This is a genomic window from Vibrio sp. Vb0667, assembly GCF_033391095.1.
This window is the reverse complement of record NZ_JAWPOL010000010.1, coordinates 1-115,343: the sequence shown is the minus strand read 5'-3', so window position 1 is coordinate 115,343 and position 115,343 is coordinate 1. Positions and strand designations below refer to the sequence as shown.

Below are 115,343 nucleotides of genomic sequence, written 5' to 3'. Positions count from 1 at the left end.
TTTTGTTGCCTAAATTTAGCCAAATTAGACTTATGCCGTTATAATACTGGCGGCTAAACCTTGTAAGAGGTTTTCTCAAAAGCTCATAGCATTACAGTCAACCACGTCGACCAAAAGGTCGCGACTATTCAAAAGGAATTTCCGAGTTTCTTTTTACTAGTCGCGATTCGTAATGCCTTGAGTGTCAATTAACACATCTAAGATTTCTTTAAGCACTAAAGGAAGATTAGAAACAAGGAATAACAATGTTCGAAAAACCAGTTGTTAAAACGTTCCAGTACGGTAACCACACAGTTACTTTAGAAACTGGCGTTATTGCACGTCAAGCTACAGCAGCAGTTATGGTCACAATGGATGATACGTCTGTATTCGTATCTGTTGTAGGTAAAAAAGAAGCCGTTGCAGGTCAAGACTTCTTCCCACTAACGGTTAACTACCAAGAGCGTACTTACGCTGCGGGTAAAATTCCAGGCGGCTTCTTCAAACGTGAAGGTCGTCCTTCTGAAGGCGAAACGCTAACAGCTCGTCTAATCGACCGTCCAATCCGTCCGCTATTCCCAGACGCGTTTAAAAACGAAGTTCAGGTTATCGCGACAGTAATGTCTGTAAACCCAGATGTTCAGCCAGATATCGTTACAATGATCGGTACTTCTGCTGCTCTTGCTATCTCTGGCATTCCATTCAACGGCCCTATCGGTGCGGCGCGTGTTGGTCATATCGATGGTCAGCTTGTACTTAACCCTAGCCAAACTGAACTAGAAACTTCTAAGCTTGACCTTGTTGTTGCAGGTACAGAGTCAGCAGTACTGATGGTTGAGTCAGAAGCGGACAACCTAACTGAAGAAGAAATGCTAGCGGCGGTTGTTTATGGTCATGACCAACAACAAGTTGCTATTCAAGCTATCAACGAATTCAAAGCAGAAGTTGCAACTCCTGCTTGGGATTGGGTTGCTCCTGAAGAGAACACAGCGCTTAAAAATAAGATTGCTGATCTAGCAGAAGCTAAACTTGTTGAAGCTTACCAAATTACTGAGAAAATGGCTCGTTACGACCGCATCCATGAGATCGCTGCGGAAGTAAATGAAGTTCTTCTTGCTGAAGATCCTGAAGCAGACACAAAAGAAATCCACACTATCTTCCATGATCTAGAGAAGACAGTAGTACGTAGCCGTATTATTGCAGGTAACCCTCGTATCGATGGCCGTGAAAAAGACATGGTTCGTGCACTAGATGTACGTACTGGTGTTCTTCCTCGTACTCACGGTAGCGCGCTATTCACTCGTGGTGAAACTCAGGCGATCGTTACGGCAACGCTAGGTACTCAGCGTGATGCTCAAATCATCGATGAGCTAACTGGTGAGCGTAAAGATCACTTCCTACTGCACTACAACTTCCCTCCATACTGTGTAGGTGAAACTGGTTTTGTAGGTTCTCCTAAGCGTCGTGAAATCGGCCACGGTAAACTGGCGAAGCGTGGTATTGCTGCAGTAATGCCTTCTGTTGATGAGTTCCCATACACAGTACGTGTTGTATCGGAAATCACTGAATCTAACGGTTCATCTTCAATGGCTTCAGTATGTGGTACTTCTCTTGCGCTTATGGACGCAGGTGTACCAATCAAAGCATCTGTTGCTGGTATTGCAATGGGTCTTGTTAAAGAAGGTGACGATTTCGTTGTACTTTCTGACATCCTTGGCGATGAAGACCACCTAGGTGACATGGACTTTAAAGTAGCAGGTACTAACACTGGTATCACTGCACTTCAAATGGACATCAAGATCGAAGGCATCACTAAAGAAATCATGCAAATTGCGCTTAACCAAGCTCAAGGCGCACGTAAGCACATCCTATCTGTAATGGATGAAGCTATCTCTGGTGCTCGTGAAGACATCTCTGAATTTGCTCCGCGTATTCACACGATGAAGATCAGCGCTGAGAAGATCAAAGACGTTATCGGTAAAGGTGGTGCAGTTATCCGTGCTCTAACTGAAGAGACTGGTACAACTATCGAAATCGAAGACGACGGTACTATCAAGATTGCGGCAACTGAAGGCACTGCTGCGAAAGAAGCTATCCGCCGTATCGAAGAGATCACTGCTGAAGTTGAAGTGGGCCGTATCTACACAGGTAAAGTTGCACGTCTAGCAGACTTCGGTGCATTCGTAACGGTTCTTCCAGGCAAAGATGGTCTTGTACACATTTCTCAAATCGCAGAAAAACGCGTAGAGAAAGTGTCTGACTACCTAGCTGAAGGTCAAGAAGTTCAAGTTAAAGTTCTTGAAATCGACCGCCAAGGCCGTGTACGTCTAAGCATGAAAGAAGCGGTAGAAAAGCCAGCTGAAGAAGCTGCTGCTGAAGCACCAGCTGCTAAAGATGAGTAAGACAAAATGAGACTTTCAGCCTTTTATTAGATTAAGGGCCTGAAAGCATGTTATAAAAGGGGAGCATTTTCGCTCCCCTTTTTTGGTTTGTTTCGATGTATTAACCTCAAACGAGGTTATCGCCTATATTGCATTAAGAGAAATAAATCTTGAGCGGTCCAAACAGGAGTATCAATTAGTGAAATGGTTTCAAACCGCAATTTTATGTGTTGCTATCGCGCTGACCGGTTGTGCAAATACTTCTCAACAATCAGCACAAAAGTGGTTATATCCACCGATGGCGGTGCCACTTCAGCCTAGTGTTCAACAAGAAGTACAAATCGCGCGTCTCTCGCAGTTGCTACAACGTCCCGACCTTAGTGATGAAGTGCGCGCTAAAATGCATTATGAGCGCGGTAGCTACTACGACAGCGTTGGTTTACGTGATCTTGCCCGTTTGGACTTTAACCAGTCTTTGCAGTTGAATCCTGCTCAGCCGGACATCTTCAATCTTTTGGGAGTATACTTTACCCAAGTAGGAGAGTTTGATGCGGCATATGAAGCGTTTGACTCGACCATAGAGTTGGCTCCTGATAATACCTATGCTGAGCGCAACCGTGCGATTGCACTGTATTATGGTGGCAGAATCGATCTCGCTTTAGAAGATATGACCAAGCATTATCAAGAAATGCCAACGGATCCTTTTCGTTCATTATGGCTGTACATCATCGAAGCTGAGCAAAATCCAGAGCAAGCAAAAGCCAATCTTCAACAGCGTTATTTACGAGATCGTAGTGAAGAGTGGGGATGGGTTCTTGTTGCCATCATGCTACGAGACGTCTCGGACGAAGACGCGCTTAAAGCAATTATGGATGGAACGAGAGAGAACTATCGCCTAGCTGAACGATTGACGGAAACGTATTTCTACCTTGGAAAGCGTAATCAGCTTGAAGGTGATATCGCAAGTGCCATCTCACTTTATAAGCTCGCGATTTCGTTCAACGTTTACGATTATGTTGAGCATCGCTATTCTTTCTTGGAGTTGGCGCAAATTTACGATCAATTACAGCAAGATAGATTGGCCAAGTTAAAGGCTGCCAAGAAGCTGGAAATTGAATGATTTAGAGCCGCTCGATGAGAGCGGCTTTTTTTATGATTGAACTTGATGAGTGACTCATTTAAAATAGTTAGCCTTGCTAACTAAGTGGTGGTGGCTTTTATGGCATTAGAAGAAAGCTTGATTGATTTAGAGCGTTTTTGCGCCAAAGCTTGGCGTGTCTATGCCAAAGAAGATCCATTATCACATCTAAGCTTTAATGAGTTCGATTATTTACGTGTGATTCAGGTTTACCCTGAGGGTGTGCGAATAACCGATCTTGCAGAAGAGCTGCAAGTGACTAAGCCTTCCGCATCGACAATGGTTGTGCGTTTGGAAAAAAAGGGTTTGGTGAAACGCATCGCATGTAATGAGGATGCTCGTGCTAAGCGTGTGTTGCTTACGGAAGAAGTCGCAGAAAAAATGTCTTTGGAGCAGGTAGTGTACAAAGATATCTCTGACCAAATGATGCAACAATTAAATCAGCAAGAAGCTGAACAGTTACAAGCTTTATTGAATAAAGCATTGAGTAATAAGTCATTTTAAACTAAAGCAAAGGCCTCAGCTGTATGGTTTAGTTTTTGTTGTTTCATCTTTCTTTTATTTAAATTAACCATTTAGTTAGTCTTGCTAATTAAATGGTTAGCTTTGCTAACTACTGGTGACAGTCATGCAAAACTCAATTTATAGACAGTTTTGGAAATATACGATTCCAACCGTCGTAGCAATGCTCGTAAACGGTTTGTATCAAATAGTTGATGGCATTTTTATTGGCCGTTATGTTGGCGCTGACGGATTAGCTGGGATCAATGTTGCGTGGCCTATTATCGGTTCGATCCTCGGTATAGGAATGATGATTGGGGTGGGGACTGGCGCGCTGACTTCGATCAAGCAAGGAGAGAACGATCATGAAGGCGCTAAGCGAATCCTAACGACCGGATTGACGTTGTTAGCGGCATTGATGCCGGTCGTTGCTACAATATTGTTCTTGTTTTCGGATGAATTTATTCGCTGGCAAGGTGCGGAAGGGCGAGTGTTTGAACTTGCGCTGCAATATTTGCATATTCTGATTGTCGCGTGCGTATTCACGTTGGGTTCTATCGCAGTTCCGTTTCTGTTACGCAATGACGACAGCCCGAACTTAGCAACGATTTTGATGGTCATCGGTGCCGTTATTAACATCGTATTAGACTACGTATTTATTGCTTGGTTGGAGTGGGAGTTAACCGGAGCCGCTATTGCCACTGCACTTGCACAATTAGTGGTCACTGTGCTCGGTATTGGTTACTTCTTTACTTCAAAAGCAACATTACGCCTTCGTATCCGCGACTTCAAAGTTCAGGTTGATGCTGCACCAAAGATTATCATGATAGGTACATCAAGTTTCTTTATGTACGCCTACGGCTCTGTGATGGTGGCACTGCACAACGCGTTATTTGCTCAATACGGAAGTGCAATGTTGATCGGAGCGTACGCCATTTTGGGGTACATCGTGACGGTTTACTATCTGATAGCCGAAGGAATTGCGAATGGTATGCAGCCTTTAGTGAGCTTCAACCACGGTGCACGTAATCAGGAGAACATCAGAAAGTTATTAAAGGTCGCGATGGGGACATCTGTGCTTGGTGGGGTGGCGTTCGTTGTTTTGATGAACCTTTTCCCGTACGAACTGGTTGCGGTGTTTAATAATGCTGACCAACAGTTGATTGATAGCACTGTGATCGGGATTCGTTTACACATGTTTGCGTTGTTCTTAGATGGTTTTTTAGTTGTGGCGGCCGCGTACTATCAATCAGTAAACAAAGGCAGCAAAGCTATGTTTGTAACACTAGGCAACATGCTGGTCCAGTTGCCATTCTTATTCATTATGCCGAAACTTTTCGGCGTGACAGGCATTTGGTTAGCTTTCCCATTGTCTAACATTGCATTGAGTTTGGTCGTGATCAGTATGTTGTGGCGAGATGTGAAAAAGCTGCTTTATGAAACTTCGGCTGAGCCAACAGTGCAAGCCTGTTAACAATGGCTGATAGAGAAAAGCGAGGTTGGGCCTCGCTTTTCTTTTTTGGGGAGCTAAATGTTTTTTACTTCTAAGCCAGCTAGCTGATGCCAATAGCCATTGCATTGGCGGCTTTCAAGTTTTTCAGGGTTGTCGCCGTGCTCGTTTGAGCGAAAATGCTCTAACTCAGAAAGTGTACTCACACCGAGAGGGCTTAATCGGACCACATCAACCAGGCCTTGCATACTTGGTAAGTCATTGATCAGGTTATAACAATACCCTGATTGCGTTTGAATGCCGTTAAGGTTAAAGACTTCTTGTCCTTCTTGGCTGCTGACCTGGATACCCGTAGGGTATTTGATACAGCAGGTTTCGCAATCGTCTTTCGCTCGGTTTTCAGCTCGGGCTGTGAAACAGCGAGCGGAATATGCTAAAGGCAAATAACCGTGGCTAAATACCTCAACTTCAAACTTGTTACGAATACCAAGCTCGTCACACTGAACCAAAGTATCGTTTAACCATTCGCGAGAGAGCTCGACAGGCATGCACCAACGCATCATACCTTGCTTCAAAAATAAGTTGAGCGTGTGTGCGTTATAAGTATTGATTGCAGGGCCAACGACGAAAGGCACTTTATGCTCTGATGCCAATTGAACAGCAGATACGTCATTTGCTTCAATCGCGAAGTCACCGTTGTCGATGTACTTCTTCATTATGTTTACTTCACTCGGAGCTTCTAGTAGTGCCATTGTTGATAGCACCACTTGCTTGCCAGATGCAGACAGCTCTTTTGCTATTTCAAGCCAATGCGAAGGCTTCATTTCTCGACGTTTTGAGCATACGGTTTCCCCAAGATAGATGATGTCCGCGGAGCTTGATTTCGCTTGTTCATAAAACGCTTCGATGTCTTGTTTTGGCCAGAAGTACAACAGCGGGCCAAGCGCGTATTTCATTGAATTATCCATCTTAACCTCTACTGCCATTTGCGGTGATAAGCACCAAGTGTGGTCTGCGTACCTTCAGACACGTTTGCCAATGCGGCATCCCAAGCCGCTTCGACTTGATAAGCTTCTGGGTTTGCTTGGTAACGGTCAATCGCGGCTCGCCATGTTCGAGTGACTTGTTCTACGTAAGCTGGGCTACGTTGGCGACCTTCAATTTTTACAGACGCCACATTTGCAGCAAATAGTTCTGGCAGCATAGAGAGGGTGTTCAAACTGGTTGGTTCTTCCAGTGCGTGGTAGCGTTTTTTCTCGCCTTCGATTTCTGCTTCGAAACGGCCTTTACACAAGGTAGGGTAGCCCGCATTTTCACCGGTGCTGTAGCGATCGATCAAAATGTCGTTAAGGCGGGATTCCAAACCATTTTCTGTTTCTTGCCAGCGAACGTACTTAGCTGGAGAGCATGCTCCCACAGTGTTTGGAGACTCGCCTGTCATGTATGACGATAGGTAGCAGCGACCTTCAGACATGATGCAAAGGCTACCAAAAGCAAAGACTTCTAACTCGACATCGCTAGTGATGTTGCGTGAGAGCTGTTTGACCTGATGAATCGATAAAACGCGGGGTAGCACTACCCGTTTTACGTTGAAGTTTTGTTTGTAAAAATCAATGGCTGCGACGTTGGTCGCTGATGCTTGCACTGAAAGGTGTAGTTCCAGATCGGGATATTTGCGAGCCGCGTACTCCAGCACTGCAATGTCTGCAACAATCAGCGCGTCTACACCCAGTGCCGCTGCATTGTCTACTGCGTTCGTCCAGCGCTCGAAGCCATTGGGATGAGCGAAGGTATTCAACGCGACATGAATTTTTTTATTGCGGTCATGAACGTATTGCACCGCTTTTTCTAACTTTTTGCCGTTAAAGTTGAGGCCAGCAAAGTGACGGGCGTTGGTATCATCTTTGAAACCAATGTAGACGGCATCGGCACCGCAATCAATCGCAGTTTTTAACGCAGGCAGGTTACCCGCGGGACACAAGAGTTCCATATGCTCACAATCATTGAGAATAAAAAGGTGTCCGCATTTTATGAAGAATTATGAATAGCGAAATTGACCTAAGTTAGGTTTAGCTCAATAAAGTCGATATTTACCCCTTGCGAGTAAGGGTATCGGGTCGGGGTTAGTTCTTGTGACGACGATTCTGTACAAACAGCTCTTCAATTTCATGTTTTGGCTGCGGGCGATAAAAATGGAATCCTTGAATCGCATTACATTGAAGGTTAGAGAGCAAAGTAGCTTGCTGGTGGGTTTCCACCCCCTCGGCAACGACAGTTAAGTCGAGCGACTTACCCAGATTAATGATGTTTTCAATCACAGTGACTTGTTTCGGTAGTGTGTCGATATCATTAATAAAAGCGCGGTCGATTTTTAGCTCGTCAATAGGGAAACGCGCTAAGTAGGAAAGAGAAGAGTAGCCGGTACCAAAGTCATCGATAGAGAGAGCGAAGCCAAGCTTTTTAATCGCATTCAACATCTGCAGTGTATGTTCGCTATCACTCATCACGGCACTTTCGGTTAGCTCGAAGGTAATGCAGCTTGGATCAAGCTCGGTAGTGCGAAGCAGCTTTTCCATAAAGTCGATCAGCTGTGGGTTGCCAAATTGCTCGGGAGAGAGGTTGATGGCGACACGGCCTGGCAGTATGCCTTGTTGCTTCCAACGTTTTACCGTATTGAAAACATCACGCATCACGACACGTCCAAGGTGTTCGATTAACCCAGCGCGCTCGGCGACAGGAATGAATGAGCCAGGACTAATGTACCCTTCGACTGGATGCTTCCAACGAACGAGCGCTTCTGCGCCGTTGATACTGAAGTCTCGCGCGTTAACCTTAGGTTGATACCACACTTCCAAACCGTTCTGCTGCAATGCTTTTTGCAGTTCGATTTCAAGCCACAAACGCATACGCGCTTCTTTGTTCATTTGATCGTTAAATTTGATCAGACGATTTCTACCACGATCTTTGGCTTCATACATCGCAGTATCGGCATTTTGTAGTAGGATTCGTGCATCTTGTCCGTCTTCAGGGTATCGAACGCTACCAATTGAACAGGCAAGGCGTTTGCTGAAGTGGTGCAAGTCGAAAGGTTGGTTGATCAACGAGATAATGCGATCGGACAAAATTTCAGCCATGCGGGTATTTTCTGGCTCCGGCAGAATGACGCCAAACTCATCGCCACCCAAATGACCAATAATCGCTTGGTTTGGTAGTAACCGTTTAAGACGGGCCGATACCTCTTGAATCACTTTATCGCCAATATGGTGACCAAGTGAGTCATTAATGTTTTTGAAGTTATCGATATCCAAATAGAACACCAGAAGCGGTGTTTGCTTTTTGATCAGCTGTTCCAAACGTTTGGTGAAGCCAAAGCGGTTGTAGAGTTTGGTGAGCGAGTCAATGTGTATGTCTTCATTCGATGCAGAAGACAGGTTTTTGGGCGCATCATCAGCATCTTGAATTAGGATAATTTGAGATTCGCTACCTAATATCGCCGTGGAATCCGCGTGTAGCTGAACTTTCCGTTCAAAGCCGCATCTTGCACTGGTTAAGCAGACAAAAGGTTTGTCAGAAATTAATGTACTCAATCGATGACTAAATACCTTTTTACTGTTTTCATCGATGAATAAACGACTTAGCTCTTCGCCCAACAATTCATGAGGAGAGTTAAGTCCGAGAAGGCGCGCTGATGCGGGGTTCGCAGAGATGACAATATCATCTTCGATAAGCAGTAAGCCGTCTGGTAGCAGTTGTGTTAACTTCGCAAACTTACTTTCGGACTCTTCTAAGGAGCGAACGAGTATCTGCTTTTCTGAAGTATCGACAGCGTGAAAAACAACAAAGCGAATGTCGTTACCTTCAAAAACTGGCGAAAGACTAAAGTGAAGACTGGTTTCAAGGTCGGTTTCATCGAGCGTGATTTCGGCTTCGACATGTGCCCCTTTGAACGCGCGCTGATAGTATGGTGCAAGCTTCTTATAAAACTGTTCACCCAGCACTTGGCAATCGTTTAAGCCGACGATTTCCTCATGACTTAAACCTGCGATATCGCAGTAACGGTCACTTACCATTCGATAATTGTGTTTTTTATCAAGAATGGCAAAGAAGAAAGGGCTATTTGAGGTTAGCGTGGCAAACCAATGTTTTAATTGCTGGGAAGGCATTAGGGTATTACCGATCTCCAATGAGCCAGATTATTCGTCCGTGTATAAAAAGCGACACCCTGATAAGCCTGCGGCGGTCTACCACCAAGCTAAAGTGTTACTTGCCATTAAAGGGCTCGCGGTTTTAGCTGTGCAGTCGACAATCACATGGATACGCTCAGATAACTATAACTTTGAAAATACGGTTGTAAAAGTGTTTATCCACCTGTTCGCATCAATAATACACGTAAGTTCAAAAAAAGAAGCGTTAGTGAGCAATAAACCACCAATCTAAAATAAGCACTTTATTGATACATAACAGTAATCTCATCGCCACGATTGCTTAATATAAGCAACCTAATGACAAAGTAACGGATAATGAACGTGTTAAACAAGATTCGCAGTCAACTAGTAAAGAACGCAGCTAATATTTTGCGTTCTCCAGTCCAGTTATTACCACAGCCAATTCAGCAAAAAGCGTTGCTAGAAGGGCTAAAAATGGTGTTTAAAGAAGCCTTGGAAGATGGTGACTTTGAGTTCCTTGAAGACAAGTGGTTAAAAGTTGCGATTAAAGACTTGAACTTAGCATGGTACATCAGCTATCAAGACGAAAAATTGGTGGTAGCTGAAAAACCAGTTCAGGAAGATGTGAGTTTTAGTGGTAATCTAAACGACCTAGTACTGATTGCTGGTCGTAAAGAAGACCCTGACACACTGTTCTTCCAACGTCGCCTTTCAATTGAAGGTGATACTGAGCTTGGCTTAGAAGTGAAAAACTTAATGGACAGTGTCGACTTAGAGCAGTTACCGAAAGCAATGCAAGTCGCTTTGAATCAATTGGCTGATTTTGTTCAGAAAGGAGTTCAAGCGCCTGCACAACCAACCGGAGTAGCGAATGCTTATTCGAACTGAAGCCCCAGCGGACATTCTTACCATTGACCGCTTATTGAAACACGCCTTCCCGACGGAAGCTGAAGCTGAGCTTGTGATGCGTTTGCGCGAAAACAGCAAATTCACGCTTTCCTTAGTCGCGTGTACAGATGAGGGAGAGGTGATAGGCCATGCTTTATTTAGCCCTGTGACCTTAAATGGTGAAGATTTGTCATGGCAAGGGCTAGCGCCATTAGCTGTTCATGAAGATTACCGTCGCCAAGGCATCGCTGCAGAGTTGATCAAAGAAGGTTTTGATTCACTGCGTGATTTTGGTTACCCAGTGTGTGTGGTGTTGGGCGATCCTGATTATTACGCGCGCCAGGGTTTTCAATCATGCGACGAGATGGGCTTTGAATGTGCTTGGGATGTCCCTAAAGGTGCATTTCGAGTCGCAGAGTTGGTCGAAGGTCAATGTGCTGGACGCTCCGGACGCATAGACTATGCGCCAGAGTTCTCTGAACTGTAAATGAAAGAAGCCCACGACTAAGTGGGCTTCTTTCTTATTCACTGAAAACTGAGATAGGGAGGTTAGGATGACTGGTTACTTTTCTTTTTGCCCCAGACCTCTATTTTCGCTTTTTTACTTACCCCTAGCAGGCTAAGTTTTGTGCTTCCCCAGCTACTGTAAGTCATTTCAATCCGTTTTAGCTTGGCTTCTTTTGTACCTGGAAGGCTCCAGGCACGAGTCGACAATCCGCTTGTTAGTACGCCCATAGAGGAAAGCTTTTTCTCACTACCATCTGTCATGACGACTTTTAAACCATTCATGTCTACCGTTCCTTGCACACATTTTAGTTTTATTTTACTGAAGCTTCGGTTTCGGAATAGGCTATTTGGTGTCACGGTATCTGTTTCTGTATGAAAGTTAACGGTTTTCGTTGCAATCAGCTCCCACTCATCGCTGTTATTAGCAAAAACACTCACGCTGGTGGCGGCTACCAGTGTGCAAAGTAGTAGCGTATTTAAGAATTTCATAATGTACCTCATATGTCATACCCAATGTGTGGCCGTTGGCAAAACGCTATGTTCAGGAATATCCAAATCATCTCATTGTGTTCAGGTGTTCCTTGAAGTCCTTTAGGTATAATCGCGATAATTTGATAGGATTGCCCTCGTTCAAATAGGTGACGGAAAATGTCAATTAACGAGAAACAGTATTTACGTGAAATGGGGATCAGCACATGGGAGCTGGTACACCCTGAAAGACTGGAAGGCTATCAATCGCCATTATTGGATTTGCAAAGTTCATGTAAACTCCTATTGGTATCGCCAATATGTCCAGAAAACGAGACGGCATTGATGTTTGAGCGCGTATTAAAAAGCATTAAGCTCACGCTTGATGATGCGCTACACCTAGAGCCTGAGCGCTTATCCATGCTGGGTGAACATCAGCTAGAGTGGGTGTGGTTTGCAGGCTGTGAGGCTGATCAAAGCATCAAGGCAAAGCACCTGACCTCGCCACTATTACAAGATATTGATGGTAATAACGAACAGCGCCGCGCATTGTGGCAACAAATCTGTTCGTACTCTTCTTAACGGAGCTAATGCGTGACAATTGAAATTACGCCGATGCGTGCAGAGCACCTCGACCAAGTTTGGCAAATCGAGCAGCAAGCACATTCTCACCCTTGGGCCGAATCTTTGGTTCGTGACTTATCCAGTCGCGGTGCTTGCCATCATGTGATGCTGGAAGGCTCTCAAGTGGTTGGTTACTTCTATGGACAGAATATTGTTGGAGAAGTGACACTATTAAATATTGCAGTAGCGCCTTCTCAACAGGGCAGAGGGCTAGGGCAAAAATTGCTGGACGCGTTTATTGAATACTGTGAACAAGCCAAAGCAGAGAGTGCTTGGTTAGAAGTGCGTGAAAGTAATCACCCAGCTATCCATATTTATGAGCAAGCAGGTTTTAATGAAGTGGACCGTCGTTACAACTATTACCCAGCTAAATCGGGAAATGGTAAGGAAGACGCCATTATCATGAGTTACTTATTTTTGAGTTAGTTTTAGGCCGTTACTAATTACCTCATCAACACTTATGCTTTAAATGCGTATCCGGATTCGAGGCTTTTGAATATGTAATAATAATTTTTTGAATTTTTACATCTCTTTGTGTGGAGCTGGCTTTCCCTTGTTAGTTGCAGGTAAAGGCTGGTGAGCCGAGTAAATTCAGTTCATGTCTTTCCAGTTTGCTAGCACAGCGATAATAAGCGAGAATACCGCACAATATCGAATAGTAGATATGCTTGCCTATTTTGTGAGCATGAAAGTAATTTAGAAGATTAACTAATGTCAAATCCCCTTTTTTTAGGCGAAGTGTCTAAGCGCAGAACGTTCGCTATTATTTCTCACCCGGATGCGGGTAAAACCACCATTACTGAAAAAGTACTGTTATTCGGAAACGCGATCCAAAAAGCAGGTACGGTTAAAGGTCGTGGTAACGCACAGCACGCAAAATCAGACTGGATGGAAATGGAAAAGGAACGTGGTATCTCGGTTACTACTTCTGTAATGCAGTTCCCTTACAACGATTGTCTGGTAAACCTACTTGATACGCCTGGACACGAAGACTTCTCGGAAGATACTTACCGTACTCTAACGGCAGTTGACTCGTGTTTGATGGTTATCGATGCAGCGAAAGGTGTTGAGGACCGTACTCGTAAACTAATGGAAGTTACACGTCTACGTGACACGCCAATCGTAACCTTCATGAACAAACTTGACCGTGACGTTCGTGATCCAATGGAAGTATTGGATGAAGTAGAAAACGAATTGGGCATGATGTGTGCGCCAATCACATGGCCAATCGGCTGTGGTAAAGAGTTTAAAGGTGTTTACCACATTCACCGTGATGAAACGATTTTATACGAATCAGGTCACGGTCATGAGATTCAAGAAGTTCGAATCATCAAAGGTCTCGACAACCCAGAGCTTGATGAAAAAGTTGGTGCAGGCCTTGCGGAAAGTGTTCGAGAAGAGCTTGAGCTTGTCATGGGTGCTTGCCCTGAGTTTGATTTGGAAATGTTCTTAACAGGTGACCTGACGCCAGTTTACTTCGGTACTGCATTAGGTAACTTTGGTGTGGATCATATGCTAGACGGTCTAACTGAATGGGCTCCAGCGCCGAAAACTCGTCAAGCGGTTGAACGTGAAGTTGAAGCGACTGAAGAGAAGTTCTCTGGTTTCGTATTTAAGATCCAAGCGAATATGGACCCAAAACACCGCGACCGTATCGCATTCATGCGTATTGTATCGGGCACTTACACGCAAGGTATGAAGATGAACCACGTTCGTCTTGGCAAGCAAGTGAGTATCTCTGATGCAGTAACCTTTATGGCTGGTGACCGTGCACGTGCAGAACACGCTTACGCCGGTGACATCATTGGTCTACACAACCACGGCACTATTCAGATTGGTGATACCTTTACGCAAGGTGAATCACTGAAGTTCTCTGGTATTCCGAACTTCGCTCCGGAACTATTCCGTCGTATTCGCCTGAAAGATCCATTAAAGCAGAAGCAGCTTCTCAAAGGTTTGGTTCAGCTATCAGAAGAAGGTGCGGTACAGGTATTCCGTCCTCTACAGAACAACGATCTGATCGTTGGTGCCGTTGGTGTACTTCAGTTCGATGTTGTTGTGGCTCGTTTGAAATCTGAGTATAACGTTGAAGCGATTTATGAAGGCATTAACGTTGCAACTGCTCGTTGGGTTGAGTGTGGTGATGCGAAGAAACTGGATGAGTTCCAACGCAAGAATCAAGCGAACTTAGCATTGGATGGTGGTGATAACCTAACGTATATCGCCCCAACAATGGTTAACTTAAACTTGGCGAAAGAGCGTTTCCCTGACGTTGATTTCCGTGCGACGCGTGAGCACTAATTTGCGCGGTTAGGGTAAGCCTTAACGCAAACTAGATTTTAAAACGCCCTTGGCTATAAACTTAGCCAAGGGCGTTTTTATATAAGGATAAGATATGAATTGGTTTAAACGTGGGCTAAAGCGTTACGACAACTGGTGTAAAGAGATGGGGTTAACTCCCGATCAGAAACGCAGTTGCGTCCCATATCGAAAAGACCCAGCCCATCAAACTGAAGAGAAGAGTGAAGCCCAACCATCCTCTGATTTTCTGCCCGCAGATACAGATAAAAAGCGTCAAGATGAAGCTCTTTGATACGCACTGCCACTTTGATTTTGATGTGTTTCAAGATGACTTTGCACATCAACTTGAGCTTGCTCAAACGCAAGGCGTCGCAAGAATTTTGATTCCTTCCGTCGGTCCGCAAAACTGGGCTCGTATTCAAACTTTGGCAGAGCAACATGCCAATTTGTATTATGCGCTCGGCTTTCATCCGTATTTTCTTGAAGATAACGTTGAGCAGCACCTTACAGAGCTAGAAGGCTATCTAAATCAAAAAGGGCAGCAGTGCGTGGCAATAGGAGAGTGTGGTTTAGATTTTGCCATTGATGTTGATCCACAGTTGCAAGAAAAGATACTTGAAGTTCAATTTGAGCTGGCTAGACGCTTCGAACTCCCAGTTATTTTACATAGCCGAAAAGCGCACAATCGCCTCATTCAAATGGTGAAAGCGGCGAATCTCCCTAGAGGTGGTGTGCTACACGCTTTTTCTGGGAGTTATCAGCAAGCCATGGAGTGGGTCAAATTAGGTTTTTTTATCGGTGTAGGAGGAACGATTACCTACCCAAGAGCCAAGAAAACACGCGACGCAATTCAAAAATTACCACTCGAAAACCTAGTAATCGAAACAGACGCACCAGATATGCCTATACTTGGATATCAAGGGGAGTCAAATCACCCAGCCAAACTCATTCACGTCTTTAATGAGCTCGTAGAGTTGCATAACGGCCGAAAGCAATCGATTGCCTATCAACTGTGGAAAAATAGCAATTTTGCTTTCTCGATATGTGAATAAAATCTAAAGATGTGGTTTGAAATCGAAAACGTTTTCCTGCTTATTGTGAATTAACTCACAAAGCTGGTTGAATCAATCATGAATCTTATAGGAAAGTGTGAGGCTGGCATTACTTTAATTGATTCTGCATGAGTATAATTGCCCCCGCTTTATAGCTCCATTTTGTAACACGCCAATAAATAACTTATAAGGAAGTCATAAACTATGAGCCTGTTTATGAGCCTAATCGGTATGGTAGTGCTTCTTGCGATTGCAGTGGCATTTTCTAACAACCGAAAAGCTATCAACTTTAGAACTGTGGGTGGCGCATTCGCTATCCAATTCGCATTAGGTGCATTTGTTCTGTATGTACCTTGGGGCCGTGATCTACTAAACGGTTTCTCTTCAGGTGTTTCTAACGTTATCAACTACGGTAACGATGGTTCATCATTCCTGTTCGGTGGTCTTGTTTCTGACAAGATGTTCGAAGTATTCGGCGGCGGCGGTTTCATCTTCGCATTCCGTGTTCTTCCTACACTGATCTTCTTCTCTGCACTGATTTCAGTTCTTTACTACATTGGCGTTATGCAATGGGTTATCAAGATTCTTGGTGGCGCACTACAAAAAGCGCTAGGCACTTCTCGTGCGGAATCAATGTCAGCGGCAGCTAACATTTTCGTAGGTCAAACTGAGGCACCTCTAGTTGTTCGCCCATTCGTTCCAAAAATGACTCAATCAGAGCTATTCGCGGTAATGTGTGGTGGTCTAGCTTCTGTTGCTGGTGGTGTACTAGCTGGTTACGCATCTATGGGTGTTCCACTAGAGTACCTAGTTGCGGCATCATTCATGGCAGCACCAGGTGGTCTACTGTTCGCTAAAATCCTTCACCCAGAGACTGACCAGCCTCACGAAAGTATCGAAGAAGCGATGGACGGCGGTGACGACAAACCAGTTAACGTAATCGACGCAGCTGCGGGCGGTGCGGCTTCTGGTCTACAACTTGCGCTTAACGTAGGTGCAATGCTAATCGCATTCGTTGGTCTAATCGCGCTAATCAACGGTATGCTAGGTGGCATCGGTGGTTGGTTCGGCATGCCAGAACTAACACTAGAGCTAATCCTAGGTTACGCGTTCTCTCCACTAGCATTCCTAATCGGTGTTCCATGGGCAGAAGCTGTAACAGCTGGTTCATTCATCGGTCAGAAAATCGTAGTGAACGAATTCGTTGCTTACTTGAACTTCACACCATATCTAGGTGAAAACGCTCAAGTAATCGCGGCAACTGGTGAAGTAATGTCTGAGAAGACAACAGCTATCATCTCATTCGCACTATGTGGTTTCGCGAACCTTTCTTCTATCGCGATTCTACTTGGTGGTCTAGGTAGCCTTGCACCAAACCGTCGTAGTGACATCGCTCGCATGGGTGTTAAAGCAGTTCTTGCAGGTACGTTGTCTAACCTTATGGCAGCGACAATTGCAGGCTTCTGCTTAAGCCTTGCAGCACTATAATTAGAATCGGTTCTTAATATATAGACGCCGTTTTACATCATGCCCTGTAGCAAGAGATTGCTGCGGGGCATTTTTCGTTTTTCGGGCTCCAAAATTTCATCGGGTGTTTGCCTTAGTCGAGGTATTACGCAGTCAATGGAATAGGGGCTAGGAAATTTTGAGATACAAACCGTTTGCGCTCTATTTGGTGCTACAGTTTTGCGGTGAAACTCTATAATGTATTAATCACAGGATAGTGGTTAAGCTTGATTCTTAATCACGTAATGAATATTACATAATCGATGGGCAAATGAATTGCCCTGCAATATCAGATCTAATAGGCGTTTTGCTTTGTGATGTGATATTAAAGACACCGCAATCATAGATTGTTGTGCCATAGGCCAAACTGGTACTGTGCGGTGACAAGGATAGCAATTGGCATATGATAAATTTTCGCTGTATATGCCGAGTCTTCAGGGAACCAAGTCCGTTCATTAATAGACTGTTTAGCCATTTACTCACATTGTCTCGACTTGTTGATTATAGTTAAAGACGTGATGTAAGGCTGAGTAGTGAATTTTTTGAATATTGATCGGAGATAGAAATGAGCGATTTAAAAGCAGCAGCGCTACGTGCACTTAAACTTATGGACCTAACTACGTTGAATGACGATGACACTGATGCAAAAGTGATCTCACTATGTCATGACGCGAAAACAGCAGTAGGCAACACAGCTGCAATTTGTATTTACCCTCGCTTTATTCCTATTGCTAAGAAGACACTTCGTGAGCAAGGTACGCCAGAGGTTCGTATTGCAACAGTAACGAACTTCCCACATGGTAACGACGACATTGAAATCGCAGTTGCTGAAACAAAAGCGGCGGTTGCTTACGGTGCAGACGAAGTTGACGTAGTTTTTCCTTACCGCGCGCTAATGGCGGGTGATGAGAAAGTAGGCTTCGAACTAGTTAAGCAATGTAAAGAAGCTTGTGGTGACATTCTTCTTAAAGTGATCATCGAAACAGGTGAACTAAAAGAAGAAGCACTAATCAAGAAAGCATCTCAAATCTGTATTGAAGCAGGTGCTGACTTCATTAAAACTTCAACTGGTAAAGTGCCAGTAAACGCAACACCAGAATACGCTCGCATGATGCTTGAAGTTATTCGCGACATGGGTGTTGCAGAAACTGTTGGTTTCAAACCAGCAGGTGGTGTGCGCACTGCTGAAGACGCAGCAGCATACCTAGCAATGGCTGACGAAATCCTAGGTGACAACTGGGTTGATGCTCGTCACTACCGTTTTGGTGCGTCTAGCCTGCTAACCAACCTACTAAATACATTAGAAGTATCGGACGACGTCGCTGATCCAACAGCGTACTAATTCCAATAATACGTCTGAACGGTAGCACCTAAACGGGTGCTACCAAACCTCTTCTATCCTACTACAACCATGGCTCAAAAGAGCTTGGGAGGCACTAATGTATTTACCACAAGAAATCATTCGTAAAAAACGTGACGGTGAAGTACTTACCGCAGACGAAATCAACTTCTTTATTCAAGGCGTAGCGAACAACACGGTATCTGAAGGTCAGATTGCGGCGTTTGCTATGACGATTTTCTTTAATGAAATGACCATGGATGAGCGCATCGCCTTAACGTGTGCAATGCGTGATTCGGGCATGGTTATCGACTGGAGCCACATGAACTTCGGTGGTCCAATTGTCGACAAACACTCAACCGGTGGTGTGGGTGACGTAACTTCTTTAATGCTTGGCCCAATGGTGGCAGCGTGTGGCGGTTTCGTACCTATGATCTCTGGCCGCGGTCTTGGTCATACAGGCGGTACGCTGGATAAACTTGAATCTATCCCTGGTTACAACATTACGCCGAGCAACGATGTTTTTGGTCAAGTAACCAAAGACGCTGGTGTGGCGATCATCGGTCAAACTGGTGACCTTGCTCCTGCGGATAAGCGTGTTTACGCGACTCGTGATATTACCGCAACGGTAGACAATATCTCCCTGATTACGGCGTCGATCCTTTCTAAGAAACTGGCGGCGGGTCTGGAATCGCTAGTGATGGACGTAAAAGTGGGTTCAGGTGCATTTATGCCAACTTACGAAGCGTCTGAAGAGCTAGCAAAATCAATCGTTGCGGTAGCAAACGGTGCTGGCACTAAAACTACGGCAATTCTTACGGACATGAACCAAGTATTGGCGTCTTCAGCGGGTAACGCAGTGGAAGTTCGTGAAGCGGTTCGTTTCTTAACGGGTGAATACCGTAATCCTCGTCTACTTGAAGTGACCATGGCTTCATGTGCTGAAATGTTAGTACTTGGCAAGCTTGCTGAGAACACAGAAGACGCACGCGCAAAACTGATGGAAGTGCTGGATAACGGCAAAGCGGCTGAGTGCTTCGGCAAGATGGTTGCCGGTTTAGGCGGCCCTGCGGACTTCGTAGAAAACTACGACAACTACTTAGAAAAAGCAGCAATCATTAAGCCAGTTTACGCAACAGAAACGGGCATTGTCTCTGCAATGGATACACGTGCTATCGGCATGGCTGTGGTTGCTATGGGTGGTGGTCGTCGTGTTGCTACTGATGAAATCGACTACGCAGTTGGTTTCGACGAGTTCATCCGCCTAGGTGAGGTCGCAGACAGTGATAAACCTCTTGCGGTCATCCACGCTCGCACTGAAGAGCAATGGGAAGAAGCGGCAAAAGCACTGCGCAGTGCAATCAAAGTAGGTGGTGAATACACACCAACTCCAGAGGTTTACCGCCAAATTCGTGCAGAAGATATCTAATAGAACAAGTAATTACACAAGGCCTACTCAACCATAATAAAAAGCCGAGTGGGCCTAAGGAACGAGCAATGAAAAGAGCATTTATTTTAGTACTAGACTCATTCGGTATCGGTGCAACTGCCGATGCTAAAGAATTTGGTGATGTAGGTTCAGACACACTAGGTCACATCGCTGACCAATGTGACAAAGGCTTAGCAGATAACGACAATCGCCAAGGTGCACTTCGCCTTCCAAATCTATCGAAACTTGGTTTGGCAATGGCGCATAAAGAATCGACAGGTCGCTTCGCACCTGGACTAGACGCAGACGCTGAAATCATTGGTGCATACGGTCATGCAGCAGAGCTTTCTTCAGGTAAAGACACGCCGTCTGGTCACTGGGAAATCGCAGGTGTTCCTGTTCTGTTTGACTGGGGTTACTTCACTGACAAAGCAAACAGCTTCCCGAAAGAATTGACTGACCGCATTCTTGAGCGTGCAGGTCTTGACGGTTTCCTAGGTAACTGTCACGCGTCTGGTACTCAAGTTCTTGACGATCTTGGTGAAGAGCACATGAAGACTGGCAAACCAATCTTCTACACGTCTGCTGACTCTGTATTCCAAATCGCATGTCACGAAGAGACTTTCGGTCTAGACCGTCTACTAGAGCTTTGCCAAATCGCACGTGAAGAGCTAGAAGATTACAACATTGGTCGTGTTATCGCGCGCCCATTCGTTGGTGCTGGTAAAGGTCAATTTGAGCGTACAGGTAACCGTCGTGATCTTTCTGTAGAGCCACCATCAGCAACGGTTCTTCAGAAGCTCGTTGATGAGAAGCAAGGCAACGTGGTTTCTATTGGTAAGATTGCTGATATCTACGCAAACTGCGGCATCACTAAGAAAGTGAAAGCGACAGGTATCCCTGCATTGTTCGAAGCAACGCTAGAGCAAATCAAAGAAGCGGGCGACAACACGATCGTATTCACTAACTTTGTAGACTTCGACTCAGCTTACGGTCACCGTCGTGACGTAGCGGGTTACGCAGCGGCACTTGAGTACTTCGATGATCGTATCAACGAAGTGCTAGAGATTATGGAAGAAGACGATGTGCTTATCCTAACGGCAGACCACGGCTGTGACCCAACATGGCCAGGTACTGACCATACTCGTGAGCACATCCCAGTATTGGTTTATGGTCAAAAAGTACCAGCTGGTTCTCTTGGCCGCCGCGAAACATTCGCAGATATCGGTCAAACATTGGCAAGTTACTTCGGTACTTCTCCAATGGATTACGGTAAGAACTTCCTATAATTAGTTAGGTTTTTGAAAACTAGGAGCTTGATAGCTCCTAGTTTTATGTTTGCAGTATGTAAATGCTGCTTGTCGGAAATGAGAATACTCTGGCTTATATCGCCTTAAGCGCGGAGCGCTAGAGAAAGGTTAAGGAAAAGAAAATGGCAACTCCACATATCAATGCTGAAATGGGTGCATTTGCAGACGTCGTACTGATGCCTGGTGATCCACTACGTGCAAAATACATCGCAGAGACTTTCCTTGAAGATGTCGTTCAAGTGTGTGACGTTCGTAATATGTTTGGTTACACAGGTACATACAAAGGCCGTAAGATCTCGGTAATGGGCCACGGTATGGGTATCCCATCATGCTCGATTTACGCGACTGAACTAATCAAAGACTTCGGCGTGAAGAAAATCATCCGTGTTGGCAGCTGTGGCGCAGTGAATGAAGACATCAAAGTGCGTGATGTTGTGATCGGCATGGGTGCATGTACTGACTCTAAAGTGAACCGTATCCGCTTTAAAGGTCATGACTTCGCGGCAATCGCAGACTACAACATGGTTCGTGCGGCAGAAGACGCTGCAAAAGCTCGCGGTATTGACGTTAAAGTTGGTAACCTATTCTCAGCAGAGCTTTTCTACACGCCAGATCCAGAAATGTTCGATGTAATGGACAAGTACGGCATTGTTGGTGTTGAAATGGAAGCGGCTGGTATTTACGGTGTTGCGGCAGAATACGGTGCAAAAGCTCTGACAATCTGTACGGTTTCTGATCATATCAAGACTGGCGAACAGACTACATCTGACGAGCGTCAAACGACATTCAACGACATGATGCTAATCGCACTAGATTCAGTATTGCTTGGTGACGAAGAGTAAGCGACGAAGAGTCATTCTATTTTTCGCTCTCAAGAGCTAAAAAAACAGCCCACACATTGCGGGCTGTTTTTATATGAGTTGTTAGCGCTACCTAGTTACTTGGTTAGCAGCAGGTTTGGCGCTTTTTTACGACGTATCGGTTGTCGACGTAAAATCAAGATGAACAACATACCACAGACAAAGCTCATTAAGACCATCATGTACATATAACGATCGCTCTTGCGATAGTGGTGGTCAGAAATAGCCGTCACCCGGCCCGTCTCAAAGGTCACGCGAACAAAACCGATAAGCGCACCATCTGCAAAAACTGGTTCAACCAACTGCTGGCGACCAATGGAAGCTGTTGCCAAAGGCGTATCCAGGCCAAGAACTTCGCGTACCGATAATGCCTCTTCACTAGACGCTAAACGTACACCCTGTGCATCGTAGATTGTTGCATCAAACACTAAACGGTCTTGTGCTAGCTGGTTTGTTAGCTGAAGTAATCGTTCTTGATCTTTAGTTAAAATCATCTCACTGGCAGAAAGAGACGCCTGTGAAATCAAAACTTTGGTGAGCGTTTCAAGCTGTTGTGCTTGAATTTTCTCATTACCCTTACTGATCACAACACTGTTTTTTATTGTGATAAACAACATCACACACAGTAGGATTAGTGCCAGAATTCTTAGGGCATTCCTTACTGAGAACAAAGATTCACTCATGCTCTTTACTCATCCATTTAAAATAAAACAAAGACTTGCCTTTTTAGTTTGTTGAGGTAACGTTTTAGCAAAGTCATAAGGGATTATATACATGGACGCGTCAAAAAGCTTGCCTATCAGAAAACATACGACACTTTTAAAACGATTACCCGAGACTCGATTTGCCTCCCAATTAGATAAAGCAAAAGCAAACTGGATCGTATTTGCTGAGTACCTTTCGCCAAGTCACTTCGAAGACATTGATTTCTTCACCGGCTTTTACAACCCAATACTAGAAACGTGGAAAGTTGGCCAATATGAAGTAGCCCTGATGGCCGGAGAGTTGACTCCTCAACATGAAACGATCTTACAAAGTCTCAACCTAGATTACGCCTCGCTTAATGAAGTGCCCGATCTATCAACCCAAGGGTTGATTGTATTTGATATGGATTCAACGGCGATCCAGATAGAGTGTATTGATGAAATCGCGAAACTGGCAGGAGTAGGGGATGAGGTCGCTGAAGTCACTGAACGTGCCATGCAAGGTGAGCTGGATTTTGAGCAAAGTTTACGTCAGCGAGTTGGTAAGCTCAAAGGTGCCGATGAATCAATTCTTGAACAAGTTCGTTCCCAGTTACCATTCATGCCGGACTTTGAAGCGCTAATTGCGACGTTGAAAGCCTTGGGCTGGAAAACAGCGATTGCCTCCGGTGGTTTTACTTACTTCTCTGATTACATCAAAGATAAAGTCGACTTAGACTTTGCTCGCTCCAATCAATTAGAAATTATTGACGGCAAACTCACGGGTAAAGTACTTGGCGATGTGGTAACGGCGCAGATGAAGTCTGACATTCTAGTGGAACTGGCGGATGAATATGAAATTGAGCAGCACAACACGGTTGCTGTCGGTGATGGCGCTAATGATCTTGTGATGATGTCGGTGGCAGGATTAGGGATTGCGTATCACGCAAAACCAAAAGTGGAAGCTCAAGCGCAATCAGCGATTCGCTTTGCAGGGTTGGGCGGTGTGCTCTGTATTTTATCTGGCGCATTGGTGAAGCAGCAAAAGGTCAGCTGGAAAGCTAAACCTTAACCATCCATTCAAAAACACCGCCAGAAAGGCGGTGTTTTTTTTCAATTTGGTATGACTTTGAATTTACTCGGTTAACTCCAATCTAATTACAACCTCTTCAGTAATGTCTTCAAATTCACTGTAACCAACGAGCGCTGTTAACTCTTTTTCTAACTTGCTCGCTTGATGTACGCCAAATTGGGTTAAGTCACTTAAATCTTGTTGCAGTAATGATGTCATCGGATCGAAAATTGGCGCAGTAGAAAGGCGAATCACGTAAAAGTCACCCATCATTCGCGCTTTCTTTATAAATTGAATCCGCTCTTTTACGCTGTTGAACTCTTGATGAAGCTTTGACTCAATGCCTGTAATTTTATTGCCTACTTTTGCGGCGCTTATGTAGATATCCTGATGTCTGGCTTGAGCACCTTCTACACGTTTTATTGGCTCTGCGATTAATGTGCTTGTCCGGCCTTTAAAGATAGGTTCAAGTGACAACAGTTGGTCATGCCCAAGACGGGCAAAAAGCTCAATGTGTTTAGGTAGCGGCAAGTTCACCCCGATAACGGGGGTTTTGATTGAAGATGACGTACTCTTACTGATAAAAATGGGCGTGCTCAGCGTACGCGAGAGCAACATGCAGTGCAGCCTTTCAAGTAGAGCATTACTTGGTAGCGTCTCTTTTTGCGGGATTAGCTTGTCTTGATTGTGCTCGATAATGCTGTTGAAAAAAGCGATTACCTTCATGGTTTGGCTGCTTTCATCAATAACTAGCTGCACGCTACAACCGTCTGGGCTTACACGAATTACTCGGTATGGCACCGACATTAACGGCAATTTTTTATCGTAGAGTTGTAATTCTCGAAAGTTGATTCTTACCTCTTGCCCAGAACGTAACATCGTAGGCTCACTTAGCCTAATTCCGAGTCCTCGTTTGGAAAGGTCAACAGTACAGCCGCCTGTTTTAGTTTGTCCTGAGTACAACTCTAAAGGTGTTTTAAAACGATAACGAGGCTCTTTTCGACGAGACTTTGCATCAAAATAAATGCCCTTTGGATTGCCGATAACTCTTCTCGGATGACGAAACGCGTTTAACGTATTAGCGGGTAAGCGCGGCTTTTCAGTTAGCAGGTAATCCTGCCCTGATTTTTCGTCAGCAATTTCTTGCAAAATACCAATATGAGTCAGTGATTGAGACGTTTCTGCTAACTCTGGAGAGAAAGCTGCTAGGTCTTCCTGTTCTTGCTCAGATAGTTCAAAGATTGAAATTCTAAAGGCGCGCCAACTCTCTCGTTTGCCACCTAAATGCCAAAATAGCTGGCGCTGTTCGCGAGTTGCTTCAGGGCGAAACATCGAATAGAAATAGGTTCGATTCTCGTGCTCGTGAGTAAATGAATAAAGGACATTGGTTGTTCCTTTCACACCAGGCTTAATGAGTGACGCGATGCGTTGCTCGTTGAATAAGGAACCAAACATTTGCTGGTTTCTCTCATCGTGCCAGTATTGCCAAAGCTTTTGATTGTTTGGCGTTAACATTGCTAATTTTAGGTCACTACCATCAAAGAATAGAGGCAAGCTGCTGGTGTGCTTTAGTGCGATGTGCTCATAACCGCGAGTTCGAGCTCGAATAATCTTGTCTTGATTGTCGTGACGAGCCCTTTTAGCAGCACTGTTGAGCGCTTCATCTATCACTCTGGTGACGACATTGGTGTCAGTTAAGCGTATGGTTCTGAGGTATCGAACTGAGTCATTTTCGTAACAGTCATCAACCGCGAGTATGCGGTATGCAAGCGGTTTCTCTATACCTGCAACGTTAGATTTGCTGGCAAATTCAGTAAACGTGACCTGAATAATTTCCCCAAGGTTATATTTAAATGCGCTAGGGACTTTGAACTTTGCGCCAGAGCTAGATAAATCAATGCTTAATCCATGAAGAAGCTGTCCTTTAGAACGGCAAATTTCAACTTGAGATTGGACTTTCAAGCGTTTTTCTTGGCGCTTTAAATCGTAGCCTAGGTGAACGGGTTCTGCTAAGAACGGGCTTTTAGGATCCGTTAACGATTGCGTTTTTTGCTGAGTAAGGCGCTTGCTCATTACGCGAAAGTTATTTCGCGTGTTGACCAATGCTTCCCACATTCCTTCCGTGTAGCAGCCAAACTTTTTGATGTTTTTATGGTAAGCGTTGAAAGCAACATCATCCAACCAATGTGGAATGCCATCCAAAATATACTCGCGACATTCGCCTTGAACGCGACCTCGCAAATCAATGCTTTTTTTGCATGGAGCCATTAAGCGGTTAAGTTCCATTTTAACCAAAATTTTGGCCGAAGGCGGCTCTTCCTCGGTCAGTTGGCCAAGGACAAAGTCAAAGTCATTCGTACCGTAAACGGGAATGAGTCGTTCTGCGAGCGAGAGAATTTCAGATTGCTGCATTATTTCTGTTAGAGTATGTCGTTACTTTAAATTGTATCGGCTAAGCGAAGTAATACTTAAGTATATCAATAGTTCATTTCAGTTCAGGTCTGACTTGGCTGTGCTTAGTCACATTTGTAGAAAAAATTGAGGCATCATGGCGAAAGCAAAACGAGCGTATGTTTGTAATGATTGTGGCGCGGACTTTCCCCGTTGGCAGGGGCAGTGTAACGCATGTGGTGCATGGAATACGATAACAGAAGTACGTATCGCTGCATCGCCAACCGTTGCTCGCAATGAACGCTTAAGCGGCTACGCTGGTTCCGCAACAGAAGCAACGGTTCAAACGCTATCCGAAATTGATCTGCAAGAAGTACCTCGCTTCACCAGTGGGTTTAAAGAGCTTGACCGCGTCTTGGGTGGTGGTGTTGTGCCAGGTGCCGCAATTTTGATTGGTGGTAACCCTGGTGCAGGTAAATCAACCCTTCTGTTGCAAACCATGTGTAGTTTATCTGCGCAAATGCCAACGCTTTACGTAACCGGTGAAGAGTCGTTACAGCAGGTGGCAATGCGTGCTTCCCGATTGGGCTTGCCGAAAGATCATTTAAAAATGCTATCGGAAACGAACGTCGACAAAATTTGCCAAATCGCCGAAAAAGAGCAGCCTCGTATAATGGTAATAGACTCGATTCAGGTGATGCACGTTTCTGATGTTCAATCGTCGCCTGGCAGTGTTGCTCAGGTACGTGAATCTGCGACGGCTCTGACACGATACGCAAAACAGAATAATGTTGCGGTATTTATTGTTGGTCACGTAACAAAAGATGGTACCCTTGCGGGCCCCAAAGTTCTTGAACACATTATCGACTGTTCGGTACTACTCGATGGTGGAACGGATAGCCGATTCCGCACTTTGCGTAGTCATAAAAACCGTTTTGGCGCTGTGAATGAGCTTGGTGTCTTTGCAATGACAGGCCAAGGATTGAAAGAAGTGAGTAACCCATCAGCGATCTTCCTTTCTCGTGGTGAAGAAGAAACATCAGGCTCTTCCGTCATGGTGGTTTGGGAAGGCACGCGCCCTCTGCTAGTAGAGATTCAAGCGCTGGTGGATTACTCGCAGTTAGCCAACCCTCGTCGTGTTGCGGTCGGCTTGGAGCAGAACCGCCTATCACTTTTGCTCGCGGTGTTGCATAAGCATGGTGGCTTACAAATGGCAGACCAAGATGTCTTTGTTAATGTGGTTGGCGGTGTTAAGGTGACGGAGACGAGCGCTGATCTTGCTTTAGTTATGGCGCTTTTATCGAGTTTTCGTGACCGTCCACTCCCTAAAGATGTGGTGATTTTTGGTGAGGTAGGGCTTGCGGGCGAAATCCGTCCAGTGCCAAGTGGGCAAGAGCGTTTGAATGAAGCGTTCAAACATGGTTTCAAGAAAGCCATCGTGCCAGCAGCCAACATGCCGAAAGGTGGCATCCCTGGCATGCAAATTCACGGCGTTAAGAAATTGTCGGAAGCTATAGAGGCTTTTGACGAGCTGTAATGCTCATAAGAATGGTATTTGTGCAATCACAAACTGTTCTATCCGTCCTCAATAAAATGCGAATAAAGTACATAAATTGCTGTGTTTGACTATGCTTTGGGGACGGAAATTTCACGTTAAAATTTTTTTTCTTCCATCCGCACGCAAGGGTATCAGTATTGACAGAATGTGATATACTCTGCGCGCACTTTATACCTTATTAACAGAGTAAGACAATGACTGATTTATCAAAATACAGAAACATTGGTATTTTTGCTCACGTAGACGCGGGTAAAACTACCTCTACAGAGCGTATCCTAAAGCTAACTGGTAAGATCCATAAGATCGGTGACACTCACGACGGTTCAACTACTACTGACTTCATGGAGCAGGAAGCTGAGCGTGGTATCACAATCCAGTCTGCAGCAACAACTTGTTTCTGGAACGATCACCGTCTAAACATCATCGATACTCCTGGACACGTTGACTTCACTATCGAAGTTTACCGTTCTCTAAAAGTACTTGACGGTGGTATCGGTGTATTCTGTGGTTCTGGTGGTGTTGAGCCTCAGTCAGAAACTAACTGGCGTTACGCTGACGAATCACACGTATCACGTCTGATCTTCGTTAACAAACTAGACCGTATGGGCGCAGATTTCTACAAAGTTGTAGATCAAGTACAGAACGTACTAGGTGCTACACCTCTAGTTATGACTCTACCTATCGGTATCGAAGAAGATTTCGTAGGTGTTGTAGACGTACTAAGCCAACAAGCTTACGTATGGGATGAGTCTGGCCAACCAGAGAACTACGAAGTTCAAGATATTCCAGCAGACATGGTAGAGAAAGCTGCTGAATACCGTGAAATGCTAATCGAAACTGCTCTAGAGCAAGACGAAGATCTAATGATGGCTTACCTAGAAGAAGGCGAAGAGCCATCTCTAGAAGACATCAAACGTTGTATCCGTAAAGGTACTCGTGATCTAGCATTCTTCCCAACTTACTGTGGTTCAGCGTACAAGAACAAAGGTATCCAACTTATTCTTGACGCGGTAATTGATTACCTACCATCTCCAACAGAAGTTGATCCACAGCCTCTAACTGATTCAGAGACTGGTGAGCCAACTGGTGAAGTTGCGACTGTATCTGCAGACGAGCCACTACGTGCTCTTGCATTTAAGATTATGGATGACCGCTTCGGTGCTCTAACCTTTATCCGCATCTACTCTGGTAAGATGAAGAAAGGTGACACAATCCTTAACTCTGCAACTGGTAAAACAGAGCGTATCGGCCGTATGGTTGAGATGCACGCGGACGAGCGTAACGAAATCGATTCAGCACAAGCTGGTGACATCATCGCTGTAGTTGGTATGAAGAACGTTCAAACTGGTCACACTCTATGTGATCCTAAGCACGAATGTACTCTTGAGCCAATGATCTTCCCAGATCCAGTAATCTCTATCGCAGTTAAGCCTAAAGATAAAGGCGGTTCTGAGAAGATGGGTATCGCGATCGGTAAAATGGTTGCAGAAGATCCATCATTCCAAGTTGAGACTGATGAAGATTCAGGCGAAACTATCCTGAAAGGTATGGGTGAACTTCACCTAGACATCAAGGTAGATATCCTTAAGCGTACTTACGGCGTTGAGCTAGAAGTTGGTGCTCCACAGGTTGCTTACCGTGAAACTATCACTCAAGCAATCGAAGATAGCTACACGCACAAGAAACAGTCTGGTGGTTCTGGTCAGTTCGGTAAGATCGATTACCGCATCAAACCAGGTGAGCCAAACTCTGGCTTCACGTTCAAATCAACAGTTGTTGGTGGTAACGTACCTAAAGAATTCTGGCCTGCAGTTGAGAAAGGCTTTGCGTCAATGATGGAGCACGGTGTTCTAGCTGGCTTCCCTACTCTAGACGTTGAAGTTGAACTATTCGACGGTGGTTTCCACGCAGTTGACTCTTCAGCTATCGCTTACGAAATCGCAGCGAAAGGTGCATTCCGTCAGTCTATGCCTAAAGCTGGCGCGCAACTTCTTGAGCCAATCATGAAAGTTGACGTGTTCACTCCAGAAGATCACGTTGGTGACGTAATCGGTGACCTTAACCGTCGTCGTGGTATGATCAAAGACCAACAAGCAGCGTCTACTGGCGTACGTATCAAGGGTGATGTACCTCTATCAGAAATGTTTGGTTACATCGGTACTCTACGTACTATGACTTCTGGTCGTGGTCAGTTCTCTATGGAGTTCTCACACTACGCACCATGTCCAACAAACGTTGCAGAGCAAGTAATTGCTGACGTTAAAGAGCGTAACGCTAAGAAGTAATTCTTAAGTTAACTCTATAACTTGAAAGCCCCGCTTAGTGCGGGGCTTTTTGTATTTAGCAGTCTTATACGCAGAGCGTGTTTGTTTTATTCCTATTTAGCGTTTGTTTTGATGATTGTTATGATGCCGTTCTAGTGCTGTTGCCTTTTAGGTCAATGGTCTTAAAGTCTGGTACCACTGACTTTTCAAATATTTCTATTTCTTCCTTCAACCATTGCGCAAACAATTGAGCTTTAGGTCTTTTTAAGTAGCCTTTTGGCGCACACAAGTAATACGCAAAGTTGGGCTTGATAGCGATATCTCCAATTCGGACCAATTTGCCAGAACGAAAATATTGATGAGCTAAACTGTGTTTTACTAATGCCACGCCTTGAAGTGATAGTGCAGCCTCAAGCACGAGATGTGATCCACTGTATTTTAAGGTAGGCTTTGCTGCGCAGTGACCCAAGGTTGCTAACCACATATTCCAATCAAGATCAGGCCAAACATCTTCAATCAGCTCAGCTTTGCTTAAATCCTCGATGTTATAGATCCCGTGCTCTTTCTGGTACACCGGATGACAAGCTGGATAAAAAGCTTCGTCCATTAGCCATTGTGATTCTAAATTGGGGTACTTTCCTAAACCGTAACGAACACATAAATCTATCTGGCTATCTTGAAAAGACACCAAATCATTGGTTGGTTCTAATAGCAAGGCGATATCAGGGTGACGCTGACGAAAAGCCGTAATTTTCGGGACTAACCAATGATGAGCGAAAGAGGGGAGTGTTGAGATCGAAAGGTGGTTCGGGTTTGGATCTTGATTGACTAATCTTACCCCTTGCTGCAAATGAGCAAACCCTCTTTCTGCCTGACTAAACAGTAGCTCTCCCTCAGGTGTGAGCACGATTTTTCTGTGCTGACGAACAAATAGGTCCGTGCCTAAGAACTCTTCTAAATGACGAATTTGCTGACTAATGGCCGCTGGCGTAACAAACAGTTCTTTTGCTGCCGTTTTAAAGCTTCCTTCCTTTGCTGCAACGAAAAAGTAATACAAGCCCTGTAAGGGAGGCATTCGATCTTTCACATTAGTTTTCCTTAACTCTATGGCAGATTCTATCGTTTGAGGATATCAGCGTAGTCGCTGATTATTAAGTGGTCAACATTGTATAGGGATCTTTGAAATGGAAAACATGACACACACTTGTGAGCGTACTATACCTACTGCCCATCAGAGCGGGTTACAGTTAATTTATTCTAAACTGGCGGCTTGGAGAAGGAACTATAAGACACGTCGTCACTTGAGAGAGTTACCAAAGCACCTTTGGGACGATATTGGGTTAGGTGAAAGGGAGATTAGTTGTGAAGTGAGTAAGCCATTCTGGAGAGAGTAGTTTATGAGTTTGATTCAAGCTCAAAGTTAAGTTGCACTCCCCAATGGTGTTGAGGAGTGCAAGCAAAATTACAAGTCTTCTTCCCACACGACCAATTCATCTTTTGGCCAATTGTGGCCTATCTCATGATACTTTTGTTCGAGCACATGACGTTTAATTTTAAGCGTTGGCGTCAGTACGCCATTTTCTATACTCCAAGGTTCTTTAATCATTAACACACCTTTGATTTGCTCATGAGAGGCGAGTTCTTGATTCATCCTGGCAATAACTTTACGTGTGGTACGTGCGTATCGCTCTCGATCAAAGTTAGGGAAGTCATGTGGCACAACCAAAAGAATCGGAGCGGGTAGCCCTAAACCGATGAGACACATCATCTCTACGCGACTGTACTCGAAAAGCTTTTTCTCGATAGGAACCGGAGAGACAAATTTACCTTTGGCGGTTTTGAAGTTATCTTTTTTACGGCCTTGAATCGTTAGATAACCATCTGAGTCGATAGCGCCGATATCGCCTGTGTGTAGCCAGCCCTCTGAATCAAAAGACTCTTGGGTGGCAATGTCATTTTTGTAGTAGCCAGAAAATAGCCCTTTGCCACGCACCATGATTTCATCATCAGCTGCGATTTTTAACTCAATGCCTGGTCCTGCATTACCGACACTACCGATTTTGTCAGCTCTAAATGGGTAGTTGAGCGTGCTGTAGGCAAATGATTCCGTCATCCCCCAAGCCTCTGTGATATCAAGGCCCACTGAGTGGTACCATTCCAACAGCGCTGGCGAGACAGGTGCAGAGCCACAGCCTAATACTCGAGCCTGATCTAAACCTAGACCATCTGCTAGCTTTTTCTTGATCAAAGAATTGACGAATGGGATTTTCAACAGAATATTGAGCTTCTTCTGTGGAAGTTTGTCTTGAATACGTTGCTGGAATAGCGTCCATAATCGTGGGACGGAGATAAACAGAGTTGGTCGGTGCATCTTCACATCTTCGATAAAAGTGTCCAGTGACTCTGGAAATGCTGTTGGCACGCCACCCATAATCGATGAACCGAAGATATAAACACGCTCTGTAATATGAGCGAGCGGTAAATAAGAGAACAATCGGTCGTTTTCTTGGATACCAATATGATTGATCAGTTGCTGAACAGACCAACTGAATGCGCCGTAAGTTAGCATCGCGCCTTTCGGTAACCCTGATGTGCCTGAGGTATACACCAACGACATTAGCTTGTCATCGTAATGCTGCGGACGCTCTTTACTTGGCACTGCATCAGCAATGAGCGCTTGGTATTCGTGCTTACACTTTGGTGCCGTGTCATAAGGTAGAGCGATGCTAATGAGTTCAGGCATAGCATCAATGACTTGCTGAGTTGCTTTGGGATCATCGAGTTTTCCGCCAATGATCGCTTTACTTTCACTATGAGTCACACAGTATTCGATGGTGTCTGCACCGGCGGTAGGAAAGATTGGCACACTGACATAGTCACCAAGCATCATAGCAAGATCGCAAATAAACCATTCTGCACAGTTTTTAGATACTAATGCGACTTTGTCGCCAGGCTTTACACCAAGTGAGCGTAGTGCGCTGACAAGTTTTAAGGCTTGATCTGCAACATCAGAGAATGTGTACTCAACAAATTGTCGGTTAATAATTTGTTTTAGGTAGACCTCATTTGGACGCTCTTGAGCCCATTTGAGGATCATTTCATTTGGTGGTGGGAGAGCGCAACCAGCAGCGCTATTTAGATTCGGCTGATTCATTTTAAGTGACTCCATGTCTTCTCATTGTATTTATAATTGTTAACGCATTGTTAACTTTAGCATGTTAAATCGCGACACGGGAATGCATTTTGATGAAATATGTGGGGAAGATAGCGTTAGTTATGGTTGAAGTCGGAGCGACTCGATCTAAAAAAGCAATGTGATTGATGCTACGCAAAAGAGAACAGGCTTTCAGCTGTTATGTCATATCGACTTCATACTAAGAGCACAGGTAAGCAATTTATTTTATTAATAATATTGCGAAAACATAGAATCTATCCTAATTATTTATTAACTAGTGGCTTAGTGTTGAAGATAAGTATAAATGTCTCCTAATTTCTTCAAAGCGCCAAACTTAAAGGTATGTCGTGGTTTTGAAGTAGCTATACTAATCTTACTTTGGAAAGTTAGGAGCTTCACCTCAAGCTATTGCCTGAGATTACTTGGGTACGATCATCAGCAAAAGGAAAGATGTGATGTTACGGAAGACTTTACTGGGTACCTATCTTTGTAGTTTATTCATTGCGGGGAATGCATATGGTGCTGAAGGAGATGATATTCCTCAGCGCGCCCAAACGGTTGGTGATGTTATTGAGCGCCCAGGCGTTCTCACACCTAAAGGTAAATGGTCATTTGATTCGTCTTTAAGCTATACACAAAACTCTTCAAACAAAGTATCTGTTGTTGGGTATACAGTCTTACCAACTCTGATTGTTGGGCGAATTGAAGTGAGTGATTCGGATAGGACTACAGTAACCGTTGGATTAACTGCTCGGTACGGTTTAACAAACGCCACAGAGTTAGAAGTTAGAGTGCCGTATGTGTATCGTAATGACCAAGTTTCTACGCGCCCCATACAAGATGGTTCAAACAGTGAAGTAGTAAACACAACGGTGGATGGCGGAGGGCTTGGTGATGTAGAGTTCGCATTGAGGCACCAGTTTAACTTTGAGTCTGCGCCATACTGGGTAGGTGGCCTTAGAGTAAAGTCGGATACAGGACGATCGCCTTATGATGTTTCTATTGAAGATGGAAGCAACTCATTTAGTGATGTCCCTACAGGTTCGGGTTTTTGGAGTTTTGAGCCTAATTTATCTCTTATTCACCCTGTTGATCCTGCGGTCTTGTTCGCTAGTCTAAGTTATATTTATAACTTAGAGGATACTGTTACAGTTGGCGACACAAAAGCTGATGTTGAACTTGGAGACACTATTTCTCTTTCAGGAGGAATGGGGTTTGCGGTGAATCCTGATCTTTCATTCTCTTTAGGACTTAGCCATAAAACTATTTTAAAAAGCAAAGTAAATGGCAGATCGGCAGATGATGCTAAGTTGCTTCAATTAGATGCATTAACTTTTGGTATAAACTATGCCTTTAGTGAACGCTCATCTATCAATGTTAGTGCTCAAGCTGGTCTTACAGAAGATACTCCCGACTTTCAATTAACAGTACGAGTACCTTTTAATTTGTAAAATGGATATTAGGCCCTTGAGTCTTGGGCCTAATTTATCGTTAGCGCCTAGTGTTCGCATTATAAATTGATTGGATTATATTGGATAAAGTAGGTATATATTCTTAAAATGATGGTGGCCGATTGATATATCGAACTTTCTTTTGGTATGTAATCATAGATATCAGTCGTTTCTAATATCAAAGAAGCTTAACGTGACAATTTTTCAGATAAAAATGGAAATGCTCATTGAAGGTGGTTCAATAAGGCGTCTTCTAATTGTTGGTTTGCTTTGATTTCCCGTATTACCCCATTTACTTGAGCATCAATGTCTACGAGCGTGCTAAGTCCAATAATACTGTTATCTTTCGTGTTTTGAATAATATTGATAATACTTGAATTTATAAAGTCTGAACTTATTATATTAGGATTTTGAGACGAAGGCATTTTGGGTGAATCTATAGAATCATCTCCAATAATATTGCCTTCACCAAATTGTATGATGTTAACAATACCCTGGTTGAAAACATCTCCACTTTGATTTTCACTATTTGCGCTAATGTTTTTTAAATTACCATTTTCAATTACTAAGTTGGCAATATTTGTGTTCAAAATATCATCGCCATTTATAGTCGTAGTAATGCTTAATCCAATATTAATAATATACTCGTCCGTAATTTGGAAACCACCTCGATATTCTTCTAAAGATAAATTTGAAAGAGGAGTAAGTTCTTGCAGGCCAACATCTTTAGCATTCACATTAAAATGAGGTATTAGCATACAAAGCACTAACAAAAATTTATTGTAGTTCATAATGTAGGCCTTTCAGGTTGTTAAGTTCTTAAAGTTATTTAAAACAATGTTATATTAATTTTCACCGGAAACTGGGAGAGTAATGCTAAATACCCCTAAGGAATCTCTAGACACTCCTGTTTTTAATGGTGATCTTTGATATACGGTGAAATTATCATTGGTTATAAAGCTAGACCGTCCCATTTCCGCTTCGTTACGGACCAGTAACACAATTCCTTGGTAATATTTTTCAAACTCATCCAGTTTCATTATCATGGTTCCTCTAGAAGGGTCTCCTAGAATAACTGAGTGATTGTTTATACCTCTGATGACAACAAAATGCATATACCCATCGAAATTAACGAGAGTAATCCCAGGGACGCCGACTTCTTTAATTTTCTCCAATCCTACTTGAAAGCCGTCAGAACGTAACCCTATGGAATCCAAGTAAAACTTCATATCCAACAAAGAAAAACCTTTCTCTTTGATTTTTTCTTTATCACCTTTTTCAAACATGCTTTTGAAGATATCTTGTTCAGATGACTCTGTTGCATAATGAAAAGTGAGAAGAGAAGCCAGGGCGGCAGAGCCACAGCTGAAGTCATACTGTTGGCGAAAAACATCACCGAACACTATTTCTTTGTAGCTTTTAACAGGAACAGAGTAATGTGCTCGGTAAGGTAGCAGTTCTAATGAAATGGCTGATGCTGAATAAACGAGCATCAGCCAAATTACGTTATTTAATACTTTCATATTGTTTACTTGAGTGTCAGGTTAACGACGGTAGAGTTCTGGATTAAAACGTTGTTTCCGCTGTTCTGAATTACGTTGGATATACCCGAACTGTCTGCGAACGCTCCACTTGATAGTATATTGTTACCACTCACGGTGTTTGACGCGACATTATCTGACGAAATACCATTGATATCTGATTCTGCATAAACCAAGTCGAGTTCAACATTTTGTCCACCTCTTGATTCATTCATGATATCCAAGCTAACTTCTCCGCCAGATAATGCAATGTCATCAGCGAGTGCAGTGCAGGCAACTATCATACTCAAAGTACAGATTGCCAAACGCATCGCTTTCTCCTACTAGTCGGTTACTCACCCCCAGTAAACACACTTGCATTAGTTGTAACAGATTGTTGTACAAGTGAATTTGAACCAGCATTCTGACCAACGGTAGTAATACCAGCCGCACCACCAAGACCACCAAGGGTGTTCATGTTTTCAACTCGAACTCGAGTATCATCCGCGTTAGTTGCATAAATAACTGATGCACCTGTAACACCACCCATTAGGCTTGAGCTCGCAACAACCATATCTGTATCCATATGGACTTGATTGAAGCTATCAACATTTGTTGAGCTCGAGTCACTTTGATAGTTACTATTGTCGTTAAAGCTGTTCGAGTTTGTTGTGCTTGAATCAGCGTAGCTACGGTTATCACTCTGGTTACGGTTGTCGCTTTGATTACGATTATCGCTGTTATCGTTAAAGCTACTGTTGATACTAGAGTCACTGTTGTCGTTGTTGCTACGTCTTACAGTAGTACTAGAGTCGCTGTTGTCGTTGTGGCTTCTATTTGTGTTAGTACTTGAATCACTACTATCACTATTTAGGCTCACATCAAGATCAGCACTGGTACTGTTGTCGTTAGCGTTAGACGTACTATTGTCGTTGTGGCTTTGAGCTGTGTTAGTGCTCGAGTTTGAGTTGTCGCTGTTGTTATTAAAGCTGTCATCAACACCAAGAGTTGCACTGTTGTCAGTGTCGCTGTTGTCGTTGAAGCTATGACCAATACCTAGTGACGCACTATTATCGCTGTTGTCGTTGAAGCTATCACCAACACCGAGAGATGCGCTATTGTCACTGTTATCATTGAAGCTGCCAGATAAACCGATATCGGTATTAGCGCTGTCAGTCCATTGCATGTTGTCGTCTCCATCATCGATCTCATTCGCGATTAGAGAGCCACTAAATAAAATTGCTGACATTGCTAAAGCAAGCCCTGTTTTGTTTAGAGTCATAACGATTACTCCATTTCCTGTTATTCCTGATTAAAAATGACTGCACTTAACTTCTTGCTGCTTCCTTCAAATGTTGTGGGAAGCGATGAAATTATAAGAAAGGATCAGTGAAAGCTGTTCTCATTATTGAGAATGATTCAGGCTGGAAGGGAGTATTTAGGTACGTCTATTTAAAGTATTAAAGAAAAAAATAACATAATCATAATGTTATTTTTTGTATTTACTTTAAGTACTCATCAAGTATGAAATGAAGCCAATATAAAGAAGTAATTTGTTCTATTGCACTGAGCGGAGCAGTCATCCATTTTTTATAAATGGCATTTTATCCAATTATTATCTTTATTATTTAATATTATAAATCATATCCTTATGCTAACACAGGTTGAAAAGTATGGATAAAAACACAACAGGTTCATACTTTTTAAGTCTTTTTCGGTGCTGAAAAGCAATGCGATATCATTCTGAAGTGCTATATTTTCTACTTAAAATGAAGATAAATTCTCTTTGCTGCCTCCAATTAATTTTCTAACGGGGGTTGGTGAAACAGGTAAGTTAATGTGGTGGGACTATGGAAAAGAAGCACTTGATACTGCTAGCTGAGAGTAATTTACAAAGTAACTTAATAAAAAAACAGCTGTCTTCCATTCATGATGTCGATGTAAAGATAATGCAACCAGATGAAGTGGTGTTCAGAAGTCACTCACTCAGTATCGATTTGATGTTTATTGATTACGATTTTATGCGTCAGCTTGAAGTACAAGGAAAGTTACCAGATTTTGATCTATTTGGGTGGTCCTTTATGCTTCACAACGTCCCTTGTGAAAAAGTACAAACGGACTTACTGCATTGGAAGTTGTTAAAAGGAATTTTGCTCCGAAGTGCATCAGTGACACATATATGTGATGGCGCGGAATACGTACTGAAAGGTGGGTTGTGGCTACCAAGAATGTACCTAGAGAAGTTAGTCCTCAATTATCGGCATGCAAATTTGTCCGAAGAACAGCAGCATGATGAGTTAACATGCAGAGAAAAACAGATTCTAGAGCTACTTGTGTACGGCATTTCAAATCAACAAATTGCTTCAAGACTTTTTTTATCTGAAAGTACAGTGAAAAGCCATATATACAAGTTGTACAAAAAACTCGATGTCCATTCTCGTCATGATGCAGTTAAGTTGGTAAGAATGAACAATGGCTTAACCGAGAGAAGTTAAGTCATAATTTGTGATGCTCTTTTTATCGGGGTCTGTTCCGTTTTCACTATCTAATCTAAGCAAGGGCACTCGTATTTGAGTGCCCGTGGTTTATCTAGATTCAATAGTTGGCGTATCAGCAGGCTACATCATGCCCGTGACAAGGCCTGCTGCCACAAAAAACACGATCATCCATAGTACCGAAAGGTTGAGCTTTTTGTGTAGATAGAAACCCGCAATCACTAACGCCATGTCGATGGGAGCAACAACTGCGCTGCTAAATACTGGCTGGTAAAGTGCCGCGAGTAGTAACCCTACTACCGAGGCATTTACACCGTTGATGGCGCCGGAGACCAGCGGTTTGCCTGCCAGTGCTTGCCAGTTCTTAAGAACGCCAAGTAGTAAAAGAAACCCAGGGAGGAATACGCCAAGCGTTGCGATCAGAGCGCCTAAAATTGGCGTATCCGAAAGCTCATAACCGATAAAAGTAGCAAAGGTGAACATTGGCCCCGGTACAGCTTGTGCAGCGGCGTAGCCTGTTAAAAATGCATCTTGGCTGAGCTGGTCGCCAACAATGTTTTGCAGAAGCGGCAGAACCACATGACCGCCACCAAACACTAAGCTACCAGCTTGGAAAAAATCACTAAACAGCCCAAGCAAAGGTAACGTATGAGCCACTAACGGTAAGCCGAGTAAAAGCATCGCAAATAGAGCTAATGGCGCGATAGACGGTTTAAACGACTCGGCTGATGGCGCGGAGTCTTTCTTCAGATATCGCATTCCGACAAAACCTGCTGCGATCAACACGAACATTTGCGTCATGATGCTTGGTGCCACCAGCAACGCAATCGCAGTCGCGACGCACAAACCCGCGGTCAGTTTACTTTGGCAGAAGTTTTTGTACATGCCCCAAGTCGCATCCGCCACGACGACGACTGCGAGCAGTTTTAGGCCGTGAACGATGTTTTGGAACACTGCGGTGTCGGTGATTTGGCTGCTCACCATCGCCAGCGCCAACATGATGACCACTGAAGGAAGCGTGAATCCGACAAATGCTGCGCATGCGCCACCTAAACCGCCACGTTTATAGCCTAAAGCAAAGCCAACTTGGCTTGAGCCCGGTCCCGGCAAAAACTGACTGAGCGCGACAATTTGCGCGTACTCGCTGTCATCAAGCCATTTCAGTTTCTCAACAAAGGTTTGGCGAAAATAACCAATATGAGCCGCCGGGCCGCCGAAGCTGAACCAACCCAGCCAGAAAAAAGTTTTGAATATGGTGAACATGTCGAGCCTGTTTATCTAAAAAGCATTGTTGCTAATTTATCGAATGCTCTAAAATGACTCAAATTGATGATTTTAATTTCATCTATGAATGAAATGGGATGAGGATGTTGGAGTGAAAGAGGACGTTCAGTGGCGCAACATTGACTTGAACTTATTGGTGACGTTTTCCTACTTGTATCGCTATCGAAGCGTTAGCGTCGCGGCAGAGAAAAGTTACGTTAGCCAGTCGGCGATGAGTCATAGTTTGTCTCGTTTAAGGTTGTTGTTTGACGACCCGCTTTTTGAGCGAAAAGGGCACAAGATGGAGCCCACCGAGCACGCTCACCACATCGCGCCAACTGTGCATCACTTGTTGGATTCTATCGCCAAAGACTTGCTCACTAAGTCTGCCTTCCAACCTGAAAATTACGCGGGTGTATGTCGCATCGGGTTAACGGATTATGCCGAGTTTATCTTTGCTCCTCGGCTTTATGACGAAATACGCCAGCGCGCCCCAGAGGCGCAGATCAGTTTTATTAACGTCAATCGTAGCAACTACGTGGCATTAACTGAGCACGAAAAGCTCGATGTCATTATTGGCAGCATGCCGGTGTTGGATGACAACTTTGAGAGCTTGTACTTGTACACCGAAAAACACGTGTGCATGTGTGATAAACAGGTGTTGAAAGGGGAAACACAGCTGTCTCTGGAAGCGTTCGCGAACATCGAGCAAGCTCTGGTAAGTCCCGATGGGAGCTTAAAGACACAAGTAGACCAAAAGCTCGCAGAACATGGCTTGAGCCGCAAAGTCACCGTGGCGTCGCGCAACTTTCTCACTATTCGGCATCTATTGAAAAAGCGCGATCTCATTGCCATCGTGCCAGAAAAAATGGCGTTGGCGGAGGGCTTTTCGGACGATCTCATTACTGTTAAGCCGCCGATCGCCGTTGCGGATTTTGATATTGCCATGCTGTGGCATTCCAGCCGAAACAATGAAGACAAAGGCATTTGGCTACGCGAGTTGGTTTCTTCGACCATCACCTCTAAATGATAAACATTTGGGGCACTCATGGTGCTTAGAGTGATTTGTTGTTGAACTTCTTACTACCCGCTGAGTTATCGGCGTTACGCCGAAACAGTACTGATTGTGCAAAATGAATATCTTGGGTTAGGGGGGGATGTTCCAGATTTAATTCATAAAAGAGATTAATGGAAAAGGTATCATTGAGTTGTACCACGTAGTTTAAGCTCTGTTTGAACGTATACATGAAGAGGGAGTAAGCGTCCATCTCGGTATTTTTCCACTAGTAAGTTCACTCCCTGAGTTCCCATCAACTCAGAGTGAATACGAATTGTAGACAACGGCGGAAAGGTAAAGCGAGCAGTAGGAATATCATTCATACTAATCAGCGTAATATCCTCTGGTATCTTTAAGCCAAATTCATGGATTGCACGTACTATGCCAATCGCGATGGAGTCTGAATCAATGAATACTGCTTTCGGGAAGTCACCTTTGGCTAGCATCTCTTTCGCTAAGTTATAACCGGACAAACTAGAGCAGGCACAATAGTGTATATCATGTTCTGCGACCACGCCTTTTAGATAGCCATAGTCCAAAAACACATTTTCACGAGTGTCAGCTGCGTCGTGCTTGTCTTGACCGCCAATATAACCGATGCGGCGGTGGCCTCGTTGTACAAAGAAATCAACTACTTGCCTACTGATTCGAATAAGGTCGACATCAACGCAATCATAAGGGCAGGTTGGATCTGAAAAGTTTATGTAGCAAATGCTATCGGCTAGACGTTTAGGTAATTTATCTACTACCTTTTGGTCGACATTTCCGACTAAAAGGACACCTGTTATCTTTTTCGTTTCAACATCAATTTCACTGTTATAGCAATTGGTTAGCGTAATACCTAATTTGTCGCATTGCGTTTCAATCCCATGACGAATTGATAAGTAGTAAGGGTCATTCACCTCTGTTTCTTGTTTGTAGTTATATAAGGCTAAAAAGTGATGTTTTTGCTTAGCTTCTTTGATGCCTTTCTTCGAGCTACTGGTGCGGTACTCCAGTTTTTCTGCAATTTCCAAAATGCGGTATTTGGTTTCTTCTTTAACGCTCAACGTTGGGTCGTTGTTCAAAACCCGCGATACGGTTGCAAGTGAGACGCCTGCTTCAATGGCGATATCTTTTAGCTTTGCCATGTAAATTTCCCGTTGGCACTGCCCAAGTGTGAGCTCAATAATCTGACTATTTTAAACAGCTACTTAGATATGCACAAACCTTTAGTAAGACAGTCCTAAACACTTTAAATCATCATATCAAGCCAAATTGTTTTCATGAAATAGACTCTATTGAGTAATAAATAAAGCCGTAAACGTAAGGATTATATTGCTGTAAAAATACTGAAAAACGCGACTGGTTTGGAAACTTGCTACTTGTGGTAACTCTAGTACTTAATAGGACTCGAGCTGTTTAGAGTTTAATCAAGCAAACGTTTTATTGTTCATGTTTATGTTTTGTGTCTCATTTTATAAACAAATCAATAGGAAAGTATTCAACTCTATTTATAATCTCCGCGCTTTTAAAAGCTGTCTAACAGTATGAAAAATTAGGAAATTATAATGAAAAAAGTATTGCCATTATTGGCTTTAGGTGCAGTGGTTGCTTCAGCATCAGTTCAAGCAAAAGGTAACTGGTATGTTGGTGCTGATTTGGTAAATTCAGATCTTAAAGTTAAAAGCTTGTCAAAAGATCTTTCTGCGACAGGTCTTAGCCTTGCTGTAGGTAAAGAGCTTCAATATTCAGAAAACTTCAAACTAGCTTTTGAAGGTGAGTACATATACTTTGGCGACTTTGAAGAAACATTTTCTTACATGGGGTGGCCGGTTAAATTTAGTGTTGATGCTTCTGCGTTCAATTTCAATGCGAAGCCTAAATACCAATTTGCAGGTACAGGCTTCTATGTTGGTGCGATTGCTGGCCTTGGTGTAATGAGTGTTTCTTATGAAGTGAAATCATCTAGCACTGTTACCGATGATGGTCGTGATGTAGGCTTTAACTACGGTGTTGAGGCTGGTTATGAGTTCGCTTCAGGTTTGGTTGTATCTGGTGGCTACCGTGCTTCTTCGGTAAGTATTGATGCCGAAAACGGTGGCAGCGAAGATTTTGATTTTGACAGCCTGTACGTTGGTGTTGATTACAAGTTTTAAGCTCGCGTAAGCAAAACATAGATACTAAAAAGGAGCCGTTAGGCTCCTTTTTTTATTAGATTATCAATCAACTCATAATGGTGATCTTGTACGCCTGCAAGGTTGCCATATTTGGGTTGGTGGCGGTCATTTTCTTTCGCGTGTTGCCAGCCAATGGTGTGACGCACAAAATGCTCTGCAAACGCGTGGGAAACTTCCAAGCAACCTGCCAGTACGGTATCAACATAACTTTGCATGATTGGGCTCTTTTCGCATGGTGGTAGTGGCTCGTCTTTTACGTAAACCCAAATGTCATGTTCTTGGTTAAAACTCGCATCTGTTTCGATTTGATCTGGCTGAAGTTGAATACGATGATAACCTCGCTCACGGCGGTCGAATTCTGCGAGCGCTTCTTCATTTACTTCGAGTAAAACGCCATTAACCTGTCCATCGCCTTGGTTCACCACTAATGGAGAGAGGCTGTAGCTGTCGTCAATCTTCCCCCAGTAGCGAACCAACCCATGTGCTATGACGGGAATGGCTTCTCCCGTTTGTCCGGTTAACTTACGCGACGCAGAATTAATCAAACTGCCATAGCCAAATATGTACATTGTCGTTGCATCCCTTAACTGATAGTTGTGCCTCTCATGTTTATACCTAACCCGCATCTGAAGCACAACTTTACCTCTTAAGTATAATCTTAATTATAAACATGTATTTTTTATACATGTTTATGGTAGCATCAATATGTAGTTGAGTTAACCAGCATCGAGAGACGCTTGAGGGCAAGATAATGCTGAATATCACCGATAAAAAAGTAGAAGAAAAAATCCCCGCATGGCTGCGATTAGGCTTTCGGCCGTTTTTTCTGTTTGGGTCGATTTACGCCATTGTTGCGATTGCGTTGTGGGTGTGGATGTTCCAAGGCGGACAGCCAAACGCATTAGCCGTGCCTGCATTGTGGTGGCACGTACATGAAATGTTGTTCGGTTTTTCGATGGCCATTGTAGTTGGCTTTGTACTGACCGCGGTACAAAACTGGACTGGCATTAATGGTACCAAGCATTACATGCTTCTGGCTTTATTTGGCTTGTGGTTAGTGCCCCGCATATTGCTTTGGACACCAGCACCGTTATGGTTAACCAGCAGTATCGAAGCGGTATTTTTACTGTTTGTCGCCTATGAGGTGGGCATTCGTGTGTATCGAGCCAAAGGTTGGCGTAATTTGTTTTTCGTTCCACTGTTTCTTTTAGCCATCTTTGCGAACTTTGCAAGCTACGCAACGATAAAAGGTATGCCGCCCTTTAGCTCTTCAGCGGTGTGGCAAGCAATGCTGTGGTGGTTTACCTTGCTGTTGTCAGTGATGGGCGGACGTGTGATTCCATTTTTTACTGCGCGTCGATTTAATTTCGAAAAAGCGCAACCATTGGCTTGGTTAGAGTGGTTCGCGAACTTGCCATTGGTAATGCTATTTGTGCTGAGCTTTTTCCCTGTGACGTTTGCAGAACTAGGTAGTCCTTTGATGCTATTTGCAGGTGTTGCTCAGTTGGTGCGTTTTGTTCGCTGGAAACCTTGGTTAACCCTGAGCGAGCCTTTAGTGTGGTCGCTGCATGCTGCGTATTTGTGTTTACCACTAAGCTTAATTTTGCGAGGCGTCTGGGGAGATGCATTTGCCAGCCATAACCTCATTCACCTGTTTGCGATAGGTGCGTTAGGCGGTTTGATTTTAGCGATGATTACACGGGTGACGATGGGACATACTGGTCGCATGATCTACAAAGGGCCAAACATGAGCCTTGCGTTTGCAGCAATTACCGCGGCAGCTTTGGTTCGCAGTTTCGCCGTGATCTTTGATCCAGCGAACATGATACTGTGGATTGATATCAGCGGCGGATTATGGATTGTTGCGTTTGGGCTATTTGTGTGGCGCTTTGGTGTGATGCTTGTGACCCCTCGTGTGGATGGTCACCCCGGATAAGATTCTAATGTGAGTAGAGAAAAGAGGAGCCGCGTGCTCCTCTTTTGGTTTTTGTTCTTTATAGGTTTAGTGTTTATTCGTCTTCGTCGTCCGCTTTATTCGTGAGCCCCAAGCGTTTAAATAGCCACCACTCTAGACCAAAAATGACAATTAAGGCGATGCAGAACCAGGTGAATGCCATGGTGGATTCCACGCCTGGCATTCCACCAACATTGATACCGAGTAAACCTGTTAAGAAGCTGGTTGGTAGAAAAATCGTTGCTACCAAAGTAAACAGGTAACTGTTTTTATTGGTTTTCTCATCACGATGATGTTTGATCTCTTCTTGGAAAAGCGCCACTTCTCCAAGATAAAACTCAAGTGTTTCATTTATGCGCGTAATATTATTGTGTGCGAAGCGATATTGATGAGGTCTCAAAGCAATCAATTCTGATTCTGACTCCACAAGATCACGGATAGCGTACTGCTGAGGGCGAATAAAACGCTTGATAGAAATCAGTGCTTTTTGAGTCGCCATATGTTTGTACGTCGACTCATCATTCACGTCGAACTGGTTTAGTGTTTCTTCAATCGTATCAAGGTAAATGTCTATTTTACTGTTTAATCCTTCAATGATCTGATGAAGTAAACTGGCAAGACTTTTTGGGCCTTTGTGTTCCGCTAATGCTTGGCGAATCTCCATGATCGCGCGTGATGGAATTTTACGAGTTGAAATGAGTGCGCCTTGAAAGTAGAGAATTCGAATACTAAGCATATCTTCTGGTGATGCATTGCCGTTCATATTGACGCCTCGTAAAATCAACATGAAGTTCTCGTCATCCAAAGGATGGAAAGATGGTCGACTTTCGTCGGCTAATAGATGATCAACCGTAGCTCGAGGTACTTGGTTTTGCTCCAGCCAACCACGAATATCAGGATGCAGCCGTTCGCAATGGTACCAATGCTTAGCTTGAATTTGCTCTGCCGTGGTGGATTGTTGAGTTGCTTCTGGGGTTGAGAAGTCCCAATGTTCAATCATAAAACCCATTTTCTTTTCCTTGTTTGAGCCGATACCAAAATAACCTCAAGATACTTCTTTCGCGAGAATTGCATTGCCATACAGAGGCAATGCTCTGAGTACGGTACTCTGAAGTCATTGATGCATTATTTTTCAAATGAGTATGATTGTATTTAATGCCAAATGTCTATGAATAGTTGTTCTTATTTGCAATCGAGTGGAGCGCACCAAGGTGTTGTGCTTAAACAACAAAACAAAAAGCCTGCAACTAAGCAGGCTTTATTGTGGGGGGAGGGAGGGGAGCTGTTAGCCAACTTGAGAAAGATTAACCACTTTCTGTTGTAGCTTTTTCTTTAAATAGTCCGTTAAGGCCTGTTTTTCTTCCTCGTTCATGTAAAGACCAAGCTTAGTACGGCGCCATAAAATGTCTTCATCGGTCATTGCCATTTCATGGTTCATTAAGTAATCGATCTCACGTTGGTAAACACCACCGGCTTGTGTCGAGAACGTTTGTCCTAAGTCAGCTTCACTTGTTGTACCTTCCATTAAGTTCCACGTTTGGGTACCAAACTGAGTGACATAACGAAGAATCAATGCTTCTGGCGCCCAAGTGTATTTAGCATGAATTTGTTTCGCTAATTGTTCACGACTACAGCTGAAGTTACCACCAGGAAGGGTTTGGTTGGCCGTCCAGTCTTTACCCATTTCAGGTAGGAACGGAGCAAGTTTCTTCATTGCTGCTTCACCTAACTTACGGTAGGTCGTTAACTTACCACCAAAAACAGAAAGCAGAGGTGCATGGTCGTATTCCGCATCGAGCTCTAGCGTGTAGTCTCGTGTGATTGCTTGCGGAGAGTCAGATTCATCGTCACATAAAGGACGAACACCGCTGTATGTCCAAACTACATCTTCGCGAGTCAACTGGTGGACAAAGTGTTGGTTTACGATATCAATGAGGTAATCGACTTCGTCATCTGAGATCGACACTTCACGTGGGTCACCTTTGTATTCCACATCTGTTGTACCAATGATTGAGAACTTATCTAAGTAAGGAATCATAAATACGATGCGATTGTCTTTGTTTTGAAGAATGTAGGCTTGCGGTTCGTTGTGGATACGAGGAACAACGATGTGCGAGCCTTTGATTAAGCGAATGTTACGAGGAGAGGCTTGCTCTAATCCATCATCAAAGAACTGTTTTACCCAAGGCCCCGCAGCATTGACTAACGCTTTCGCTTTACGTTCGAAACGTTGGTCTGTCATCACATCGTGAATAGTAACATGCCAGATACCACCTTCACGGTGTGCTTTTTCCACGCGGCAGTAGTTACGCACTTCAGCATGGTTTTCGCGAGCCGCAAGAACGTTCAGTAATACTAAACGTGCATCATCAACCCAACAGTCAGAGTATTCGAAACCCGTTTTCATCTCTGGTTTTAGCAAGCCAGATTTCGCAAGGTTGACGGTTTTACTGCCTTGCAGCGTCGTACGTTTACCCAAGTTATCGTAAAGGAAAAGGCCACAACGAATCATCCAAGCTGGGCGTAGGAATGGGCGATGCGGTAAACGGAAACGCATTGGTAATGCGACGTGTGGTGCTTTACGAAGAATAACCTCACGCTCTGCGAGCGCTTCCGAAACTAAACGAAACTCGTAGTGTTCAAGGTAGCGTAAACCGCCGTGTATCAGTTTAGAACTTGCTGAAGAAGTCGCAGATGCGAAGTCATGTGCTTCATATAAGCCAACACTCAAACCTCGGCCAGCTGCGTCTGCTGCAATACCAGCTCCGTTAATGCCGCCACCGATTACGATCAAGTCTAAGGTAGTGGATGAGCTAGTAGTGGAAGCATTATTTTGTATACTCATAAATTTGACCTCTTGGTGAGCGAACGAGCATTTTAGAACATAATGTAATCCTAGCTCAGGTTTCGTTTGTGATCATCTATTATTTTCGTTTGTGAGCGTTTTGTGTGATTTAGACACAAAAAAACCTCTGTCTAATTAAGACAGAGGTCATTTGAGGGGGAGTTATACGATTGACGTTACTCGTTTTCGGAGTTTGATTCGTTAGCTTCAACCACTTCAAGTGGGATAGAAGCTTCCTTCAAAATTGACAAGATTTCTTCTGGTGGCTGCTTATTGGTAAAGATCATGTTGAGCTGTGCAATATTGCCTAGTTTCACCATAGCATTGCGCCCGAACTTGGTGTGGTCTACGGCAAGAAATACACTACGGCTATTGTCAATGATCGCTTGTTTGACCCGGACTTCGTGGTAATCAAAGTCTAATAGCGAGCCATCGAAGTCGATACCGCTAATGCCGAGAATACCAAAGTCGAGACGGAACTGTTTAACGAAATCGAGGGTAGCCTCGCCAACAATACCGCCGTCTCTGCTGCGGACTTCTCCACCCGCTAAGATGACTTTGATTTCAGGGTTAGGGAAAAGAATGGTCGCAACATTGATGTTGTTGGTGACAACACGCAACTGTTTATGGTTTTTATTGAGCGCTCGCGCAACTGCTTCTGGTGTGGTGCCGATATCGATGAATAGTGTGGCACCATCTGGAATGTGTTTGACTACCTCGTCTGCAATGACATCTTTTTCATTGAAGTTGAGCGCTTTACGCGTGTTGTAAGATGTGTTTTCAGAACTGAGAGGAATAGTGGCTCCACCGTGATAACGACGAATTTTGTTGTCATCGGCGAGTTCATTGAGATCGCGTCGGATGGTTTGTGGGCTGACATTGAATCTTTCTACTAACTCATCCGTGCTGACATAGCCTTGTTTTTTCACCAGCTCAACAATCTGCTGGTGTCGAGGTATTTGCTTCACTTACCACTCCCTTGTGCATTGGTAACGGCCAATGCTTCAAATTCGAAGCTCTATTGTGCTCGAATTTGCTCGTTGTGAGAAGTAAGCGAGTTCAGGAATCGGGGATAAAGCGCAAAAAGAGCGCACAAATGGCGCTCTTTTTTTCTTATGGAGATGAGATTAATCTTCTTCGTCGTGAAGTTCAGACCAGGTTTGTGCACATTTCACTGCACGTTTCCAGCCCTTGTAACGACGATTGCGTTTTTCTTCATCATCGTGTGGCTCAAAGGTGCGATCAAGTACCGCTTTATTCTGCAACTCATCAATGCTATCCCAGTAACCAACTGCAAGGCCGGCAAGGTAGGCTGCACCAAGAGCGGTAACCTCAGTTACTTGAGGGCGGTGTACTTCTGTGTTCAATACATCGGATTGGAATTGCATTAGGAAGTTGTTCGCTACTGCACCACCATCGACGCGAAGGTTCGCAAGCTTAATGCCTGAGTCAGCTTGCATCGCATCCAGTACGTCACGAGTTTGATAAGCGATGCCTTCCAATGTTGCACGGATGATATGGTTTGAATTCACACCGCGAGTAAGGCCGACAATCGTGCCACGTGCGTAGGCATCCCAGTATGGAGCGCCTAAACCAGTAAATGCAGGCACGACATAAACGCCGTTTGATGTATCCACTTTTGTCGCGAAGTATTCAGAGTCTTCTGCACCGTTTAGGATTTTCAATTCATCGCGTAGCCATTGGATAGAAGCTCCACCCATGAATACGGCGCCTTCAAGTGCATAAGCTGGTTCGCCTGCAGGACCACAAGCCAAAGTAGTTAGAAGGCCATGTGTCGAAGTGACTTTTTCTTGGCCAGTATTCATTAGCAAGAAACAACCCGTACCGTAAGTGTTTTTCGCTTGACCCGCTTCAACACACATTTGGCCGTAAAGCGCCGCTTGTTGGTCACCTGCGATTCCAGAAATAGGAATACGAGTACCGCCTTTACCACCGATGTTGGTTTTACCGTAAATTTCCGATGAGCGCTTCACTTCTGGCATCATAGATGCTGGGATGCCAAGCTCATCTAACATTTTTTGATCCCAACATAGATCGTTGATGTTAAACAGCATGGTACGCGATGCGTTAGTGTAGTCGGTTACGTGAACGCGACCTTGAGTCATCTTCCAAACTAACCAAGTATCGACAGTACCAAACAACAGCTTACCTGCTTCTGCGTCTTCTCGTGCGCCTTCAACATTGTCCAGAATCCATTTAACTTTGGTACCGGAGAAGTAAGGGTCAAGCACCAAACCAGTGTTGTCACGTACATAGTTTTCGAGACCGCGTGCTTTTAAATCTTCACAGATATCAGCAGTACGGCGACATTGCCATACAATCGCATTGTAAACGGGTTTACCTGTTTCTTTGTTCCAGACGATAGTCGTTTCACGCTGGTTAGTAATACCGATAGCCGCTAATTGGTCGCTACGGATGCCAGACTTAGCTAGAGCTTCTACTAAGGTAGAGCTTTGTGTTGCCCAGATCTCCATTGGATCATGTTCAACCCAACCAGCTTCTGGATAAATCTGAGTAAATTCGCGTTGCGCGACGCTTACGATGTTCGCATCATGATCAAGAATCACTGCGCGAGAGCTTGTTGTACCTTGGTCTAGGGCAACAATGTATTTTTGCTCAGTCATGGTAAGAATCCTTTTGTTTCGTTATTTATATTTTAGTAAATGTTCGAGTTACGTCAGTTTTAAGCTCTAGCTTCTTCTGTTTCTTCTTCCGTCTCACATTGGTTTGGAATCGTACAACCGTGACCTTGTTGTGGAAGGTAAGCGGCAATCGCTTTTGGATACAACCAACCTCCAAAACATGCACCTGCAATCGGAGCAAGTAAAGGCACGATAAAGTAAGGAATGTCTTTAGCACCTGTCAGAGCGTAATCCCAACCTGCGAAGTAAGCGAACAGCTTCGGTCCAAAGTCACGAGCTGGGTTCATCGCAAAGCCTGTTAGTGGGCCAAGTGAACCACCGATGACGGCAATCAAAATACCGATCAATAGAGGGTTCATTGCGCCACGTGCTGCGCCGTTATTTTCATCGCCCAGAGCCAGAATCGCAAACATCAGCACAGCAGTGATAACGAATTCCACAGCAAAAGCACCAAAGAAAGAGAGGGAGGCATGCGGATAGGTTGAGAAGATACCAGCAGTTGCTAGTGCATCTTGGCTGCTGCGAACGAAGTTATGAGCGATTTCGTAGTCGGTGAAAAGGTTGCTGTATAAGCTGTATACCAATGCAGCAGAACAGAATGCCCCAAGCATTTGAGCGATAATGTATGGCACCACTTTCGCCTTATCAAAACCATGGAACATAGCAAGTGCGATGGTAACGGCAGGGTTGATGTGTGCACCAGAGACGCCAGCCGTACAGTAAATAGCGATGGCGACACCGAAGCCCCATACAATACTGATTTCCCATTGTCCAAATGATGCGCCTGTTAGAACTAAGGCTGCAACACAGCCTACGCCGAAGAAAATAAGTAGTCCTGTACCGATAAACTCGGCCAAACATTCTCCAAGCAGAGAGGGGTGTTTGTTCGTTGTCATGTTAAAAGTCCTTTGATCATTTTTGCCTGTCTAGCACGATACTATTGTGCATATATAAACGTTTGCGAAAACAAACGAGCGTTAAAAATGAGCGTTTGAGCATAAATTTGTTAATCAAAGTCTTCGTTTTTGTTAAATGGCGCATCTTTTAACCGGAAAAGAACACAACGAAAATAATTTATTTGTCACGAGGCCAGTGTTGAGAGCGCTCAAATTACCGATGTGAAAAAGAATGCACAACTGGTAAGAGGAGTTTTGTGAAGCTGCTACGTGCTTGGAGATTTATTACACAGAACTTGTGTAGCAATTAACCCTAAAGGAGTAGCGGAATGTCAAATGTATCAAGGGATAGCAGTGATATAAAAAATACGCTGTCATGTTTGGACTTTTAGAAAAAATCGTCATCCCATTGGTACCAATAGGATGAGTTGATAAGAGAATAAACGCTGTTAATGTCTTGTGTTTGTGAATCATTGCTTCGGCTTGTATTCAAATAAAAATTGTTTTTTTTATTTCGTTTGATGCTAAACGTGATCGTTTTTCAGCTTTTTAGTTATTAGTTGGTTCGGAGCGAGTAGGGCAGGCGTAAATCGCCCTTTTTACGGTTAGTTTATGTTCTAATTCGAGCCTTTGTTTCAAAGGTTTCGAATTGGAATGCTCAAGTGAGAGGTTTGAACATCAGTTTCATATTAACGAATCTTGAGTAAAGTTGAACGATGATCTAATTAATGCTCATATAATTTACTGTATTTACTTATATTTAATCCATGTGCAACATTTGTCACAGAAATAAAATCCTAACTCCATACAATTCATGAACTTTCGAACGAATATTTATTTTGTTTCGTTCGCTCCTTTTGTGTTTTTACCATCGCATACAAAATAATGAGGTTCCTATGTTTGGAATATTCAAACCTAAGGCGCACATTGATCGTCTGTCCCCTGGCAGCATCGATAGCACCTACTCTCGCCTCCGTTGGCAACTCTTTATCGGTATCTTTGTTGGCTACGCCGGTTACTATCTAGTTCGTAAAAACTTCAGTTTGGCGATGCCTTATCTTATCGAGCAAGGCTTTAGCCGCGGAGACTTAGGTGTCGCCTTGGCAGCTGTTTCCATTGCATATGGTCTCTCTAAGTTTCTAATGGGCAGCGTTTCAGACCGCTCCAACCCTCGCTATTTCCTTAGTGGCGGCCTATTGATGTCTGCATTAGTGATGTTTTGCTTTGGCTTTATGCCATGGGCGACTGGTAGCGTCACTGCGATGTTCATTTTGCTTTTCTTAAACGGTTGGTTCCAAGGGATGGGGTGGCCTGCTTGTGGCCGAACCATGGTGCACTGGTGGTCACGTAAAGAGCGTGGTGAGATCGTTTCGGTTTGGAACGTGGCGCACAACGTGGGTGGTGGCTTGATTGGTCCACTATTTATTCTTGGCCTGTGGGCATTTAACGATGATTGGCGCACTGCATTTTATGTTCCTGCATTTTTCGCCACGTTGGTTGCTGTGTTTGTTTGGATGACGGTTCGCGATACCCCTCAGTCTTGTGGTCTGCCTCCTATTGAAGAATACAAAGACGATTACCCAGATGACTATGACAAGTCCCATGAACAAGAAATGACAGCGAAGGAAATCTTCTTCAAATACGTCTTCAACAACAAACTTCTTTGGTCGATTGCAATTGCAAACGCATTTGTTTACCTAATTCGTTACGGAGTACTGGACTGGGCACCTGTTTACCTAAAAGAAGCGAAGGATTTCTCGGTAGATAAATCGTCATGGGCTTATTTCTTGTACGAATGGGCTGGCATTCCAGGAACACTATTGTGTGGTTGGATCTCTGACAAATTGTTCAAAGGTCGTCGTGCACCTGCTGGTATCTTATTTATGGTGCTAGTGACAGTTGCAGTGATGGTTTATTGGTTTAACCCTGCGGGCAACCCAACAGTAGATATGATGGCGCTTATTGCAATTGGCTTCCTAATCTATGGTCCGGTTATGCTGATCGGTTTGTACGCACTTGAACTCGCTCCGAAGAAAGCCGCAGGTACTGCCGCTGGTCTTACTGGTTTGTTTGGATACCTGGGTGGGGCAGTTGCCGCAAACGCGATTTTGGGCTACACCGTAGACCACTTTGGCTGGGATGGTGGCTTTATCATCTTAGTGGGTTCTTGTATTACTTCTATCGTGTGTTTGATGTACGCCTTCTTAGGTGAACGTGCGCACCACGAGCAAAAAGAGCGCGAGAAGGAAGCGCTAGCGTAATATTTATTTAAAGAGGCAGTGGAATACTGCCTCTTCGCTTTATCAAGGAAATAACAATGAAAACAAAGTCAGTATGTCTTACTTTTTTAGCACTTAGCCTCTCTGCTGGTGCGATTGCGAAGCCGCTTGTCATTGCGCACCGTGGCGCATCGGGCTACTTGCCTGAGCACACGCTAGAAGCCAAAGCACTTGCTTACGCAATGAAACCTGACTACATAGAGCAAGATGTGGTAATGACGAAAGACGACCAGTTGGTCGTGTTGCATGACCATTATCTCGATCGCGTAACGGATGTTGCGGAGCGTTTTCCTGATCGTGCACGTAAAGATGGTCGTTATTACGCGATTGATTTCACTCTGGCGGAAATCAAATCCTTGCGAGTTACCGAAGGGTTCAACATCGATGAGAAAGGCAACAAAGTAGCGGGCTATCCAACCCGATTCCCTATGTGGAAATCTGATTTCACCGTGCCGACGTTTGCTGAAGAGATTGAGCTGATCCAAGGCTTAAACAAAACGCTGGGTTATGACATCGGTATTTACCCAGAAATTAAAGCGCCTTGGTTCCATCGTCATGAAGGTAAGGACATTTCTAAAGCAGTACTTAAAGTCTTGAAGCAGTACGGTTACGGCTCTCAAGACGACAAAGTCTACCTTCAGTGTTTTGATGCGAATGAACTTCAACGCATCAACAGTGAACTTATGCCTGCAATGGACATGGACTTAAAGCTCGTTCAGCTTATGGCTTACACGGACTGGAACGAAACTATGGTGTACAAAGGCGACAAGGCAACACCATACAGTTATGACTGGATGTTCGAAGCCGACGGAATGAAGAAAGTAGCGAGTTACGCGGAAGGAATTGGACCTTGGAAGCCGATGCTGGTGGATGATAAGTCAACTAAAGACAATATCATCATCAAGCCGTTGATGAAGGCTGCAAAAGACGCTGGCTTGCAAGTGCATCCATACACGTTCCGCGCCGATCCAGGACGCATTCCCGCGTACACTGACAGCTTTGAAGGCATGATGGATGTGTACTATAACCAAGTAAAAGTGGATGGTTTGTTTACTGATTTCCCAGATAAAGCGGTCAGCTTTTTAAATCAGTAATCAGCACTCACGCATTTTGCTTTAAGCTAAAAAAATCCCCCAACAGTTTCCTGCTGGGGGATTTTTCGTAGGGCTAATTCACGAATGAATTAGTTGTTTTTATGCAGTTCGCTGTTCAGTTCAACCGCGCTCTTGTTAGCAAGACATTCGATTTGACCTGTTACAGAGTTACGACGGAACAGTAGGTCAGAAACACCAGCAAGATCGCGGGCTTTCACCACTTCGACTTCTTGACCTTCAGAATCTAGCATGCGCACTTTAGAACCAGCAGTTACGTACAGACCTGATTCGATAGTACAACGGTCACCCATTGGGAAACCAAGACCTGCGTTCGCGCCTAGTAGAGAGTTTTCACCGATAGAAACCACAACTTTACCGCCGCCAGATAGCGTACCCATGATAGATGCGCCGCCGCCGATGTCAGAGCCGTTACCAACCACTACGCCAGCAGAGATACGACCTTCAACCATGCTTACGCCTGTTGTACCCGCGTTGAAGTTGATGAAGCCTTCGTGCATTACTGTTGTGCCTTCGCCAACGTGTGCGCCAAGACGTACGCGAGAAGTATCAGCGATACGAACGCCAGTTGGTACCACGTAGTCCACCATTTTAGGGAACTTGTCTACGCAATCTACGCTTAGTGCACGACCCGCTAGGCGAGCTTCAATTTGACGCTCTGCTAGTTCAGGTAGATCGATTGGACCTTCGTTAGTCCATGCGATGTTGTGCAGTAGACCGAAGATGCCGTCTAGTACCGTGCCGTGTGGTTGAACTAGGCGGTTAGAGATAAGTTGAAGCTTTAGGAAGCCTTCAGCAACGCTTTGTGGTTGTTCGTCAGTTGCAAGGATAACCAGTACAAGTGGTTGTGCTGATTCTGCTGCTTTTGCTGCGAAAGATGCGTTTGCCGCATCGCCGTTTGCTTCAAATGCTGCTGCCAGTTCTGCGCTTTGTGCTGCAGAGATCTCGATAGCTTGGTTGCCTTGCTCGTAACCTGCTACTGCTGCTAGTGCGTTAACAAGCGCTTCGCTTGGGTTAAGAACTGGGTTTGGGAAAAACGCTTCGATGATTTTGCCGTCGCGGTTTTTAGTTGCCGTACCAAAGGCTAGAGAGAAGAAAGCCATAGTTGATCTCCATGTGTTGAGTCTTGTGTCTCGTCTGTTCACTGACAAGAAATAATTAAGTTGTCAGTCATCATAAAGAGAGTATTAGGGAGTTTAAAGAGGGGAAATAGATAAAGTCTGTAGATGGATACTTTTTGTCTTTTTAGAGATATGTTTGTCTGATGAGAAATGTGTCGCAAAAGCCTTCTCAGACCGGTTTGGGGTAAAGACACAGTGAAGTTGGAGAAGGGGGTATAGCAAAAATAAGGGGAGGACCGAAGTCACTCCCCCTACACTGGGTTTGTTGGATTTACTGGCTTTGGATAGTAAAGCGATAAATCGACTTAGAGGCTTAGCTCGCCGACCTCTACTGCAAGTGCAACCGTTGCCCCTACCATTGGGTTGTTACCCATGCCGATGAAGCCCATCATTGCAACGTGCGCTGGTACAGAAGAGCTACCCGCGAACTGAGCATCAGCGTGCATGCGACCCATGGTATCTGTCATACCGTAAGAGGCAGGACCCGCCGCCACGTTATCTGGGTGTAGAGTACGACCAGTACCACCACCTGATGCCACAGAGAAGTAAGGCATGCCTTCACGGTTACGCTCTGCTTTGTAGATACCTGCTACTGGGTGTTGGAAGCGAGTCGGGTTGGTTGAGTTACCAGTGATGCTCACATCCACTTGTTCTTTATGCATGATAGCCACGCCTTCACGCACATCGTCTGCACCGTAACAAAGGATCTCACCACGTGGACCTTGGGAGAAACGGCGACGTTCTACTTCCACTAACTCACCAGTTTGGTAGTTGTATTGAGTGCGTACGTAAGTGAAACCATTGATGCGTGAGATTAGGTAAGCGGCGTCTTTACCCAAACCATTTAGGATAACTTTCAACGGATTTTTACGTGATTTGTTCACGTTCAATGCGATTTTGATTGCGCCTTCTGCCGCTGCGAATGACTCATGACCGGCAAGGAAAGCGAAACAGCCACTTTCTTCATTCAATAGACGAGCCGCCAATGCACCGTGACCGATACCCACTCGGCGTTGCTCTGCTACGCTGCCTGGTTTTGTGCAGGCTTGAAGGCCTTCACCGATGATGTTTGCAGCTTCTTCTGCTGTTTTTGCACCGCGGAAAATCGCCAAAGCAGTACCTAGAATGTAGGCATCGGCAGCGCTTTCAAACGCGATAGGTTGAGTGTCCATCACTAGTGCTTTAGGGTCGATACCACGATCCATACAGTATTGGTAAGCCTCTTCCAGAGAAGAAAGTTGCATTTCGTCTAATGTGCGACGTACAGATTCAGTAATTGGAGTGTTCATAATCTCTTTCCTCTTGGTGGCAATTATTGTTGGCGTGGGTTGATGGTCGTTACGGCTTCGTCAAAACGACCGTAAGTCCCCGTTGCTTTGTCTGCGGCTTCTGCTGCAGATACGCCTTCGTTGATGGCTTTCATCATCTTGCCTAGGTTGAGATATTGGTAACCAATCACTTCTTTGTTTTCGTCTAGCGCGAGCTTTGTTACATAGCCTTCGGCCAACTCCATGTAACGCACGCCTTTTGCTTTAGTTGAGTAACTAGTACCCACTTGGCTACGTTGAGTTTGACCAAGGTCTTCCAGTGCCGCACCAATTTCCAAGCCGCCTTCAGAGAAAGCAGATTGAGTACGACCGTAAACAAATTGAAGGAAGATTTCGCGCATCGCGACGTTGATAGCATCACATACCAAGTCGGTATTCAGTGCTTCCAGAATAGTTTTGCCAGTTAGGATTTCTGCGGCCATCGCGGCTGATTGAGTCATGCCTGAACAGCCGATCGTTTCGATCAAAGCTTCTTCGATGATGCCGTTTTTGACGTTAAGAGTCAGTTTTGCTGCACCTTGTTGAGGAGCACAAGCACCAACGCCGTGGCTAAGACCAGAAATCGCGATAACGTCTTTTGGATTGATCATTGCGCCTTCAACAGGGATCGGTGCAGATGCATGAAGATCGCCGCGTTGAATCGGGCACATTGATTGGATTTCGTGTGAATATTGCATAATGTTTTCCCAGTGTATTTTTATTTTTTGAGAAAACAGGAGCGGGGTTGGAGAAGAGTTGAATTGCTCACTACAGAACTCTTGCTTTCACAACATAAGAGAAAGCATTTCCAACAGGGCTGACCTGTTTTCGTTTCTGTAGGAGTCATTAGCTTTAAAGCGGTTCGAATCTTTCGATTCTGGTGGCACCCCATCACCGTGCCCATTTAGATTAGATCTAAGTCACACTAATCTGCAACATGAAATTTAGAGCAATTTGGGATATTAAATCGGTTCTATATATTCTCAGAGATATATGGCGATAAATGCAACGCATAAAAAACGCCGCATAATGCGACGTTTTTTCTAAACAAATGAGAGGCTTATGCAGCGTCTTCTTGCTCGCTATCTTCTTCAACAGCTTCAAGCTTCTTTGCTTTTTTTGGTGCAGGTTTACGTTTTGCACCCAGAGCGTAAAGCACTTCTTCTTTGTTTTGCGCAAGGTACATTGCAAGATCTTCTTGCTTACCTTCGTCTTCTAGAAGTTCACTTTTACCCAGCAGTGAGAATAACTCGTCTGCCATATCCAGCATTTTGTCGTATGCGTCAGCTTCCGCTTTAGAGGTAAAAGTCATTTTCTCTTCTCCATTGCGTTCTACCACGTACTTGACGATTACAGCCATGGTTGGTCCCCTAATTTGGTGTATTGATACTGGCTTTTTATACAGTTTTTGACCAATCAAGTCTAGCGACAAGCCTCAGAATGAGAGACACGTACAACTAACTGACTAGCATTTAAACTATCTTGGTTTCACTTTGCGGGTTTGTCCGTCAAAGGAAGGTTTGTTGGTCGCTCCCAATCTTGGCAAAATTCGATAAACGTTTTGAGCAATGGGCTTTGATATTTCTCTTTATGAACCAGTAACCAGAAGCGACGTTTCATATCTAAAGGCATGTCGAGCAGTTTTACGCGGCCGTCACGAATAGCAGGTTCTGCAGACAAACGTGACAAGCAGCCCAAGCCTAACCCTGCCGATACTGAGTTGATCAACGCTTCGGTGGTATTGAGCTGAAAAGCTTCATGCCAATGTTCCAAGCGCGGCGCGACAACGCGCATAAAAAATTCGCGTGAACCAGATCCTGCCTCTCGCAATATCCATTCACTGTTTTCTAGCTCGGTTAAGTTTACTGGCCCTTCGTGCGCGGCTGGGGAATTGGGCGCGCAAATCACGCACATTTCATCTTCGCTAAACTGGGTAGACTGCAATTCAGGGTGAAGTGTTTTGCCTTCAATGAGGGCTATGTCTAACTCGTAATCGGTCAGCATGTCGCAGATTTGTGCGGAGTTAGAAATGAACAGACTTTGAGAACGATGGTTCGTTTGCTGACGAAATTCGCTAAGCAAATAGGGCGCGACTTGGTTGCCAATGGTGTCGCTGGCACCAATGCGAAGTTGGCCCGATAGCGCTTGGTCACCATCGAAAATGCTCTCGATGTCCTTGGCTCGGTTGAGTAATTCATCCGCCAGTGGCAGTAGTTTTTGACCTTCTTGGTTCAAAATCAGTCGGTTATTAACACGATCAAATAAGTGATGGCCGATCTGCTTTTCTAATTCTGAGAGTGCCATGCTCACTGCGGCTTTCGATAAAAAGAGACTATCAGAAGCCGCTGTGAGCGTTTTGTGCTGCGTGATCGTCGTAAACACTTTCAGTTGTTTAAGAGAAATGTGACTTGCCATACCCCACCGTTAAGTAATTCTGAACGTTTGTTTTAAATAATTAGATATATCGGAACGAAGTGCAAGCGTATTATACGTCCCATCAAGAGTGAGTCTGGTTGAGGTCATCATGATTCAAAGAACAAAAGCAAAAGTAATGGGAGCACCAACTCCAATGGCGGGTTTGGCTCTTGGTATTGCAAGCTTGGGCTGGAGTTGGGAGAACTTCGCCGAATTACATGGCTACGGACAGTGGATTAGTGCGGGTATCGCGAGCATATTGTTGGCTATATTGGCAACCAAGTTTTTGCTACATAATCATCTATTGAGACAAGATCTTGCTCATCCGGTTGTGGGCAGCGTGGTTCCGACATTTGCGATGGGCACTATGGTGGTATCGAACTCTCTCGGCCATTTTTACCCATTAGCTGGCGATGCGCTTTGGCTGATTGCGGTGGTTTTGCACATCGTATTCTTGGTGAGCTTTGTTTACCATCGCGCCAAAGATTTTGAATTGCACCACATGGTTCCTAGTTGGTTTGTACCGCCTGTGGGTATCATCGTTGCGGATGTGTCTTTCTCTGGCAACCCGATGTTAGCACCAGTGGCACAAGGTGCATTGATGTTTGGTATGGTGGCGTACGCGATCATGTTGCCGATGATGATTTACCGTTTCATGTTTACCCATGAAATTCCGGATGCAGCGAAACCAACAATGGCAATTATGGCGGCACCAGCAAGTCTATCATTGGCAGGGTACTTAACGGTCACTGCGACACCATCACCAGTGATCATCGCTATGCTATTTGGTATCGCGGTATTGATGACAGCCATCATTTACCTCGCATTCTTTAAATTGCTTAGACTGCCATTTAGCCCAGGCTATGCGGCGTTCACTTTCCCGATGGTGATCGGTGCGACGGCGCTGTTTAAAATGGCGAATTGGATGGAGTTGCAAGGATTGGCTGCGCACTATGTTCAACAAGTGCGAGGCTTAGCTAGTCTTGAGTTGATTGTGGCAACATTTGTTGTCTCTTATGTGGCCTTACAATACATCAACAACTTGTTGATTCAGCCACGCTTGATGCACGCTCATCACGCTTAAATAGCAGATAGGAAAAAGCCTCTTGGTCTTACAACCAAGAGGCTTTTTTATTTCAATCGGCGTCGATGTTGAACGCTAGCCTTTTTTGTAAAATCGCGACATCTCATCCAGAGAATGACGAATGATATCGACAGGAACTTTCTGTTCTTTCTCGACTTTTAACTGGCGATTCAGTTGCTGAGAGTGCCCGCCAGGGTTGACCACAAGCATCAGTTCTTTGCCGACCAATGCATAGTTGTAGTAGCTGCCTGCAATATACCAATCGCGAGAGGCTGAGCTATCAAACAAGTTATGACCAACGCTGTATGAACTCGTTGTGCCTTGAACGTCAAACAGCGTATTCATCATGGTTGGCACGACGTCAAAATGGGTCGTGCGGTAATCAATTTGCTCTGGCTGACGATTTGGCATGTACACGTAAAGAGGCACATGTACTTGAACGTCACTGTAGTTACCCGTGTGGCCCCAATAGTTCATCTTATGGTCATTAAACTCTTCACCATGATCTGATGAAATCACCACAATGGTATTGTCTAAGTCGACGTTTTTCAGCACATCACCAATCAAGCTATCGATGTAGTACAACGAGTTCTTGTATCGATTATGGTAAAGCGAAGCGTCAAAATCGTTGTTGAGCAAAATGTGGTCAACGCGTTCCCAGTATGGTTTGAATTTCGCAAATTCAGGTTCGGGAAATACTGTGCCATGGGCGGCATCGTAGAACAGAAAACCAAAGTACGGCTTGTCGCTATCCTGCTTTTGGAACTCGATGAACTTGTCTGTTATCTGCTGATCGCGCTCGACAGCTGTTTCCCCAGTTTGTTTCAGGGTCAAGTCCGACACTTTTTTGAATACCGTGCGAGAAAGTGGCGGGCTGGTGAGCGGTGCCGAGCCAAAAATGCCCATGCGGTAGCCTTCTGCTTGCAGCGTATCCATAAAAACAGGAGAGCGTTGACTTGCGTAAAAGCTTTCCCAGTAGGTCGCTGGCAAGCTGTAAAACAGGCTGAAAATACCCGCTTGAGTTGAGTTGCCGCCGCTCATATGTTGTGTGAAATTCACTGTTTTTTCGGCGAACTTGCTGACATTTGGCATGACTTCCGGCGTCGCATCACTGTAGCGCCACGCATCAACCAAGATAAACAAGACATTGGGTTGTTTCTCTTTGCTTTGCACTTGAATCGGCGCAAGCGGATAGTTGAGTGAGCTACGTTCAATGTTGGTTAACTCTACGCGGTTCTTCGATGCAATGTTCTCATCCACTAGGTCGTGTTTGTAAATAAATTTACGAGCCGTCAGCGGGTAGTAAAGTGGCCAGTTATTCGAAAACTGACTGACTTCATCGTCGTAAAGTGCGTTTTTGTACGCATGAATCATCTGCGTGCTAAGCAATACAGCAAACCAAACGCTGATCAAAACGAACTTAGCTCGGCTTTGTGCCAGTTTATTACTTACCCAAACGGTACAGGCAAGCCCGATCACCAGAACGGCAACTTCACTGACGAAGATAAGCCAACTCATCCAAGAAATATCGAAGACATCACCGCCACCTTCGAAAAACATACGGATTAATAGGGCGTTGATGTGAAGTTTGTATTGCTGAAAAACGAGGATATCGACTTTAAACATGATCAATAGACAGATCGCGATAGCGATCACGATACCTTTGAATGCTCGAGTCGGTAGAAAAGAGAGCAATAAACTCAACAACATAAATGGAAGAGCGATCAAGCCCAGCCAGCCATATTGAGTCGAAACCAAATAGTAACCTTGCAACAAGGTTAGCGGTTCATTCTGATTGTTAGACAACACAAAAGGATAACAAGCGATCGACAGGTACACTGCAAAGCAAGCAAAAAAAGCAATCAGCCAAGCGCTGTTGGAAGACAGTTTGCGAAACATACTTTTTGTTTGTTTATAAATTATGGGTAGAGGGAGTATAAAACAGTGTTTTTTATTATGGAATAGTTGCGACGAATGTCACATTTTGTATGGAAATGTCAGACTTGATTGACATGTGAAAATTCAGAAGATTCATACTCTATTTGAGTGATATATAACCTTTTGTTTTTTCCGAACGCGAGATCACTGCGGGTTTAAATGGGGCTGTGCTAAGCTAGCTAACAGTTTCAATCGGCGCTCGGTATTCCCAATTTGTTTACTGTTTATCACTCCAACCAAGTTGACGTTCTTAAATCACTCCTTGTCGAACTGATTCGAATCAGTCCGCTGGAAAACCCGTTCGAAAAAGAACAAATTCTGGTTCAAAGTCCAGGCATGTCCCAGTGGCTAAAAATGGAATTGGCCAAAGAGTTTGGTGTTGCCGCGAACATTGATTTTCCGCTCCCTGCGACTTTCATTTGGGAAATGTTTACGCAGGTATTGCCAGACGTGCCAAAACGCAGTGCGTTTAACAAAGAAGCGATGACGTGGAAGTTGATGCATTTGCTTCCGGGGCTTCTCAACCAAGAGGTGTTTTCGCCGTTAGCGCAGTACCTCAAAGATGACATTGACCACTCTAAGCTGTATCAGCTGGCTGAGAAAATTGCCGATATTTTCGATGGTTACTTGGTGTATCGTCCGGAATGGATCGCAAGTTGGGAAGCTGGGCAGAGTGTGCCAGAGCTGGAAGATGAGCATCCGTGGCAGCCGATCTTATGGCAAGCGTTGTATGATCACACTGTGTCATTAGGACAGTCTCCATATCACCGTGCCAACCTTTATGAGCACTTTATCGACACGTTAGAGAGTTTTAACGGCAATTTTGACCATTTACCCAAGCGTTTGTTTGTTTTTGGCATTTCTTCGTTGCCGCCTCGCTATATGGATGCGCTAAAAGCAATTGGTGAACACATCGACGTGCATCTGATGTTCACCAACCCGTGTCGTTATTACTGGGGTGAAGTTCGAGATCGCAAATATCTGGCTCGTTTGGCGGCGAAACATCGTCAGCACGTTGTGTGGCAGGACGATCACTCGGAAGTGCAAGGTGAAACTGAGCAACTGAAAGGATCACTGGAAGATAATGTGATCGATGAGCTGCACACCGATGTGGTCGGAAACAGTCTGTTGGCATCCATGGGTAAACTCGGGCGCGACAATATGTATCTGTTGTCTCAGCTGGAATCTCATGAAGTTGAAGCCTTTGTTGATGTTGAGCGCGACAGTCTGCTCCATCAATTGCAAGCGGATATTCTCAATCTTGAAGAACATCAAGATGACCAACAGATTGAAAACAGTCATCACAAACAAGTGGTTAGCTTGGGTGATAAATCACTGAGCCTACACGCTTGTCACAGCCCGATGCGTGAAGTGGAAGTGCTGCATGATCAACTGTTGGCGATGTTCGATGCTGACCCAACGTTAAAACCGCGCGATATTATCGTGATGGTCGCGGACATCAACGCTTACAGCCCTGCGATTCAGGCGGTCTTTGGTAACGCGCCGGGTGAGCGTTTTATTCCATATTCGATTTCTGACCGAACCGCCGATCAAGAGAGCCCAATTCTGGCCGCATTTATGCAGTTGGTGAACTTACCCAATACGCGCTGTTTGGCATCAGAACTACTCGAACTTCTGGAAACTCCGGCGATATTAAAGCGTTTTGAACTCAGCGAAGGTGATTTCTTACAAGCTAAACAATGGGTTGAGGAATCGGGAATTCGCTGGGGATTGGACGCCAATACCGGACGCGAATTTGAACTGCCGGAAACCCGTCAAAACACATGGCAATTTGGTATTCAACGCATGTTGCTTGGCTACGCGATGCCAGAATCCGCAGGTTTGTTTGAAACCGAGCAAGGCAGTTTGTCTCCGTACAACGAAGTGCAAGGCATGGGCGCAGAGCTGGCGGGCAAGTTGGCACACTTTATCCAACAAATTAGCACTTATCGAAGCAAACTTTCTCATGTTCAAACTATCGATGGTTGGCGAGAGACTTTGGTTTCACTGCTGGATGACTTCTTCTCAGTTGAGTTAGAAGGCGAAATGGCGCTCAAATCCATTCGCGATACGCTCAGCCAACTCAAAGAGCAGTTAGCTGATGCCGCATTTGATGATGCGTTATCGCCGTCGATCATCAGCCAATACCTTCAAAATAAATTATCTGGCACACGAGTCAGCCAGCGCTTCCTTGCTGGTCAAGTGAACTTTTGTACCCTGATGCCGATGCGCTCTATTCCGTTTAGAACCGTATGTCTACTGGGGATGAATGACGGCGTGTACCCGCGTTCTATGCGGCCAGAAGGCTTTGACTTGATGACAGGAAGAACCAAACCGGGCGACCGTTCGCGCCGAGATGATGACCGTTACCTATTCCTCGAAGCCATGTTGTCTGCACAGCAAACGCTCTACATCAGTTATGTTGGCCGTTCAATCCAAGACAACACCGAGCGAGTGCCTTCGGTTCTGGTTTCTGAGCTGATGGAATACTGTCACCAAAACTATTGTTTAAGTGGTGATGAAGCGTTGCCCGTTGATGAGTCTGGCGACAACTTATTAAATGCGTTGGTGAATACCCACGCCATGGTGCCGTTTAGCCCAAGTGCGTTCCAAGGCATGCATGCTAGCTACGCGAAAGAGTGGATTCCAGCGGCATTGACTCAAAGCAGTCAATCGCAAGGCTATGTCCGTCGTGATTTTAATCGGGCATTAGACGACTATCTGTTGGGAGCGACGTTCCCGCTTGAGCTCGACTTAGTCGAGTTGCAACGTTTCTGGCGTTTACCAGTGCAGTATTTTTTCAATCGTCGTTTAAAAGTAATCTTTGAACCGCCACTACCGGTGATGGAAGACGACGAACCCTTTGTTTTAGGTGGTTTGGAAAGCTATCAAATGCGTGATGAGCTGTTAGAAACCTTGCTTGAAGCGACATTGATGCAGCCAGAGAAAAAAACAGAGGTGCTTAAACACTTTATGAGTCAACAGCGCGCGCAAGGCAAACTGCCGGTGGGGGCGTTTGGTGATATCGAATTTGAAACCAACCGAGTTCAGGCGGAAGAGCTGGTGGATAAACTGGCGTTTTTATCTGGTGCGCCTCAAGACGATTTGGAAATCGACCTGACGTTTGATTCCTTGTTTGAGCGAAATGAAGGCGAAGAGAAAAACGTTCGTCTAACAGGTTGGCTAACTCAATGCTACCAATCCGGTTTGATTCGCTATCGAAGCGGTAAGATTCGATCGCAGGATTACCTTGCAGCGTGGATCGATCACCTTGCCATGTCGGCGTCGGGTCATGCTAAGAAAACTCACATCATTGGTTACGATCGTAAAGAAGGCGCGCTGCATTTGATCTACCCAGAAATTGCCGATGCGCAGTATGCCAAACAGCTACTGACTGAATTAGTTCGCTTATTTTTCGAAGGCATGACTAAGCCTTTGCCTTATTTCCCGAAAACGGCGTTGGCTTGTGTTGAAGCGGGCTTTAGCCGCGGTCAGTGGGTCGATGACGAAGAGAAATCTTTGAAGAAAATGGCTGACGCATTCAATGATGGCTTCATGAGCCCGGGCGAAGGCAGTAATGCGTACATCTCTCGAATTTGGCCTGCTTGGAATGATGAGTTGGCCTCAGAAGTTCGTTTGCTGACAGCATTAGTACTGCAAGGTGCGCGCTTAGCGGTTCAAGACGCTGATGATGTAAAAGCGTAATAAAGACAGCTGGGTAAAGAGAAGGAAGAGTAGGGTGGCCGCCAGAAAATCATTATTTTTTGTAGGGCGTTCGCTGTACGGCCACAAGGTCAGAGGGACCATGATACTTTTGTTTAATTCATTTGAGTTGTGCCGCCAAAAAGGTTTGGCTTATCTCGTGGGGCGCATACTAACGGTACGTCTTATGGATAACCGTGAGAAAGATCTCACAAAGCTCTAAATTATCCAACTTGTTAAACATATTAATAGAATTTTTAACTATAGATCACATTTATTAGGTGATACGTCCTAGTAAATAATCCGGAGAGATTCAGCGTTATGGATCAAATGTCAGGTGCAGAGTGTCCTCTACATACGTTAGACCGCACAGAGCAACCTCAACCAACGCCACTAGAACCGATGACGTTTCCTCTGCACGGTGCGAGGTTAATCGAGGCATCAGCAGGTACAGGTAAAACCTTCACTATTGCAGGTTTATATCTGCGTCTTTTGCTTGGTCATGGCAGCGCGGAAACTCGACATCGCGTACCGCTTACGGTCGACCAAATTCTGGTTGTAACCTTTACCGAAGCGGCAACTGCGGAATTACGCGATCGTATCAGGGCAAGAATCCATGATGCGCGAATCGCGTTTGCGCGTGGACAGAGTTCCGACCCGGTGATCCAACCTTTGCTTAATGAGTTTGACGATCACAAGCAAGCCGCAGAAATTTTATTGCAGGCAGAGCGTCAGATGGACGAGGCGGCGGTCTACACCATTCACGGTTTTTGCCAACGTATGCTAACGCAAAATGCGTTTGAATCTGGCAGCCGATTTAATAACGAGTTTGTGACCGATGAAAGTCACCTAAAAGCGCAAGTTGTAGCCGATTACTGGCGCCGCAATTTCTACCCGTTGCCATTTACCTTGGCTGGAGAAATTCGCCAGCTATGGGGCTCTCCATCTGCGTTATTGTCTGACATCAGCAATTACTTAACTGGTGCGCCGTTAAGCCTTTCTGTTCCGGCAATGAAAGGCAGTTTGGCTGATCTTCATACTGAAAATTTGAAAAAAATTGATGAATTAAAAGCACAGTGGCGAGAAAGCCAAGATGACTTCTTAACGCTAATTTCAGGTTCAGATATTAACAAACGCAGCTACACCAAAAAGTCTCTGCCGACGTGGTTGGAGGCGGTAAACGCTTGGGCGGCAACGGAAACTACAGGTTACGATTATCCAGACAAGCTGGAGAAATTCGCGCAAAACGTCTTGTTGGAAAAAACACCGAAAGGCAGTGCGCCGCAGCATGCGGTATTTGAAGCCATTGAAACATTTCTTACCAACCCAATCAGCTTAAAAGCGCCACTGCTTGCTCATGCAATTGAACATTGTCGTGTGATGCTGGCTAACGCGAAAAATCAAAAACAGTGGCTCTCTTTTGATGATTTGCTGACGCAACTTTCTGCTTCTATCGATACGGACGAAAGCGAGCTTTTGGCTGAGCGTATTCGTACTTTGTATCCTGTCGCAATGATTGACGAGTTCCAAGATACCGACCCGCTTCAATACAGTATTTTCAGCTGTATTTATCTGAACAACCCAGAATGTGGTTTGTTTATGATCGGTGACCCCAAGCAGGCGATTTATGGCTTTCGTGGCGCAGACATTTTCACTTACATCAAAGCGCGTAACCAAGTAAGTGCCCACTACACGTTAGGAACCAACTGGCGTTCTAGCGCAGATATGGTGCAGGCGGTAAACCAAGTATTTGCTTTGCCAGACAGTCCATTTATCTATGATTCGGACATCCCGTTCTTACCCGTTAAGTACAGTCCCAATGCCGAAAAACGCATTTGGACTATCGGTGGCCAAAAGCAACCCGCGCTGACTTATTGGTTGCAAGAAGCGGACGATAAACCGCTACCAAAAGGCGAGTATTTGACTCGGATGGCGGAGGCGACCGCAAGCCAAATCCAAACCATTTTGACGCAGGCTCAACAGGGGCAAGCGTGTCTCGTGAATGGCGAAAAACAGAAAGCGGTTCAAGCGGGCGATATCGCGGTGTTGGTTCGAACAGGTAGTGAAGGTCGAATGATCAAACAAGCGCTGGCTGAACAAGGCATTGCCAGCGTGTACCTGTCTAACCGAGACAGTGTGTTTACCAGTTCAGTGGCGCAGGATCTACAGCGTTTGCTGCAAGCGGTGCTGACTCCAGAAAATGACCGTGCGCTGCGTGCAAGTCTTGCCTCTGAGCTGTTTGCCCTTGATGCAGCAAGTTTGGATGCACTTAATAACGATGAAATTGTGTGGGAAAACGCCGTAAACGAATTCAAAGAATATCGCAAACTTTGGGTTCAGCGTGGTGTGCTGCCGATGCTGCGGGCGGTGATCAGCAAACGCCATATTGCCGAGCGATTACTAGAAGAAGGCGCGAGTTCACAGGGTGAAAATGGTGAGCGAGTGCTTACCGATTTAATGCACATCGGTGAACTGCTTCAACAAGCCAGTAATGAACTGGACAGCGATCACGGTCTACTGCGTTGGCTCGCTCAGTCTATCAGTGATGCGGAAAACGGTTTGGGTGGCAGTGATGACCAAATCCAACGTTTAGAATCGGAACGTAACTTAGTGCAGATCGTAACTATTCACAAATCAAAAGGCTTGGAGTATGACCTCGTATTTCTGCCGTTTGTGTTCAGCTATCGAGAAGCCAGTGAAGCCAAATATTACGATGCAGCCAATGACCGCACGGTACTGGATATTACTGGCAACGATGCGTCCATGAAGCAAGCGGATAAAGAGCGTTTGGCGGAAGACTTACGCTTGATATACGTAGCACTAACGCGAGCTGTGTATGCGTGTTTTATCGGTGCCTCACCTTTGCGCAATGGCCGTTCGACCAAAGAGCCAACTGGTGTACACCGCAGTGCGATTGGCTATTTGATTCAAAATGGTCAAGAAGGTGGCATTAACGATTTGCAACAAGGTTTAACAAAGCAACAAGACGAGCTTGATTGTGTCGTTGTGGCCGATCCGCCGCAACAACTCGAAGAGAAGTACGTAGCGCCACAAGAAGAAATACACGATCTTAGCGCGAAAGAGCTGCAAAACCCTATCGATAGAAACTGGCGCATCACCAGTTATTCTGGCTTGGTCAAGCAAGGCTCTCATCACGCCGAGCATGATGCCACGATTGAGATTACGGGTTTTGATATCGACTCATCTGAAGAGCAAGACGAAGCGGATTTGGTGGAGCCAGAGCGCTCTATTTTTACCTTCCCTCGTGGTGCGCGTCCGGGTACGTTCCTGCACAGCTTGTTTGAGGAAGTTGAATTTACTCAGCCAGCCACTACGGAAGAGAATACACAAATCATCCTTGGCTTGATGGAAAGCGAACAGCTCGATGAAGAGTGGCTACCTATTTTACAGCAATTGATTGATACCGTACTCGCAACGCCGTTGGATGGTAAGTCTTTGCTGCTGAATCAAAAAGCACCGTCGCAACGTTTGGTGGAGATGGAATTTTTGCTGCCGATTGAAGTTTTGTCTGCACCGGCGTTAAACCGAGTCATTCAACGTCACGATCCGTTGTCGGCGAAAGCGGGGGATTTAGGTTTCCAAACCGTGCAAGGCATGCTCAAAGGTTTTATCGACTTGGTGTTTGAACATCAAGGTAAATACTACGTGCTTGACTGGAAATCGAATCATCTTGGCGACGATGTGACGCACTATCATGGTGAGGCTCTGAAATCGGCGATGGCAGATCACCGCTACGATTTGCAGTACCAGATTTATGCGTTAGCCCTGCATCGTTTCCTACGCAGCCGATTGGCCAATTATGATTATGAACAGCACTTTGGTGGCGTGTATTACTTGTTCTTGCGCGGCATGGATGGGCAGAGTGACCACGGCATTTTTGCCGCGAAACCAACTTTCGAGTTCTTACAAGAGATGGATCGTTTGATTGATGGTCAAGTACTTGAAACGCGCTCAACTCAAGCCGGGCAGATGGAGCTACTTTAATGACGACAAATCACAATCTTCATTCTGACCAAGATAGCCTATTGGTAGTGTTGGAACGCTTGGCGCACAAAGGTGCTATTCGTCAGCTCGACTACCAATTCGCCTGTTTTATTGATTCTCAAACGCATGATGAACAGTCGGACAGCCAAGCACTGGCGTTTATCGCTGGTGTTGTCAGTAGTGAGCTTGGTAAAGGACATATCTGTCTGTCTCTGTGCGATGCACAAGGGCAAACTACGGATTTAGCCAGTAAGCTAGGGCTGTTTGGTGAGTCGGCATTGGCGCTTAACACACAGTTGCAAGGCATAGACTGGATTCAAGTATTACAAAATTCCAGCGTGGTCGGCGCGCAAGGAGAAGCCTTGCCTTTAATGTTCGATGGTGAGCGTCTGTATCTGCATCGCTATTGGCATTATGAAGTGACACTGGCGGAAAAGCTCAATCAGCTGGGCGCCGCAGTTAACTTGCAACCACAAGAGTTTGCGCGATTATCGGAGTTGCTCAACCATCTGTTCGCACGCCAATACCATTTTCTGTTTAACGCGTTGGGCAAAGCAGTAGAAGCGGGAAGCAGCAACCAAGTGTTGCGTCAGCAATTGGTGTGTGACCACCTTGATGTGGTCGCAAGCGAATCGTTGGATTGGCACGCCATTGATTCCGTGCTTAGCAATGCGCGCAAGGTTCAAGATTTGCAAATACTGGATGAACTCGTGCCACTCTCAGCTTGTGTGAACTGGCAAAAAGTCGCGGCGGCGGTTGCGTTAACTCGTCGATTTGCTGTGATTTCTGGCGGCCCTGGTACGGGTAAAACGACGACAGTAACCAAATTGCTTGCTGCTTTGATTGAACAGGCGACGCAAGAGAAAAATCTAACCATCAAGCTGGTGGCCCCGACAGGGAAAGCGGCGGCGCGATTAACCGAGTCCATTGGTAAAGCGGTGCAAGAGCTGCCAGTTTCTCCGGAGCTAAAAGCCAAAATTCCGACTGAATCGAGTACCTTACATCGGTTGCTGGGTGCGATTCCTAATAGCGCAGAATTTCGTCACAACAAGCAAAATCCACTGCATTTGGATATTTTGGTTATCGACGAAGCGTCGATGGTCGATTTACCAATGATGTATAAAGTGGTCGATGCCTTACCGAAACATGCGCGGCTGATTTTGCTAGGTGATAAAGATCAACTTGCCTCAGTTGAAGCAGGGGCAGTGTTGGGTGATATCTGTTCGTTCCATGCGTTGGGTTATGGCAAAGAGCAGGCGTCAGCCATCGCAAAACTGACGGGCTTCGATACTTTAGCCCATACGGGTAACAGTGCATCTAGCATTGCTGATAGTTTATGTATGCTGCAAAAGAGCTACCGATTTGACGCTCGCTCAGGCATTGGTCAGTTGGCAAAAGCGGTTAATTCCGGTTCTGCTGCGAGCGTAGATAACGTCTGGGCGCGTGACTTTTCCGATATCGAACATTTCGCACTAAGTAGTCAACATTACAACCAAATGATGCAGACGTTGGTGCAGGAATACGGTCGTTACCTCAAACGCATTGGACAACAGGAAACTGATCCTAAAACCGGAGAGCCAGAGTCGCTAACGCACAAAGCCAAAGCGGTGTTAGATACCTTCAATCAATGCCGACTGCTGTGCGCGATCCGTGAAGGTGACTTCGGTGTGGCTGGGCTAAACCAACGCATCGAGAAAGCGCTTGCGGCGCGCAAGTTAATTCAAGTTCAGGATGAAATTTGGTATCACGGCAGACCTGTCATGGTTACGCGTAATGATCACGGTTTAGGTTTGTATAACGGTGATATTGGTATTTGTATGCGAGATGACAGTGAAGAAGAACCGCGTTTGAAAGTCTTTTTCGAGTTACCTGACGGCAGTGTGAAATCGGTCTTGCCAAGCCGAGTACCTGAACATGAAACGGCTTACGCCATGACCATCCATAAATCGCAAGGCAGTGAATTTGATTACACCCTTATGATTTTGCCACCAGACTTTAGCCCGATATTAACCCGTGAGTTGATTTACACAGGCATTACCCGCGCGAAAAAGCGTTTAGCTCTTTACGCCGAGCTCAATGTTCTGAAGCGAGGCATTAAGGTGAAAACCACTCGCGCGAGTGGGTTAGTAAAGCGGCTTACCAACTAAAACAAGAAGACCGAGCTTATGGCTCGGTCTTCTTTTATGCATGTTTTGCAAACGCATTGGTAAAAGACACGCTGCGTATTTTGTATTGCTGTTGATAAGCAAGAATAAAATCTCGGATAGCGTCATTTACGGGGAAAACACAGTGGACGTCTAGGCCTTCTAAAAACTGATTGTCAGCCATATCCCAGAAGCTTTGAAGCGAATTACAAATGATTGTTCTCATAACAGTGCTCGTCTCGGCTTATTTAAAGTCAGATTAACAACTGTCCTTGGTGTGCAATACGGAGCTAACTAGTTTTTCAATTGCCCAGTATTTTAGGGTGAAGGCTAATTACATCACCTAGATCCATTCGTATTGGTTAAAAACCAATCACTAGCGAGCAGAGTATAGCCAACCAAATGTATATTTAAAAGATAAAATTGGAACAAAAATCAAGCAATGGTTTGCGCATTTCTAAGTTGGGTTTACATGATGACCCGCTAGTCCGGAGTAGGGTTTATGTGTGGCCTTACTCCTCAACAAACTCGTTCCTAAACAAGCTCGATGTGCAGGGTTGAGCGTTAATGAACTAAATCCTGCCCTTTGAGGTTAGTTGGTATAGTGGAACGTTAAGTTTCGCTCCCTGATTTAAGGTTAAGCTATAAATCTAACGCTAAGATTTTGGACTTACGCTGGAAGTTATATAACCCTTGTTTGGCTCCAGGCAAATAGTCGACACTGACTTCGTAAAAACCTTGCTCTCTGAACCAATGCAAACTGTGTGTCGTGAGGACAAAAATCTGATCAATGGTTTCGGATTTAGAACGATGTTTCATGTAGTTGAGCAGTAACAAACCTCGGTTTCCATCACGATAGTCAGGGTGAATCGCTACGCAAGCCATCTCAGCTTTACGCTCTTCTGGGTATGGATAAAGGGCAGCACAGCCAATAATCAAGCCGTCTTTTTCGATGATGGTAAATTTTCCAATCTCTTGCTCTAGCTGTTCTCGAGAGCGCCTAACCAGTACACCTTGTTCTTCTAACGGGCGAATGAGGTCTAAGATACCGCCAATATCGTCAATATTAGCTTGCCTCACTTGTTCAGCACTCGCCATAACAACTTGGGTACCGATACCGTCGAAAGAGAACAACTCCTGAATTAAGGCGCCATCTACTTTATAACTGATCAAGTGGCTACGAGGTACTCCGGCACGGCAAGCGGCAATAGAGCCTTTAAGAAAGCGCAGTGTTCCAGTGTTGTAATCTAGGTCAGGAGACGTATTTTCAGAAAGCGTTTTGATGACATGCTCCGCCTCAATTGGTAGTAACTCGGCGACAGCATTGCCGTTGTCATCAATGACACCTTGTTCGGAGCAAAAACCAATCAGCTTATCCGCACCCAGCTTTATCGCTAGTTGGGTGGCGACTTCTTCCGATAATAAATTGAAGCACTCGCCAGTCACAGAGCTAGCAATGGGACCTAGCAGAACAATTGAACCTTGATCAAGAGTGCGATTAATCGCGTCGGTGTCAATGCGGCGAATACGTCCACTATGGCAATAGTCCACACCATCATCAACGCCGAGTGGTTGGGCAATGATGTAGTTTCCGCTAACGACATTGAGCTGGGTACCTGCCATCGGAGTATTGTTGAGGCTCATTGATAGGCGCGCAGTAATCGCAAGCTGAAGTTGTCCGGCAGCTTGCATAACAACAGATAAAGCCGATTCATCCGTAATGCGGATATTTTTGTGGTAAGGCGTAGTGAGGTCTTGTTTTTCTAGCAGCTGATTAATTTGAGGACGTGCACCATACACCACCACGACTTTGATTCCGAGGCTGTGCATGAGTGCGATATCATTAATAATATTGCCAAAATTTTTGTGTGCGACGGCTTCTCCGCCCAGCATGATCACCATGGTTTTTCCGCGGTGAGCATTGACATAAGGTGTTGATTGACGGAATCCTTTTACGAGAGCAGTACTACGAATTTTCACTACAGCCATTCCTTTGTTTAATTATGTTAAAATAATGCCTTTTTATTCATTGAGTGGCAAGGTGAAATTTTGGAATAAAGCACAAACATATTGAGGTAGGTTCTTGGTCCTGTTAAGAGGGAAGGTTACAATGGTGGCGTCTTTCCTCAATACGTGAACCTCATGTCTTCTGCTGTTAATAAGAATGCTGCGATCACTGCTTCAAATCTGTCAAAAACGTCATCTAAATCAATGCTTCGTAAGTGGCTAGAGCGTTCTCTCATGCTTATAGCGATAGTTGGAACCGTTGTCGTGTGCATGCTGTATAGTGATTTGATTACTCGAACCATTAATCCGCCCATTCCCAAATCGACAATTTATGGTCGCTGGGTTGAGCAAGATGTTGCGCCTTATGCTCGTGAAGAATTTGTGTTGAGTGAGCGCGGTGTTACCGTAAATGGTTCTACAGTGGCGACCAGTTTTGAATTCGATGGGGATTCGTTTTCGTATCGAGTGGGTTCAAATGAGCGGCACTTCAATTTTGTGGGTAAGCAGCATGCAGAAATGAAGCTGGATGCCAATGCACATTATCTACCTGTATTCCGTTTAGAGGGGCGTGCAAGGATTGCGGTAAGATAGTCGTTTTTATCTTTGTCTGTTAAGCAGAGATCTCTTGCGTCTGTGAGTCACATGGATGATCACAATTTCATCTCTCAATCAGTAAATCTTACTTTCAAACATAATCCGGACAATTCCGTAATTCTTCCGCTGCTATCATGTTGTATTAACTGAATGAATTCACAACGAGTAAACGGATTGGCTTAGCGTTGAAACATTTGTCGTTGCTTTTCAATTGCACCGTATGCATTTGTTTGCCATCCTTTTGCTATTCTCTTTTACGGAAAAGACACGTGTTAAAAAAACTCCTTCCTATTATCTCTTTGAGCCTACTCTTTGGCTGTGCTCAACAAAATGATCGTGCTCAGCAATATCTTGATGGTGAGTTTCCTCAGATCCTCAATCAAGTGGATGTGGTTGAGTCTAACAAACCACGCGATTTTACTGAATTTAACAAGCAAGCTGAGCAAGTGGTGATAAAGTCACCATCCATGGCGAAGATGTACCAACCGCTATATCAACGATTAAGTGAGTGGGCGCAACAGAGCGGAGATACCAGTGCGTTGAGTGCGTTTGGCATTCAAGCCGCGCAATTGGGTGGTGGTGATAAAAAAGGTAATGTGCTGTTTACCGGATACTTTTCTCCCGTGATGGAACTGCGTCATACACCAAACGACATTTTTAAGTACCCAGTTTATGGCAAGCCAAACTGCTCATCAGATTGTCCGACTCGCGCGGAGATCTACAATGGAGCACTAGATGGACAAGGTTTGGTGCTAGGTTACGCGCCTAATCGTATCGACCCATTTATGATGGAAGTACAGGGCAGTGGCTATGTGCATTTTGAAGATGATGATACGTTGGAGTACTTCGCGTACGCAGGGAAAAATAATAAAGCTTACGTCAGCATTGGCCGAATTTTGATTGAACGTGGTGAAGTCCCGCGTGAAAAAATGTCTCTCAAAGCGATTAAAGAGTGGGTAATGGACAACGACGACGCAACAGTACGCGAGTTGTTGGAGCAAAACCCTTCTTACGTCTTCTTTGCGCCAAAAGCGGAAGCGCCAGTAACGGGGTCGGCTGGTATTCCTTTGTTGCCAATGGCCGCGGTCGCGGGTGACCGTTCTATCTTACCAATGGGCACACCAATCTTGGCGGAAGTACCATTGCTGAATGCGGATGGTACGTGGAGCGGTGCTCATCAACTGAGAATGCTGATCGTTTTAGACACTGGTGGTGCGGTAAAACAGAACCATTTGGATCTGTATCATGGCATTGGTGCGAGAGCAGGAACGGAAGCAGGGCACTACAAGCATTTTGGTCGAGTTTGGAAACTTGGGCTGGAAAACTCACCAACTCAAGCGCCTTGGGCTTTACCGCCAGAAAAGCTACAATAGCGACCCAAGAAAGAGGAACACTCTCTTATCTAGACATTTCATCAAAGAGTGCGTATAAATCGCACTCTTTGTTTTTCTATCGATCATCTGGACTTCAATATGCGTGAACTCGATACCCCAGCATCTGACAGCTACAATCAACGCTTTGGCGGCACTCGTCGTCTTTATGGCAACAGTGAAGTAGACATTCTTCGCGCTGCACACGTTTGTGTGATTGGTATTGGTGGCGTAGGTTCATGGGCGGTGGAAGCGCTGGCTCGTACGGGGATCGGTGAGTTGACTCTGATTGATATGGACGATGTTTGTGTCACGAATATTAACCGCCAAATTCATGCGATGACGGGCACCGTTGGCCAAAGCAAAATTGAAGTGATGGCCGAGCGTGTCAAATTGATCAACCCAGAGTGTAAAGTCAACCTGATTGATGATTTCATCACGCCAGGCAATCAACATGAGTACTTAAGCAAAGAGTTTGATTACGTGCTAGATGCGATTGACAGCGTAAAAGCGAAGGCGTCTTTGTTGGCGTATTGCCGCAGCAACAAGATCAAAGTGATCACCACGGGTGGTGCTGGTGGTCAGGTTGACCCAACGCAGATCATGGTCGCTGATTTAACGAAAACGATCCAAGATCCTCTAGCGAAGAAAATCAAAGACACCTTGCGTCGTCATCATAACTTCCCTAAGAATCCGGCTCGTAAGTTTGGTATTGATTGCGTGTTTTCAACCGAGCAGCTGAAGTATCCTCAAGCAGACGGTTCAGTGTGTGGTGTGAAGTCGACAGCGGAAGGCCCAAAACGTATGGATTGTGCTAGCGGTTTTGGTGCGGCGACTGTTGTAACTGCAACGTTTGGCTTTGTCGCGGTATCGCGAATCGTTGAGAAGTTGATTTCAAAATATAAGAAGTAAACTAGAAGAAGAGCGCATCATGACAGATTTTCCCGTTTCTCCATTTGGTACAGATATCACCAGCGAAGACATTGTAGCGACTATGCAGCAATTTCAAGGCTGGGAAGATCGCTACCGTCAGGTTATTCAGTGGGGTAAAAAGCTGCCACAAATGCCAGAAGAGCTGAAATCAGAACAAGTTACCGTTTCGGGTTGTGAAAGCTTGGTGTGGTTAGTGAGCAAAGAGCAAGATGGCGTTTGGCATTTTTGTGCGGACTCCGATGCGCGTATCGTCCGTGGATTGATTGCCTTGGTAATGGCAGCTTATGACGGTAAAACGGCCGATCAAATTCAAGCATTTGATATTGATGCTTATTTTGATCAGCTGGGGCTTGTCTCCCATTTAAGCCCGTCACGTGGTAATGGCTTGAAAGCTATTGTAGAGCAGATTAAGCAAATCGCCGTGTAACGAGTCATTTTCCCAACTCTTAAAAAACGCCGAATAGCCTAACTGTTTGGCGTTTTTTGTATCTGAGTTGAGATATTTTTTGCATATGGATAAAAAGTATGCAAATGGTCGACTATTTTAGCGTTAATTAACCATTCTATTGATCCTGGTTCATTATATTGCCCACTTGGTTTTTATAAACTCAATTGTATTTAAAATTTGTCTATATTAGATAATAGACATATGCCCCATTCGCTCCTATTCCCCAATGTGGAAACACACTTGGAAGCGATTGGGTTACTTAGATACAAATGCTAGGAACCTCCCTATATGCAATTCACCTTGGAACATGCGCAAGACGTGTTATCCGGAATGCCAGACCCCACTTTTATTCTGAGTGAAGATGGTATCTATATTGATGTTTTTGGAGGAACAGATAAAAAAGCCTATCACGATGGAAGTAATTTGATAGGTGAGACGCTGCACAGCGTACTCGAGAAAGATAAAGCTGACTGGTTTATCGAACAGATAAATCGGTCACTGAAACAAGACAGTATTGTGACGATCGAGTACAAGATGTGCGCCGACAGCATTCAGGGAATAGATGCTAACAGTGGGCCAAGAGGCGAGCTATACTACGAAGGCAAGATCTGCCCACTCGCTATAAAATACCGGGGTCGTCGCGTTGTCCTTATTCTTACACGCAACATCTCCAATCGCCACCGAGTTGAAACCCTTCTTCGCCATCAAAGCCAAATAGATGCTCTCACCAATATCTACAACCGACGTGTTTTTTTCGAAAAGCTCACAGAAGAAGTTATTAAATCCCAAGCTCCAGATTATCACTCCGCGTTGTTATTGTTTGATTTGGACTTTTTTAAAGTCATCAATGATAAACGTGGTCATGATGCGGGGGATTATGTCTTAGAGACGTTAGCTGATTTGGTTTCTCACTTACTCGTCAAAGACGAAATTTTCGCAAGAGTCGGAGGGGAGGAGTTTGCGATTATTTTGCCAGAAACTTCTCTGTCGGCGGCGAAAGAGGTAGGAGAGGAAGTACGTTCCCACATTCAAAATTGTCAGTTCGAATTTGAAAAGATTGAAATTCCGGTCACGGTGAGTGTAGGCGTGGTGGAAATAGGCAGAAATGAAACCACCAAACGTTTGTATGCGCATGCAGATAAAGCGCTTTATGCTGCGAAAAGAAATGGCAGAAATTGCGTGGCGACTCTGGATAGGCAGATGGAGTAACCTTGTTGGTTACTCCAAATCAAACCGTTGGCGTTATAGCATGTCGACGGCTTTTTCTACGGCGGCGATGAGTCTTTCCACATCGCTCGTCGTGTTATAAATACCAAAAGAGACGCGTACCGTGCCTTTCACATTTAGCGCATCCATCAATGGGTGAGCGCAGTGGTGTCCTGCTCGTACCGCAATGCCTTGTTGATCGAGCAGCGTCGCAATATCTTGGTGATGAACGCCGTCCATTACGAAGGTCAGTACAGAGGCATTCGGTTGATAGCCTAGAATATGGATGTCATCCAAAGCGCTTAGTGCTTGGTAGGCCTTATCCTGAAGCGCATGGAGATGAGTCTCTACTTCGTGATGGTCAAAACCTTGGTACCACTCAATGGCTTTCGCTAGAGCAATCGCGCCCGCAACGTTTGGTGTGCCCGCTTCAAATTTTCCAGGAAGTGCAGAAAACGTCGTTTTTTCGAAAGAAACGCGTTCAACCATTTTACCGCCGCCGTGCCATGGTGGCATGGCTTCCAAAAGTTCAAGCTTGCCGTATAAAACCCCAATGCCTGCTGGTGCATAAAGTTTGTGACCTGAGAAAACGTAGAAATCGATATCTGATGCCGATAAATCAAGTTGCTCATGTACGATGCCTTGCGCGCCATCAACTACAATAACCGCGCCAACGTTGTGCGCCAGTTCAGTGATTTTTTCTATAGGTTGGCGTGTGCCTGTTACGTTGGTTATTTGCGCGCAAGCAACAATTTTACAGCGGTCAGACAGAAGCGCCTCAAATGCACTGATGTCGAACTGGCAATCTGATGTCATCGGAACTTTAATGACTTTAGCACCCGTTTGCTCTGCCACGATTTGCCAGGGCACGATGTTGGCGTGGTGCTCCATCTCGCTAATCAAGATCTCATCACCTGGTTGTAACGTGCTACGGGCGTAGGTTTGAGCAATTAAGTTCAGTGCTTCGGTTGCGCCCCGTGTCCAAATGATCTCTTTAGAGCTGTTTGCACCAATAAAGCTTGCCACTCGTTCTCGTGCCGCTTCAAATTGGCTGGTGGCATTAGCCGTTAAACTATGGCTGCCACGGTGAACATTGGCATTTTGCGCACTGTAGTAATGACTGATGACATTAATCACACATTGCGGTTTTTGCGTTGTCGCTGCGCTATCTAGATACACTAAGGGCGTATCGTTGACGGATTGGTTTAGAGCAGGAAATTGCTCGCGTACAGCATTTACGTCAAACATTATTCTTCACCAAGCTTGTGGTAGTGCAGAGTAGGCAGAGGGATCATTGGTTCAGCAACTGACCATGCGTGTTTTTTACCTGAGAGTTGAATGATTACTTCCATCGCGAACTCTAAAGCTGTACCCGGACCTTGACTGGTGATCAGGTTGTGGTTGATATCAAAGGTCACGCGTTTGCTGCGCCACTTCTCTTCCGGGATATGTGACTGAAAGCTCGGGTGACAGGTCATCAGTGATTGTGGGAAAAGATCATGGTGTTGCAATACCAACGCCGGTGCTGCGCAGATAGCAGCGACCAATTTTCCCTCGTAGATGTGCTGCTTAAGGATTTCTATCATCACCGTGCTATCACGAAAAATTTCTGCACCGCCAACACCACCAGAAAGCGCTATGGCGTCAAACTCATCATCAGCAATATCGACCAGTTTACAATCGGCTGTTAGTGTGACTCCGCGAGAAGCTTTCATCGTCAATGAGCCATCAAAAGCAGCACTCGCTACCGTAACGTCATAACCCGCGCGAACCATCATGTCGATAACGGTGACGGCTTCCATTTCTTCGGTGCCCGGAGCGATTGGCACTAAGATTTTCTTACTCATTGTTCTGTCCAGCTTTGTTCTATTTGTTTGATGCGTTGGTAAAGTTTTAAATTCTCAGGCGTATTGATGCGATGTTTCTCGGCAGCCTTTAACAAGTATCCGGTTATAAAATCAATTTCCGTTCGACGCTGATGGAATACGTCTTGTCTCATTGAAGAATAGTTCTCAGCTGTGGCGTTCACCACTTGCATTACCGTATCGAAAAGAGAGCGAAACTCGATAGCAATACCTTCTTTACTCATTACTTCAACCAGTTCTTGAGTGATGCTTTCGAGTTGTATCTTAAACTCGGGCTTCGCAAGTTCACCATTCTTACACTGGAGAATCGCAGTCAGTGGGTTAATCGCGCAGTTGATCGCTAACTTAGTCCATAACGCAGATTGGATGTGTGGATTCCAAATGGCCTCTGGAAGGGCATTATGCATAACATCTTTCAGAAAAGTGCACTGCATTCCTTTGTCATTATAACCACCCGCTTGCGTTGTTCCGTGACCGGTATGCAATACGTGTTGGTTATCTGGTTTGTATGCGCCGTGCGTCGTTGTTGCGAGCACTATCGGATTGTTTGGCACAACCTTCTCCAAGGCAGAGGCAGTACCCATACCATTGTGCATCAGCATGATAATCGTGTCTGTATTGATATGAGGGAGCAAAGGCTGAATGGCGTCTTCCACTTGCCAAGCTTTTACCGTGATCAAAATGAGGTCCGCTTGATTTACGGAGGAAATATCTTGATTACTGAATACGATTGCGGGTGTGTCATCCAACTGAAGTGGTTGTTGTCTCTCTGAACTTCTTCCCCACAATGAAACATTGTGCCCGGCAAGCTTAAATTTTGTTGCCCAGAGTGAGCCCACCGCACCTGGACCGAGGATAAGGATATTCACCAAACGCTCTCATTAAAAAGGTTTGCTGCAAGGATAATGAGGGAAAAAAGGAAAGCAAATAAAAATGGCGCCGAAAGGCGCCATTTTTGAGCAAACTTAGTGGTTCAATTAGAACTTGTAAGTTACAGCTAGGTAGTGGCTTACACCAGTCGATTCTAGCTCAACACCTGGAGCAACTTGTAGACCGTCTTTTACGCCATATACTTCTTTGTATGCCTTCAGGCCGTAACCAACCGCGAAGCGATCTGAGTGCCAGTAAATGCCGTTGAACATTGCACCACCGTTTGACGCGGTAGTACCAAATTTGTTACCAGCATCATCATCCATACCGAATTGGTAATCAATGTAACCTTGGTAAGAAATGAATGAACCATTGTCGAAGAAGTAGAATGGTTTGAACCAGTTAGTCGAGATTTGGAAACCGTTCCAACCTTTGTTGTTGCCATCGTAAGTGCTGTACAGGTTTAGGCCGATTTTACCTAACCAAGGAACCATTACATCAGAACCTAAACCGATTTTCTGGTTGTTTACACCACCGTTGTTACCGCCCCATTCCATTAGAGATGCAATGTATAGCTCTTGAACTGGACCGAAAGATAGGTCTTTACCAGTTACGGCATCTAGAGACATACGTGGTGCAAATTTCATGAACATCTTGTCAGGAGCGCCGTTCTCAATTGACTTATCTTGGTTATCTTTAGTCGCTAGGTTAAATACGTCTACGTAACCGTATAGGTCGAAAATACCAGAGCGACCGCCAAATTCCATTTCTAGGTAATCGTGAGCGTTGTCGTCAGCGCCTTTAACTCGTGGCATTTCATCAATTGAGTACATGTAGTTGAACTGCATCCACTTGTAATCGTTTTTGTGGATATCGCCGTCAGAGTAATCTGCCGCCATAACTGGAGCTGAAGTAGCCGCTAGAAGGCTAAGAGCTAAAAGTGATTTACGCATAAGGGGACTCTCTATGTTTGTAATGATTCAGAACACGCAATCTATGCTGCGCTTTCCAATTGGCGGGAATAATAGCGATAAAAATCCCAAATGAAAGTGATAAAGGGTGCAAAACTGAACGTTTTTGGTGAGTTGTGTCACGAAATTATCTTTATTTACGGAACTTTTTGTTTGTTGCATTTGATTGCAATAAATGTGTGATTTGGATCGTTTGCGTAAGCGATTTTATGACTTTTTAAGCCAGTCGATTAACCAACATAAATCGTTAGTGATCGGAGTGATAAGGGATTCGTATGTATCCGTGAATCAAAGAGGACGTTTGAATGAAAGAAGTCATGTTATTCCCACTCACTTCAGTTGTACTCCCTGAGGGTAAAATGAATCTGCGCATTTTTGAGCCACGATATAAGCGAATGGTAAAGGAATGCAGCCTACAAAATGTGGGCTTTGGAGTTTGCCTGGTAGGAAGTGAAGGTGACCCTAAAGACGTGGGTAACGTTTCATCTATCGGAACTTTGGTCAGGATCGTTGATTTTGAAACACTCAGTGATGGCCTTCTTGGTATTACAGTTGCTGGTGAGCAACGCTTTGTTGTCAAACGCGTCCGTGCAGATGCGGATGGCTTACGTCATGCAGAGGTTGAATGGTTAGACAATTGGCAACATCTAGACAACTCACCAGATTTCTTCTTTTTAAGCCAGCAGTTATCCCATGTTTATGAAGAGTTTCCTCAACTTGGAAGCCTCTACCAGCATCGTTTTTACGATGACTCTGCTTGGGTTACTCAGCGTTGGCTTGAGTTACTACCCCTAGACTGCAATCTGTTCGAACAGCTAGTCGGCGCAGAGGACTGTATTCCTGCGTTGCAATTTCTGACAGAAGCCATAGAAGCCCCGACTAACAAAGAGGCAAGGATATGAAAGGATTTAATAAAGCTGCGCTAACTATTGTTGCGACATTAGGACTGGCGGCGTGTGGCTCCGACAGTGACACTATCGAGTATTCCAATTTACAAGCAGTGCACGCTTCTTCTGATGCGCCGCTTGCAAATGTGTGGATCAACGATAAACCATCTTTAACGAATGTTGATTATGGTGTGGGATCTGGCTACGTTAAATTGCGAGAGGGGATGAATTCGATTCAGGTCGATGTACAGCTCCCAGGTAATGAAACCGCGACCGTAGTACCTAAAACAGAACTAGATCTTGATTCCGACCTCAATTATAACGTGTTCGTTGTTGGCGATGCCGATGGTTCGCCAAACCCAGTTGAGCCTTTAGTTGTGACTCGCAGCGCCGATTCAATGGCTGATGCCAATAGTCTAGATGTTCAAGTTGTTCATGCAGCTTCAGGCGTTCCTGCTGTTGATCTTTATGTCACTGAGCCAGGTGTTGCTCTTGCTAGCGCGACTCCAATAACTAACCTTGCTTACAAAGCTTCTACCGACGTATTGAACATCCCAGCTGGTGAGTATCAAGTTCGACTTGCCGTAGGAGACAGCGTTGCTTTTGACTCCGGCACAGTACCTCTTGCGGCTAACTCCAACTTGACGATTGCCGCTATCGGCACAGGAGATTCGAATAGCACGTCACCTGTCAAACTCTTGGTGTTGGACGGTTCGGGCTCTTCTATAATTGAAGATATGGGCAGCCAAGCTGAAGTAAGAGTCGGACACCTTGTCGATGGAGCGCCAGTCGTCGATGTTAACGTTAACGGGGCGGCCTTCGCTCCTCTTGCCGACTTAGCGTTCAAAGAGATTCGTGGTTATTTGGATCTTGCTGCTGGGGCTTACGATATTGATGTTTACGTGGATGGCACAACAACCAATCCGATCATAGATGTTGACGGGTTAATGGTTGCAGGTGGAATGGATTACAGTGTTTATGCAGTCGGTGTTGTTAGCCCAGCGATTGATATCGAAGCTCTGGTTGTTGAAGATATGAGACGCGCTGTGGCGACTAGCGCGACATTGAATGTGACACACGCGGCGGCTAATCCTATAGCGGAAATGGTGGATATTTACCTCACTACGAGTGCAGGAATAGATGGAAGTGATCCAACTATTGCTAATTTTGCGTATAAAAATAGTGTACAAGGATTATATGTCGCTGAAGGTACATATTATGTAACGGTAACAGTGGCTGGTAACCCAAGTATTGTTGCGGTTGACTCAGCACCAGTCAATGTAATGAACGGTGTTGTGTACCAAGTCGTTGCCATTGATGATGGGAACAACGGTGGTTTCAACTTGTTGGTCGATGACGTGACCGATTAGGAAGAATGGGAGGAGGAAACTCCTCCCACAAATTAAGGCCGATTATGATGAGTGATAGCCCGAAAAAACTGGGGCGCAGTGATTGGAACGATTACATGGATAAAGTGAAGGCTCGAGACAAAGACGCGTTCGCTTTTGTATTCCGTTTTTACGCACCCAAGCTGAAGCAATTCGCTTACAAACATGTTGGTAATGAGCAAGTTGCTATGGAGATGGTGCAAGAGACCATGGCGACAGTTTGGCAGAAAGCGCACCTCTATGATGGTGAAAAGAGCGCGTTATCGACTTGGATATATACCATAATCCGAAACCTTTGTTTTGATTTGCTGAGAAAACAGAAAGGTAAGGAATTACACATTCATTCTGATGACATTTGGCCGTCAGAGTATTATCCACCTGATCTTGTTGATCACTATTCACCAGAGCAAGATATGTTGAAAGAACAGGTGGTTAAGTTTTTAGATATATTACCGAAAAACCAGAGAGATGTTTTACAAGCGGTATATCTTGAAGAGCTACCTCATCAACAGGTCGCGGAATTATTTGATATACCCCTCGGTACCGTAAAATCCAGGCTGAGGCTTGCAGTAGAAAAGCTAAGGCATTCAATGCATACGGAGCAACTATGAACAAACACCCAGATAACAGCTTGTTAGAAGCATACGCTTCGGGAAGCATTGATGCAGTTTCTGGTCTTGTGGTCGCAACCCATTTAGAAACATGCACCAAGTGCCGAGCTTATGTGAACCAAGTCGAAGCAAGTCAAGCGAACATCGTAAGTGACATACCTTCTGAGTATGTTTCTGAATTTGACGACATGTTTAATGACATCATCAATGCGGAGCCAGCGACTGATAATATCGTGATCCGCGACCCTGCTGCTGTTAATGTGGCAGGAAAAAGTTTCGCTCTTCCTAAAACTCTAGCGCGTTTCTCTGACCTCGTAGGGTCATGGAGAAGTTACGGAGGCAAGGTTTTCAGTGCTCAGATTGACCTAGGGGAAGACGCTCGTGTCAGCTTAATGTACATCGGGGAAGATGTGCAAATTCCTCAACATACGCACAAAGGCCTGGAGTCTACATTGATCCTACATGGCGGATTTAGTGACGAGGATGGCCAATATGAAGAAGGCGATTTGATGATTAGAGACGCATCAGTGAAGCATAGCCCTTACACTAAGGCCGGAGAAGACTGCTTGTGTTTAACCGTATTGACTGAGCCGATGATCTTTACTCAAGGCGTGGCACGTATATTTAATATGTTTGGTAAAGGGTTATACCCATAGACCTCTTATCTTATATATCGCAAAACAAAAACCACCGAATTCGGTGGTTTTTTATATGCTTCGTTAATGCTTGTGACGTGCTTTTTCCAATAGAGCATCAAAGTAATGTCGTAGCGAGTACAACATAATCAAGCTTGGCACGACCATGACAGCGGTAAGCACGAAGAATGTGCTCCAATCATTAAGATAATCCACTAGCTCGCCACTGAAAGAAGCAAGAGTCGTCCGTCCGAAGTTTCCTAGAGAGGCAAGCAACGCATACTGAGTTGCCGAAAATGCTTGCCCGGTTAGAATCGTCAAAAATGAAACAAAAGCGACGGTTGAGAAAGCAGTCGTAAAGTTATCGACAATAATCGTGGCTAAGTACAAGTGCTCGTTTGGGCCTACCGAAGCAATCCATGCAAACATCAAGTTACTGGCAGACATAGCAATACCGCCGATCATTAATCCACGTACAATACCAAACCTAACGTTGAACATGCTTCCGACAAAAGTAAAGAAGATGGTGGCTCCCCAACCAATCAGTTTGGAGTAATAGCCAATTTGTTCATTGCTAAAACCAATATCTTTATAGAACGCGATCGACATCCTGCCCAAAAACGCTTCGCCAATTTTAAATAGGAAAACGAACAGCAACAGAGTAATCGCGACACGGACGCCATTGCGATTAAAGAAATCAAGGAAAGGTTCTACAACAGTCACGGTAAACCAAGCTACGACTTTTGAACCAACCACTTCTTTGTGTCGTTGTTCAGCGGCAGACTGAAGTTGTTCGCGTTGAGTCTTCGGTTCACCGACTAAAATCGTAAAGACCATTAGAATGCCGACTATCACCGCCATCCCGTAATACACACCATTCCAACCGACGCTATCAGCATTAACAAACGCTAAATAACCCGGTAGTGAATAACCTGTCCACCAGCCAATGACCGCCATTGCAGAAGCTTGAGGCAGTTTAGACTCTTCTGACTTTGGGAAAGTATCAATACGAAAAGCATCAATTGCGATGTCTTGTGTCGCTGAAGCCGTTGCAATACACAAGGCGAGTAGTGACGCAAACACCAAGTTTTCCGCTGGATTTACGCCGGCAATAAATAGGGTAGCGACGAGTACGATACTTTGACAAAAGAAAATCCAGCTACGTCTTTGCCCCAGCAGTCTAAAGAGGACTGGCAGCTTCACGCGGTCAACCAGAGGTGCCCACAGAAAGTTGATCGCATAGACCGCAAAAACGCTACCAAAATAGCCAATTGCGGAGAGGGTCAAGCCGGCATCTTTTAGCCAACCTGACATGTTTGAGCCGATAAGAACCCACGGAAAGCCGCTAGAGCAGCCCAGCATGAAAACCCACATGAGTCGTTTATCGAGGTAACTTTTTACCGTTTCCAACCAAGTGATGGAAGGTAATGAAGACATAAATCAATCCAATAAAATGAAGCCGTTGAAAGAGAAAGCCCTTCGATTATTCAAAGGGCTTATCGTTTTGGCTATTTAAGTAGTGTAGCTTTGGTGATGACGATTTGCGTCTCTGGTACATCACGCATTCGGCCTACCGTCGTGGTCGGCTGCTGAGCCATTTTCTGGATAACGTCGAACCCCTCAGTAACCTCACCAAATACAGCATAACCTGGTGGTCGAGCGCCATAGTTGAGAAAGTCATTGTCGACTAAGTTGACGAAAAACTGACGAGTTGCAGAGTTTGGTGCATTGGTTCGTGCCATGGCGATGGTAGCACGGTTATTGTTTAGACCATTATTTCCTTCGTTTTTGATTGGCGCGTATGTTTTCACCATCTGCATATCTTGGTTAAAGCCGCCACCTTGTGTCATGAAGCCTGGGATAATACGATGAAAAATAGTACCCTCGTAGCTCCCATCTTCTACATATTTTAGAAAATTAGCGACAGTGATAGGTGCTTTCTCTTCGTTTAACTCAACCGTAAATGAACCAAGTGTCGTTTCAAACGCTACTTTTGGTCCAGCCCAAACGCTGCAGCTGAGTAGTGCTAAGGACAGAATCGCTTTGCGTAACATTAGAAACGCTCCTGCATGTATTGACGAAGCTCAGGGTCATTGGCAATCTCTTTAAGCGTCAATGTCACCACATCATTCAATGTCTCTTCAATATCGGCATCAGAAGCACTCAATGTGCCAGATCGCTTTGCTGTACCTGTATAAGTTTTGACTAGCTTGCCCTCAGGTGTCTCTGCTGTGATTTCCAGCACAACTTTAGCATCCATCTCATTTTCCATCACCGAATGCTTCACGTTGACCAACGCTTCTTGAACGCTCAATTCAATCGCGTTGTTGCTGTTTAGATCCGCATGGAAACCTTGAGATGAGAATTGCTTCTCTAATGCTTCTTCTAACGCAATACGTAAATTCTGTTTAGCATGAAGAGGAAGAATGTTCGAACGGCCGTTATCCACCAACGCCACGTACTGCGCTGCACGTACATCTTTGCTGGTCAAACTGTAAGTCTTGCCTTGAACAATTGGATTGGTGCTCAATGTGCTTTCTGGCATCAGGTTCAGCTGAGGTTGTTGAGGGGCTGAACACGCAGCAAGCAACGCAACCGAAGCCGCAAGTACCAATTTTCTCATTTTATTATTCCTTTTAACTATTTTGCTAAAGCTTATTTTGCGCTTAATTTAGCAGGATTTTTTGTAGCCTGTAAAATCACAAACTTATTGTTGGAAGCGATAAGTTTCACATTTTTATCGCCAAACAGACGTTTGAGTTTTGCGTCGTACCCGAGGTGACGATTTCCGATAACCAGTAAACGGCCATTTTCACTTAATACTTGTTTAGCATCGCAGAACATTTGCCAAGCAATATGATCGGTGATTGCCTGTTGTTGATGAAACGGTGGATTACACATAACCATAGAGCTGCTGCTGTGTTTAAAACCGTCCAAGCAATTGTTCGCTATGCACTGTATGTCTCTATTTTCACCAAGGTTGTCGCGTAGGTTCTGTTTTGCCGACTCAAGCGCCATAAAGCTTTCATCAACACATGTTAGCCGAGCATTTGGATTCAACTGACCAAATTTAACAGACAGAACACCATTGCCGCAGCCGAGGTCGATGACATTGTCTATTGAAGGGTCTTGAGGCAGGTGCTGCAGCATAAAGCGTGCACCTAAATCTAAACTTTCTCCTGAATAGACATTTGGCATGTTCTTGAGTTCGATATCTTCGCCATCAACGCGCCAAGTCGTGAAAGGCATTACTTCAATCGTAGGCTCAACTGTTGCTTGAGAAAACACCAATCTGTGCTTTTTCCAGGCCAAAGATGTTTTTGTTTCGCCTAAGTATTTTTCAAACAGTTTTAGCGTCGAAGTATGAATGTCTTTCGCTTTATTGACTGCAATGACGGGGCAGGAAGCCGGTAGCGCCTTTCTTAATTGGCTTAGTATCCACACTAGATGGCGGTTACTTTTGGGCAGTTGCAGCAAGACGAGATCAATATTGGCAGGAACGAGGTCCATCGTGGTGGCAAACGCTACTTTATTGCACTGGTTTTGCTCGAGATTTTGCTGTGCACCTTTATGTGAGATGAATGAATCACTCATTAGCGTTACATGGTGCTTTTCCGAAAACCAGCAGGAGAGGGCACCAAAGCTGTCATTAATCACGAGGATGTTTTGATTGTCTGGCAAAGCAAGCTCTTCAACATGATTAATAAGATACTCATCACCGGCATCCCACGCTTGTAGCGTTTCGTTACTACGTTTTGGGAAACGATGAAGTGTTAAGCTTCGCTCGTGAAGGTTCAGTTCGGTTTTCATAGCTAAATGTAAGTTGATTTAGAAATTAAGTGTTATTGTCGCAAATGATGACGTGTCGAGATACAAAAAGCTGTCAAATTTTACGAGTTCAGTGATGGCTGCTCTTTAGACATGTTCGTGGAGTCAAGCGCCTTGAGACAATATGTCTACAAAGTGCGTCAATAATGAGAGTGACGTTTGAGTGATGCATGTCTGCTTTACTTAGGTATATACTTATGGAATTCGCATCAATGAGGAACGAATATGATCCAAGAAATCATAGAGAAGAAACTACACAGTGAGCTGCAACCCAGCTATCTCAAAGTCATTAATGAGAGCTACATGCATAATGTGCCACCAGGCTCAGAGAGTCATTTCAAAGTGATTGTTGTGAGTGATTCGTTCGCGGGACAGCGTTTGATTGGGCGCCATCGTCAAGTTCATCAAATTTTGGCAGATGAACTGGACAACCACATTCATGCATTAGCTATTCATACATATACTGATGAAGAGTGGAAGCGTGAACAAGATGGCGCCCCTGATAGCCCGATGTGTATGGGTGGTGGTCACTAAAAACGCAAGATATAAAGGTGCAGAGAAAGGTGGCTTAAGGCCATCTTTTTTCGTTTTACATTCTTTAGGGACGTTAACGTGGCACAAATTCTGGTTAAAAAATGTGTTAACAGTGTTTCAACAAATGAATGGAAATTGCAGAATATTTCAGGCGATGAATATCACTTTTCCATAAGATATGTATGGAATATGGCATTTGTGCGATGGGTCAAAGTTATGACTATTCTTTGACCTTTTAGACCTGATTCTACCGAAATAACCCCTCTATTCTAATGATTGATCATGGCATCAAGTTCCTAAAAAATGCTAGACTACGGCACCTGATAAATCTCGCGTATTCCTTGTGACGAGATTTTTAATAGGATGTTGCGATTTTGATGTTTAAAACAACATCAAAACCGGACACTGATGTCGTGTCTAAAAGTTACGCAATCAAAAGAATCTTTTTCCCGATAAAAGTAGTGCAAGTGCGTATGATTACAATAAAGAAGGGCTTGGATCTTCCTATCGCAGGAACTCCATCCCAGGTGATTAATGATGGTAAGACCATCAAAAAAGTCGCCTTGCTTGGCGAAGAGTACGTTGGCATGCGACCTACCATGCATGTCCGCGTTGGTGATGAAGTGAAAAAAGCGCAAGTTCTTTTTGAAGATAAAAAGAACCCAGGCGTGAAATTTACTGCACCAGCAGCCGGTAAAGTGATCGAAGTTAACCGTGGCGCTAAACGTGTCCTTCAATCTGTAGTGATTGAAGTGGCAGGTGAAGAGCAGGTGACATTTGATAAGTTCGAAGCCGCTCAACTTTCAGGTCTAGATCGTGAAGTGATCAAGACTCAGTTGGTTGACTCTGGCTTATGGACCGCTTTACGTACTCGTCCGTTTAGCAAGGTTCCTGCAATCGAGTCTTCTACTAAGGCTATTTTCGTAACTGCAATGGATACTAATCCACTAGCAGCTAAGCCTGAGTTGATCATTAATGAGCAACAAGAAGCATTCATTGCTGGTCTAGACATTCTTTCAGCCCTGACAGAAGGCAAGGTTTACGTATGTAAATCTGGCACTAGCTTGCCACGCTCTTCACAGTCTAACGTAGAAGAACACGTCTTCGATGGCCCTCACCCAGCAGGTCTTGCTGGCACCCACATGCATTTCCTATACCCAGTAAATGCAGAGAATGTGGCATGGAGCATCAACTACCAAGACGTTATCGCGTTCGGTAAGCTGTTCCTAACTGGTGAGCTATGCACAGATCGTGTTGTGTCTCTAGCTGGCCCAGTTGTGAATAACCCTCGTCTAGTTCGTACCGTAATGGGTGCAAGCTTAGATGACCTAACAGATAACGAGCTGATGCCTGGCGAAGTTCGTGTGATCTCTGGTTCAGTACTAACAGGTACACATGCAACTGGTCCACACGCATACCTTGGCCGTTACCATCAACAGGTTTCTGTATTACGTGAAGGCCGTGAAAAAGAACTATTTGGCTGGGCAATGCCTGGTAAGAATAAGTTCTCGGTAACTCGCTCTTTCCTTGGTCACGTATTCAAAGGTCAGTTGTTCAATATGACAACGACGACCAATGGTAGTGATCGTTCAATGGTTCCAATTGGCAACTACGAACGCGTAATGCCTCTAGATATGGAGCCTACTTTGCTGCTTCGTGATCTATGTGCCGGCGACACAGACAGTGCTCAAGCACTGGGTGCGCTTGAACTGGATGAAGAAGATCTAGCATTGTGTACCTTTGTATGTCCAGGTAAGTACGAGTACGGTACGTTACTTCGTGAATGCCTAGATACTATCGAGAAGGAAGGGTAATTTTCATGGCTCTTAAAAAGTTTCTTGAAGACATCGAGCATCATTTTGAGCCTGGTGGCAAACACGAAAAATGGTTTGCCCTGTACGAAGCTGTAGCAACAGTTTTTTACACCCCAGGTATCGTAACAAATAAAAGCTCGCACGTTCGTGATAGCGTTGACCTAAAACGTATCATGATCATGGTTTGGTTTGCGGTATTCCCAGCAATGTTCTGGGGTATGTACAACGCAGGTGGCCAAGCTATTGCAGCACTTAACCACATGTACGCTGGTGACCAACTAGCGACAGTTATCGCAGGTAACTGGCACTACTGGCTAACAGAAATGCTTGGCGGCACTATCGGTGCGGAAGCGGGTGTTGGCAGTAAGATGCTACTAGGTGCGACTTACTTCCTGCCAATCTACGCAACAGTATTTATTGTTGGTGGCTTCTGGGAAGTGTTGTTCTGTATGGTGCGTAAACACGAAGTTAACGAAGGTTTCTTTGTAACTTCTATCTTATTCGCACTTATCGTTCCACCAACGCTACCTCTATGGCAAGCGGCACTAGGTATCACATTTGGTGTTGTTGTAGCAAAAGAGATCTTCGGTGGTACAGGTCGTAACTTCCTTAACCCTGCACTTGCAGGTCGTGCATTTCTATTCTTCGCTTACCCAGCACAAATTTCGGGTGACGTAGTATGGACTGCAGCTGACGGCTTCTCTGGTGCAACTGCTCTTAGCCAATGGGCTCAAGGTGGTAACGGTGCTCTAGTTAACACAGTAACTGGCGCTCCTATCACTTGGATGGACGCGTTCATCGGTAACATCCCTGGCTCTATTGGTGAAGTATCGACTCTAGCTCTAATGATCGGTGCAGCGATGATCGTTTACATGCGAATCGCTTCATGGCGCATCATTGCGGGTGTGATGATCGGTATGATCGCAGTATCGACTCTGTTTAACGTGATCGGTTCTGACACTAATCCAATGTTTAATATGCCATGGCACTGGCACCTAGTTCTAGGTGGTTTTGCATTCGGTATGTTCTTCATGGCAACGGACCCAGTATCAGCGTCATTTACTAGCAAAGGTAAATGGTGGTACGGCATCCTGATTGGTGCAATGTGTGTGATGATCCGTGTAGTTAACCCAGCGTACCCAGAAGGTATGATGCTGGCGATTCTATTCGCGAACCTATTCGCACCTCTGTTCGACCATGTAGTGATTGAGAAGAACATCAAGCGGAGACTAGCACGCTATGGCAAGTAATAACGACAGCATTAAAAAGACGCTGGGTGTTGTTATCGGGTTGAGCCTTGTTTGTTCAATCATCGTATCAACAGCAGCAGTAGGTCTGCGTGATAAGCAAAAAGCTAACGCTGTCCTAGATAAGCAATCAAAGATCGTTGAAGTTGCAGGCATTGACGCAAACGGTAAGAAAGTACCAGAGCTATTTGCTGAGTACATCGAACCTCGTCTAGTAGACCTTGAAACAGGTAACTTTACTGAGGGTAATGCATCTACGTACGATCAACGTGAAGCATCAAAAGATGCAGAACGTTCAATCGCATTGACACCAGAAGAAGACGTAGCTGATATCCGTCGTCGCGCGAATACAGCAGTGGTGTACCTTGTAAAAGATCAAGATGAAGTCCAAAAAGTTATCCTGCCTATGCACGGTAAAGGACTATGGTCGATGATGTATGCCTTTGTAGCCGTTGAAACTGATGGTAACACTGTGTCTGCTATTACTTACTACGAGCAAGGTGAAACTCCTGGACTTGGTGGTGAAGTAGAGAACCCTTCATGGCGCGATCAATTCATTGGCAAGAAATTGTACAATGAAGATCACCAGCCAGCGATTAAGGTCGTGAAAGGCGGCGCACCGCAAGGTTCTGAGCACGGTGTTGATGGCCTATCAGGAGCGACGCTCACTAGTAATGGTGTTCAACACACATTTGACTTCTGGTTAGGTGATATGGGCTTTGGTCCTTTCCTAGCAAAAGTTCGTGACGGAGAACTTAACTAATGTCTAGTGCACAAAACGTTAAAAAGAGCATCCTAGCGCCAGTGTTGGATAACAACCCAATCGCGCTACAAGTTCTTGGTGTATGTTCTGCTCTTGCAGTAACAACTAAACTAGAAACAGCTTTTGTAATGACACTAGCGGTAACATTTGTAACTGCGTTGTCTAACTTCTCTGTTTCATTGATCCGTAACCACATTCCTAACAGTGTGCGTATCATCGTTCAGATGGCAATCATCGCATCGTTAGTAATCGTGGTAGACCAAGTGCTAAAAGCTTACCTATACGATATCTCTAAACAGCTATCTGTATTCGTTGGTCTGATTATCACTAACTGTATCGTAATGGGTCGTGCTGAAGCATTCGCAATGAAGTCTGCGCCAGTACCATCTCTTATTGACGGTATTGGTAACGGTCTAGGTTACGGCTTCGTTCTTATCACTGTAGGTTTCTTCCGTGAGCTATTTGGCTCAGGCAAACTATTTGGTCTAGAAGTTCTACCTCTAGTGAGCAACGGTGGTTGGTACCAGCCTAACGGCCTAATGCTACTAGCACCATCAGCATTCTTCCTAATCGGCTTCCTTATCTGGGTAATCCGTATTCTGAAACCAGAACAAGTAGAAGCGAAGGAGTAAGGACGTCATGGAACATTACATTAGTCTGTTAGTTAAATCGATTTTCATCGAAAACATGGCTCTGTCTTTCTTCCTAGGTATGTGTACTTTCCTTGCCGTATCTAAGAAGGTTAAGACCTCTTTCGGCCTAGGTGTTGCAGTTGTGGTAGTTCTGACTATCGCTGTTCCTGTGAACAACCTGGTATACAACCTAGTTCTGAGAGAGAACGCGTTAGTTGAGGGCGTGGACCTTAGCTTCCTAAACTTCATCACCTTTATCGGTGTAATTGCAGCACTTGTACAGATTCTAGAGATGGTCCTAGACCGTTTCTTCCCACCTTTGTACAACGCGCTAGGCATCTTCCTACCGCTGATCACAGTAAACTGTGCAATCTTCGGTGGTGTATCTTTCATGGTACAACGTGACTACAACTTTGCTGAATCGATCGTTTACGGTTTCGGCTCTGGTGTGGGCTGGATGCTAGCAATCGTTGCTCTTGCAGGTATCCGTGAGAAGATGAAGTACTCTGACGTACCTCCAGGTCTACGTGGTCTTGGTATCACATTTATCACTGTAGGTCTTATGGCGTTAGGCTTTATGTCTTTCTCTGGTGTTCAACTGTAAGTCGGGTAAACCGCAACAATTAAGGAATAGTCAATGGACATTATTCTTGGTGTAGTGATGTTTACTCTGATCGTACTAGCACTAGTACTAGTGATTCTTTTCGCTAAGTCTAAGCTTGTACCAACAGGTGACATTACAATTTCTGTGAACGATGACCCTTCTCTGGCGATCGTTACACAACCAGGTGGTAAGCTACTGAGTGCTCTAGCAGGTGCTGGCGTATTCGTATCTTCTGCTTGTGGTGGCGGTGGCTCATGTGGTCAGTGTCGCGTAAAAGTTAAATCAGGTGGTGGCGACATCCTACCAACCGAGCTTGACCATATTACTAAAGGTGAAGCGCGTGAAGGTGAGCGTCTAGCGTGTCAGGTTGCAATGAAAACTGACATGGATATCGAGCTTCCTGAAGAAATCTTCGGCGTTAAGAAGTGGGAATGTACTGTTATCTCTAACGATAACAAAGCGACATTCATCAAAGAGCTTAAGCTACAAATTCCAGATGGCGAATCAGTACCTTTCCGTGCTGGTGGTTACATCCAGATTGAAGCTCCTGCTCACCACGTGAAATACGCAGACTACGATATTCCTGAGGAATACCGTGAAGACTGGGAGAAGTTCAACCTTTTCCGTTACGAGTCTAAAGTTAATGAAGAGACCATTCGTGCATACTCTATGGCTAACTACCCAGAAGAGCACGGTATCATCATGCTTAACGTTCGTATCGCAACTCCGCCGCCGAACAACCCAGACGTACCACCAGGCATCATGTCTTCGTACATCTGGTCTCTAAAAGAAGGCGACAAGTGTACTATTTCTGGTCCATTTGGTGAGTTCTTTGCGAAAGATACAGATGCAGAAATGGTATTCGTTGGTGGTGGTGCTGGTATGGCTCCAATGCGCTCACACATCTTCGACCAACTTAAGCGTCTGCACTCTAAGCGTAAGATGTCTTTCTGGTACGGCGCACGTTCTAAGCGTGAAATGTTCTACGTAGAAGACTTCGATATGCTACAAGCTGAGAATGACAACTTCGTATGGCACTGTGCACTGTCTGATCCACTTCCAGAAGATAACTGGGATGGTTACACTGGCTTTATTCACAACGTTCTTTACGAGAACTACCTACGTGATCACGAAGCGCCAGAAGACTGTGAATACTACATGTGTGGTCCACCTATGATGAACGCTGCTGTAATCGGCATGCTAAAAGATCTAGGTGTAGAGGATGAAAACATCCTACTAGATGACTTCGGTGGTTAATTCCTCCAAGTGATTGAATCTATGGCTAGCTCTCCAAGAGAGCTAGCCATTATTTTTTATAGACATAAAACTGATACTCAACAGTTGATATAGGTAATCGGATTGAAAGGATTGATCCTATTTCCCATATCAATTCAACAACATTGGGAGTTAACAAGTGAAAAAGTGGCTTGTTGCATTTGCTTCTCTATTGATTTTGGCTGGCTGTGAGCAGCCTGCCGATCAAATTCATTTAAGTGGCCCTACCATGGGGACTTCTTACAACATCAAGTATATCGAGCAAGATGGTATTCCAACGCCAAAAGCGATGCAGACAGAAATTGATCGCTTATTGGAAGAGGTTAATGACCAAATGTCGACCTATCGTGACGACTCAGAGTTAAGTCGTTTTAATCAGCATCAAACGAGCGAGCCATTTACAGTTTCGACACAAACTGCAACGGTAGTGAAAGAAGCAATTCGCCTTAACGGTCTTACTTTAGGTGCATTGGATGTGACGGTCGGCCCTCTAGTTAACCTGTGGGGGTTTGGTCCAGAAGCTCGTCCAGATGTAGTTCCAACCGATGAAGAACTCGCTGCTCGCAAAGCAAATACCGGTATTCACCACCTATCTGTTGATGGTAATACACTGTCCAAAGACCTTCCTAACTTGTACGTCGACCTATCGACGATTGCGAAAGGTTGGGGGGTTGACGTGGTTGCTGACTACCTTCAATCTGAAGGGGTACAGAACTTTATGGTCGAAGTTGGCGGTGAAATGCGTCTCAAAGGTGTCAATCGTGAAGGTGTGCCTTGGCGTATCGCAATTGAAAAACCGACCGTTGATGAACGTTCAATTCAAGAAATTATTGAACCAGGCGACATGGCAATTGCAACAAGTGGTGACTATCGTAATTACTTTGAGAGTAATGGTGTGAGATACTCTCATATTATTAATCCACGAACAGGCAAACCAATTCATCATAAAGTGGTGTCTGTAACGGTATTAGATAAATCGTCGATGACTGCTGATGGTCTTGCAACTGGTCTTATGGTGCTAGGTGAAGACAAAGGCATGGCAATTGCGAACGAAAATAATATTCCTGTTTTCATGATTGTGAAAACGGAAGATGGTTTTAAAGAGTTGGCTTCGGAAGCATACAAGCCATTCATGAAGAAATAACAACAGAAGTGAGCATGTTTTTATGAATACATTTCTAATTACCTTTGCTGTGTTTGTCGCGGTAATCACTGCAATGGCTGTCGGATACATTTTCCAAAAGAAAGTCGTGAAAGGTAGCTGTGGTGGCTTAGGGGCAGTTGGCATCGAAAAAGTGTGTAATTGTCCAGAACCCTGCGATGCGCGTAAAAAACGTGAAGCGCGCGAGGCTGCGCGTGCTGAGAAATTGGCGGCGTGGGAAAAAGATAGAATTGCTTAGTATTGGTTAATCGTACTAAGAAAGTGATAAAGCTCAGCGTTCTGCTGAGCTTTATTTTTAGGCAGCTAACCAAAGCTCAGATGTCCGAGAAAGAGCCCAATACCGTGTTTTGTTGTTTCTTTCTCTCATGTTACAGAGCAAGACCACACTGATAGTCATTAGGACGAAGAAATGATTTGGTTACGTCCGTTCTCTTTGGCCATGTAAAGTCGCTCATCCGCCACTTTTATTTGTTGTTCCAGCTCCCCCTCGATGTTGCTTACACCAATACTCGCGGTCACAAGAATGTTTTTGTCCAAATAAGTTATTGGCGTTTTTTCTATGCGCTGTCTCATTTGTTCTAAGCGTGTTAGAAAGCCGTCATAGTCGCCACTGGCTTGAATACAAAACTCCTCGCCACCAAGCCTAGCGACAATATCATTTGGAAAATAGATTTTTAGAATATTCGCTATCATGACTAACACTGCATCGCCGCCCTCATGTCCGTGTGTATCATTTACTTGCTTAAAGAAATCGATATCAAGCATCGCGATGTTTCTTTGAGCGTTTTCTACATGGGGTTGCTCAAACAGAAAGCGGCGGTTCCATAAGCCCGTTAGCGCATCTTGATTTGCCATTTTAAACAGTTCAGATGTTGCGTCTTTGATATCTAACAGTTGGTGAATACGGCAAAAAAATTCTTCTTGATTAAATGGCTTGTATAAAAAGTCATTGGCCCCTGCTTTTAGAAACCTAGCCGTCATGGTCTTAGAGTTACTACCCGACAAGCCGAGAATGGCTAATTGATTTTTATCCCACTTCCGACGTAATTCACGCACCATAGTAATGCCATCTTTAACGGGCATATCATGGTCGGTTAAAACGAGAGTGATATCTGGATTTTGCTCGACAAGCTCTAGGGCTTTTTGCCCATTGTCAGCTTCCAACGTCTGAATATATTGATGCTCCAAAAGTTGGGCAATGTGTCTTCTTACGGTGTGTGAATCATCAACGACTAAACATTTGTGTTGTTGATTGTTGGTTAGTCGCTTGAGGAGTGGTAATAGATAGGAAACGGACGCCATGCTGTCTTTCAAAATATAGTCGAGGACACCTTTTGCAAGCATCTTTTCGCGAGTGTCTTCTTGAAATCGAGCCGTTAAAACAATGACACGATGACCATGTTCCAAAACGAGGTCAATAATCTCGCCATCTTGAGCATCCGGTAAACAATAGTCTAAAACCGCACAGAAGAGGTCCTGTGCTGAAGATAACAAGTTCTTTGCCTCCGCGTAGCTTTCCGCTGCGATGACCTCATAACCAGCTTGGCTTATTGTTTGGCAAAGAAAGTTTTTAAATGCACGACTATCTTCAACAACCAGAATCTTATTACTCAAGCGCAGTCCCCAAAATTAATTGTTTAAAATCAATGATAACTAAAATTAAACTTATCGCCATCAAAAAACACATGTCAACCAAAAGTAGAACAACTACTCAAATGTTTGACACGCATCCGTTAACATCACATCATTATTCCTGTCTTAGTTATATAATTATGTTTAGCTAACGTAGGGAGAAAGTAGTATGGAAATGCATCAACATGGTATGGCTGAGCTATTTCAACAACTGGGCCTCGGTAGCTCTCCTCAAGAAATGAAAGATTTTATTAATCAACATCGACACAAAAGAGATTCTGCGCCTTTACATGAAGCTAGCTTTTGGACGATGTCACAGGCGAACTTTCTAAAACAAGCCATCGAAGAAGATGCAGATTGGGCCGAATTGGTCGATCAATTGGACGTAATGCTTCGAGATTGACGTTCGTTTAAACACGCCCATTTCTCTTCAGGTAGATTTGATTTATACTGTTTTTTTGAACAGTGCTTTGATGGCTATGTCAGATCGAATTAGAAAAATTATTCATGTCGATATGGATTGTTTTTATGCTGCCGTAGAGATGAGAGATAACCCCAGTTACCGTGGCATTGCACTCGCTGTTGGCGGACATGAAAAGCAGCGTGGAGTGATTAGCACCTGTAATTATGATGCGCGTAAATATGGTGTTCGCAGTGCAATGTCAACGGCGCGCGCGCTGCAACTCTGTCCTCATTTGTTGGTTGTGCCCGGTAGAATGCATGTATACAAACAAGTCTCTCAGCAAATTCGTGCTATTTTTGAGCGTTATACGCCTATCATTGAACCTCTCTCATTGGATGAAGCATACCTCGATGTCACGGACTCGACAGCTTGCCGTGGCTCCGCAACGTTGATCGCAGAGTCAATTCGCCGTGATATCTGGAGTGAACTTGGGTTGACGGCATCGGCGGGCATTGCTCCGATTAAGTTTCTTGCCAAGGTCGCGTCAGACATGAACAAGCCCAACGGTCAGTTTGTGATTCCGCCAGAGAAAGTCCAAGAGGTTATCGATAGTCTTCCGCTAGAGAACATTCCTGGTGTGGGAAAAGTGAGTCTTGAGAAGCTCCACCAAGCCGGTTTTTATCGATGTGAGGACATTAAAAACAGTGACTATCGAGAGTTGTTGAGGCAGTTTGGTCGTCAGGGTGCCTCCTTATGGCAGCGAAGCCATGGAATTGATAATCGAGAAGTCGTTGTTGAGCGCGAGAGAAAGTCCGTCGGTGTGGAAAGGACATTCAGCCAGAACATCGCAACCTATGATGAATGTTGGCAAGTGATTGAGGAGAAACTTTATCCTGAACTCGAGAAACGTTTAGAGCGTGCAAGCCCAGATAAGTCGATTATTAAACAAGGTATTAAAGTCAAATTTGCCGACTTTCAACTGACAACAATTGAGCACATCCATCCGCAATTAGAGCTTGAGGACTTCAAGATCTTGCTAAGAGATATTCTTAAACGCCAAAATGGACGGGAAATTCGCCTTTTAGGCTTGAACGTGATGCTCAAGCCCGAAGACCAAGCGCGTCAATTGAGCTTTTTTTAGGCCCTTACCGTTTCTACCTGCGTTAATACCTGCTCAAAACTTACATTTGCCATTGCACCATAACCTGCTAGCTTTGAGGCTTTTAGCTGGCTAATCAAAGGAGTGCTGATTCCGCACAAGAAGCGAGCAACGGCATCATTACTGATGGCCGATGGGGAAAGCTGAATAAACTCCCGCGCCCATATCGATACTTGAGATTGTTCAATATCTTCAGGTTCTGGTGCTGTGAATGTGGCGACGTGACCACGACACACGGAGCAGTGACCACATTGCTTTGGTGCATCGTGATCCGCAAAGTAGTTCGCCAATTGTGAGCTCAAACAGTGCTCGGACTGGAACAAGTGCAGCATGGTGTGGATTCTTTCGATATCTTTGCTTTCTTTGGATTGGAACAGTTCATACAGTTGTTGGATTAAAACATCCGAGCTCTGTTTGGTTGGCATAACTGAGTACACGTCCGTCAGTTGTTTGCTCTCTAGTTCTATCCAGCCGTTCTGGTGAAAATAGTCGAGCGCTGCGACAACTCGGCTGCGTTCCGATTGATAGTTCATCCATAGCGCTTCTAGATCAACTTGGCACCACACTTTGGCTTTTTGTGAGCAGGAAAAAATAGCCTCCACAAATTGACGTCGCTCGCCTTGAAATTGATTCACAATAAATTGCTGATCGTGCAAAAACTTAAACCGATATTCCGCAAAGTAACTGTACTTTGCTTCAATGACGTTATGTAGCTCCAAATAAACCAACAAGGTTTTGAGTGGCAATTGGCGGATATTACTTTCACGCGACAAACGCAGTGGCACTACCTCCCATTGTGGAGCATGTTCTTTCGCTTGCTCGACTACATAGTTAATTGACGTAAATTCTGGTGTGTCACCATAGACAAAATTCTCCAACACCGTTAGGCCGGACGTATTGCCTAGCAGAATGCACTCCGAGCGTTGCCCGTCCCTGCCTGCACGTCCAATCTCTTGTGCGTAGTTCTCGATTGATTTGGGTAAGTCGAAGTGAATGACGCGTCGAATATCAGATTTATCGACCCCCATACCAAATGCAATCGTTGCAACAATACAGTCAATTTGGCCATCCATGAACTGCTGTTGGATTTGTTCGCGAACGTCGCTTTTCATGCCAGCGTGGTATGCGTGAGCGTTAATGCCAATATGGATTAATGACTTTGCTACTCGTTCTGCTGTTTGCTGCTGCGTCACGTATACGATGGTCGGAAGCTTAGGTGAAGAGGCGATGATCTCACTGAGCTGTTCTTGTTTCTTTGTTTCCTCACACGGGATCACCGAGATATCCAGATTGGGGCGGTAGAAGCCTGTAACGGTAATATGTTCACTGGCAATATCGAACTTTTTTTGCATGTCTTCAATAACTGCAGGCGTTGCCGTTGCGGTGAGAAGTAAAGACTGTGGGATGTTCAGTTCACGTTGATATTGCGGTAGTTTGAGATAGTCTGGGCGAAAGTTATGCCCCCATTCGGAAATACAGTGCGCTTCATCAATGACCATCAAAGAAATCGGTACTTGGCGAATGAATTCACGAAAACGCTCATTTTTTAGTCGCTCAACAGAAATCATCAAGATTTTGATTTGTCCATTCTTCACGCCAGCCATGACCTGTTGTGCTTCTTCTCTACTTTGACTGCTATCGATAGAAGCGGCCGCGATTCCTTTACTTTGTAAAAAGCTCAGTTGATCCTTCATTAACGCCAACAACGGAGAGATCACCAACGTAAGGTTGGGTAATATGGTTGCAGGTAGTTGATAACAGAGTGACTTCCCCGAGCCTGTAGGAAAGATTGCCGCAGCAGAGTAACCATTTATAACGGCTTCAATAACGGGTTGCTGACCTTGGCGTAATGAGTCAAAACCAAATACAGATTGAAGTGTTTGATGCAGCGAGTCACTTTGCATAATAGGGAAACCTTTCTTTGATGGTAAACTTAGGTACATTAACACACCCTGAGTGCCAAACGCGCGTCCTAAAAGTATGAACAAAGCTGACTTAGTCCAAATTATCATCCAACATCTGGAAGAAAAACTTCAAGTGGCCCATGCATCGGCTCAGCGAGCCATTGATGCCGCGACAGATGAAGAAACTGTTCCCGAGCATAAGTACGATACGTTAGCACTTGAAGCCGCGTATCTTGCTCATGGACAAGCCATGCGAATCCAAGAGAGTGAAGAGGAATTGCGTCAATATCGTTCTTTAGTGACTCGCGACTTTAAGAATGCGCCTGTTGGAGTTGGTGCTTACGTTGTTCTCGAAGATGAGAATTTGATCGAAAAGCACTTCTTTGTAGGCCCTTGCTCTGGTGGTTTGACTGTTCAATATCAGGCTCAGGAAGTCTTTGTCTTAACAGCTAAATCTCCTCTGGGTCGAGCGTTGTTCGGAAAAGAAGAAGCTGATGAGGTTGACGTAAAAATAGGAGATAAAACAACTTGTTACGAAGTCGTGACGATTTGCTGACATCTCATGTATCACTCAGTGTTATGTTTAACACGAGTAATGTTAAATAAAAGAGAATGACATGAAAAAGCTTTTTACACTCTCATTGCTGATGGTCAGTGCTACTGGTTATGCAGCGCAGTGTCGTGTGGACATCAATAATGAAGTCCGTATGGATGGGCAAAGCTTGGAAATTCGCCAAACGACAGGTGATAAAGCTGTCGTGGATGAAGATAACAATCTATTCATCAAAGGTGAGTTAATTGAACTCAATGCCGACCAAAAAGCGGCAATTGAAGACTATCGCGAAAAAATGAACGCGTATATTCCACAAGCAAAGCAGTTGGCGAGTGATGGTTTAGCGCTTGCAAATGACATCATCGATGATGTCGCGGAAAGCCTAGACGCACCTGGCGCGTTTGATAACGTCAAAGTCGCAGTACAGGACTTTTTCGCTGATGTTGAATCACGTTACTACAAAGATGGCGATTTCATTCTACCAGCGGAAAATTTTGAGTCCATGACACAAGGGTGGACTGAAGACTTTGCAAAAGCACAAGAGATCTTCAATAAAGAGTTTTTAGCGAGTTCGTTGGATGCTTTATCGAAAAAAATGAAGGAAGAGGGGGGAATAAACCTCACTGCATTATCAGAGAGTATGGCTGAACTCAGCGCGAAAGTAGAAGAGCGTTTAGCTGAGCATTCGAAAGAGGTAGAGCAACAAGCAGAAGACTTGTGCGATTCGCTGGATGACATGGCAGGGCAAGAAGACGATTTGTTGAAGAAAATCCCTGAGCTAAAAGATTACCGAGTATTTACGATTTAATTACTCATTAAAAAGTAAAAACTCGATGAGATAAAGAAAGAGAGCACTATTGTGCTCTCTTTGCGTTTTACTCGCTTGTTCTTTGGTTGCTTATTGCGCGTTCATCTCGGTGAGCTTATCGCCGACAGGTTTTGAGAAATTAAAACCATCATGCTGATCCCAGTTGATAGACCATGTCATTACTCCTGCATAATTCGGGTAATGGTACGCTGGTTTAACGGTGCCACATGAAGTGCCTTTGGTTAAACAATCTAGTGCGTTGATAATATTCTGTGTTGGAGCCTGCCCTGAATTTGCCGAGCTAGGACCTGAAGGTAAACCGATTGCGACTTGATCATCGCGCAATGGTGCAAATTGAGTGCCGTCGGCCAACTCAAAACCTTCGATAAGCATTTTAGATTGCGCTACCATCATATCCACAGAGCCTTCTGGTGCACTGCCTGGCAGGTATGGGTTTGGCAAACCGCCGTTGTTATATAACTGGACGTGAAGCAAGTCGAGCGTGCTGCGTGTCTCGTTTATCACAGGAATGTAAGCTCCCCAAATACCGCTGTAAGCTACATAGCCGCCTTGAACATAAGGGTGCTCAGGCGCCATGGTTAGGTACATATCGCCACCCATGTTTTGCTCTATTTGAAGCAAAGCACGACCAAGGCGAGCTTGAATTTGCGAGCCATGAACTAAGTTAGAACCACTCTCTAAATCCACATCTAGGCCATCAAAGCCCCAATCAGCGATAAGACCTGTTAGGCTAGAGACAAAGTTTGCTTCATCTTGGTCGGTATTCAGCGTAATCGTGCCTTCTGCGCCGCCAAGAGAGAGAACAAACTTCTTACCTTTAGCTTGAAGCGCTGCCATGTCCTGCTTGAATTGTGTTGGATCGAGTGCTGGACAATCGCTGTAAATATCGCCTGAATATAGATTAAAGTGCACAGTGCCATCACTGTTGCGATCATTTTCAGCAAAGGCAATATCAATCACATCCCAAGCATCTGCCATATCTGTTAGACGAATTGGACAGCCCGCACCATTTACAAAATTGTGCCAGTAACCGATGAGTTTATGGCGTTTCTCTACTTGCTCAACCACCGTTATTGCAGCGGCGTCAGACAGTGCATTGCTTCCCGACAAATCCACAGCTTGGGCGCTAACTGTAAAGTTACCAAGTGCAGTTGGTGTCCAGTTGGCTGTGTAAGGTGCTGTGGTATCGGTTGCAACAATAGAGCCGTTGATCATGAAATCAACGTGTTTAATGCCTGAAGTTAAAGACGTTGCATCGGCGCTTAATGCGAGACTTTCGCCTAATCCGACGGTTTGACCGCTGCTTGGTGAAGTCAGAGAGACGACCAAATCTTTATCGCTGACTTCCACACCAACCAGGGACTCTGACGTGTTGTTATCATTATCGGTTGCGACGGCTTTAAGCTGGTTAGCGCCAATAAGTGTGGCGTTCCAAGTAACGGAATATGGTGCTTGAGCGGTGACCCCTAAGCTAGTGTTGTTCGCAAAAAACTCAACTTGCGTGACTGTGCCATCAGCATCGCTTGCATTTGCCGTGATTTCGTTATTGCTGCCAGCGAGCACGACTTGTCCATCCGTTGGTGCCGTAATGGTAACTTGCGGTGGTGTCGAACAAGCACCTAGGCCACTCCAAGCATCTTGCCAGTATAGCCCTTCACCAGGCTCGTAAGCCCATGTCGCATCCGAGGAGCACCAACCAGCAACATCACAACGATATTTTTGGTTGAAGTGAGAAACCAGGTCGCCAGATTGATAACTTGTGCCTGCCACATAAGGTACTGCATCTGCACATCCGCCTGTTCCGGTTTCTGCATTACTAATAACCAGCGCTACTTCTTGGCTCATCGTTGCGAGGTTTGTATCATCAGTCGCTTGTGCTTTGAATGAGTATGTACCTGGACTCGCGGTCCATTGATATTCGTAAGGTGCACTAGTATCAATGGCGACAGATTGATTGTTTACGAAGAACTCAACTTGTGTGACCACACCATCAATATCGTCAGCTTGAGCGGCTACGGTTAGGTTATCGCCTACATTAAGCACTTCTGTGCCTACTGGGCTGGTCAATGAAATGCTTGGTGGTGGTAATTCGACTTGTGGTTGAATTTGGATAGAAATCGTCGTGGTGCTAACGGCTCCCTCATTATCGGTCGCAATTGCGGTCAATTGCGAGATCCCTTCAATAGCGGTCCAAGAAGCTTCGAATGGTGCTTGAGTTACCACAGCAACGGTTTGGTTGCCTGCAACAAACTCAACTTGTGTGATTTGGCCATCTTCGTCTGCCGCGTTGGCTAACAAAGTGATCGCACTGCCTTCGGGAATTTGTGCGTTGTTTATTGGAGAGGAGAACGACACCGTTGGTGATAAGTTGTTGCTTCCACCATCGCATTGCCCTAACGCTTTCCATGCTTCCCAAGATCCTGAGTTGGTCACGGGGTCATTGCCTTGCGTCCAATATGCAGCCTCATAAGCGGCTCCTTGCGTTTTTACTAAAGCGCCCGATGTATAAGTCGCAGTGCTGTCCCAGTCGGGTAGACTTTGACAGTTATAGGCTTGAGCTTGGTAGCTGGCGCTGAGTGCTACAATCATCGCTCCGTGAAGTAGAGTGACCTTCATTTTCCTCTCCTTGAATCATGGGTATAAATGAGAACAGAGTAATAACTAGCTGATAAATAGACATTAGGGGGAAAAAGCGAAGCACAATATTCTGCTTTTCGACACAGTATCACGAGGAACAGTTCGTCCCTTACACCAGAGCTCATTATTTTTCGGCTCACTTCACGGCAGAAGGATTGGTAAAATTCAGCCACGTGAAACGAGCAACAGTCACGAGGCTTTTGAGCGATGAATATGAGATGTACGTTAAAATTTACAAGCTGAATGACTATAAATTACTTCAACTGTCGAGGATTTAACCGAGGTACTCTTGTTGAATAGTGAATATTGCTATAGTGTACTAGTTAGCTAGTTCAATGATATTTTTGTGTGAGTAGTATGACACAGCAAACCTCTTCTCAGCCTCGCGAGCATTTTGGCTCTCGTCTCGGGTTCATCTTAGCTGCCGCAGGTGCCGCAGTTGGCCTTGGCAATATTTGGGGCTTCCCAACTCAAGCTGCCAGTAATGGTGGCGGTGCTTTCCTGTTAGTTTATTTGGTGATGATTCTTATCGTCGCATTTCCGATGCTGGTGGTTGAAATGGCGATTGGTCGCCATGGTCAAGCCAACCCTGTAGACAGTATGCGTGCAATCACAGATAACCCTACCGGTAAAAAACTCGGTGGCATTGTGGGTTGGATTGGTTTAAGCGTACCAAGCGCTGTCTTAGCGTTTTATTCAATTGTTGGTGGTTGGTTGATCTGCTTTTTACTGGGTGCAATCACAGATCTAATGGGGTTAGAAGCTGCAACTCAATGGCTAAAGGGCTTTAGTGTTGAACGTAACTTGTTCGGAACCATTACTTTTTATGTACTGACGATTCTCATCGTACAAGGTGGCGTAAAACAAGGTATTGAGAAGTGGTCCACACGTTTGATGCCAGCATTGTTTGTTCTGTTTGCTCTGCTATTTGCTTACATCATGACGCAAAACGGTGCGATGGAAGGTCTGAAACATTACCTAGTGCCGGATTTTGAAAAGGTATGGGACCGCAAGTTGATTCTTGCTGCAATGGGACAGGGCTTCTTCTCGCTTACGATCGGTGGCTGCTCAATGTTGATTTACGGGTCTTACTTGAGTAAGAAAGAAAACCTACCAAAGATGGCGATGAACGTGACCATGGTAGATACTGCCGTTGCTTTCATTGCAGGGTTAGTGGTGATGCCAGCGATGTTTGTAGCAATGCAAAAGGGCGTTCAAATCTATGCAGAAGATGGCTCTCTCTTAAGCTCAGATACGTTGGTATTTACCGTATTGCCATTGATGTTTGATAGCTTAGGTTTGCTTGGTCAATTGTTCTCTATTGTGTTCTTCTTATTGCTGACGATTGCGGCGCTAACGTCCTCCATTTCAATGTTAGAGTGTCCAGTGGCTTTAGTGAGTGAGCGCTTCAATACTAAGCGCAGCGCAACGAGCTGGGTTTTAGGTGGTCTCATTGCCTTGTTCAGTGTGGTGATTGTTTATAACTTTGGCGCTCTGTTTGGTATGGTCGCGACGGTTGCTACTCAGTATCTACAACCAACCGCTGCGCTCTTATTCTGCTTATTTGGTGGTTGGGTATGGAATCGCAACTCAAAAATCAAAGAGCTTGAGCAAGGTTGCCCGGAGTTTACGCAAGGTTGGTTTGGTAAGTTATGGCCTGCGTATGTGAAGTTTGTATGTCCAATTCTTGTGGCGACAGTCATCTGGGCTTCATTTGGCTAACCGAGACGCCTATCGAATAAAAGAAAAGGGCTTGATGGTAACTCATCAAGCCCTTTTTCATATTGGTTATTCTCGTTTCGGTTATCCGCCAAGCATGGTGTGGATTAACGGAATTGTCCTGCTTCTGGAAGAAAGTCAAAACCAGCAGAAGCCAGTTTTGTCTCCAGTGCTGTGCGTTCGATATCGAAGAAAGCCACCAGTTTATCTAAGTCACCACCGAAGTCGTCGCGTAGCTTCATATTCACAATGCTCATCAGCATGACAGGATCCATGGATTCAAAGTTCGCTAGATTCATTACTTATCCTCAAAATCTGAAATCAGTAGGTTTGCCGCAGCAAATGCCGCTTTTTCACGCACTTCTTTAGGCAGGGACTCATCCGCTGCAACATCGTTCAGTGCTTTAACTGCACATGAAATTGCTTGGGGAATATAAGCTTGATCGCCACTACCAATCTGAGCATAAAGCTCACGAACCAGTTCACAACAGCCGTATACTTGCATGTTTTCTTTCCACTAAATGATAACTTATCTCAATATACACACAGCGGATTTGAAACTCAAAGTACAGAGTTGTTTTGGCTCAAGTTGAAGGTTTGCTTGAGCGAGATTTAATCACTGCATTTGTGCTTCTAACTGCTGAGTGACTTCTGGTGAAAGTTGAAGTTGTTTTGCTAGTTCTTGCAGATACGCTTTTTCCATAAAGTTTTGTTCATCAGCGACGATCAAAGACGCTAGGTAAATTTCTGACGCTTGTTGAGGAGAGGTCGCCTGATTAGCAATTTCAGCAGGATCAAGCGGTTTGTTTAACTCTTGCTGAACGAGGTGACGAACGTGCTCATCTGCGCCCATATCCGCGAGAGCTTGTTCAATGCGAGCCATTTCCTCTTCATCAACGTGACCATCAGCTTTTGCAGCTCCAATCATTGCTTTTAAAATTAAGACACTGTGTTTACTGTCATCGGGGTCAAAGGTTTCTTGAACACCTTGACCGGATTGCTTGGCTTGCCAGTCGTTATACACTTTGTAGGCCAAGGCTCCAAGCGCAGCTGCGCCACCGACTTTTAATGCGCTTGACCCTATTTTTTTAGTCATTTTTTTACTTTTCTTTGAGCCCATCAGCATACCGATGAGGCCTCCGCCTACAGCACCTGCTCCTAGCGTTTTTAGGCTACTTGAATTTGATGAGGATTTGATGTTGTTGGTTTGTTTGCCCAATGCATCTGCACCTTGCTTAAGTAAGTCGGATTTGAGTGCTTGGTTTAGAAGACTTTTTAAATCCATAACTGACCTCCTTTAGATGATGAAATCAGTTTAATAGCAAGAAGCTGAACCAAAGATTAACAAAGTGAATAGTTCGAAAAAGGTGGAGGGGGCGTTGAGCTGTAATAAAAAGGGCTGACCGAAGCCAACCCTTTTTAACTATTTGAAACTACTTCAAATGCGAACTCGTCTAGTGCTTACTTTAGTTGAGCTTTTACGTGCTCAACAATGTCAGTCATTGCGACTGCTGTTTTCTCACCAGTAGCACGGTTCTTGTATTCGAAGTTGCCTTCTTTCATTGAGCGGTCACCGATAATAATTGTATGCGGTACACCAATAAGCTCCATGTCAGAGAACATTACGCCTGGGCGTTCTTTACGGTCGTCAAATAGCACTTCGATGCCCATTGCCGTTAGCTCAGCGTACAATTTCTCAGCGGCTTCTTTCACTTCTTCTGACTTGTGCATGTTCATTGGAACGATCGCTACCTGGAATGGTGCGATTGCATCTGGCCAGATGATGCCGTATTTGTCGTGGTTTTGTTCAATAGCAGCCGCTACTACGCGAGTGATACCGATACCATAACAACCCATTTCTAGGATGACGTTCTTACCATCAGGACCCAGTACACCACAGTTCATCGCTGCGGAGTAAGCGTTACCTAGTTGGAATATATGGCCAACTTCGATACCACGCTTAAGCTGGATAATGCCCTTGCCACATGGGCTTGGGTCACCTTCCACAACGTTACGTAGGTCTTCAACTTGGCCAAGCTCTACATCACGACCCCAGTTAATACCGAAGTAGTGTTTGCCATCGATGTTCGCGCCCGCACCGAAGTCGCTCATTACCGCAACGCTGCGGTCAACAATGAACGGCAGTTTAAGGCCAACAGGGCCTAGTGAACCAGGGCCTGCACCGATAAGCTCACGAATTTCTTCTTCAGATGCCATTTCCAGTGGAGCTGCAACCTGAGGAAGGTTTTCTGCTTTCACTTCGTTCAGTTCATGATCACCACGAATAATAAGCGCGATGATTGGCGCATCAACTTCGTCAGATGCTTTCACAAACAGTGTTTTCACTGTTTTTTCAATTGGTAGTTCGAACTGCTCAACCAATTCAGCGATTGTTTTCGCGTTTGGCGTATCAACCAACGTCATTTCTTGTGTTGGTGCCGCAGCCTCAGAGGCTGGAGCTAGTGCTTCTGCTTTTTCAATGTTTGCCGCGTAATCTGACTCGCTAGAAAATGCGATGATATCTTCGCCGCTTTCAGCCAGTACGTGGAACTCTTGAGATCCGCTACCACCGATAGCACCGCTATCTGCAAGTACAGGACGGTAATCCAGACCCATGCGATCGAATGCTTTACAGTAAGCATCATGCATTGCGTCGTATGACTTTTGTAGTCCGTCTTTATCAATGTCAAAGCTGTACGCATCCATCATTGAGAATTCACGTGAACGCATTACGCCAAAACGTGGGCGTCGTTCGTCACGGAATTTAGTTTGGATTTGGTACAGGTTTAGCGGAAGCTGTTTGTAAGAGCTCACTTCATTGCGAACAAGGCTAGTGATCACTTCTTCAGCGGTTGGGCTAAGTACAAACGGACGAACATGACGGTCAGTAAAGCGAAGTAGCTCAGGACCCATCTTTTCGCTGCGGCCTGTCTCTTCCCATAGTTCAAACGGCTGAACAACGGGCATCAAAGTTTCGACTGCGCCTGCATTGTCGATTTCTTGACGAACGATGTTTTCGACTTTACGCAGTACACGTAGACCAGTAGGTAGCCAGGTGTATAAACCTGAAGCCAGCTTACGGATCATACCTGCACGTAGCATGAGCTGGTGGCTCACTACTTCTGCGTCGTTTGGAGTCTCCTTCAGAGTAGAAAGAAGATAATTACTGGTACGCATTAAATTTATCCGTTTATTTAAGTTAGATACTCAAGCTTGAATAAGCAGGAGTATGGGAGTTCCCGAAAGGGAAATTTGTTAGCCGTCTATAATATCAGCCAATTGCGTTTGTCAAAAGCTTTCAATAGCGGTAACCGTTATTAAGTTGCTTGTTGCTGTGAACTTTACGTTCAAGTCGAACAAATTTACCGCATATTCTTTGTCGTCCGGCTTGTTTTTCTTATATGCAGGGCGAGGATCTTGTGCCAGAACTTGTTCAATGACTGTTCTTACATAGTCAGTATCGGATCGATTTTCTATCGTTGCTAATGCTTGAGCAGAAAAGGTGACTTGTGACTTTTCTGGCTCTTGGTCTGCGTATCCGCCTTGTGCTTCCGAAATAGAATCCGAATAGGGGATATAAGGCTTAATATCCACAATCGGTGTCCCATCCACGAGATCTACACTGCCTAAATCAAGATAGATTTGATCGCCTTGCTTAGTGACTCCTTTCACTTCAACGGCTGACATGCCGATTCCGTTTGGACGGAAAGTCGAGCGCGAGGCAAAGACACCAATTCGTTCATTGCCGCCTAATCGTGGCGGACGTACAGTTGGTTTCCAACCAGCTTCCAGGTTCTGATCAAATAGAAACAACAACCAAACGTGAGAGAACTGTTCTAGCCCACGCACTGCTTCAGGGCTATTTGCTGCACCTAACAGTTTTACGCGTGCTTTAGCCTCTGGTACTAAGCGTGGTTGGCGCGGAACTGCAAACTTTTCTTTGTACGGTGTCTCAATGACGCCGATGGGTTCGATGGAATACATGGTGGACATCTTTAAGAATTCATTGAGATGAAAAGTATCACAAATTTCTCTTGCTTTTATTGTTGATAATGATTATTAATTAAAATGTTATAACATAACAATTTAATTGAAAGGAAAAGTATTATGAAACCAGGAATCCACCCTGAATATCGTCCTGTGGTGTTCCACGACACCAGTGTAGATAAGTACTTTGTCGTTGGTTCTACATTGAAAACGGAGAGAACCATCGAATGGAAAGATGGCAAAACTTACCCTTACTTTACGTTAGATGTGTCGTCAGCTTCTCACCCGTATTACACCGGTAAACAGCGCGTTGTACAAACCGAAGGTCGCATTGCGAACTTCAACCGTCGTTTTGGTCAATTTAAGAGCGAAAAGGAATAAATCATGAAGGTAGTAAAATCATTAAAAAGTGCAAAAAGTCGTCATCCGGATTGCCAGATTGTAAAACGGAGAGGGCGTCTTTATGTCATTTGTAAAACGAACCCGAGATTCAAAGCTGTGCAAAAGTAATCAACCTGCATATATCTAACTTATGGTTTTGTTTAATTGATAATGTTGAGTTAATTATCTTACGTGGATGAAATGTCTACATTTTTATTCAATGTTGGTTATAAATGCCTCTGTTCGTCACAGTTTGTAACATTTAGGGCTTTTATTTGACCTTCTACTCAAGTACCCTTCGCACGCTTTTTGACATTTTTGTCACATTTGCATAGGAATAAAAACAAGGAGGGAACAGATGAGTTCATCTGATTCAATTAAACAAAACTCGCCTAAGAAGCCGCTGTTTACGCGCTTTTTGGATACTGTCGAATATTTGGGGAACTTATTACCCCACCCGATCACACTATTTGCCATTTTCTGTTTAGCCATTCTGGTGATGTCGGGTATTGCAGGATACTTCGAAGTTTCCGTAGTTGACCCTCGTCCTGAGGGTGCAAAAGGTCGTGCCGCAGATGGCATGATTCATGTCGTTAGCTTGCTTAACGCTGATGGCCTTGAACTAATCGTTACCAATCTAGTGAAAAACTTTGTCGGCTTTGCACCTCTGGGTACGGTATTGGTTGCGATGTTGGGTGTTGCTATTGCTGAATACTCAGGCTTGCTATCTGCAGCAATGCGTGGCTTAGTCATGGGTGCATCACAACGCATGGTAACAGTGACGGTCGTTTTCGCGGGTATCATTTCAAATACGGCATCAGAGCTTGGCTATGTGGTACTTATTCCACTGGCTGCAATGCTGTTCCATTCTTTAGGTCGTCACCCACTTGCCGGTCTTGCTGCGGCGTTCGCTGGTGTATCTGGTGGTTACTCAGCAAACCTACTTATTGGTACGGTTGACCCGCTGTTGTCAGGCATTACTGAAACGGCGGCGCAAATGATCGACCCAACTTACACTGTTGGTCCAGAAGTTAACTGGTACTTCATGTTTGTGTCGACATTCTTCATTGCAATCACAGGTGCGTTTGTTACTGAAAAAATTGTTGAGCCAAAGCTTGGCAAATACAGTGAAGAAGAAGCCTCAGAAGATTTGTCGAACGACAAAATGGGCGGCTTAACAGACATTGAGAAGAAAGGCCTAAAACTAGCAGGTGTTGCTGTACTGGTTGTTTCAGCGCTGCTTGCTTGGACGGTTGTTCCAGAAGACGGTATTCTACGTTCTGATGCAGGTACAATTGCAGGTTCACCATTCCTGAAAAGTATCGTGGCATTCATCTTTGTGTTCTTTGCTATTCCAGGCTTTGTGTTTGGTAAAGTTGTTGGCACGATGAAGACGGATCGCGATGTAATTGATGCAATGGCGAAATCTATGTCTTCTATGGGCATGTACATTGTATTAGTTTTCTTTGCGGCTCAGTTCGTTGCTTTCTTTAAATGGACTAACTTCGGTCAGGTATTCGCGGTTGCTGGCGCTAGCTTCCTGCAAGAAATTGGCTTAACTGGTCCAATGTTGTTCTTTGCCTTCATCCTGATGTGTGGCTTTATCAACCTAATGATTGGTTCGGCATCGGCACAGTGGGCAGTAACGGCTCCGATTTTTGTTCCTATGTTGATGCTTGTTGGTTATGCACCGGAAACGATTCAGGCTGCTTACCGAATTGGTGACTCGACGACAAACATCATTACTCCAATGATGAGCTACTTTGGTTTGATTCTTGCCGTAGCGACTCGTTACATGAAGAACTTAGGTATCGGTACGCTGATCGCGACCATGCTACCTTACTCAATCTGCTTCATTGTAGGTTGGAGTGTGCTGTTCTACCTATGGGTATTCGTATTTGGTTTACCAGTAGGCCCTGGCGCAGCAACATACTACACACCGTAGCAAACGGTTATCTCACACAGCTTGACCCGTCCTGATATGGGTTGACACTTTTTAACTAAAACGCTCGATGTACTTCATCGGGCGTTTTGTATTTTAAA

102 protein-coding genes and 1 riboswitch are annotated in these 115,343 nt (G+C 44.7%); of the genes, 57 read left to right on the top strand and 45 right to left on the bottom strand.

The genetic code is table 11. The features are described 5' to 3' along the window. Positions 1-245 precede the first annotated feature (245 nt). From pnp to R8269_RS12375, 4 genes are all read left to right on the top strand, one after another. Positions 246-2,381, top strand: a complete 2,136-nt coding sequence (gene pnp / locus R8269_RS12390) for a polyribonucleotide nucleotidyltransferase (protein ID WP_005380098.1) — start codon at positions 246-248, stop codon at positions 2,379-2,381. A 178-nt stretch (positions 2,382-2,559) separates the two neighbouring features. After that, positions 2,560-3,480, top strand: coding sequence for a lipoprotein NlpI (nlpI, locus tag R8269_RS12385; protein ID WP_005380101.1), 921 nt, complete (start codon positions 2,560-2,562; stop codon positions 3,478-3,480). A 99-nt stretch (positions 3,481-3,579) separates the two neighbouring features. Continuing rightward, a complete protein-coding gene (locus tag R8269_RS12380; RefSeq protein WP_005380103.1) occupies positions 3,580-4,002 on the top strand; it encodes a MarR family winged helix-turn-helix transcriptional regulator in 423 nt (140 codons plus the stop codon). Positions 4,003-4,126: 124 nt separating this feature from the next. Next, a complete protein-coding gene (locus tag R8269_RS12375; RefSeq protein ID WP_318222548.1) occupies positions 4,127-5,473 on the top strand; it encodes an MATE family efflux transporter in 1,347 nt (448 codons plus the stop codon). Positions 5,474-5,526: 53 nt separating this feature from the next. On the opposite strand, the gene R8269_RS12370 is transcribed toward R8269_RS12375, so the two are convergent. The 3 genes from R8269_RS12370 to R8269_RS12360 form a co-directional block, all read right to left on the bottom strand. After that, positions 5,527-6,405, bottom strand: coding sequence for a U32 family peptidase (locus tag R8269_RS12370; protein ID WP_065275085.1), 879 nt, complete (start codon positions 6,403-6,405; stop codon positions 5,527-5,529). A 20-nt stretch (positions 6,406-6,425) separates the two neighbouring features. Then, a complete protein-coding gene (gene ubiU, locus R8269_RS12365) occupies positions 6,426-7,439 on the bottom strand; it encodes a ubiquinone anaerobic biosynthesis protein UbiU (protein ID WP_005380110.1) in 1,014 nt (337 codons plus the stop codon). Between the two features lie 133 nt (positions 7,440-7,572). Continuing rightward, the gene (locus R8269_RS12360) at positions 7,573-9,612 is read right to left on the bottom strand and encodes a bifunctional diguanylate cyclase/phosphodiesterase (protein WP_005380112.1); all 2,040 of its coding nucleotides are present in this window, start codon (positions 9,610-9,612) and stop codon (positions 7,573-7,575) included. A gap of 363 nt (positions 9,613-9,975) precedes the next feature. Here R8269_RS12360 and ubiT point away from each other — a divergent pair, with 363 nt between their 5' ends. Next, positions 9,976-10,503: a ubiquinone anaerobic biosynthesis accessory factor UbiT gene (ubiT, locus tag R8269_RS12355; RefSeq protein ID WP_005394645.1), complete on the top strand. Its 528-nt coding sequence runs from the start codon at positions 9,976-9,978 to the stop codon at positions 10,501-10,503. Next, positions 10,487-10,990, top strand: a complete 504-nt coding sequence (locus R8269_RS12350; RefSeq protein ID WP_005380119.1) for a GNAT family N-acetyltransferase — start codon at positions 10,487-10,489, stop codon at positions 10,988-10,990. Before ubiT ends, R8269_RS12350 begins: the two co-directional genes overlap by 17 nt. Before the next feature lie 62 nt (positions 10,991-11,052). Here R8269_RS12350 and R8269_RS12345 read toward each other — a convergent pair whose 3' ends face one another. Then, complete coding sequence (locus R8269_RS12345; RefSeq protein ID WP_005380120.1) at positions 11,053-11,499, bottom strand: hypothetical protein; 447 nt, start codon at positions 11,497-11,499, stop codon at positions 11,053-11,055. Positions 11,500-11,658: 159 nt separating this feature from the next. On the opposite strand from R8269_RS12345, the gene R8269_RS12340 reads away from it, so the two are divergent. The 6 genes from R8269_RS12340 to R8269_RS12315 all read left to right on the top strand — a co-directional run bounded on the left by R8269_RS12340 (position 11,659) and on the right by R8269_RS12315 (position 16,943). Beyond that, positions 11,659-12,060 carry a DNA polymerase III subunit psi gene (locus R8269_RS12340; RefSeq protein ID WP_005380121.1) on the top strand — a complete coding sequence of 134 codons (402 nt, stop codon included), beginning with the start codon at positions 11,659-11,661 and terminating at the stop codon, positions 12,058-12,060. A 12-nt stretch (positions 12,061-12,072) separates the two neighbouring features. Further along, positions 12,073-12,528 carry a ribosomal protein S18-alanine N-acetyltransferase gene (rimI, locus tag R8269_RS12335; protein ID WP_005380122.1) on the top strand — a complete coding sequence of 152 codons (456 nt, stop codon included), beginning with the start codon at positions 12,073-12,075 and terminating at the stop codon, positions 12,526-12,528. A gap of 285 nt (positions 12,529-12,813) precedes the next feature. After that, entirely contained in the window at positions 12,814-14,403 is a 1,590-nt protein-coding gene (gene prfC / locus R8269_RS12330; RefSeq protein ID WP_005380123.1) for a peptide chain release factor 3, read from the top strand. Between the two features lie 94 nt (positions 14,404-14,497). Next, complete coding sequence (locus tag R8269_RS12325; RefSeq protein WP_005380125.1) at positions 14,498-14,695, top strand: DUF5363 family protein; 198 nt, start codon at positions 14,498-14,500, stop codon at positions 14,693-14,695. Further along, positions 14,682-15,455 carry a TatD family hydrolase gene (locus R8269_RS12320; protein WP_258476513.1) on the top strand — a complete coding sequence of 258 codons (774 nt, stop codon included), beginning with the start codon at positions 14,682-14,684 and terminating at the stop codon, positions 15,453-15,455. The genes R8269_RS12325 and R8269_RS12320 overlap by 14 nt, the downstream gene beginning before the upstream one ends. A 204-nt stretch (positions 15,456-15,659) precedes the next feature. Then, positions 15,660-16,943: a NupC/NupG family nucleoside CNT transporter gene (locus R8269_RS12315; RefSeq protein ID WP_005380131.1), complete on the top strand. Its 1,284-nt coding sequence runs from the start codon at positions 15,660-15,662 to the stop codon at positions 16,941-16,943. A gap of 358 nt (positions 16,944-17,301) precedes the next feature. On the opposite strand, the gene R8269_RS12310 is transcribed toward R8269_RS12315, so the two are convergent. Continuing rightward, entirely contained in the window at positions 17,302-17,436 is a 135-nt protein-coding gene (locus tag R8269_RS12310; RefSeq protein ID WP_005391675.1) for a hypothetical protein, read from the bottom strand. A gap of 90 nt (positions 17,437-17,526) precedes the next feature. On the opposite strand from R8269_RS12310, the gene deoC reads away from it, so the two are divergent. From deoC to deoD, 4 genes are all read left to right on the top strand, one after another. Continuing rightward, positions 17,527-18,303, top strand: a complete 777-nt coding sequence (gene deoC / locus R8269_RS12305; protein WP_005380133.1) for a deoxyribose-phosphate aldolase — start codon at positions 17,527-17,529, stop codon at positions 18,301-18,303. Between the two features lie 97 nt (positions 18,304-18,400). Continuing rightward, positions 18,401-19,729: a thymidine phosphorylase gene (gene deoA, locus R8269_RS12300; protein WP_025768209.1), complete on the top strand. Its 1,329-nt coding sequence runs from the start codon at positions 18,401-18,403 to the stop codon at positions 19,727-19,729. 68 nt (positions 19,730-19,797) lie between these two features. After that, positions 19,798-21,018, top strand: a complete 1,221-nt coding sequence (locus R8269_RS12295) for a phosphopentomutase (protein ID WP_054700480.1) — start codon at positions 19,798-19,800, stop codon at positions 21,016-21,018. A 143-nt stretch (positions 21,019-21,161) separates the two neighbouring features. Further along, complete coding sequence (gene deoD / locus R8269_RS12290; protein ID WP_005380140.1) at positions 21,162-21,881, top strand: purine-nucleoside phosphorylase; 720 nt, start codon at positions 21,162-21,164, stop codon at positions 21,879-21,881. 95 nt (positions 21,882-21,976) lie between these two features. Here the strand turns inward: deoD and R8269_RS12285 are convergent, their stop codons facing one another. Continuing rightward, on the bottom strand, positions 21,977-22,582 hold the full coding sequence (locus R8269_RS12285; RefSeq protein ID WP_005391677.1) for a YtjB family periplasmic protein: 606 nt from the start codon (positions 22,580-22,582) through the stop codon (positions 21,977-21,979). 91 nt (positions 22,583-22,673) lie between these two features. Here R8269_RS12285 and serB point away from each other — a divergent pair, with 91 nt between their 5' ends. Further along, entirely contained in the window at positions 22,674-23,654 is a 981-nt protein-coding gene (gene serB, locus R8269_RS12280; protein WP_005380142.1) for a phosphoserine phosphatase, read from the top strand. A gap of 63 nt (positions 23,655-23,717) precedes the next feature. Here the strand turns inward: serB and R8269_RS12275 are convergent, their stop codons facing one another. Continuing rightward, positions 23,718-26,066: a PilZ domain-containing protein gene (locus tag R8269_RS12275; protein WP_005380143.1), complete on the bottom strand. Its 2,349-nt coding sequence runs from the start codon at positions 26,064-26,066 to the stop codon at positions 23,718-23,720. A gap of 136 nt (positions 26,067-26,202) precedes the next feature. Between R8269_RS12275 and radA the strand changes: the two genes are divergently transcribed. Continuing rightward, positions 26,203-27,582, top strand: a complete 1,380-nt coding sequence (radA, locus tag R8269_RS12270; RefSeq protein ID WP_005386443.1) for a DNA repair protein RadA — start codon at positions 26,203-26,205, stop codon at positions 27,580-27,582. A gap of 215 nt (positions 27,583-27,797) precedes the next feature. Further along, positions 27,798-29,888 carry an elongation factor G gene (gene fusA, locus R8269_RS12265; protein ID WP_005386444.1) on the top strand — a complete coding sequence of 697 codons (2,091 nt, stop codon included), beginning with the start codon at positions 27,798-27,800 and terminating at the stop codon, positions 29,886-29,888. Positions 29,889-30,006: 118 nt separating this feature from the next. Here fusA and R8269_RS12260 read toward each other — a convergent pair whose 3' ends face one another. Next, positions 30,007-30,954 carry a LysR substrate-binding domain-containing protein gene (locus R8269_RS12260; protein ID WP_017820432.1) on the bottom strand — a complete coding sequence of 316 codons (948 nt, stop codon included), beginning with the start codon at positions 30,952-30,954 and terminating at the stop codon, positions 30,007-30,009. Positions 30,955-31,051: 97 nt separating this feature from the next. Here R8269_RS12260 and R8269_RS12255 point away from each other — a divergent pair, with 97 nt between their 5' ends. Next, positions 31,052-31,261 carry a DUF1127 domain-containing protein gene (locus R8269_RS12255; protein ID WP_005380156.1) on the top strand — a complete coding sequence of 70 codons (210 nt, stop codon included), beginning with the start codon at positions 31,052-31,054 and terminating at the stop codon, positions 31,259-31,261. A 68-nt stretch (positions 31,262-31,329) separates the two neighbouring features. On the opposite strand, the gene R8269_RS12250 is transcribed toward R8269_RS12255, so the two are convergent. Further along, positions 31,330-33,021 carry an AMP-binding protein gene (locus R8269_RS12250; RefSeq protein WP_025768211.1) on the bottom strand — a complete coding sequence of 564 codons (1,692 nt, stop codon included), beginning with the start codon at positions 33,019-33,021 and terminating at the stop codon, positions 31,330-31,332. Positions 33,022-33,497: 476 nt separating this feature from the next. Here R8269_RS12250 and R8269_RS12245 point away from each other — a divergent pair, with 476 nt between their 5' ends. Further along, positions 33,498-34,493: a transporter gene (locus tag R8269_RS12245; protein WP_005380160.1), complete on the top strand. Its 996-nt coding sequence runs from the start codon at positions 33,498-33,500 to the stop codon at positions 34,491-34,493. 224 nt (positions 34,494-34,717) lie between these two features. Here the strand turns inward: R8269_RS12245 and R8269_RS12240 are convergent, their stop codons facing one another. From R8269_RS12240 to R8269_RS12225, 4 genes are read right to left on the bottom strand one after another with little or no spacing between them, the layout of a single operon-like run. Continuing rightward, positions 34,718-35,284 (bottom strand): hypothetical protein, encoded by a 567-nt coding sequence (locus R8269_RS12240; protein ID WP_025768212.1) that lies wholly within the window; start codon positions 35,282-35,284, stop codon positions 34,718-34,720. A gap of 54 nt (positions 35,285-35,338) precedes the next feature. After that, positions 35,339-36,016: a C39 family peptidase gene (locus tag R8269_RS12235; RefSeq protein WP_033905563.1), complete on the bottom strand. Its 678-nt coding sequence runs from the start codon at positions 36,014-36,016 to the stop codon at positions 35,339-35,341. 5 nt (positions 36,017-36,021) lie between these two features. Beyond that, a complete protein-coding gene (locus R8269_RS12230; protein ID WP_005380167.1) occupies positions 36,022-36,345 on the bottom strand; it encodes a hypothetical protein in 324 nt (107 codons plus the stop codon). A 20-nt stretch (positions 36,346-36,365) separates the two neighbouring features. Continuing rightward, positions 36,366-37,295: a hypothetical protein gene (locus R8269_RS12225; RefSeq protein WP_005391691.1), complete on the bottom strand. Its 930-nt coding sequence runs from the start codon at positions 37,293-37,295 to the stop codon at positions 36,366-36,368. A 568-nt stretch (positions 37,296-37,863) separates the two neighbouring features. On the opposite strand from R8269_RS12225, the gene R8269_RS12220 reads away from it, so the two are divergent. Continuing rightward, on the top strand, positions 37,864-38,508 hold the full coding sequence (locus tag R8269_RS12220; RefSeq protein ID WP_005380169.1) for a helix-turn-helix transcriptional regulator: 645 nt from the start codon (positions 37,864-37,866) through the stop codon (positions 38,506-38,508). 123 nt (positions 38,509-38,631) lie between these two features. On the opposite strand, the gene chrA is transcribed toward R8269_RS12220, so the two are convergent. Beyond that, entirely contained in the window at positions 38,632-39,771 is a 1,140-nt protein-coding gene (gene chrA, locus R8269_RS12215; RefSeq protein WP_005380170.1) for a chromate efflux transporter, read from the bottom strand. A gap of 112 nt (positions 39,772-39,883) precedes the next feature. Here chrA and R8269_RS12210 point away from each other — a divergent pair, with 112 nt between their 5' ends. Beyond that, positions 39,884-40,801, top strand: coding sequence for a LysR family transcriptional regulator (locus tag R8269_RS12210; protein ID WP_375224442.1), 918 nt, complete (start codon positions 39,884-39,886; stop codon positions 40,799-40,801). Positions 40,802-40,971: 170 nt separating this feature from the next. Here R8269_RS12210 and ebgR read toward each other — a convergent pair whose 3' ends face one another. Then, positions 40,972-41,958 carry a transcriptional regulator EbgR gene (gene ebgR, locus R8269_RS12205; protein WP_025768213.1) on the bottom strand — a complete coding sequence of 329 codons (987 nt, stop codon included), beginning with the start codon at positions 41,956-41,958 and terminating at the stop codon, positions 40,972-40,974. A 420-nt stretch (positions 41,959-42,378) separates the two neighbouring features. On the opposite strand from ebgR, the gene R8269_RS12200 reads away from it, so the two are divergent. Next, complete coding sequence (locus R8269_RS12200; RefSeq protein WP_017820436.1) at positions 42,379-42,966, top strand: outer membrane beta-barrel protein; 588 nt, start codon at positions 42,379-42,381, stop codon at positions 42,964-42,966. A gap of 38 nt (positions 42,967-43,004) precedes the next feature. Here the strand turns inward: R8269_RS12200 and R8269_RS12195 are convergent, their stop codons facing one another. Next, positions 43,005-43,556 (bottom strand): gamma-glutamylcyclotransferase family protein, encoded by a 552-nt coding sequence (locus tag R8269_RS12195; RefSeq protein ID WP_025768214.1) that lies wholly within the window; start codon positions 43,554-43,556, stop codon positions 43,005-43,007. Between the two features lie 182 nt (positions 43,557-43,738). Between R8269_RS12195 and R8269_RS12190 the strand changes: the two genes are divergently transcribed. Next, complete coding sequence (locus tag R8269_RS12190) at positions 43,739-44,923, top strand: NnrS family protein (RefSeq protein ID WP_005391701.1); 1,185 nt, start codon at positions 43,739-43,741, stop codon at positions 44,921-44,923. 73 nt (positions 44,924-44,996) lie between these two features. Here the strand turns inward: R8269_RS12190 and R8269_RS12185 are convergent, their stop codons facing one another. The 5 genes from R8269_RS12185 to R8269_RS12165 form a co-directional block, all read right to left on the bottom strand. Further along, positions 44,997-45,950, bottom strand: coding sequence for a CorA family divalent cation transporter (locus R8269_RS12185; RefSeq protein WP_005391702.1), 954 nt, complete (start codon positions 45,948-45,950; stop codon positions 44,997-44,999). A gap of 276 nt (positions 45,951-46,226) precedes the next feature. Beyond that, positions 46,227-47,786, bottom strand: coding sequence for a glycerol-3-phosphate dehydrogenase (gene glpD, locus R8269_RS12180; protein WP_005391703.1), 1,560 nt, complete (start codon positions 47,784-47,786; stop codon positions 46,227-46,229). Positions 47,787-47,962: 176 nt separating this feature from the next. Next, a complete protein-coding gene (locus tag R8269_RS12175) occupies positions 47,963-48,754 on the bottom strand; it encodes a DeoR/GlpR family transcriptional regulator (protein ID WP_005380192.1) in 792 nt (263 codons plus the stop codon). 159 nt (positions 48,755-48,913) lie between these two features. Further along, a complete protein-coding gene (glpK, locus tag R8269_RS12170; RefSeq protein WP_005380193.1) occupies positions 48,914-50,431 on the bottom strand; it encodes a glycerol kinase GlpK in 1,518 nt (505 codons plus the stop codon). A 59-nt stretch (positions 50,432-50,490) separates the two neighbouring features. Further along, entirely contained in the window at positions 50,491-51,345 is an 855-nt protein-coding gene (locus tag R8269_RS12165; RefSeq protein WP_005380195.1) for an MIP/aquaporin family protein, read from the bottom strand. An 896-nt stretch (positions 51,346-52,241) separates the two neighbouring features. Here R8269_RS12165 and glpT point away from each other — a divergent pair. Both glpT and glpQ read left to right on the top strand, forming a co-directional pair. Further along, positions 52,242-53,606, top strand: coding sequence for a glycerol-3-phosphate transporter (glpT, locus tag R8269_RS12160; protein WP_005380199.1), 1,365 nt, complete (start codon positions 52,242-52,244; stop codon positions 53,604-53,606). 56 nt (positions 53,607-53,662) lie between these two features. Then, positions 53,663-54,718 (top strand): glycerophosphodiester phosphodiesterase, encoded by a 1,056-nt coding sequence (glpQ, locus tag R8269_RS12155; protein ID WP_005380201.1) that lies wholly within the window; start codon positions 53,663-53,665, stop codon positions 54,716-54,718. An 89-nt stretch (positions 54,719-54,807) separates the two neighbouring features. Here glpQ and dapD read toward each other — a convergent pair whose 3' ends face one another. The 5 genes from dapD to R8269_RS12130 all read right to left on the bottom strand — a co-directional run bounded on the left by dapD (position 54,808) and on the right by R8269_RS12130 (position 59,579). Next, on the bottom strand, positions 54,808-55,839 hold the full coding sequence (gene dapD / locus R8269_RS12150) for a 2,3,4,5-tetrahydropyridine-2,6-dicarboxylate N-succinyltransferase (protein ID WP_017636007.1): 1,032 nt from the start codon (positions 55,837-55,839) through the stop codon (positions 54,808-54,810). Positions 55,840-56,162: 323 nt separating this feature from the next. Continuing rightward, positions 56,163-57,146, bottom strand: coding sequence for a GGGtGRT protein (locus tag R8269_RS12145; protein ID WP_262636350.1), 984 nt, complete (start codon positions 57,144-57,146; stop codon positions 56,163-56,165). Between the two features lie 23 nt (positions 57,147-57,169). Next, positions 57,170-57,862, bottom strand: a complete 693-nt coding sequence (locus tag R8269_RS12140) for an iron-sulfur cluster assembly scaffold protein (RefSeq protein WP_005386501.1) — start codon at positions 57,860-57,862, stop codon at positions 57,170-57,172. 132 nt (positions 57,863-57,994) lie between these two features. Further along, a riboswitch (Fluoride riboswitch) is annotated at positions 57,995-58,069 on the bottom strand. 155 nt (positions 58,070-58,224) lie between these two features. Continuing rightward, positions 58,225-58,524: a YebG family protein gene (locus R8269_RS12135; RefSeq protein WP_005386503.1), complete on the bottom strand. Its 300-nt coding sequence runs from the start codon at positions 58,522-58,524 to the stop codon at positions 58,225-58,227. Between the two features lie 128 nt (positions 58,525-58,652). Further along, positions 58,653-59,579 (bottom strand): LysR substrate-binding domain-containing protein, encoded by a 927-nt coding sequence (locus tag R8269_RS12130; protein WP_205390988.1) that lies wholly within the window; start codon positions 59,577-59,579, stop codon positions 58,653-58,655. A 109-nt stretch (positions 59,580-59,688) separates the two neighbouring features. On the opposite strand from R8269_RS12130, the gene R8269_RS12125 reads away from it, so the two are divergent. Further along, a complete protein-coding gene (locus tag R8269_RS12125; protein WP_005391714.1) occupies positions 59,689-60,663 on the top strand; it encodes a TDT family transporter in 975 nt (324 codons plus the stop codon). 75 nt (positions 60,664-60,738) lie between these two features. Here R8269_RS12125 and R8269_RS12120 read toward each other — a convergent pair whose 3' ends face one another. Continuing rightward, positions 60,739-62,562 carry a DUF3413 domain-containing protein gene (locus R8269_RS12120; protein ID WP_205390987.1) on the bottom strand — a complete coding sequence of 608 codons (1,824 nt, stop codon included), beginning with the start codon at positions 62,560-62,562 and terminating at the stop codon, positions 60,739-60,741. Positions 62,563-62,814: 252 nt separating this feature from the next. Between R8269_RS12120 and recC the strand changes: the two genes are divergently transcribed. The 3 genes from recC to recD all read left to right on the top strand — a co-directional run bounded on the left by recC (position 62,815) and on the right by recD (position 72,455). Further along, on the top strand, positions 62,815-66,306 hold the full coding sequence (gene recC, locus R8269_RS12115) for an exodeoxyribonuclease V subunit gamma (protein WP_318222547.1): 3,492 nt from the start codon (positions 62,815-62,817) through the stop codon (positions 66,304-66,306). A gap of 327 nt (positions 66,307-66,633) precedes the next feature. After that, entirely contained in the window at positions 66,634-70,308 is a 3,675-nt protein-coding gene (gene recB / locus R8269_RS12110) for an exodeoxyribonuclease V subunit beta (RefSeq protein WP_318222549.1), read from the top strand. Further along, on the top strand, positions 70,308-72,455 hold the full coding sequence (recD, locus tag R8269_RS12105; protein ID WP_025768225.1) for an exodeoxyribonuclease V subunit alpha: 2,148 nt from the start codon (positions 70,308-70,310) through the stop codon (positions 72,453-72,455). The genes recB and recD overlap by 1 nt, the downstream gene beginning before the upstream one ends. Before the next feature lie 34 nt (positions 72,456-72,489). Here the strand turns inward: recD and R8269_RS12100 are convergent, their stop codons facing one another. Together R8269_RS12100 and argA are read right to left on the bottom strand one after the other, a co-directional pair. Then, positions 72,490-72,678, bottom strand: coding sequence for a hypothetical protein (locus tag R8269_RS12100; protein ID WP_005380230.1), 189 nt, complete (start codon positions 72,676-72,678; stop codon positions 72,490-72,492). A 416-nt stretch (positions 72,679-73,094) separates the two neighbouring features. Continuing rightward, positions 73,095-74,432 (bottom strand): amino-acid N-acetyltransferase, encoded by a 1,338-nt coding sequence (gene argA / locus R8269_RS12095; protein ID WP_012841478.1) that lies wholly within the window; start codon positions 74,430-74,432, stop codon positions 73,095-73,097. A 162-nt stretch (positions 74,433-74,594) separates the two neighbouring features. Between argA and R8269_RS12090 the strand changes: the two genes are divergently transcribed. The 5 genes from R8269_RS12090 (at position 74,595) to R8269_RS12070 (ending at position 79,013) form a co-directional block, all read left to right on the top strand. After that, entirely contained in the window at positions 74,595-75,050 is a 456-nt protein-coding gene (locus R8269_RS12090; protein WP_005380234.1) for a DUF2850 domain-containing protein, read from the top strand. Between the two features lie 272 nt (positions 75,051-75,322). Continuing rightward, positions 75,323-76,426 (top strand): murein transglycosylase A, encoded by a 1,104-nt coding sequence (gene mltA, locus R8269_RS12085; protein ID WP_012841480.1) that lies wholly within the window; start codon positions 75,323-75,325, stop codon positions 76,424-76,426. A gap of 99 nt (positions 76,427-76,525) precedes the next feature. After that, on the top strand, positions 76,526-77,335 hold the full coding sequence (gene tcdA / locus R8269_RS12080; RefSeq protein WP_206957683.1) for a tRNA cyclic N6-threonylcarbamoyladenosine(37) synthase TcdA: 810 nt from the start codon (positions 76,526-76,528) through the stop codon (positions 77,333-77,335). Positions 77,336-77,354: 19 nt separating this feature from the next. Further along, complete coding sequence (gene csdE, locus R8269_RS12075; protein WP_005380244.1) at positions 77,355-77,783, top strand: cysteine desulfurase sulfur acceptor subunit CsdE; 429 nt, start codon at positions 77,355-77,357, stop codon at positions 77,781-77,783. A 309-nt stretch (positions 77,784-78,092) separates the two neighbouring features. Then, positions 78,093-79,013 (top strand): GGDEF domain-containing protein, encoded by a 921-nt coding sequence (locus R8269_RS12070; protein ID WP_206957681.1) that lies wholly within the window; start codon positions 78,093-78,095, stop codon positions 79,011-79,013. 33 nt (positions 79,014-79,046) lie between these two features. On the opposite strand, the gene csdA is transcribed toward R8269_RS12070, so the two are convergent. The 4 genes from csdA to R8269_RS12050 form a co-directional block, all read right to left on the bottom strand. Beyond that, complete coding sequence (gene csdA / locus R8269_RS12065; RefSeq protein ID WP_025768229.1) at positions 79,047-80,258, bottom strand: cysteine desulfurase CsdA; 1,212 nt, start codon at positions 80,256-80,258, stop codon at positions 79,047-79,049. Then, positions 80,258-80,857: a DJ-1 family glyoxalase III gene (locus R8269_RS12060; RefSeq protein ID WP_006742560.1), complete on the bottom strand. Its 600-nt coding sequence runs from the start codon at positions 80,855-80,857 to the stop codon at positions 80,258-80,260. The genes csdA and R8269_RS12060 overlap by 1 nt, the downstream gene beginning before the upstream one ends. Next, positions 80,854-81,744, bottom strand: coding sequence for a 2-dehydropantoate 2-reductase (gene panE, locus R8269_RS12055; protein ID WP_053306735.1), 891 nt, complete (start codon positions 81,742-81,744; stop codon positions 80,854-80,856). Before panE ends, R8269_RS12060 begins: the two co-directional genes overlap by 4 nt. Before the next feature lie 108 nt (positions 81,745-81,852). Continuing rightward, a complete protein-coding gene (locus R8269_RS12050) occupies positions 81,853-82,698 on the bottom strand; it encodes an outer membrane protein OmpK (protein WP_005391741.1) in 846 nt (281 codons plus the stop codon). A gap of 323 nt (positions 82,699-83,021) precedes the next feature. Between R8269_RS12050 and R8269_RS12045 the strand changes: the two genes are divergently transcribed. From R8269_RS12045 to R8269_RS12030, 4 genes are read left to right on the top strand one after another with little or no spacing between them, the layout of a single operon-like run. Continuing rightward, positions 83,022-83,618, top strand: a complete 597-nt coding sequence (locus tag R8269_RS12045; protein WP_017636020.1) for an LON peptidase substrate-binding domain-containing protein — start codon at positions 83,022-83,024, stop codon at positions 83,616-83,618. Beyond that, entirely contained in the window at positions 83,615-84,973 is a 1,359-nt protein-coding gene (locus tag R8269_RS12040) for a DUF4397 domain-containing protein (RefSeq protein WP_238972195.1), read from the top strand. The genes R8269_RS12045 and R8269_RS12040 overlap by 4 nt, the downstream gene beginning before the upstream one ends. A 44-nt stretch (positions 84,974-85,017) precedes the next feature. Next, complete coding sequence (locus R8269_RS12035; RefSeq protein WP_005380255.1) at positions 85,018-85,602, top strand: RNA polymerase sigma factor; 585 nt, start codon at positions 85,018-85,020, stop codon at positions 85,600-85,602. Further along, positions 85,599-86,258: a ChrR family anti-sigma-E factor gene (locus R8269_RS12030; RefSeq protein ID WP_033905538.1), complete on the top strand. Its 660-nt coding sequence runs from the start codon at positions 85,599-85,601 to the stop codon at positions 86,256-86,258. Before R8269_RS12035 ends, R8269_RS12030 begins: the two co-directional genes overlap by 4 nt. 63 nt (positions 86,259-86,321) lie before the next feature. Here the strand turns inward: R8269_RS12030 and R8269_RS12025 are convergent, their stop codons facing one another. From R8269_RS12025 to R8269_RS12010, 4 genes are all read right to left on the bottom strand, one after another. Continuing rightward, positions 86,322-87,674, bottom strand: a complete 1,353-nt coding sequence (locus R8269_RS12025) for an AmpG family muropeptide MFS transporter (RefSeq protein WP_005380257.1) — start codon at positions 87,672-87,674, stop codon at positions 86,322-86,324. A 71-nt stretch (positions 87,675-87,745) separates the two neighbouring features. Then, the gene (locus R8269_RS12020) at positions 87,746-88,291 is read right to left on the bottom strand and encodes a peptidylprolyl isomerase (protein WP_053306731.1); all 546 of its coding nucleotides are present in this window, start codon (positions 88,289-88,291) and stop codon (positions 87,746-87,748) included. After that, entirely contained in the window at positions 88,291-88,860 is a 570-nt protein-coding gene (locus R8269_RS12015; RefSeq protein ID WP_005380259.1) for a YajG family lipoprotein, read from the bottom strand. The genes R8269_RS12020 and R8269_RS12015 overlap by 1 nt, the downstream gene beginning before the upstream one ends. Positions 88,861-88,892: 32 nt before the next feature. Beyond that, positions 88,893-90,047 (bottom strand): methyltransferase, encoded by a 1,155-nt coding sequence (locus R8269_RS12010; protein WP_005380260.1) that lies wholly within the window; start codon positions 90,045-90,047, stop codon positions 88,893-88,895. A gap of 243 nt (positions 90,048-90,290) precedes the next feature. Between R8269_RS12010 and bolA the strand changes: the two genes are divergently transcribed. The 9 genes from bolA to nqrM all read left to right on the top strand — a co-directional run bounded on the left by bolA (position 90,291) and on the right by nqrM (position 98,334). Beyond that, the gene (gene bolA / locus R8269_RS12005; RefSeq protein ID WP_005380262.1) at positions 90,291-90,599 is read left to right on the top strand and encodes a transcriptional regulator BolA; all 309 of its coding nucleotides are present in this window, start codon (positions 90,291-90,293) and stop codon (positions 90,597-90,599) included. A 473-nt stretch (positions 90,600-91,072) separates the two neighbouring features. Beyond that, positions 91,073-92,413, top strand: a complete 1,341-nt coding sequence (locus R8269_RS12000) for a Na(+)-translocating NADH-quinone reductase subunit A (RefSeq protein ID WP_005380264.1) — start codon at positions 91,073-91,075, stop codon at positions 92,411-92,413. A 5-nt stretch (positions 92,414-92,418) separates the two neighbouring features. Further along, positions 92,419-93,663 carry an NADH:ubiquinone reductase (Na(+)-transporting) subunit B gene (locus tag R8269_RS11995; protein WP_005380265.1) on the top strand — a complete coding sequence of 415 codons (1,245 nt, stop codon included), beginning with the start codon at positions 92,419-92,421 and terminating at the stop codon, positions 93,661-93,663. Continuing rightward, positions 93,653-94,423, top strand: coding sequence for a Na(+)-translocating NADH-quinone reductase subunit C (locus tag R8269_RS11990; RefSeq protein ID WP_005380267.1), 771 nt, complete (start codon positions 93,653-93,655; stop codon positions 94,421-94,423). Before R8269_RS11995 ends, R8269_RS11990 begins: the two co-directional genes overlap by 11 nt. Then, complete coding sequence (locus tag R8269_RS11985) at positions 94,423-95,055, top strand: NADH:ubiquinone reductase (Na(+)-transporting) subunit D (RefSeq protein WP_005380269.1); 633 nt, start codon at positions 94,423-94,425, stop codon at positions 95,053-95,055. Before R8269_RS11990 ends, R8269_RS11985 begins: the two co-directional genes overlap by 1 nt. A 7-nt stretch (positions 95,056-95,062) precedes the next feature. Next, complete coding sequence (gene nqrE / locus R8269_RS11980; protein ID WP_005380270.1) at positions 95,063-95,659, top strand: NADH:ubiquinone reductase (Na(+)-transporting) subunit E; 597 nt, start codon at positions 95,063-95,065, stop codon at positions 95,657-95,659. Positions 95,660-95,692: 33 nt separating this feature from the next. Beyond that, positions 95,693-96,916, top strand: a complete 1,224-nt coding sequence (gene nqrF / locus R8269_RS11975) for an NADH:ubiquinone reductase (Na(+)-transporting) subunit F (protein ID WP_005380271.1) — start codon at positions 95,693-95,695, stop codon at positions 96,914-96,916. A gap of 157 nt (positions 96,917-97,073) precedes the next feature. After that, entirely contained in the window at positions 97,074-98,078 is a 1,005-nt protein-coding gene (locus tag R8269_RS11970) for an FAD:protein FMN transferase (RefSeq protein WP_005380272.1), read from the top strand. Positions 98,079-98,100: 22 nt separating this feature from the next. After that, positions 98,101-98,334, top strand: a complete 234-nt coding sequence (gene nqrM, locus R8269_RS11965; RefSeq protein ID WP_005380273.1) for a (Na+)-NQR maturation NqrM — start codon at positions 98,101-98,103, stop codon at positions 98,332-98,334. Between the two features lie 158 nt (positions 98,335-98,492). Here the strand turns inward: nqrM and R8269_RS11960 are convergent, their stop codons facing one another. Beyond that, positions 98,493-99,710, bottom strand: coding sequence for a response regulator (locus R8269_RS11960; RefSeq protein ID WP_005380276.1), 1,218 nt, complete (start codon positions 99,708-99,710; stop codon positions 98,493-98,495). A gap of 187 nt (positions 99,711-99,897) precedes the next feature. Here R8269_RS11960 and R8269_RS11955 point away from each other — a divergent pair, with 187 nt between their 5' ends. Both R8269_RS11955 and dinB read left to right on the top strand, forming a co-directional pair. Continuing rightward, positions 99,898-100,131, top strand: coding sequence for a DUF2789 domain-containing protein (locus tag R8269_RS11955; protein ID WP_005380277.1), 234 nt, complete (start codon positions 99,898-99,900; stop codon positions 100,129-100,131). 76 nt (positions 100,132-100,207) lie between these two features. Beyond that, complete coding sequence (gene dinB / locus R8269_RS11950) at positions 100,208-101,272, top strand: DNA polymerase IV (RefSeq protein WP_025768236.1); 1,065 nt, start codon at positions 100,208-100,210, stop codon at positions 101,270-101,272. Here the strand turns inward: dinB and R8269_RS11945 are convergent. Further along, complete coding sequence (locus tag R8269_RS11945; protein ID WP_213885660.1) at positions 101,269-103,194, bottom strand: ATP-dependent DNA helicase RecQ; 1,926 nt, start codon at positions 103,192-103,194, stop codon at positions 101,269-101,271. The genes dinB and R8269_RS11945 overlap by 4 nt on opposite strands. A 76-nt stretch (positions 103,195-103,270) precedes the next feature. Here R8269_RS11945 and R8269_RS11940 point away from each other — a divergent pair, with 76 nt between their 5' ends. Together R8269_RS11940 and R8269_RS11935 are read left to right on the top strand one after the other, a co-directional pair. Further along, complete coding sequence (locus R8269_RS11940) at positions 103,271-103,750, top strand: GreA/GreB family elongation factor (protein WP_104980059.1); 480 nt, start codon at positions 103,271-103,273, stop codon at positions 103,748-103,750. A gap of 61 nt (positions 103,751-103,811) precedes the next feature. Beyond that, complete coding sequence (locus R8269_RS11935; RefSeq protein WP_213961870.1) at positions 103,812-104,555, top strand: YggN family protein; 744 nt, start codon at positions 103,812-103,814, stop codon at positions 104,553-104,555. A 90-nt stretch (positions 104,556-104,645) separates the two neighbouring features. Here R8269_RS11935 and R8269_RS11930 read toward each other — a convergent pair whose 3' ends face one another. Continuing rightward, positions 104,646-107,192 carry an Ig-like domain-containing protein gene (locus R8269_RS11930; protein ID WP_213961869.1) on the bottom strand — a complete coding sequence of 849 codons (2,547 nt, stop codon included), beginning with the start codon at positions 107,190-107,192 and terminating at the stop codon, positions 104,646-104,648. Between the two features lie 378 nt (positions 107,193-107,570). Between R8269_RS11930 and R8269_RS11925 the strand changes: the two genes are divergently transcribed. After that, positions 107,571-108,935 (top strand): sodium-dependent transporter, encoded by a 1,365-nt coding sequence (locus R8269_RS11925; protein WP_033905531.1) that lies wholly within the window; start codon positions 107,571-107,573, stop codon positions 108,933-108,935. A 104-nt stretch (positions 108,936-109,039) separates the two neighbouring features. On the opposite strand, the gene R8269_RS11920 is transcribed toward R8269_RS11925, so the two are convergent. From R8269_RS11920 to tsaA, 5 genes are all read right to left on the bottom strand, one after another. Continuing rightward, positions 109,040-109,231: a DUF4250 domain-containing protein gene (locus R8269_RS11920; RefSeq protein WP_005380289.1), complete on the bottom strand. Its 192-nt coding sequence runs from the start codon at positions 109,229-109,231 to the stop codon at positions 109,040-109,042. Beyond that, positions 109,231-109,437: a YaeP family protein gene (locus R8269_RS11915; RefSeq protein ID WP_005391765.1), complete on the bottom strand. Its 207-nt coding sequence runs from the start codon at positions 109,435-109,437 to the stop codon at positions 109,231-109,233. The genes R8269_RS11920 and R8269_RS11915 overlap by 1 nt, the downstream gene beginning before the upstream one ends. Before the next feature lie 111 nt (positions 109,438-109,548). Beyond that, positions 109,549-110,217 carry a tellurite resistance TerB family protein gene (locus R8269_RS11910; protein WP_005380291.1) on the bottom strand — a complete coding sequence of 223 codons (669 nt, stop codon included), beginning with the start codon at positions 110,215-110,217 and terminating at the stop codon, positions 109,549-109,551. A gap of 176 nt (positions 110,218-110,393) precedes the next feature. Then, on the bottom strand, positions 110,394-112,109 hold the full coding sequence (locus R8269_RS11905; protein ID WP_054577581.1) for a proline--tRNA ligase: 1,716 nt from the start codon (positions 112,107-112,109) through the stop codon (positions 110,394-110,396). Positions 112,110-112,220: 111 nt separating this feature from the next. Further along, positions 112,221-112,916 carry a tRNA (N6-threonylcarbamoyladenosine(37)-N6)-methyltransferase TrmO gene (tsaA, locus tag R8269_RS11900; RefSeq protein ID WP_318222546.1) on the bottom strand — a complete coding sequence of 232 codons (696 nt, stop codon included), beginning with the start codon at positions 112,914-112,916 and terminating at the stop codon, positions 112,221-112,223. Positions 112,917-113,039: 123 nt separating this feature from the next. Between tsaA and R8269_RS11895 the strand changes: the two genes are divergently transcribed. The 3 genes from R8269_RS11895 (at position 113,040) to R8269_RS11885 (ending at position 115,245) form a co-directional block, all read left to right on the top strand. After that, positions 113,040-113,300, top strand: a complete 261-nt coding sequence (locus R8269_RS11895; RefSeq protein WP_005380295.1) for a type B 50S ribosomal protein L31 — start codon at positions 113,040-113,042, stop codon at positions 113,298-113,300. 3 nt (positions 113,301-113,303) lie between these two features. Beyond that, a complete protein-coding gene (gene ykgO / locus R8269_RS11890; RefSeq protein ID WP_005380299.1) occupies positions 113,304-113,429 on the top strand; it encodes a type B 50S ribosomal protein L36 in 126 nt (41 codons plus the stop codon). Positions 113,430-113,658: 229 nt separating this feature from the next. After that, complete coding sequence (locus R8269_RS11885) at positions 113,659-115,245, top strand: AbgT family transporter (protein WP_005380301.1); 1,587 nt, start codon at positions 113,659-113,661, stop codon at positions 115,243-115,245. Positions 115,246-115,343: the final 98 nt, after the last annotated feature.

What these genes read in the sequence shown, in the direction of transcription:
- pnp (WP_005380098.1), top strand. Translation starts at nt 246, where the DNA reads ATGTTCGAAAAACCAGTTGTTAAAACGTTCCAGTACGGTAACCACACA.
- R8269_RS12380 (WP_005380103.1), top strand. Translation starts at nt 3,580, where the DNA reads ATGGCATTAGAAGAAAGCTTGATTGATTTAGAGCGTTTTTGCGCCAAA.
- R8269_RS12375 (WP_318222548.1), top strand. Translation starts at nt 4,127, where the DNA reads ATGCAAAACTCAATTTATAGACAGTTTTGGAAATATACGATTCCAACC.
- R8269_RS12370 (WP_065275085.1), bottom strand. Translation starts at nt 6,405, where the DNA reads ATGAAATACGCGCTTGGCCCGCTGTTGTACTTCTGGCCAAAACAAGAC.
- ubiU (WP_005380110.1), bottom strand. Translation starts at nt 7,439, where the DNA reads ATGGAACTCTTGTGTCCCGCGGGTAACCTGCCTGCGTTAAAAACTGCG.
- R8269_RS12360 (WP_005380112.1), bottom strand. Translation starts at nt 9,612, where the DNA reads ATGCCTTCCCAGCAATTAAAACATTGGTTTGCCACGCTAACCTCAAAT.
- R8269_RS12350 (WP_005380119.1), top strand. Translation starts at nt 10,487, where the DNA reads ATGCTTATTCGAACTGAAGCCCCAGCGGACATTCTTACCATTGACCGC.
- R8269_RS12345 (WP_005380120.1), bottom strand. Translation starts at nt 11,499, where the DNA reads ATGAAATTCTTAAATACGCTACTACTTTGCACACTGGTAGCCGCCACC.
- R8269_RS12340 (WP_005380121.1), top strand. Translation starts at nt 11,659, where the DNA reads ATGTCAATTAACGAGAAACAGTATTTACGTGAAATGGGGATCAGCACA.
- prfC (WP_005380123.1), top strand. Translation starts at nt 12,814, where the DNA reads ATGTCAAATCCCCTTTTTTTAGGCGAAGTGTCTAAGCGCAGAACGTTC.
- R8269_RS12325 (WP_005380125.1), top strand. Translation starts at nt 14,498, where the DNA reads ATGAATTGGTTTAAACGTGGGCTAAAGCGTTACGACAACTGGTGTAAA.
- R8269_RS12320 (WP_258476513.1), top strand. Translation starts at nt 14,682, where the DNA reads ATGAAGCTCTTTGATACGCACTGCCACTTTGATTTTGATGTGTTTCAA.
- R8269_RS12315 (WP_005380131.1), top strand. Translation starts at nt 15,660, where the DNA reads ATGAGCCTGTTTATGAGCCTAATCGGTATGGTAGTGCTTCTTGCGATT.
- R8269_RS12310 (WP_005391675.1), bottom strand. Translation starts at nt 17,436, where the DNA reads ATGGCTAAACAGTCTATTAATGAACGGACTTGGTTCCCTGAAGACTCG.
- deoC (WP_005380133.1), top strand. Translation starts at nt 17,527, where the DNA reads ATGAGCGATTTAAAAGCAGCAGCGCTACGTGCACTTAAACTTATGGAC.
- deoA (WP_025768209.1), top strand. Translation starts at nt 18,401, where the DNA reads ATGTATTTACCACAAGAAATCATTCGTAAAAAACGTGACGGTGAAGTA.
- R8269_RS12295 (WP_054700480.1), top strand. Translation starts at nt 19,798, where the DNA reads ATGAAAAGAGCATTTATTTTAGTACTAGACTCATTCGGTATCGGTGCA.
- deoD (WP_005380140.1), top strand. Translation starts at nt 21,162, where the DNA reads ATGGCAACTCCACATATCAATGCTGAAATGGGTGCATTTGCAGACGTC.
- R8269_RS12285 (WP_005391677.1), bottom strand. Translation starts at nt 22,582, where the DNA reads ATGAGTGAATCTTTGTTCTCAGTAAGGAATGCCCTAAGAATTCTGGCA.
- serB (WP_005380142.1), top strand. Translation starts at nt 22,674, where the DNA reads ATGGACGCGTCAAAAAGCTTGCCTATCAGAAAACATACGACACTTTTA.
- R8269_RS12275 (WP_005380143.1), bottom strand. Translation starts at nt 26,066, where the DNA reads ATGCAGCAATCTGAAATTCTCTCGCTCGCAGAACGACTCATTCCCGTT.
- radA (WP_005386443.1), top strand. Translation starts at nt 26,203, where the DNA reads ATGGCGAAAGCAAAACGAGCGTATGTTTGTAATGATTGTGGCGCGGAC.
- fusA (WP_005386444.1), top strand. Translation starts at nt 27,798, where the DNA reads ATGACTGATTTATCAAAATACAGAAACATTGGTATTTTTGCTCACGTA.
- R8269_RS12255 (WP_005380156.1), top strand. Translation starts at nt 31,052, where the DNA reads ATGGAAAACATGACACACACTTGTGAGCGTACTATACCTACTGCCCAT.
- R8269_RS12250 (WP_025768211.1), bottom strand. Translation starts at nt 33,021, where the DNA reads ATGAATCAGCCGAATCTAAATAGCGCTGCTGGTTGCGCTCTCCCACCA.
- R8269_RS12245 (WP_005380160.1), top strand. Translation starts at nt 33,498, where the DNA reads ATGTTACGGAAGACTTTACTGGGTACCTATCTTTGTAGTTTATTCATT.
- R8269_RS12240 (WP_025768212.1), bottom strand. Translation starts at nt 35,284, where the DNA reads ATGAACTACAATAAATTTTTGTTAGTGCTTTGTATGCTAATACCTCAT.
- R8269_RS12235 (WP_033905563.1), bottom strand. Translation starts at nt 36,016, where the DNA reads ATGAAAGTATTAAATAACGTAATTTGGCTGATGCTCGTTTATTCAGCA.
- R8269_RS12230 (WP_005380167.1), bottom strand. Translation starts at nt 36,345, where the DNA reads ATGCGTTTGGCAATCTGTACTTTGAGTATGATAGTTGCCTGCACTGCA.
- R8269_RS12225 (WP_005391691.1), bottom strand. Translation starts at nt 37,295, where the DNA reads ATGACTCTAAACAAAACAGGGCTTGCTTTAGCAATGTCAGCAATTTTA.
- R8269_RS12220 (WP_005380169.1), top strand. Translation starts at nt 37,864, where the DNA reads ATGGAAAAGAAGCACTTGATACTGCTAGCTGAGAGTAATTTACAAAGT.
- chrA (WP_005380170.1), bottom strand. Translation starts at nt 39,771, where the DNA reads ATGTTCACCATATTCAAAACTTTTTTCTGGCTGGGTTGGTTCAGCTTC.
- ebgR (WP_025768213.1), bottom strand. Translation starts at nt 41,958, where the DNA reads ATGGCAAAGCTAAAAGATATCGCCATTGAAGCAGGCGTCTCACTTGCA.
- R8269_RS12200 (WP_017820436.1), top strand. Translation starts at nt 42,379, where the DNA reads ATGAAAAAAGTATTGCCATTATTGGCTTTAGGTGCAGTGGTTGCTTCA.
- R8269_RS12195 (WP_025768214.1), bottom strand. Translation starts at nt 43,556, where the DNA reads ATGTACATATTTGGCTATGGCAGTTTGATTAATTCTGCGTCGCGTAAG.
- R8269_RS12190 (WP_005391701.1), top strand. Translation starts at nt 43,739, where the DNA reads ATGCTGAATATCACCGATAAAAAAGTAGAAGAAAAAATCCCCGCATGG.
- R8269_RS12185 (WP_005391702.1), bottom strand. Translation starts at nt 45,950, where the DNA reads ATGGGTTTTATGATTGAACATTGGGACTTCTCAACCCCAGAAGCAACT.
- glpD (WP_005391703.1), bottom strand. Translation starts at nt 47,786, where the DNA reads ATGAGTATACAAAATAATGCTTCCACTACTAGCTCATCCACTACCTTA.
- glpK (WP_005380193.1), bottom strand. Translation starts at nt 50,431, where the DNA reads ATGACTGAGCAAAAATACATTGTTGCCCTAGACCAAGGTACAACAAGC.
- R8269_RS12165 (WP_005380195.1), bottom strand. Translation starts at nt 51,345, where the DNA reads ATGACAACGAACAAACACCCCTCTCTGCTTGGAGAATGTTTGGCCGAG.
- glpT (WP_005380199.1), top strand. Translation starts at nt 52,242, where the DNA reads ATGTTTGGAATATTCAAACCTAAGGCGCACATTGATCGTCTGTCCCCT.
- glpQ (WP_005380201.1), top strand. Translation starts at nt 53,663, where the DNA reads ATGAAAACAAAGTCAGTATGTCTTACTTTTTTAGCACTTAGCCTCTCT.
- dapD (WP_017636007.1), bottom strand. Translation starts at nt 55,839, where the DNA reads ATGGCTTTCTTCTCTCTAGCCTTTGGTACGGCAACTAAAAACCGCGAC.
- R8269_RS12145 (WP_262636350.1), bottom strand. Translation starts at nt 57,146, where the DNA reads ATGAACACTCCAATTACTGAATCTGTACGTCGCACATTAGACGAAATG.
- R8269_RS12140 (WP_005386501.1), bottom strand. Translation starts at nt 57,862, where the DNA reads ATGCAATATTCACACGAAATCCAATCAATGTGCCCGATTCAACGCGGC.
- R8269_RS12135 (WP_005386503.1), bottom strand. Translation starts at nt 58,524, where the DNA reads ATGGCTGTAATCGTCAAGTACGTGGTAGAACGCAATGGAGAAGAGAAA.
- R8269_RS12130 (WP_205390988.1), bottom strand. Translation starts at nt 59,579, where the DNA reads ATGGCAAGTCACATTTCTCTTAAACAACTGAAAGTGTTTACGACGATC.
- R8269_RS12125 (WP_005391714.1), top strand. Translation starts at nt 59,689, where the DNA reads ATGATTCAAAGAACAAAAGCAAAAGTAATGGGAGCACCAACTCCAATG.
- R8269_RS12120 (WP_205390987.1), bottom strand. Translation starts at nt 62,562, where the DNA reads ATGTTTCGCAAACTGTCTTCCAACAGCGCTTGGCTGATTGCTTTTTTT.
- recB (WP_318222549.1), top strand. Translation starts at nt 66,634, where the DNA reads ATGTCAGGTGCAGAGTGTCCTCTACATACGTTAGACCGCACAGAGCAA.
- recD (WP_025768225.1), top strand. Translation starts at nt 70,308, where the DNA reads ATGACGACAAATCACAATCTTCATTCTGACCAAGATAGCCTATTGGTA.
- R8269_RS12100 (WP_005380230.1), bottom strand. Translation starts at nt 72,678, where the DNA reads ATGAGAACAATCATTTGTAATTCGCTTCAAAGCTTCTGGGATATGGCT.
- R8269_RS12090 (WP_005380234.1), top strand. Translation starts at nt 74,595, where the DNA reads ATGTCTTCTGCTGTTAATAAGAATGCTGCGATCACTGCTTCAAATCTG.
- tcdA (WP_206957683.1), top strand. Translation starts at nt 76,526, where the DNA reads ATGCGTGAACTCGATACCCCAGCATCTGACAGCTACAATCAACGCTTT.
- csdE (WP_005380244.1), top strand. Translation starts at nt 77,355, where the DNA reads ATGACAGATTTTCCCGTTTCTCCATTTGGTACAGATATCACCAGCGAA.
- R8269_RS12070 (WP_206957681.1), top strand. Translation starts at nt 78,093, where the DNA reads ATGCAATTCACCTTGGAACATGCGCAAGACGTGTTATCCGGAATGCCA.
- csdA (WP_025768229.1), bottom strand. Translation starts at nt 80,258, where the DNA reads ATGTTTGACGTAAATGCTGTACGCGAGCAATTTCCTGCTCTAAACCAA.
- R8269_RS12060 (WP_006742560.1), bottom strand. Translation starts at nt 80,857, where the DNA reads ATGAGTAAGAAAATCTTAGTGCCAATCGCTCCGGGCACCGAAGAAATG.
- R8269_RS12050 (WP_005391741.1), bottom strand. Translation starts at nt 82,698, where the DNA reads ATGCGTAAATCACTTTTAGCTCTTAGCCTTCTAGCGGCTACTTCAGCT.
- R8269_RS12045 (WP_017636020.1), top strand. Translation starts at nt 83,022, where the DNA reads ATGAAAGAAGTCATGTTATTCCCACTCACTTCAGTTGTACTCCCTGAG.
- R8269_RS12040 (WP_238972195.1), top strand. Translation starts at nt 83,615, where the DNA reads ATGAAAGGATTTAATAAAGCTGCGCTAACTATTGTTGCGACATTAGGA.
- R8269_RS12035 (WP_005380255.1), top strand. Translation starts at nt 85,018, where the DNA reads ATGATGAGTGATAGCCCGAAAAAACTGGGGCGCAGTGATTGGAACGAT.
- R8269_RS12030 (WP_033905538.1), top strand. Translation starts at nt 85,599, where the DNA reads ATGAACAAACACCCAGATAACAGCTTGTTAGAAGCATACGCTTCGGGA.
- R8269_RS12025 (WP_005380257.1), bottom strand. Translation starts at nt 87,674, where the DNA reads ATGTCTTCATTACCTTCCATCACTTGGTTGGAAACGGTAAAAAGTTAC.
- R8269_RS12020 (WP_053306731.1), bottom strand. Translation starts at nt 88,291, where the DNA reads ATGTTACGCAAAGCGATTCTGTCCTTAGCACTACTCAGCTGCAGCGTT.
- R8269_RS12015 (WP_005380259.1), bottom strand. Translation starts at nt 88,860, where the DNA reads ATGAGAAAATTGGTACTTGCGGCTTCGGTTGCGTTGCTTGCTGCGTGT.
- R8269_RS12010 (WP_005380260.1), bottom strand. Translation starts at nt 90,047, where the DNA reads ATGAAAACCGAACTGAACCTTCACGAGCGAAGCTTAACACTTCATCGT.
- bolA (WP_005380262.1), top strand. Translation starts at nt 90,291, where the DNA reads ATGATCCAAGAAATCATAGAGAAGAAACTACACAGTGAGCTGCAACCC.
- R8269_RS12000 (WP_005380264.1), top strand. Translation starts at nt 91,073, where the DNA reads ATGATTACAATAAAGAAGGGCTTGGATCTTCCTATCGCAGGAACTCCA.
- R8269_RS11995 (WP_005380265.1), top strand. Translation starts at nt 92,419, where the DNA reads ATGGCTCTTAAAAAGTTTCTTGAAGACATCGAGCATCATTTTGAGCCT.
- R8269_RS11990 (WP_005380267.1), top strand. Translation starts at nt 93,653, where the DNA reads ATGGCAAGTAATAACGACAGCATTAAAAAGACGCTGGGTGTTGTTATC.
- R8269_RS11985 (WP_005380269.1), top strand. Translation starts at nt 94,423, where the DNA reads ATGTCTAGTGCACAAAACGTTAAAAAGAGCATCCTAGCGCCAGTGTTG.
- nqrE (WP_005380270.1), top strand. Translation starts at nt 95,063, where the DNA reads ATGGAACATTACATTAGTCTGTTAGTTAAATCGATTTTCATCGAAAAC.
- nqrF (WP_005380271.1), top strand. Translation starts at nt 95,693, where the DNA reads ATGGACATTATTCTTGGTGTAGTGATGTTTACTCTGATCGTACTAGCA.
- nqrM (WP_005380273.1), top strand. Translation starts at nt 98,101, where the DNA reads ATGAATACATTTCTAATTACCTTTGCTGTGTTTGTCGCGGTAATCACT.
- R8269_RS11955 (WP_005380277.1), top strand. Translation starts at nt 99,898, where the DNA reads ATGGAAATGCATCAACATGGTATGGCTGAGCTATTTCAACAACTGGGC.
- dinB (WP_025768236.1), top strand. Translation starts at nt 100,208, where the DNA reads ATGTCAGATCGAATTAGAAAAATTATTCATGTCGATATGGATTGTTTT.
- R8269_RS11945 (WP_213885660.1), bottom strand. Translation starts at nt 103,194, where the DNA reads ATGCAAAGTGACTCGCTGCATCAAACACTTCAATCTGTATTTGGTTTT.
- R8269_RS11940 (WP_104980059.1), top strand. Translation starts at nt 103,271, where the DNA reads ATGAACAAAGCTGACTTAGTCCAAATTATCATCCAACATCTGGAAGAA.
- R8269_RS11935 (WP_213961870.1), top strand. Translation starts at nt 103,812, where the DNA reads ATGAAAAAGCTTTTTACACTCTCATTGCTGATGGTCAGTGCTACTGGT.
- R8269_RS11930 (WP_213961869.1), bottom strand. Translation starts at nt 107,192, where the DNA reads ATGAAGGTCACTCTACTTCACGGAGCGATGATTGTAGCACTCAGCGCC.
- R8269_RS11925 (WP_033905531.1), top strand. Translation starts at nt 107,571, where the DNA reads ATGACACAGCAAACCTCTTCTCAGCCTCGCGAGCATTTTGGCTCTCGT.
- R8269_RS11920 (WP_005380289.1), bottom strand. Translation starts at nt 109,231, where the DNA reads ATGAATCTAGCGAACTTTGAATCCATGGATCCTGTCATGCTGATGAGC.
- R8269_RS11915 (WP_005391765.1), bottom strand. Translation starts at nt 109,437, where the DNA reads ATGCAAGTATACGGCTGTTGTGAACTGGTTCGTGAGCTTTATGCTCAG.
- R8269_RS11910 (WP_005380291.1), bottom strand. Translation starts at nt 110,217, where the DNA reads ATGGATTTAAAAAGTCTTCTAAACCAAGCACTCAAATCCGACTTACTT.
- R8269_RS11905 (WP_054577581.1), bottom strand. Translation starts at nt 112,109, where the DNA reads ATGCGTACCAGTAATTATCTTCTTTCTACTCTGAAGGAGACTCCAAAC.
- tsaA (WP_318222546.1), bottom strand. Translation starts at nt 112,916, where the DNA reads ATGTATTCCATCGAACCCATCGGCGTCATTGAGACACCGTACAAAGAA.
- R8269_RS11895 (WP_005380295.1), top strand. Translation starts at nt 113,040, where the DNA reads ATGAAACCAGGAATCCACCCTGAATATCGTCCTGTGGTGTTCCACGAC.
- ykgO (WP_005380299.1), top strand. Translation starts at nt 113,304, where the DNA reads ATGAAGGTAGTAAAATCATTAAAAAGTGCAAAAAGTCGTCATCCGGAT.
- R8269_RS11885 (WP_005380301.1), top strand. Translation starts at nt 113,659, where the DNA reads ATGAGTTCATCTGATTCAATTAAACAAAACTCGCCTAAGAAGCCGCTG.